General features: G+C 70.5%; 107 protein-coding genes and 5 tRNA genes (2 of these 112 cut by a window edge). 72 read left to right on the top strand and 40 right to left on the bottom strand.

From position 1 onward, the window contains the following. The 4 genes from cobG to OG488_RS19640 all read left to right on the top strand — a co-directional run. Positions 1-44, top strand: the end of a protein-coding gene (gene cobG, locus OG488_RS19655) for a precorrin-3B synthase (protein ID WP_329230981.1). 1,324 nt of this gene lie to the left of the window's left edge; the window shows 44 of its 1,368 coding nt (coding positions 1,325-1,368); its start codon lies off the left edge, out of view; it ends in the stop codon at positions 42-44. Between the two features lie 52 nt (positions 45-96). Next, positions 97-723, top strand: a complete 627-nt coding sequence (locus OG488_RS19650) for a precorrin-8X methylmutase (protein ID WP_329230979.1) — start codon at positions 97-99, stop codon at positions 721-723. Positions 724-725: 2 nt separating this feature from the next. Further along, positions 726-2,252: a precorrin-2 C(20)-methyltransferase gene (locus OG488_RS19645; protein WP_329230977.1), complete on the top strand. Its 1,527-nt coding sequence runs from the start codon at positions 726-728 to the stop codon at positions 2,250-2,252. Positions 2,253-2,358: 106 nt separating this feature from the next. Continuing rightward, positions 2,359-3,141 carry a class I SAM-dependent methyltransferase gene (locus OG488_RS19640; RefSeq protein WP_329230975.1) on the top strand — a complete coding sequence of 261 codons (783 nt, stop codon included), beginning with the start codon at positions 2,359-2,361 and terminating at the stop codon, positions 3,139-3,141. A gap of 46 nt (positions 3,142-3,187) precedes the next feature. Here the strand turns inward: OG488_RS19640 and OG488_RS19635 are convergent, their stop codons facing one another. Continuing rightward, positions 3,188-3,937 (bottom strand): cobalt-precorrin-6A reductase, encoded by a 750-nt coding sequence (locus OG488_RS19635; protein WP_443074229.1) that lies wholly within the window; start codon positions 3,935-3,937, stop codon positions 3,188-3,190. Between the two features lie 15 nt (positions 3,938-3,952). On the opposite strand from OG488_RS19635, the gene OG488_RS19630 reads away from it, so the two are divergent. Further along, entirely contained in the window at positions 3,953-5,071 is a 1,119-nt protein-coding gene (locus tag OG488_RS19630; protein ID WP_329230973.1) for a cobalt-precorrin-5B (C(1))-methyltransferase, read from the top strand. A 38-nt stretch (positions 5,072-5,109) separates the two neighbouring features. Here OG488_RS19630 and cobM read toward each other — a convergent pair whose 3' ends face one another. Both cobM and cbiE read right to left on the bottom strand, forming a co-directional pair. Continuing rightward, entirely contained in the window at positions 5,110-5,859 is a 750-nt protein-coding gene (gene cobM / locus OG488_RS19625) for a precorrin-4 C(11)-methyltransferase (RefSeq protein WP_329230971.1), read from the bottom strand. Then, positions 5,856-7,160 (bottom strand): precorrin-6y C5,15-methyltransferase (decarboxylating) subunit CbiE, encoded by a 1,305-nt coding sequence (gene cbiE / locus OG488_RS19620; protein WP_329230969.1) that lies wholly within the window; start codon positions 7,158-7,160, stop codon positions 5,856-5,858. Before cbiE ends, cobM begins: the two co-directional genes overlap by 4 nt. 183 nt (positions 7,161-7,343) lie before the next feature. Between cbiE and OG488_RS19615 the strand changes: the two genes are divergently transcribed. The 6 genes from OG488_RS19615 to OG488_RS19590 all read left to right on the top strand — a co-directional run bounded on the left by OG488_RS19615 (position 7,344) and on the right by OG488_RS19590 (position 12,731). Beyond that, entirely contained in the window at positions 7,344-7,754 is a 411-nt protein-coding gene (locus OG488_RS19615; protein ID WP_329230967.1) for a YciI family protein, read from the top strand. Between the two features lie 22 nt (positions 7,755-7,776). Further along, on the top strand, positions 7,777-9,033 hold the full coding sequence (locus OG488_RS19610; RefSeq protein WP_329230966.1) for an RNA polymerase sigma factor: 1,257 nt from the start codon (positions 7,777-7,779) through the stop codon (positions 9,031-9,033). A gap of 63 nt (positions 9,034-9,096) precedes the next feature. Further along, entirely contained in the window at positions 9,097-9,708 is a 612-nt protein-coding gene (locus OG488_RS19605; protein ID WP_329238822.1) for an HhH-GPD-type base excision DNA repair protein, read from the top strand. Between the two features lie 227 nt (positions 9,709-9,935). Then, complete coding sequence (locus OG488_RS19600; RefSeq protein WP_329230965.1) at positions 9,936-11,459, top strand: M28 family metallopeptidase; 1,524 nt, start codon at positions 9,936-9,938, stop codon at positions 11,457-11,459. 237 nt (positions 11,460-11,696) lie between these two features. Then, positions 11,697-11,993, top strand: coding sequence for a type II toxin-antitoxin system VapB family antitoxin (locus OG488_RS19595; protein WP_014155093.1), 297 nt, complete (start codon positions 11,697-11,699; stop codon positions 11,991-11,993). 141 nt (positions 11,994-12,134) lie between these two features. Next, positions 12,135-12,731: a LytR C-terminal domain-containing protein gene (locus OG488_RS19590; RefSeq protein WP_329238820.1), complete on the top strand. Its 597-nt coding sequence runs from the start codon at positions 12,135-12,137 to the stop codon at positions 12,729-12,731. 57 nt (positions 12,732-12,788) lie between these two features. Here the strand turns inward: OG488_RS19590 and upp are convergent, their stop codons facing one another. Then, positions 12,789-13,424: a uracil phosphoribosyltransferase gene (upp, locus tag OG488_RS19585; protein WP_073750868.1), complete on the bottom strand. Its 636-nt coding sequence runs from the start codon at positions 13,422-13,424 to the stop codon at positions 12,789-12,791. A gap of 115 nt (positions 13,425-13,539) precedes the next feature. Between upp and OG488_RS19580 the strand changes: the two genes are divergently transcribed. The 10 genes from OG488_RS19580 (at position 13,540) to OG488_RS19535 (ending at position 20,830) form a co-directional block, all read left to right on the top strand. Further along, positions 13,540-13,776: a hypothetical protein gene (locus OG488_RS19580; RefSeq protein WP_329230963.1), complete on the top strand. Its 237-nt coding sequence runs from the start codon at positions 13,540-13,542 to the stop codon at positions 13,774-13,776. 217 nt (positions 13,777-13,993) lie between these two features. Then, complete coding sequence (locus tag OG488_RS19575) at positions 13,994-14,569, top strand: tRNA adenosine deaminase-associated protein (RefSeq protein ID WP_329238818.1); 576 nt, start codon at positions 13,994-13,996, stop codon at positions 14,567-14,569. An 81-nt stretch (positions 14,570-14,650) separates the two neighbouring features. Then, the gene (gene tadA / locus OG488_RS19570; protein ID WP_329238815.1) at positions 14,651-15,079 is read left to right on the top strand and encodes a tRNA adenosine(34) deaminase TadA; all 429 of its coding nucleotides are present in this window, start codon (positions 14,651-14,653) and stop codon (positions 15,077-15,079) included. Between the two features lie 78 nt (positions 15,080-15,157). Next, positions 15,158-15,245, top strand: a tRNA-Ser gene (locus OG488_RS19565). A gap of 219 nt (positions 15,246-15,464) precedes the next feature. Further along, entirely contained in the window at positions 15,465-16,112 is a 648-nt protein-coding gene (locus OG488_RS19560; RefSeq protein WP_329230962.1) for a TetR family transcriptional regulator, read from the top strand. A 113-nt stretch (positions 16,113-16,225) separates the two neighbouring features. Then, the gene (locus OG488_RS19555; protein ID WP_329238812.1) at positions 16,226-17,833 is read left to right on the top strand and encodes an MDR family MFS transporter; all 1,608 of its coding nucleotides are present in this window, start codon (positions 16,226-16,228) and stop codon (positions 17,831-17,833) included. 355 nt (positions 17,834-18,188) lie between these two features. Continuing rightward, positions 18,189-18,383, top strand: coding sequence for a hypothetical protein (locus tag OG488_RS19550; RefSeq protein WP_329239330.1), 195 nt, complete (start codon positions 18,189-18,191; stop codon positions 18,381-18,383). A gap of 8 nt (positions 18,384-18,391) precedes the next feature. After that, positions 18,392-18,685: a Dabb family protein gene (locus tag OG488_RS19545; protein ID WP_329230960.1), complete on the top strand. Its 294-nt coding sequence runs from the start codon at positions 18,392-18,394 to the stop codon at positions 18,683-18,685. Between the two features lie 186 nt (positions 18,686-18,871). Beyond that, positions 18,872-19,729 carry an RNA polymerase sigma factor SigF gene (locus OG488_RS19540; protein ID WP_329230959.1) on the top strand — a complete coding sequence of 286 codons (858 nt, stop codon included), beginning with the start codon at positions 18,872-18,874 and terminating at the stop codon, positions 19,727-19,729. Between the two features lie 234 nt (positions 19,730-19,963). After that, positions 19,964-20,830: an RNA polymerase sigma factor SigF gene (locus OG488_RS19535; protein WP_329230957.1), complete on the top strand. Its 867-nt coding sequence runs from the start codon at positions 19,964-19,966 to the stop codon at positions 20,828-20,830. Between the two features lie 299 nt (positions 20,831-21,129). Here OG488_RS19535 and OG488_RS19530 read toward each other — a convergent pair whose 3' ends face one another. Continuing rightward, complete coding sequence (locus tag OG488_RS19530) at positions 21,130-21,345, bottom strand: hypothetical protein (RefSeq protein WP_329230956.1); 216 nt, start codon at positions 21,343-21,345, stop codon at positions 21,130-21,132. Positions 21,346-21,671: 326 nt separating this feature from the next. Here OG488_RS19530 and OG488_RS19525 point away from each other — a divergent pair, with 326 nt between their 5' ends. The 5 genes from OG488_RS19525 (at position 21,672) to OG488_RS19505 (ending at position 27,237) form a co-directional block, all read left to right on the top strand. Beyond that, on the top strand, positions 21,672-22,184 hold the full coding sequence (locus OG488_RS19525; protein WP_329230954.1) for a MarR family winged helix-turn-helix transcriptional regulator: 513 nt from the start codon (positions 21,672-21,674) through the stop codon (positions 22,182-22,184). Positions 22,185-22,207: 23 nt separating this feature from the next. Next, positions 22,208-24,691 (top strand): MFS transporter, encoded by a 2,484-nt coding sequence (locus OG488_RS19520; RefSeq protein WP_329230952.1) that lies wholly within the window; start codon positions 22,208-22,210, stop codon positions 24,689-24,691. A 183-nt stretch (positions 24,692-24,874) separates the two neighbouring features. Next, the gene (locus OG488_RS19515; RefSeq protein ID WP_329230951.1) at positions 24,875-25,693 is read left to right on the top strand and encodes a YceI family protein; all 819 of its coding nucleotides are present in this window, start codon (positions 24,875-24,877) and stop codon (positions 25,691-25,693) included. 117 nt (positions 25,694-25,810) lie between these two features. Beyond that, complete coding sequence (locus OG488_RS19510) at positions 25,811-26,281, top strand: PPOX class F420-dependent oxidoreductase (protein ID WP_329230950.1); 471 nt, start codon at positions 25,811-25,813, stop codon at positions 26,279-26,281. An 8-nt stretch (positions 26,282-26,289) separates the two neighbouring features. Beyond that, a complete protein-coding gene (locus OG488_RS19505; RefSeq protein ID WP_329230948.1) occupies positions 26,290-27,237 on the top strand; it encodes an NAD(P)-dependent oxidoreductase in 948 nt (315 codons plus the stop codon). Between the two features lie 56 nt (positions 27,238-27,293). On the opposite strand, the gene OG488_RS19500 is transcribed toward OG488_RS19505, so the two are convergent. The 8 genes from OG488_RS19500 to OG488_RS19465 all read right to left on the bottom strand — a co-directional run bounded on the left by OG488_RS19500 (position 27,294) and on the right by OG488_RS19465 (position 37,864). Further along, a complete protein-coding gene (locus tag OG488_RS19500) occupies positions 27,294-28,067 on the bottom strand; it encodes a TetR/AcrR family transcriptional regulator (protein ID WP_329230947.1) in 774 nt (257 codons plus the stop codon). Between the two features lie 80 nt (positions 28,068-28,147). Beyond that, positions 28,148-29,647 (bottom strand): MFS transporter, encoded by a 1,500-nt coding sequence (locus tag OG488_RS19495; protein WP_329230945.1) that lies wholly within the window; start codon positions 29,645-29,647, stop codon positions 28,148-28,150. 251 nt (positions 29,648-29,898) lie between these two features. Further along, complete coding sequence (locus OG488_RS19490; protein ID WP_443074228.1) at positions 29,899-32,091, bottom strand: ArnT family glycosyltransferase; 2,193 nt, start codon at positions 32,089-32,091, stop codon at positions 29,899-29,901. Next, positions 32,088-33,398, bottom strand: a complete 1,311-nt coding sequence (locus tag OG488_RS19485) for a bifunctional glycosyltransferase family 2/GtrA family protein (RefSeq protein ID WP_329230943.1) — start codon at positions 33,396-33,398, stop codon at positions 32,088-32,090. Before OG488_RS19485 ends, OG488_RS19490 begins: the two co-directional genes overlap by 4 nt. Positions 33,399-33,424: 26 nt before the next feature. Next, entirely contained in the window at positions 33,425-35,155 is a 1,731-nt protein-coding gene (locus tag OG488_RS19480; protein ID WP_329230942.1) for a HAMP domain-containing sensor histidine kinase, read from the bottom strand. A 4-nt stretch (positions 35,156-35,159) separates the two neighbouring features. Continuing rightward, positions 35,160-35,897, bottom strand: a complete 738-nt coding sequence (locus OG488_RS19475) for a response regulator transcription factor (protein WP_329230940.1) — start codon at positions 35,895-35,897, stop codon at positions 35,160-35,162. Positions 35,898-35,980: 83 nt separating this feature from the next. Beyond that, on the bottom strand, positions 35,981-36,862 hold the full coding sequence (locus OG488_RS19470; RefSeq protein WP_329230939.1) for an amidohydrolase family protein: 882 nt from the start codon (positions 36,860-36,862) through the stop codon (positions 35,981-35,983). Between the two features lie 111 nt (positions 36,863-36,973). Beyond that, positions 36,974-37,864, bottom strand: a complete 891-nt coding sequence (locus OG488_RS19465; protein ID WP_329230937.1) for a DUF2797 domain-containing protein — start codon at positions 37,862-37,864, stop codon at positions 36,974-36,976. A 409-nt stretch (positions 37,865-38,273) separates the two neighbouring features. Here OG488_RS19465 and OG488_RS19460 point away from each other — a divergent pair, with 409 nt between their 5' ends. From OG488_RS19460 to OG488_RS19445, 4 genes are all read left to right on the top strand, one after another. Continuing rightward, positions 38,274-38,888, top strand: a complete 615-nt coding sequence (locus OG488_RS19460) for an LppU/SCO3897 family protein (protein WP_329230936.1) — start codon at positions 38,274-38,276, stop codon at positions 38,886-38,888. A 123-nt stretch (positions 38,889-39,011) separates the two neighbouring features. Next, on the top strand, positions 39,012-39,431 hold the full coding sequence (locus OG488_RS19455) for a hypothetical protein (RefSeq protein WP_329230934.1): 420 nt from the start codon (positions 39,012-39,014) through the stop codon (positions 39,429-39,431). Positions 39,432-39,512: 81 nt separating this feature from the next. Then, the gene (sigJ, locus tag OG488_RS19450) at positions 39,513-40,457 is read left to right on the top strand and encodes an RNA polymerase sigma factor SigJ (RefSeq protein WP_329230933.1); all 945 of its coding nucleotides are present in this window, start codon (positions 39,513-39,515) and stop codon (positions 40,455-40,457) included. A gap of 94 nt (positions 40,458-40,551) precedes the next feature. Continuing rightward, positions 40,552-41,748 (top strand): NAD(P)/FAD-dependent oxidoreductase, encoded by a 1,197-nt coding sequence (locus OG488_RS19445; RefSeq protein WP_329230932.1) that lies wholly within the window; start codon positions 40,552-40,554, stop codon positions 41,746-41,748. Between the two features lie 1,363 nt (positions 41,749-43,111). Here the strand turns inward: OG488_RS19445 and OG488_RS19440 are convergent. From OG488_RS19440 to OG488_RS19430, 3 genes are all read right to left on the bottom strand, one after another. Further along, positions 43,112-44,419, bottom strand: coding sequence for a DUF6414 family protein (locus tag OG488_RS19440; RefSeq protein ID WP_329230931.1), 1,308 nt, complete (start codon positions 44,417-44,419; stop codon positions 43,112-43,114). Between the two features lie 65 nt (positions 44,420-44,484). Beyond that, positions 44,485-45,651 (bottom strand): ATP-binding protein, encoded by a 1,167-nt coding sequence (locus OG488_RS19435; protein ID WP_329230930.1) that lies wholly within the window; start codon positions 45,649-45,651, stop codon positions 44,485-44,487. 307 nt (positions 45,652-45,958) lie between these two features. After that, positions 45,959-46,543 (bottom strand): hypothetical protein, encoded by a 585-nt coding sequence (locus OG488_RS19430; RefSeq protein WP_329230928.1) that lies wholly within the window; start codon positions 46,541-46,543, stop codon positions 45,959-45,961. 392 nt (positions 46,544-46,935) lie between these two features. On the opposite strand from OG488_RS19430, the gene OG488_RS19425 reads away from it, so the two are divergent. Beyond that, positions 46,936-47,025, top strand: a tRNA-Ser gene (locus OG488_RS19425). A 151-nt stretch (positions 47,026-47,176) separates the two neighbouring features. On the opposite strand, the gene OG488_RS19420 is transcribed toward OG488_RS19425, so the two are convergent. Then, a complete protein-coding gene (locus OG488_RS19420; RefSeq protein WP_018513679.1) occupies positions 47,177-47,932 on the bottom strand; it encodes a GntR family transcriptional regulator in 756 nt (251 codons plus the stop codon). A 78-nt stretch (positions 47,933-48,010) separates the two neighbouring features. Here OG488_RS19420 and OG488_RS19415 point away from each other — a divergent pair, with 78 nt between their 5' ends. The 5 genes from OG488_RS19415 to OG488_RS19395 all read left to right on the top strand — a co-directional run bounded on the left by OG488_RS19415 (position 48,011) and on the right by OG488_RS19395 (position 50,082). Next, entirely contained in the window at positions 48,011-48,289 is a 279-nt protein-coding gene (locus tag OG488_RS19415; protein WP_322986811.1) for a hypothetical protein, read from the top strand. Positions 48,290-48,612: 323 nt separating this feature from the next. Continuing rightward, on the top strand, positions 48,613-48,816 hold the full coding sequence (locus OG488_RS19410; RefSeq protein WP_329230926.1) for a hypothetical protein: 204 nt from the start codon (positions 48,613-48,615) through the stop codon (positions 48,814-48,816). Next, positions 48,813-49,037 (top strand): hypothetical protein, encoded by a 225-nt coding sequence (locus tag OG488_RS19405; protein WP_329230925.1) that lies wholly within the window; start codon positions 48,813-48,815, stop codon positions 49,035-49,037. Before OG488_RS19410 ends, OG488_RS19405 begins: the two co-directional genes overlap by 4 nt. Then, positions 49,034-49,777: a GntR family transcriptional regulator gene (locus OG488_RS19400; RefSeq protein WP_329230924.1), complete on the top strand. Its 744-nt coding sequence runs from the start codon at positions 49,034-49,036 to the stop codon at positions 49,775-49,777. The genes OG488_RS19405 and OG488_RS19400 overlap by 4 nt, the downstream gene beginning before the upstream one ends. Beyond that, entirely contained in the window at positions 49,774-50,082 is a 309-nt protein-coding gene (locus tag OG488_RS19395) for a hypothetical protein (RefSeq protein WP_329230922.1), read from the top strand. The genes OG488_RS19400 and OG488_RS19395 overlap by 4 nt, the downstream gene beginning before the upstream one ends. Before the next feature lie 408 nt (positions 50,083-50,490). On the opposite strand, the gene OG488_RS19390 is transcribed toward OG488_RS19395, so the two are convergent. Together OG488_RS19390 and OG488_RS19385 are read right to left on the bottom strand one after the other, a co-directional pair. Beyond that, positions 50,491-50,970: a hypothetical protein gene (locus OG488_RS19390; protein WP_329230920.1), complete on the bottom strand. Its 480-nt coding sequence runs from the start codon at positions 50,968-50,970 to the stop codon at positions 50,491-50,493. Between the two features lie 332 nt (positions 50,971-51,302). Then, positions 51,303-51,605: a hypothetical protein gene (locus tag OG488_RS19385; RefSeq protein WP_329230918.1), complete on the bottom strand. Its 303-nt coding sequence runs from the start codon at positions 51,603-51,605 to the stop codon at positions 51,303-51,305. A 462-nt stretch (positions 51,606-52,067) separates the two neighbouring features. Between OG488_RS19385 and OG488_RS19380 the strand changes: the two genes are divergently transcribed. Next, positions 52,068-52,439, top strand: coding sequence for a hypothetical protein (locus OG488_RS19380; protein WP_329230916.1), 372 nt, complete (start codon positions 52,068-52,070; stop codon positions 52,437-52,439). A 580-nt stretch (positions 52,440-53,019) separates the two neighbouring features. Here the strand turns inward: OG488_RS19380 and OG488_RS19375 are convergent. Beyond that, positions 53,020-53,484: an NUDIX hydrolase gene (locus OG488_RS19375; protein ID WP_329230915.1), complete on the bottom strand. Its 465-nt coding sequence runs from the start codon at positions 53,482-53,484 to the stop codon at positions 53,020-53,022. Positions 53,485-53,502: 18 nt separating this feature from the next. Between OG488_RS19375 and OG488_RS19370 the strand changes: the two genes are divergently transcribed. The 12 genes from OG488_RS19370 (at position 53,503) to OG488_RS19315 (ending at position 60,901) form a co-directional block, all read left to right on the top strand. Then, positions 53,503-54,282 (top strand): GntR family transcriptional regulator, encoded by a 780-nt coding sequence (locus OG488_RS19370; protein WP_124264243.1) that lies wholly within the window; start codon positions 53,503-53,505, stop codon positions 54,280-54,282. Positions 54,283-54,421: 139 nt separating this feature from the next. Then, on the top strand, positions 54,422-54,781 hold the full coding sequence (locus tag OG488_RS19365; RefSeq protein ID WP_010060547.1) for an SCO3933 family regulatory protein: 360 nt from the start codon (positions 54,422-54,424) through the stop codon (positions 54,779-54,781). Between the two features lie 2 nt (positions 54,782-54,783). Continuing rightward, entirely contained in the window at positions 54,784-56,136 is a 1,353-nt protein-coding gene (locus OG488_RS19360) for an FtsK/SpoIIIE domain-containing protein (protein WP_329230909.1), read from the top strand. Positions 56,137-56,216: 80 nt separating this feature from the next. Then, positions 56,217-56,399, top strand: coding sequence for a hypothetical protein (locus OG488_RS19355; RefSeq protein ID WP_093686344.1), 183 nt, complete (start codon positions 56,217-56,219; stop codon positions 56,397-56,399). Further along, positions 56,399-57,064 carry a DUF2637 domain-containing protein gene (locus OG488_RS19350; protein WP_329230905.1) on the top strand — a complete coding sequence of 222 codons (666 nt, stop codon included), beginning with the start codon at positions 56,399-56,401 and terminating at the stop codon, positions 57,062-57,064. The genes OG488_RS19355 and OG488_RS19350 overlap by 1 nt, the downstream gene beginning before the upstream one ends. Positions 57,065-57,082: 18 nt before the next feature. Continuing rightward, positions 57,083-57,268: a hypothetical protein gene (locus OG488_RS19345; RefSeq protein ID WP_215039852.1), complete on the top strand. Its 186-nt coding sequence runs from the start codon at positions 57,083-57,085 to the stop codon at positions 57,266-57,268. A 5-nt stretch (positions 57,269-57,273) separates the two neighbouring features. Next, complete coding sequence (locus OG488_RS19340) at positions 57,274-57,465, top strand: mobile element transfer protein (protein WP_107412428.1); 192 nt, start codon at positions 57,274-57,276, stop codon at positions 57,463-57,465. Between the two features lie 12 nt (positions 57,466-57,477). Then, on the top strand, positions 57,478-57,633 hold the full coding sequence (locus OG488_RS19335; protein WP_098894951.1) for a hypothetical protein: 156 nt from the start codon (positions 57,478-57,480) through the stop codon (positions 57,631-57,633). A gap of 27 nt (positions 57,634-57,660) precedes the next feature. Continuing rightward, positions 57,661-57,972: a SpdD-like protein gene (locus tag OG488_RS19330; RefSeq protein ID WP_329230899.1), complete on the top strand. Its 312-nt coding sequence runs from the start codon at positions 57,661-57,663 to the stop codon at positions 57,970-57,972. A 90-nt stretch (positions 57,973-58,062) separates the two neighbouring features. Then, the gene (repSA, locus tag OG488_RS19325) at positions 58,063-59,475 is read left to right on the top strand and encodes a replication initiator protein RepSA (RefSeq protein ID WP_329230897.1); all 1,413 of its coding nucleotides are present in this window, start codon (positions 58,063-58,065) and stop codon (positions 59,473-59,475) included. Beyond that, on the top strand, positions 59,472-59,678 hold the full coding sequence (locus tag OG488_RS19320) for an excisionase family DNA-binding protein (RefSeq protein ID WP_018513692.1): 207 nt from the start codon (positions 59,472-59,474) through the stop codon (positions 59,676-59,678). The genes repSA and OG488_RS19320 overlap by 4 nt, the downstream gene beginning before the upstream one ends. Next, positions 59,666-60,901: a site-specific integrase gene (locus OG488_RS19315; protein WP_329230893.1), complete on the top strand. Its 1,236-nt coding sequence runs from the start codon at positions 59,666-59,668 to the stop codon at positions 60,899-60,901. Before OG488_RS19320 ends, OG488_RS19315 begins: the two co-directional genes overlap by 13 nt. A 78-nt stretch (positions 60,902-60,979) precedes the next feature. Here OG488_RS19315 and OG488_RS19310 read toward each other — a convergent pair. Together OG488_RS19310 and OG488_RS19305 are read right to left on the bottom strand one after the other, a co-directional pair. Then, positions 60,980-61,052, bottom strand: a tRNA-Arg gene (locus OG488_RS19310). Between the two features lie 207 nt (positions 61,053-61,259). Further along, a tRNA-Ser gene (locus tag OG488_RS19305) sits at positions 61,260-61,350 on the bottom strand. A gap of 347 nt (positions 61,351-61,697) precedes the next feature. On the opposite strand from OG488_RS19305, the gene OG488_RS19300 reads away from it, so the two are divergent. Continuing rightward, positions 61,698-62,168 (top strand): SSI family serine proteinase inhibitor, encoded by a 471-nt coding sequence (locus OG488_RS19300; protein WP_329230892.1) that lies wholly within the window; start codon positions 61,698-61,700, stop codon positions 62,166-62,168. A 344-nt stretch (positions 62,169-62,512) separates the two neighbouring features. Then, positions 62,513-66,616, top strand: a complete 4,104-nt coding sequence (locus OG488_RS19295; RefSeq protein WP_329230890.1) for a PAS domain-containing protein — start codon at positions 62,513-62,515, stop codon at positions 66,614-66,616. 99 nt (positions 66,617-66,715) lie between these two features. Here the strand turns inward: OG488_RS19295 and OG488_RS19290 are convergent, their stop codons facing one another. The 3 genes from OG488_RS19290 to OG488_RS19280 form a co-directional block, all read right to left on the bottom strand. Next, a complete protein-coding gene (locus OG488_RS19290; protein ID WP_329238806.1) occupies positions 66,716-68,362 on the bottom strand; it encodes a long-chain fatty acid--CoA ligase in 1,647 nt (548 codons plus the stop codon). 142 nt (positions 68,363-68,504) lie between these two features. After that, on the bottom strand, positions 68,505-69,059 hold the full coding sequence (locus tag OG488_RS19285) for a SigE family RNA polymerase sigma factor (protein WP_329230888.1): 555 nt from the start codon (positions 69,057-69,059) through the stop codon (positions 68,505-68,507). Positions 69,060-69,273: 214 nt separating this feature from the next. Then, positions 69,274-69,597: a hypothetical protein gene (locus OG488_RS19280; protein ID WP_329230886.1), complete on the bottom strand. Its 324-nt coding sequence runs from the start codon at positions 69,595-69,597 to the stop codon at positions 69,274-69,276. Positions 69,598-69,848: 251 nt separating this feature from the next. Between OG488_RS19280 and OG488_RS19275 the strand changes: the two genes are divergently transcribed. After that, positions 69,849-70,730 (top strand): bifunctional DNA primase/polymerase, encoded by an 882-nt coding sequence (locus OG488_RS19275; protein WP_329230885.1) that lies wholly within the window; start codon positions 69,849-69,851, stop codon positions 70,728-70,730. 17 nt (positions 70,731-70,747) lie between these two features. On the opposite strand, the gene OG488_RS19270 is transcribed toward OG488_RS19275, so the two are convergent. The 3 genes from OG488_RS19270 to OG488_RS19260 all read right to left on the bottom strand — a co-directional run bounded on the left by OG488_RS19270 (position 70,748) and on the right by OG488_RS19260 (position 73,524). After that, positions 70,748-71,212: a GNAT family N-acetyltransferase gene (locus OG488_RS19270; protein ID WP_329230883.1), complete on the bottom strand. Its 465-nt coding sequence runs from the start codon at positions 71,210-71,212 to the stop codon at positions 70,748-70,750. Between the two features lie 686 nt (positions 71,213-71,898). Next, positions 71,899-71,983 (bottom strand) — tRNA-Ser (locus OG488_RS19265). A 59-nt stretch (positions 71,984-72,042) separates the two neighbouring features. Next, positions 72,043-73,524, bottom strand: coding sequence for a S1C family serine protease (locus OG488_RS19260; protein ID WP_329230881.1), 1,482 nt, complete (start codon positions 73,522-73,524; stop codon positions 72,043-72,045). Positions 73,525-73,721: 197 nt separating this feature from the next. On the opposite strand from OG488_RS19260, the gene OG488_RS19255 reads away from it, so the two are divergent. The 3 genes from OG488_RS19255 to OG488_RS19245 all read left to right on the top strand — a co-directional run bounded on the left by OG488_RS19255 (position 73,722) and on the right by OG488_RS19245 (position 76,385). Next, positions 73,722-74,558 carry a glycerophosphodiester phosphodiesterase gene (locus tag OG488_RS19255; protein ID WP_329230879.1) on the top strand — a complete coding sequence of 279 codons (837 nt, stop codon included), beginning with the start codon at positions 73,722-73,724 and terminating at the stop codon, positions 74,556-74,558. 140 nt (positions 74,559-74,698) lie between these two features. Continuing rightward, positions 74,699-75,304 carry an ATP-binding protein gene (locus OG488_RS19250; RefSeq protein WP_329230877.1) on the top strand — a complete coding sequence of 202 codons (606 nt, stop codon included), beginning with the start codon at positions 74,699-74,701 and terminating at the stop codon, positions 75,302-75,304. A gap of 115 nt (positions 75,305-75,419) precedes the next feature. Then, complete coding sequence (locus OG488_RS19245; RefSeq protein ID WP_329230876.1) at positions 75,420-76,385, top strand: DUF5926 family protein; 966 nt, start codon at positions 75,420-75,422, stop codon at positions 76,383-76,385. A gap of 641 nt (positions 76,386-77,026) precedes the next feature. Here OG488_RS19245 and OG488_RS19240 read toward each other — a convergent pair. Continuing rightward, positions 77,027-77,710, bottom strand: coding sequence for a bifunctional DNA primase/polymerase (locus tag OG488_RS19240; RefSeq protein ID WP_329230874.1), 684 nt, complete (start codon positions 77,708-77,710; stop codon positions 77,027-77,029). 600 nt (positions 77,711-78,310) lie between these two features. Between OG488_RS19240 and OG488_RS19235 the strand changes: the two genes are divergently transcribed. Together OG488_RS19235 and OG488_RS19230 are read left to right on the top strand one after the other, a co-directional pair. After that, positions 78,311-79,735 (top strand): PP2C family protein-serine/threonine phosphatase, encoded by a 1,425-nt coding sequence (locus OG488_RS19235; RefSeq protein ID WP_329230872.1) that lies wholly within the window; start codon positions 78,311-78,313, stop codon positions 79,733-79,735. Between the two features lie 142 nt (positions 79,736-79,877). Further along, a complete protein-coding gene (locus OG488_RS19230) occupies positions 79,878-81,341 on the top strand; it encodes an aminopeptidase P family protein (protein ID WP_329230871.1) in 1,464 nt (487 codons plus the stop codon). Positions 81,342-81,389: 48 nt separating this feature from the next. On the opposite strand, the gene OG488_RS19225 is transcribed toward OG488_RS19230, so the two are convergent. Then, positions 81,390-81,977, bottom strand: coding sequence for an ATP-binding protein (locus OG488_RS19225; RefSeq protein ID WP_329230869.1), 588 nt, complete (start codon positions 81,975-81,977; stop codon positions 81,390-81,392). Positions 81,978-82,237: 260 nt separating this feature from the next. Here OG488_RS19225 and OG488_RS19220 point away from each other — a divergent pair, with 260 nt between their 5' ends. From OG488_RS19220 to OG488_RS19180, 9 genes are all read left to right on the top strand, one after another. Further along, on the top strand, positions 82,238-83,050 hold the full coding sequence (locus tag OG488_RS19220; RefSeq protein ID WP_329230868.1) for a hypothetical protein: 813 nt from the start codon (positions 82,238-82,240) through the stop codon (positions 83,048-83,050). Positions 83,051-83,155: 105 nt separating this feature from the next. Continuing rightward, on the top strand, positions 83,156-83,887 hold the full coding sequence (locus tag OG488_RS19215) for a YcnI family copper-binding membrane protein (RefSeq protein ID WP_329230866.1): 732 nt from the start codon (positions 83,156-83,158) through the stop codon (positions 83,885-83,887). Positions 83,888-83,935: 48 nt separating this feature from the next. Further along, on the top strand, positions 83,936-84,592 hold the full coding sequence (locus OG488_RS19210) for an SCO family protein (RefSeq protein ID WP_329230864.1): 657 nt from the start codon (positions 83,936-83,938) through the stop codon (positions 84,590-84,592). Continuing rightward, entirely contained in the window at positions 84,589-85,035 is a 447-nt protein-coding gene (locus OG488_RS19205; protein ID WP_329230862.1) for a copper chaperone PCu(A)C, read from the top strand. Before OG488_RS19210 ends, OG488_RS19205 begins: the two co-directional genes overlap by 4 nt. Before the next feature lie 14 nt (positions 85,036-85,049). After that, on the top strand, positions 85,050-87,005 hold the full coding sequence (locus OG488_RS19200) for a copper resistance CopC/CopD family protein (RefSeq protein ID WP_329230861.1): 1,956 nt from the start codon (positions 85,050-85,052) through the stop codon (positions 87,003-87,005). A gap of 5 nt (positions 87,006-87,010) precedes the next feature. Further along, positions 87,011-88,327, top strand: coding sequence for an iron uptake transporter deferrochelatase/peroxidase subunit (gene efeB, locus OG488_RS19195; protein ID WP_329230860.1), 1,317 nt, complete (start codon positions 87,011-87,013; stop codon positions 88,325-88,327). A 39-nt stretch (positions 88,328-88,366) separates the two neighbouring features. After that, complete coding sequence (pheA, locus tag OG488_RS19190) at positions 88,367-89,302, top strand: prephenate dehydratase (protein ID WP_329230858.1); 936 nt, start codon at positions 88,367-88,369, stop codon at positions 89,300-89,302. Between the two features lie 660 nt (positions 89,303-89,962). Continuing rightward, on the top strand, positions 89,963-91,240 hold the full coding sequence (serS, locus tag OG488_RS19185; RefSeq protein WP_329230856.1) for a serine--tRNA ligase: 1,278 nt from the start codon (positions 89,963-89,965) through the stop codon (positions 91,238-91,240). After that, positions 91,237-92,052, top strand: coding sequence for an HAD family hydrolase (locus tag OG488_RS19180; RefSeq protein ID WP_329230854.1), 816 nt, complete (start codon positions 91,237-91,239; stop codon positions 92,050-92,052). The genes serS and OG488_RS19180 overlap by 4 nt, the downstream gene beginning before the upstream one ends. A gap of 72 nt (positions 92,053-92,124) precedes the next feature. Here OG488_RS19180 and OG488_RS19175 read toward each other — a convergent pair whose 3' ends face one another. From OG488_RS19175 to OG488_RS19155, 5 genes are all read right to left on the bottom strand, one after another. After that, positions 92,125-92,817, bottom strand: a complete 693-nt coding sequence (locus OG488_RS19175; RefSeq protein ID WP_329230851.1) for a hypothetical protein — start codon at positions 92,815-92,817, stop codon at positions 92,125-92,127. A 279-nt stretch (positions 92,818-93,096) separates the two neighbouring features. Continuing rightward, positions 93,097-93,816, bottom strand: coding sequence for an ABC transporter permease (locus OG488_RS19170; protein ID WP_329230849.1), 720 nt, complete (start codon positions 93,814-93,816; stop codon positions 93,097-93,099). Between the two features lie 30 nt (positions 93,817-93,846). After that, positions 93,847-94,758 (bottom strand): ABC transporter ATP-binding protein, encoded by a 912-nt coding sequence (locus tag OG488_RS19165; RefSeq protein ID WP_329230847.1) that lies wholly within the window; start codon positions 94,756-94,758, stop codon positions 93,847-93,849. Next, positions 94,755-95,663: an ABC transporter permease gene (locus OG488_RS19160; RefSeq protein ID WP_329230845.1), complete on the bottom strand. Its 909-nt coding sequence runs from the start codon at positions 95,661-95,663 to the stop codon at positions 94,755-94,757. Before OG488_RS19160 ends, OG488_RS19165 begins: the two co-directional genes overlap by 4 nt. After that, positions 95,653-96,666 (bottom strand): ABC transporter ATP-binding protein, encoded by a 1,014-nt coding sequence (locus OG488_RS19155; protein WP_329238804.1) that lies wholly within the window; start codon positions 96,664-96,666, stop codon positions 95,653-95,655. Before OG488_RS19155 ends, OG488_RS19160 begins: the two co-directional genes overlap by 11 nt. Positions 96,667-97,094: 428 nt before the next feature. Here OG488_RS19155 and OG488_RS19150 point away from each other — a divergent pair, with 428 nt between their 5' ends. The 4 genes from OG488_RS19150 to OG488_RS19135 all read left to right on the top strand — a co-directional run bounded on the left by OG488_RS19150 (position 97,095) and on the right by OG488_RS19135 (position 101,840). Next, a complete protein-coding gene (locus OG488_RS19150; protein ID WP_329230843.1) occupies positions 97,095-98,876 on the top strand; it encodes an SDR family oxidoreductase in 1,782 nt (593 codons plus the stop codon). Positions 98,877-99,227: 351 nt separating this feature from the next. Then, the gene (locus OG488_RS19145) at positions 99,228-99,770 is read left to right on the top strand and encodes an RNA 2'-phosphotransferase (RefSeq protein ID WP_329230842.1); all 543 of its coding nucleotides are present in this window, start codon (positions 99,228-99,230) and stop codon (positions 99,768-99,770) included. 134 nt (positions 99,771-99,904) lie between these two features. Beyond that, positions 99,905-100,816, top strand: coding sequence for an LLM class flavin-dependent oxidoreductase (locus OG488_RS19140; RefSeq protein WP_329230840.1), 912 nt, complete (start codon positions 99,905-99,907; stop codon positions 100,814-100,816). A gap of 181 nt (positions 100,817-100,997) precedes the next feature. Further along, positions 100,998-101,840 carry a Cof-type HAD-IIB family hydrolase gene (locus OG488_RS19135; protein WP_329230838.1) on the top strand — a complete coding sequence of 281 codons (843 nt, stop codon included), beginning with the start codon at positions 100,998-101,000 and terminating at the stop codon, positions 101,838-101,840. Between the two features lie 157 nt (positions 101,841-101,997). Here the strand turns inward: OG488_RS19135 and OG488_RS19130 are convergent, their stop codons facing one another. The 5 genes from OG488_RS19130 to hisC form a co-directional block, all read right to left on the bottom strand. Continuing rightward, entirely contained in the window at positions 101,998-103,704 is a 1,707-nt protein-coding gene (locus OG488_RS19130) for a sensor histidine kinase (protein WP_329230836.1), read from the bottom strand. Between the two features lie 60 nt (positions 103,705-103,764). Continuing rightward, positions 103,765-107,343 carry a thiol reductant ABC exporter subunit CydD gene (gene cydD / locus OG488_RS19125; protein ID WP_329230835.1) on the bottom strand — a complete coding sequence of 1,193 codons (3,579 nt, stop codon included), beginning with the start codon at positions 107,341-107,343 and terminating at the stop codon, positions 103,765-103,767. Between the two features lie 116 nt (positions 107,344-107,459). Next, positions 107,460-108,461, bottom strand: a complete 1,002-nt coding sequence (cydB, locus tag OG488_RS19120) for a cytochrome d ubiquinol oxidase subunit II (protein ID WP_329230833.1) — start codon at positions 108,459-108,461, stop codon at positions 107,460-107,462. A 19-nt stretch (positions 108,462-108,480) separates the two neighbouring features. Continuing rightward, positions 108,481-109,989: a cytochrome ubiquinol oxidase subunit I gene (locus tag OG488_RS19115; RefSeq protein WP_329230831.1), complete on the bottom strand. Its 1,509-nt coding sequence runs from the start codon at positions 109,987-109,989 to the stop codon at positions 108,481-108,483. Positions 109,990-110,295: 306 nt separating this feature from the next. Continuing rightward, positions 110,296-111,375, bottom strand: a complete 1,080-nt coding sequence (gene hisC / locus OG488_RS19110) for a histidinol-phosphate transaminase (RefSeq protein ID WP_329230829.1) — start codon at positions 111,373-111,375, stop codon at positions 110,296-110,298. Between the two features lie 404 nt (positions 111,376-111,779). On the opposite strand from hisC, the gene OG488_RS19105 reads away from it, so the two are divergent. Together OG488_RS19105 and OG488_RS19100 are read left to right on the top strand one after the other, a co-directional pair. Further along, on the top strand, positions 111,780-112,892 hold the full coding sequence (locus OG488_RS19105; RefSeq protein ID WP_329230827.1) for a LacI family DNA-binding transcriptional regulator: 1,113 nt from the start codon (positions 111,780-111,782) through the stop codon (positions 112,890-112,892). Positions 112,893-113,051: 159 nt separating this feature from the next. Further along, on the top strand, positions 113,052-113,070 hold the 5' end (the start) of the coding sequence (locus tag OG488_RS19100; RefSeq protein ID WP_405693376.1) for a metallophosphoesterase. 1,055 nt of this gene lie beyond the right edge of the window; 19 of the gene's 1,074 nt are visible here — the first part of the coding sequence; its start codon is at positions 113,052-113,054; its stop codon lies beyond the right edge, outside the window.

Below are 113,070 nucleotides of genomic sequence, written 5' to 3'. Positions count from 1 at the left end.
CCCGGGGCGCACGCACCTCGGAACCCCGGGGCGCACGCTCCTGACCACCCCTCATCACCCCCTTTCGGCCTGTTCGATGAAGAAAGCGACAGCACTGTGCACCAGTACGAGAAGGACGGACCGGCGATCTACCGCCAGTCCTTCGCCACCATCCGCGCGGAGGCGGATCTGGCAGGGCTGCCCGCCGACGTGAGCCAGGTCGCCGTCCGCATGATCCACGCCTGCGGCATGGTCGATCTCGTACGCGATCTCGCCTTCTCACCGAACGTGGTCGCCGACGCCCGCGCGGCCCTGCGCTCCGGCGCGCCGATCCTGTGCGACGTGGCCATGGTCGCCAGCGGGGTCACCCGCAAGCGGCTTCCCGCGGACAACGACGTGATCTGCACCCTGTCCGACCCCGGGGTTCCCGAGCTGGCCGCGAAGCTGGGCACCACCCGCAGCGCCGCCGCCCTGGAGATGTGGCGGGACCGGATGGAGGGCGCGGTCGTCGCCGTGGGCAACGCGCCCACCGCGCTCTTCCGGCTGCTGGAGATGATCGAGGACGGAGCCCCGCGCCCGGCCGCCGTCATCGGCGTGCCCGTCGGCTTCATCGGCGCCGCCGAGTCCAAGGAGGCCCTGGCCGCGCACCCGTCGGGGCTGGAGCACCTCGTCGTGCGGGGCAGGCGCGGTGGCAGCGCCATCGCCGCCGCCGCCCTCAACGCGATCGCCAGCGAGGAGGAGTGAGCATGCCCGAGCAGCAGCGGACCGACGGCACCACGGGCACCGGGCGGCTGTACGGGGTCGGTCTCGGCCCGGGCGACCCCGCCCTGATGACCGTGCGGGCCGTGCAGGTCATCGGTGAGGCCGACGTCGTCGCGTACCACTCCGCCCGGCACGGCCGCTCCATCGCCCGCTCGATCGCCGCGCAGTACATCCGCGCCGACCACATCGAGGAGGCGCTGGTCTACCCCGTCACGACGGAGACGACGGACCACCCCGGCGGCTACCGGGGCGCGCTGGACGAGTTCTACGCCGAGGCCGCCGCCCGTCTCGCGGTGCACCTCGACGCGGGTCGCACCGTCGCGGTGCTCGCCGAGGGGGACCCGCTCTTCTACGGCTCCTACCAGCACATGCACAAGCGCCTCGCGAACCGCTACGCCACCGAGGTCATCCCCGGTGTCACGTCGGTCAGCGCCGCCGCGGCCCGTCTCGGCACCCCGCTGGTGGAGGCCGAGGAGGTGCTGACGATCCTTCCCGGCACCCTGCCGGAGGAGGAGCTGACGGCACGTCTGGCAGCCACGGACTCCGCCGTGGTGATGAAGCTGGGGCGGACGTTCCCTGCCGTACGCCGGGCCTTCGAGGCATCCGGCCGGCTGTCCGAGGCCCGCTACGTCGAGCGCGCCACCATGGCCGGGGAGCGGACCGGAGCCCTGGCGGACACCGACGCGGACTCCGTGCCGTACTTCGCCGTCGCCGTGCTGCCAAGCCGGATCGACGCGCCCCGTCCCGAGCGGAGCCCCGGCACCGGCGAGGTCGTCGTGGTGGGAACCGGCCCCGCCGGACCGCTGTGGCTGACGCCGGAGACGCGCGGGGCGCTGGCCGCCGCCGACGACGTGGTCGGCTACACGACGTATCTGGACCGGGTGCCCGTACGCCCCGGCCAGCTGCGCCACGGATCCGACAACAAGGTGGAGTCCGAACGCGCGGAGTTCGCCCTCGACCTGGCACGCCGCGGACGCCGCGTCGCCGTGGTGTCCGGGGGCGACCCCGGGGTCTTCGCGATGGCCACGGCAGTGCTGGAGGTGGCCACCCAGGACGCGTACGCGGACATCGCCGTGCGGGTGCTGCCCGGGGTGACCGCGGCCAACGCCGCCGCCGCCAGGGCCGGCGCACCTCTGGGCCACGACTACGCCACCCTGTCGCTCTCGGACCGGCTCAAGCCGTGGGAGGTCATCGCGGAGCGGCTGCGCGCGGCGGCCGCGGCCGACCTGGTGATGGCGCTGTACAACCCCGGTTCCCGCAGCCGGACATGGCAGGTCGGCAAGGCCCGCGACCTGCTGCTGGAGCATCGCTCACCGGACACCCCCGTGGTGCTCGGCCGTGACGTCGGGGGCCCGACGGAGAGCGTGCGGACGGTGCGGCTGGCCGATCTGGACCCGCTGGAGGTGGACATGCGGACGATCCTCATCGTCGGCTCCTCGCAGACCCGGTGGGTGGACCGCGGCGACGGCCGGCAGATCGTCTGGACCCCGCGCCGCTACCCGGAGGCCTGACATGGCGGGCGGTGGCGCACCCACGGTGCGTCACCGCCGCTCCCCTTCTCCGGAAAGCGGACCGGGGCCGCGGGCCGGAGCAGCGAATCATGCCAGGATGTCCGCCATGTCTGATCGCGCACTGAGCTTCGGACCGATCGCGGAGTCGTACGAACGCTTCCGCCCGGGGTACTCCGTGGAACTCGTCGACAGGGTGCTGGAGTACGCGGACCGGCCGGTCCGGACCGCCCTCGAGATCGGCGCCGGAACGGGCAAGGCGACCCGTCTGTTCGCCGGGCGGGGCATCGAGGTCACCGCGACCGAGCCCGACGGCGCCATGCTCGCCGAGCTGCGCGGACACGTCCCCGCGGAGGTCACGACGGTGCGGTCCGCCTTCGAGGACCTGCCGACGGGGACGCGGTACGGGCTGGTCTTCGCGGCGGCCGCGCTGCACTGGACCGCCCCCGAGGACCGGTGGCCGCGCATGGCCGGGCTGCTGGAGCCGGGCGGCGTGTTCGCCTCGTTCGGCGGGCCGGTCCAGCTGTCCGACGCGGCGGTGCGGGAAGCCGTCCGCGCGGCCCGGGCCCCCTTCATGGAGAGCGACGAGGTGCCCTCCCCGGACGGGACGCCTCCGGAGGACGCCATGCAGTGGCCGGGCACGGAGCTCCGACGGTCCCGGTGGTTCACGGATGTCCAGCAGTCCGTGCTCGCACACCGCCTGACCATGGGGGCCCGTGACTACGTGGGTCTGCTCTCGACGGTCTCGGCCTACCTGGTCCTGCCCGCCGCCCGGCGGGAGCAGGTGCTCGGACGGATCATGCGGGTCCTGCCCGGGACGGTGGAGGTCACGGCCGACGTGACCGTGCACCTCGCCCGGCGCGTCCGGGAGCCGGAGTCTCCCTCCCGGTGAGAACGGTGCGGGCGCGGCCTCCCGGCCGTTCGACCGACCGCGGCGGTCACCGCCCCGCGAGGGCCCCCAGCAGGGCGAGTGCCTCCTCCGGCGACCCGGCCACCGGCACCCCCGGAGGGACGGGCGGCCTGGAGACCACGACCACGGGGATCCCGGCCTCGCGAGCGGCGGTGAGCTTGGGCGCGGTCGCGTCGCCGCCGCTGTCCTTGGTGACCAGGACGTCGACACGGTGGCGCCGGATCAGCTCCCGCTCACCCTCCAGGGAGAACGGGCCCCGGTCGAGCAGGACCTCCATCCGCGCGGGATGCGGGGCGTCGGGGGCATCCACCGAGCGCATCAGGAACCACAGCGCGTCCAGGGCGGCGAACGCGGCCAGACCCATGCGTCCGGTGGTGAGGAAGACACGCGATCCCAGCCCGGGCAGCAGCTCCGCCGCGCCCGTGAGGGAATCGGTGAGGTGCCACCGGTCGCCCTCCACGGGCACCCAGCCGGGCCGCCGGAGGGCCAGCAGGGGAACATGGACCGTGGTGGCGGCCGAGGCCGCGTGGAAACTGATCGTTCCGGCGAAGGGATGAGTGGCATCGATGACCGCATCGACGTGGTGTGCGCGGAGCCACTCGGCCATGCCCTCGGCTCCACCGAAGCCGCCGACGCGCACCTCGCCGGGCGGCAGCTTCGGCCGGGCGACGCGGCCGGCGAGTGAGCTGGTCACCCGGAACCCGTCCGCGGTCACCAGGCACTCCGCCAGCCGGCGTGCCTCCGTCGTGCCGCCGAGGACGAGTACGTGCAAGGGCATCCGATCGGTCCATCCATGAGCAGTGAGGCGCAGGGCGGGCGCACCGCCCAACTCAAGCACACCGGTCTGCGGCCCGGATGGACGACCGGGGCCTGTGCGACGGCGGCGACCACAGCCGCGTACACCGCCCTGCTGACCGGCGAGTTCCCCGATCCGGTGACCATCACCCTGCCCAAGGGCCAGGAGCCCGCCTTCGCCCTGGCGGTGGAGGAGCTCGGCGACGGGCGGGCCACGGCCGGTGTGGTCAAGGACGCGGGCGACGATCCGGACGTCACCCACGGTGCCCTGGTGCGGTCCACCGTGCGGCTGCTGCCCGCCGGGTCCGGCGTGGTGTTCCGGGCGGGGCCCGGCGTGGGGACGGTGACGCTCCCCGGGCTGCCGCTCGACGTCGGGGAGCCCGCGATCAACCCCGTCCCCCGCCAGATGATGCGGGACCACATCGCGCGGGTGGCGGCGGAACACGGCTCCACCGGCGACGTCGAGATCACGGTCTCGGTGGACGACGGCGAGGAGATCGCACGTTTCACGTGGAACATTCGCCTGGGCATCCTGGGCGGGATCTCGATCCTGGGCACGACGGGCATCGTGGTGCCGTACTCCTGCTCCGCCTGGATCGACTCGATCCGCCGCGGGGTGGACGTGGCGCGCGCGGCCGGACACCGTCATGTCGCGGGGTGCACGGGCTCGACCTCGGAGAAGACGGTGGTGGCCGAGTACGGGCTGCCGGAGATCGCCCTGCTGGACATGGGGGACTTCGCGGGCGCCGTGCTGAAGTACGTACGCCGGCACCCGGTGGAGCGGCTGACCATCTGCGGCGGGTTCGCCAAGCTGTCCAAGCTGGCCGCCGGACATCTGGACCTGCACTCGGGCCGTTCCCAGGTCGACAAGCCGTTCCTGGCGCGGCTGGCCCGCCAGGGCGGCGCGAGCGAGGCGCTGGCGGGCGAGATCGAGGTCGCCAACACCGGCCTCGCGGCACTGCAGTTGTGCATGGCGGCAGGCGTCCCGCTCGGGGACCTGGTCGCGGTGGCGGCCCGTGACCAGGCACTGTCGGTCCTACGGGGAGCCCCGGTCGCGGTGGACATCATCTGCATCGACCGGGCGGGAGCCGTGGTCGGGCGCAGCGAGATGCGCTGAGCGAGGGTGGGGCGGCGTCCGCCCCACCTTCCCGCCCGTCAGCAGCTGTGGCGGTCCCGCGCCGGGGAGTACAGGTGGCTGTCGCGGAACTGCTCCGCGCCCAGCGTCCGGCCGACCATGATCACCGCGGTACGGATGACCCCCGCCTCCTTCACCTGGCCGGCGATGGAGTCCAGCGTTCCGCGCAGGATGATCTCGTCCGGGCGCGAGGCCATGGCGACCACGGCGGCGGGGCAGTCCGCCCCGTAGTGCGGCAGCAGCTCGTCGACCACGCGGTCCACGTACCGCGCGGCGAGGTGCAGCACGATCAGCGCGCCGCTGCGGCCCAGCGTGGCCAGGGCCTCGCCCTCCGGCATGGCCGTGGCCCGCTGGGCGATCCGGGTGAGGATCACGGTCTGGCCGACCGTGGGCACCGTCAGCTCCCGCTTGAGCGCCGCCGCGGCCGCGGCGAAGGCGGGCACCCCGGGCACCACCTCGTACGGCACCCCGGCCTCGTCGAGCCGGTGCATCTGCTCGTTCACGGCGCTGAAGACCGACGGGTCGCCGGAGTGCAGCCGGGCCACGTCGTGGCCCTCCCCGTGAGCCCGCACCAGCTCGGCGGTGATCTGGTCGATGTCCAGCAGGGCCGTGTCCACGAGCCGCGCGTCGGGCGGGCACGAGGCGAGCAGCTCGCGGGGGACCAGGCTGCCCGCGTACAGGCAGACCGGGCTGGCGGCGAGGACGCGGGCGCCGCGCACCGTGATCAGGTCGGCGGCGCCGGGTCCCGCACCGATGAAGTACACGGTCATTGGTCGTCTCCTGGGGCGTGCGAGGGTTCTGGGGCGTGCGGGGGCGGGGCGTGCGGGGGCTTCTGTACGGACCACTGGGTGACGGGCATGGCCTGACGCCAGCCGGTGAATCCTCCGACGGGCACGGCGTGGGCCACCGCGAGGCGGACCAGGTCGCCGCCGAGCCGCCGGTACCACTCCGCGAGGAGCGCCTCCGACTCCAGCGTCACCGTGTTGGCGACCAGCCGGCCGCCCGGGGGCAGCGCCTCCCAGCAGGCGTCGAGCAGCCCGGGTGCGGTCAGCCCGCCGCCGATGAACACCGCGTCGGGCACCGGCAGTCCGGCCAGGGCGTCCGGTGCGCGCCCGGTGACCACGCGCAGCCCGGGGACGCCGAGCCGGTCCGCGTTGCGAGCGATGCGCGCCGCCCGTGCCGGATCGCGTTCCACGGTCACGGCGCGGCAGGACGGATGGGTCCGCATCCACTCGGCGGCGATCGACCCGGAGCCTCCGCCGACGTCCCACAACAGTTCCCCGGGGGCGGGCGCGAGCACGCCGAGCGTGGCCGCCCGCACATGGCGCTTGGTGAGCTGCCCGTCGTGCTCGTACGCCTCGTCGGGAAGCCCGGGTACGGCTCCGAGGCGCAGGGTCCCCGGGGCGCTCCGGCACTCCACCGCGACGACGTTGAGCGGGTCGCCCGGCGGGTGCTCCCAGCTGTCGGCGACGCCCTCCACGCAGTCCTCGGCCGTGGAGCCGAGCTGTTCCAGCACCCGCATCCGGCTGGGCCCGAAGCCCCGCTCACGCAGGAGCGCGGCCACGGCGGCGGGCGTGGCCGCGTCCGCGGAGAGCACCAGCAGCCGGCGCCCGTCGTGCAGCGCGGCGGCCAGCCGGGCCGTGGGCCGCCCGACGAGGGTGACGGTCTCGGTGTCCTCCACCGGCCAGCCGAGCCGGGCGCAGGCGTACGACACCGAGGAGGGGTGCGGCAGGACGTGCAGCGCGCCGGCGCCCAGCTCCTCGGTGAGGGCCCGGCCGATGCCGTAGAACATGGGGTCGCCGCTGGCCAGCACGGCGGTCCCGCTCCCCGCGTGGGCGGCGAGCAGACCCCGCACGGCCGGCCGCAGCGGCGAGGGCCAGGGCACGCGCAGGCCCTCGCACTCCGGCGGGAGCAGGCCGAGCTGGCGCTCACCACCGATCAGGACGTCGGCGTCCAGGAGCACCGCGCGGGCGGAGTCCGGCAGTCCGGCCCAGCCGTCGGCACCGATGCCCACGACACTCACGGCGGACAGGGCCGCCGGGACGGCGGACAGGGGTGATGCGGGGGCCACGGCCGGTACCTCGGAGTTGGTGGGACGACGCAGCCGAACTCTACGGGGAGCGTTTCCGGGCCCGCGCGGCGGAGTGATCCCGGAAAACCTCCCGCGTGGTGTCGAGAACCGGTCGCGGGCTCCGACGTCCCCTGTGAGAGTTGCCCACAAGGGGCGGCTACCGAGAAGCCGAGGAGCGACACCATGAAGTACCTCGTGATGGTTCAGGGCTCGCAGGCCGACTACGAGGCCATGAGCGGCAGGGGTTCGGCTCAGAGCCCCGCGTGGAGTGAGAAGGACGTCCAGGCGATGTTCGCCTTCATGGAAGGGATCAACAACGACCTGGCCGAGTCCGGCGAGATGGTCGAGGGCCAGGGCCTGACCGAACCCGCCAGGACCCGCTCGGTGCTGCCGGGCGCGGACGGCCGGCCGGTGATCACGGACGGCCCCTACGGGGAGACCAAGGAGCAGCTCGCCGGGTACTGGGTGCTCGACTGCGCGAGCCTCGACAGGGTCACCGAGATCGCCGCGCGCATCCAGGCGTGTCCGCAGCCGGAGGGCGCGCCCGTCTACCCGGTACTGATCCGTCCGATCGACGACGGCGCCCCCGCGTAGGACGCCCACCGGGAGGAACCGTGTGAACGACACGCCGGCCGGCATCGAGGACCTGCTGCGCCACCACGCGCCGCAGGTCCTCGGCGCGCTCGTACGCCGCTACGGCCACTTCGACACGGCGGAGGACTCCGTGCAGGAGGCGCTGCTCGCCGCGTCCCAGCAGTGGCCGGCCGAAGGGCTGCCGGACAATCCGCGCGGCTGGCTCATCCGGACCGCGTCCAGGCGGCTGACGGACCAGCTCCGCGGGGACAGCGCACGGCAGCGGCGCGAGGCGAGGGCCGCCGCGCTCACCCCGCGCGACGCCTTCACCGCCCCGCCGCCCGGCGAGAGCCGCGCACCGTCCGCCGACGACACGCTCACCCTGCTCTTCCTCTGCTGCCACCCCGTGCTCTCCCCCGCCGCCCAGGTCGCACTGACGCTGCGCGCCGTCGGCGGCCTGACGACGGCCGAGATCGCCCGCGCCCATCTGGTGCCCGAGGCGACGATGGCGCAGAGGATCAGCCGGGCCAAGCAGAAGGTGCGGGGTGTGCCGTTCCGGCAGCCCGGCCCCGCCGACCGCGACCAGCGTCTCGGCGCGGTGCTCCAGGTGCTCTACCTGATCTTCAACGAGGGGTACACCGCGACGTCGGGCAGCGCTCTGCACCGCGCCGACCTGGCCCGGGAGGCGGTCCGGCTGACCCGTGCCGTCCGCGGCCTGCTGCCCCGGGACGGGCGGGTGACCGGCCTGCTGGCCCTGATGGTGCTCACCGAGGCCCGTAGCGGGGCACGCACCGGACCGCACGGCGAGCTGATCCCGCTCGACGAGCAGGACCGCACCCGCTGGGACCGGGCGGCCGTCGACGAGGGCACGGCCCTGGTGGAGGAGGCCCTCTCCCAGGGGCCGGCGGGGGCGTACCAGCTGCAGGCGGCGATCGCCGCGCTGCACGACGAGGCGGCCCGTGCCGAGGACACCGACTGGCCCCAGATCCTGGCCCTGTACGACCTCCTCGTGCACCGGACCCCGGAGCCGATGGCGGAGCTGGGCAGGGCGGTGGCCCTCGCCATGGTGCAGGGCCCCCGGGCCGGGCTGTCCGCGGTCGCGGCCCTGGAGGACGGGCTGGCGGGACACCACCGGCTGGACGCCGTGCGGGCCCATCTGCTGGAGAGGGCGGGGGACCACGAGGCGGCACGCGCCGCCTATCAGCGGGCGGCGGGCCGCACGCTCAGCGCACCCGAGGCCCGTTACCTGCGGATGCGGGCATCCCGGCTGCTGCCGCCGGCCGGTGGGAGCCCCGGGTAGGAGGCCACCGCCGCGGTGGTGACCGAGTCGCCGATCCCGGTCACCCTCGCGATCATCGAATACATGACCACGAGCGACAGCGGCAAGGCCCGCACCGTACGGATCGCCCAGGAACCCGACGCGGACGCGCTGCTGGGCCGCAGTCCGCTGGCCGCCCTCGTCGGCATGCTGCTGGACCAGCAGGTGCCGATGGAGTGGGCGTTCACCGGGCCGCTCACGCTGGCGCGGCGCATGGGCGAGGACGATCTCGACGCCCGGGAGATCGCCGCGTACGACCCCGAGGCCTTCACGGAGCTGTTCACCGCGAAACCCGCCCTTCACCGGTACCCGGGCTCCATGGCCAAGCGGGTGCAGCAGCTCTGCCAGTTCCTGGTGGCGGAGTACGACGGGCGGGCGGAAGGGGTCTGGGCGGACGCCGCCACGGGGGCCGAGCTGCTGGAACGGCTCAACGCCCTGCCCGGTTTCGGGACCCAGAAGGCCCAGATCTTCCTCGCTCTGCTGGGCAAGCAGTTCGGCGTACGTCCGACGGGCTGGCGGGAGGCCGCCGGGGCCTACGGCGAGGACGGCTCGCACCGGTCGGTGGCGGACATCACCGGTCCCGACTCGCTCGCCGAGGTGCGGGCCTTCAAGCAGCAGGCGAAGGCGGCGGCCAAGGCGGCGGGCCGCTCCACGTGACCGCGAGCGGCAGGGCGCCCGGGCGCGGAGCAGTCCGTCAGGCCGGCCCGGGACGGCGTCCGGTCCGCGCGCCCGCCCCCGTACCCGTACCCGTACCTGTACGGAACCAGCCACACGCCGGGTCAGGAACGGCCGCACCTGTTCACAGACACCGGCCGGATCGCTAGCTTCCCCCCACATCCGTTCACACCGGAAGGACTCCTGTGCACGCACACCGTCGCAGAGCCATGGCAGCCGTGGCCGCCACCGCCTTGGCCGCACCGCTTCTCCTCGCCGCGTCCCCGGACCACGGACACGCGTCGCAGGACCCGGCCAGGGACGCCGCCAAGCTCTCCCGGCAGCTGGTCAAGAACTCCTCCGCCAAGGGTGCCTACCGGCATCTGGAGCGGTTCCAGGCCATAGCCGACGCGGCGGACGGACACCGCGCGGCCGGATCGCCCGGCCATGACGCCTCCGCCGCCTACGTCCACCGCCTCCTCCGGAAGGCCGGATACCGGGTCGGCTACCAGGCGTTCGACTTCCTCTACACCGAGACCCTCGCCGAGAAGCTCGCCGTGGTCTCCCCCACCCCCCGGGACATCTCGATCCGGGCGATGACGTACACCGCCTCCACCGCCGAGGGCGGCATCACGGCGGCTCTCGTCGCCGTCCCCGTCGACGACACCACCGGCTGCGAGGCGGCCGACTACGCCTCGGCCGCGTACACCGGCAGGATCGCCCTCATCAAGCGGGGCGGCTGCTCCTTCGCGGAGAAGCAGGCGGCGGCCGCGGTGGCGGGCGCCACCGGGGCGGTGATCTACAACAACACCGACGGGGCCCTCTCCGGAACCCTCGGAGATGCCGCCGCGGGAAAGATCCCCACCGGCGGACTCACCCGGGACGAGGGCGAGAAGCTGGTCGCGGACCTGGCGAAAGGGGAGGTGAAGGTCTCCTTCGAGATCCGCGAGTTCCAGGAGGAGCGCACCACCCACAACGTCGTGGCCGAGACGCCCGGCGGCAACGCGGCGAAGACGGTCATGCTCGGCGCGCACCTCGACTCGGTCACCGACGGCCCCGGCATCAACGACAACGCGTCCGGCTCGGCCGGACTCCTCGAAGTCGCCCTGGAACTGGCCGAGTCCCACCGGACGCCCGCCAACAAGGTGCGATTCGCCTGGTGGTCGGCGGAGGAGAACGGGCTGCTGGGCTCGGAGGCATACGTCGCGAAGCTCTCCGAGGCACAGCGCGCGAAGATCGCGCTCTACCTCAACTTCGACATGATCGCCTCCCCGAACGGCGCGCAGTTCGTCTTCGACGGCGACGACTCCGACGGCACCGGAGCGGGCCCCGGCCCCGAGGGCTCCGCCCAGCTGGAGCATGACATCAACGCGTTCCTGGACAGCGAGGACAAGCCGCACACCGGCACGGACTTCACCGGACGCTCCGACTACGGCCCGTTCATCGAGGTCGGCATCCCGTCCGGCGGCACCGACACCGGCGCCGAGGGCATCAAGACGGCCGAGCAGGCCGAGACGTACGGCGGCAAGGCCGGCCTCGCGTACGACCCCTGCTACCACGCGGCCTGCGACGACCTCGACAACGTCGACCTGAAGCACTTCGACACCAACATCGACGTGATCGCCCACGCCGTGGGCACCTACGCGCACGACCTGAGCTCCCTGAGCCGCCCGGTACCGGCCACCTCGGCCTCCGGCGCGGCCAGGGACAGCGGCGGGTTGCGCGAGGGCCACGCGCACGGCGTCACCCGCTGACACACGTCCGCACTCCGCGGGCGGGGACCACGCCCCGTCCGCGGGGAGCGACGCACCCGGGCTTCACCGAGCCGTCACCGCGCGGCCACTCGTGCGTCCACCGGGGCAGCGACACAAACATGCACCACAAACAAGACAGACCGAGCGGCGTTTCATCCCGTTGTGCGGTCTTTTGAACGGTTTCCCGGTCGTGTTCCGTGGCTGCGCCCGGAGGCCCTTGCCCGGTAGGCTTTCCGTGTGATCTTCAAGCGCATCGGAAATGGGCGGCCATACCCCGACCACGGCCGGGAAAGCACCCGACAGTGGGCGGATGTCGCGCCGCGTCCGGTCCGCCTCGACCAGCTCGTGACCACCAAGGGCCAGCTGGACCTGGAGACCCTGCTCGCCGAGGACTCCACGTTCTACGGCGACCTCTTCGCCCACGTCGTGAAGTGGCAGGGCGACCTCTACCTCGAGGACGGGCTCCACCGCGCCGTGCGCGCCGCCCTGCAGCAGCGCCAGGTGCTGCACGCGCGCGTGCTCGAGATGGGCTGAACGCGCCACACCCACCCGTGGAGCATTTCGGGCCTTTCGAGTGCTTTTATGCACGTTCGGGTGCCATAGGTTGATCGTTTAGTAGGCATCATCACCAGGTCGCACTACGCTGCGCCCATGAGCATGCTCACCCCTCCCGGCATGGGCGGAAAGTACCGCATCACGGGTAACACCTACCCCCGCATGCGCCGCCCCCGCAATCGCCGCAAGCTGGTGCTCTCGGCGGCCGCCGCCGTGGTGGCCCTCGGCCTGGCCGGTTGGGGCACGCTCCAGCTCATCGACGTCTTCACCGGCGGCGACAAGCAGGCCAACGCCGCGGACCGCCCGAAGGCCTGCCCCTCCCCGAGCGCCTCGGCGCCCGCGAAGGCGCTCCCGAAGCCGGCCACCATCAAGGTCAACATCTACAACGCGACGCCCCGCAGCGGGCTCGCCAAGGCCGCGGCCGACGAGCTCAAGAAGCGCGGCTTCGCGATCGGCAAGGTGGACAACGCCCCGGCCGCCTACGACAAGAAGGTGCCCGGCACCGGGATGCTGCTCGGCGGCCCGACCGCCATGAACGGTTCGTTCCCCGTGCTCGCCACGCAGCTGCCGGGGGCGGCGCAGAAGACCGACACCCGCAGGACCGCGGACGTCGATCTGATCATCGGCACGAAGTTCAAGGCGTTCAGCACCCCCGCGGCCGCCGCGTCGGCGCTCACGGCGCTGACGAAGCCGGCCCCGGCACCGTCCTCCTGCTGAGGCGGCCGGGGCACTCGTACTACGGCAGGTCCCGGCCGGGAGGCCGGGGCGGCCAGGTCAGTCGACGGTGCCGTACATCCGGTCACCGGCGTCGCCGAGCCCCGGCACGATGTAGCCGTTCTCGTTGAGCCGCTCGTCGACCGAGGCCGTGACGACCGTGACCGGCGTCCCCGCCAGTTCGCGCTCCATCACCTCGACGCCCTCGGGCGCCGCCAGCAGCACGACCGCGGTGACATCGTCCGCACCGCGCTTGATCAGCTCCCGGATGGCCGCGACGAGCGTGCCGCCGGTGGCCAGCATCGGGTCCAGGACATAGACCTGACGGCCGGAGAGGTCCTCGGGCATCCGCGTCGCGTACGTCTCCGCCTGGAGCGTCTCCTCGTTGCGGATCATGCCCAGGAAGCCGACCTCGGCGGTCGGGAGCAGCCGCACCATGCCGTCCAGCATGCCGAGGCCGGCGCGCAGGATCGGGACGACCAGGGGACGCGGATGCGACAGCTTCACCCCGGTCGTGGGCGTCACCGGGGTCTCGATGTCGACCTGCTCGGTCCGCACATCCCTGGTGGCCTCGTACGCGAGGAGGGTGACCAGCTCGTCGGCGAGCCGCCGGAAGGTCGGGGAGTCGGTGCGCTTGTCGCGCAGCGTGGTGAGTTTGTGCGCCACCAGCGGGTGGTCGACGACGTGGATCCGCATGCCGTCAACAGTAACCGGGCCCCGGACCGGGTTCCCGCCGGTCCGCACTGGCATCAAGCACCTGTTCGGGGGGAAGGTGGGGGCATACGGACCCGGGCTTGGGGTGGTGTGTCGATTGCGCGACGGGGAGCAGCGGGATCAACGGCGGGCAGGACGCGACGCGCGCGACCTGCCCGAGGCTCAGGAGAACGTGCCGGACGCGCAGGAGAGTGACGCGGCACGCCGGAGGCGCAGGGCGCAGTTCCTCCGTGAGCTCCACGAGGCGAAGCAGTTGCGCGACCGGGTCCAGCCGCGCCGGGCCCGCGCGGCCCGTATGCGCCAACAGATGCGGATGCGTACGTTCCGCTGGTGAGGCCGTCAGCCGGAGGCCGCTCGGCGGCCCCGTGGGGCGCGGGTGAACACCGTCAGCCGGCACCCGCTCCAGGAACTGATGGCCGACGCAACGGTCGAAGAGGTCTCGCATCGCGCTCGTTTCTGCCACGATGCCGATTGGGCGGGACCCAGAGCAGCCGGATGACCGTCTGCCCTCCCGTCGGACCGATTCACCTATGACCAGTGGGAGAGTCACGGTGTACTTCGCCGCACTGCTCGCTCGCACCGAAGACGGGTGGGAAGCGAGCGATACAGAGCTCGACGATGTGGAAACCCTGTCCGACCTGACGGATCTGGCCCGTGAGGCCTCGGTGGACGAGGACACGGTCCTCGTCTACATCGAGCAGGAGGACGCCTGGTTCGGCGTCGTCCGGGTGGACGGTGAGGAGGACCCCCGTATCTACGTCTCGGACGCGTCCGCCGCCGCCCGCTCCTCGTACGGGGAGATCCTGCTCACCGATGAACTGCTCGGCCGCGAACCGGGGGCCGAGGACGAGATCGCCGCACTCGAGGAGCTCGTCGACCTCGACGGTACGGAGGACGGCGAGCCGGACGAAGCCCAGGACAGCGGCGACGGCCGGGCCGGCCCCGCTGTCACCGAACCCGACCTGGAGGACGACCCCGACGCCGTACCGGCGGGGCCGCTGGGCGATCTCGGGGTCCTCGCCGACCTCGGGCTGTCCGAGAAGGACCTGCTGACCCTGCGCACCGACGCACTGGCGGAGATCGCGGACGCGCTGGGAGCGGCCGAGGTCCTGGAGGCCGTCCGTTAGGGTCCGCGGGTGAACGCACCACCACCCACTCCCCCCTCACCGCCTCCCCCCGATCCCGTACGGGACCCGTGGCAGGCATCCATGCGCCGCGCCCTGGACGAGGCGGCGCAGGCGGCGTCGGCCGGCGATGTGCCGGTCGGCGCCGTCGTCCTCGGCCCGGACGGCGCCCTGCTGGCCACGGGCCACAACGAGCGCGAGGCGACCGCCGACCCGACGGCGCACGCCGAGGTGCTGGCCCTGCGCCGGGCCGCCGAGGCCCTCGGCTCCTGGCGGCTGACCGGCTGCACGCTCGTGGTCACCCTGGAACCCTGCACGATGTGCGCGGGCGCGCTCGTCCAGTCCCGGATCGGCCGGGTGGTCTACGGGGCCCGGGACGAGAAGGCCGGCGCGGCCGGCTCGCTCTGGGACGTCGTGCGCGACCGCAGGCTCAACCACCGCCCCGAGGTGATCCACGGCGTCCTGGAGGACGCCTGCGCGGAGCTGCTGACCGCGTTCTTCCGCGGGCGCTGACCCGTCCCGTCGGACGCACCGGCAGGGCGCGGGGAATCGGATTTCGAACCAGGCCCGGCATGGTCTAAGCTCTCTCTCGGTAGCGTGTCCGAGCGGCCGAAGGAGCTCGCCTCGAAAGCGAGTGTGGCGTAACCCGTCACCGTGGGTTCAAATCCCACCGCTACCGCTGTGAATGAAGGGACCGACCCCGTTGCGGGTCGGTCCCTTCACTGCGTTCCGTCCCGGTCGGTCGTCCCGGGGTCGTCTCAGCCGGTCGTCCCGGCCCGGTCCGAGCGTCCTGGCACCGCTGGGCTCGCACGCGTGGACGCCCCGGCTGATGCGCAGGCCGCCGACGGCTCCGCTCCACCGGGTAAATAATTTTGCAGGATGTGCATCTTTGCCTACTATGCACGTTGTGCCGAAGACGACGACCTCCGCGCCCGGGCTGCGGGAGCGCAAGAAGCGGGCCACGCGCAGGGCCATCGCCGAGGCCGCCGTACGGCTGGCCGCCGAGCACGGCGTCGAGCACGTCACCGTCGAGGCCATCAGCGAGGCCGCCGGTGTCTCACCCAGGACGTTCTTCAACTACTTCCCCAGCCACGACGACGCGTTCGTCCTGGTCGACGACGAGGTGGGCGAACGGATCAGGGAGTCCGTGCGCAGCGCCCCCGCCGACCTGCCGCCGCTCGACGTCGTACGCGACGCCCTCGTCACCGAGCTCGACGGGTTCGAGAGCCGTCAGGAGCTGTGGGCCCTCCAGTCCAAGGTGCTCCAGCGCTCGCCACACCTCATCCACCGCGGCCTCCAGGCGCACATGGCGGACGAACGGGCGCTCGCCGTCGCCCTCACCGACCGGCTCCACGGCCCGGGGCCGGACACGGAAGAGGCCCCCGGCACCGCCCTCTTCGCGCGGCTCCTCGCCGCCGTCACCCTGACCGCCCTGCGGGTCGCCCTCGAGCACTGGTGCGACCACCCCGGCGAGACCGCGCTCGCGGACGCCTTCCACGAGGTCTTCACCCAGCTGGCCCAGGGCCTCCCGCGCCCCACCGAGTAGCGGGCCCGGCCCGCACCGGCCGCCGCTCCGCACACCACCGACCCCGTTCTGCTCCCGTACCGAAGAAGGACACCGTGACCGCTACCGAGGCGCCCGGGCAGGCGCCCTCCTCCATGTCCAACCGCCAGATACTCCAGGCGATGTCCGGCCTGATGGCGGGCATGTTCGTCGCCATCCTCGCGGGCACGGTCGTCGCCAACGCCCTGCCGCGGATCATCGCCGACCTCGGCGCGAGCCAGTCCTCGTACACCTGGGTCGTGACCTCCGAGCTGCTCGCCATGACGGCCACCGTGCCGCTGTGGGGCAAGCTCGCCGACCTCTTCAACCAGAAGCTGCTGCTCCAGCTGTCGCTCGGCCTGTTCGTCGTCGGCTCCCTGGTGGCCGGCTTCTCCCAGGACGTCGTCACCCTGATCATCAGCCGGGTCATCCAGGGCGTCGGCGCCGGTGGCCTCACCGCGCTGGCCCAGATCGTGATGGCCGCGATCATCCCGCCGCGCCGGCTCGGCAAGTACGCGGGCATCTTCGGCGCGGTCTTCGCCGTGGGCACGGTCGCGGGTCCGCTGATCGGCGGTGTCCTCGTGGACACCTCGTGGCTCGGCTGGCGCTGGTGCTTCTTCATCGGTGTGCCGTTCGCGCTGGCCGGGATCGTGCTGCTCCAGCGCACCCTGAAGCTCCCGACGGTCCGCCGCCAGGTCAGGATCGACTGGCTGGGCGCCTTCCTGATCGTGGCGGGCGTCTGCGCGCTGCTGATCTGGACGTCGCTCGCGGGCAACAGCTTCGACTGGGCCTCCTGGCAGACGGCCGCCCTGGTGACCGGCGGCGTGGTGCTGCTGGCCGCGGCCGTCCTCGTCGAGTCCAGGGCCGCCGAGCCGATCATCCCGCTGGGCATCTTCCGTAACCGCACGGTGTCGCTCACGACCCTGGCGAGCTTCTTCGTCGGTATCGCGATGTTCGCCGGGACCGTGTTCCTTTCCCAGTACTTCCAGATCTCGCTGGGCAAGTCCCCGACCGTCGCAGGGCTCATGAGCCTCCCGCTGATCGGCGGCCTGCTGGTCTCCTCGACCATCGCCGGGCAGATCATCTCCGCGACCGGCAAGTGGAAGATCTACCTCGTCTCGGGCGCCGTCGTCATGACCGCGGGCCTCGGTCTGCTCTCGACCATCGACGCCGACACCCACTTCGGTCTGCTCAGCGTGTACATGGCCTTCATGGGGATCGGCGTCGGCATGCTGATGCAGAACCTCGTGCTCGCCGCGCAGAACGACGTGCCCGCTCACGAGCTGGGCGCCGCGACCTCCGTGCTCTCCTTCTTCCGCAGCCTCGGCGGCACCGTCGGCACCAGCGTGCTCGGCGCGATCCTCGCCAACCGGGTGGCCGACGAGATGGCCAAGGGCCTCGCGGAGAACGGCATCCCGGTGGCGGGCGGCGGCCACGGCAGCGCCGTGCCCGACATGACCACGCTGCCCGAGCCGATGAAGAACATCGTCGAGCACGCCTACGGCGTCGCGACCGGCGACCTCTTCCTCATCGCCACCCCGTTCGCCTTCCTCGGTCTGCTCGCGGTGCTCTTCATCAAGGAGAAGCCCCTCAAGACGACGAGCGGCATGGAGCGCCTGGCCGCGGAGGACGCGGCGGCCGTCACCGTGCCGGCGCCCCGGGACGGCTCGGCCCCGGGCGCCCAGGACGCCGCCCCCGGCGCGGTCGGCCTCCGGAAGGACTGACCCGCGGGAGGACGCACGAAGGGCCCGGCGCGATGCGCCGGGCCCTTCGGACGTCAGGTCGGGGGAAGCGGCATCGGGGGGACAAGCCGCTTCCCCCGGTGAGAACGGGGACCGTAGGTCCTCGCCGCGGTCGGGGGGAGTCACGCGGTGGGGACCTCGTGCAGGTCCCGTTCCTCGGCCCGCGCATTCCTGAGGGTGCGGCGGGCTCACCCCCCATCCTCCTCCTCGACGTAAGCCGCAGCCGCCGACAAAGGGCCCGAATCGACGGGTCCTTCGGCCCTAAAAGCCGCCCGAGTGATCGGAAACGGCCAGCGGATACGGCCATACGTGCGGCTAGAATCACCCGACTGCACAGGTGATCGAAGGGGAGAGGCGGGGGCTGGCCGTGGTGCAAGCGAGGAAGATCGCGCTCTACATGATTGTGGTCTTCGTGCTGTACACGATCATCACCTCGCCCGAGCGGGCAGCCGATCTCGTCCAAGTAGGGTTCGAAGGTATTTCGAGCGCCGCGCAGGGCGTCGGAGACTTCATGTCCGAGCTCGTGAAGTAGGAGAACCCATGATCCGCCACCTGGTCCTGTTCAAGCTGAACGACGGCGTCGAGCGGGACGATCCGCGGGTCGTCGCCGGTGCGGAGGCCTTCCGGGAGCTCGGCGGGAAGATCCCCGAGCTGGAGTTCTGGGAGTGCGCCTGGAACATCACCGACCGGCCGATCGCCTACGACTTCGCCATCAACTCGGCGGTCGCCGACGAGGACGCGCTCAAGCGGTACGTCGAGCACCCCGAGCACCAGGCCGCGGCCGGGCAGTGGCGTGAGTTCGCCACTTGGGTGATCGCCGACTACCCCTTCTGATCCTTTCGGCCCCCTGGTCCCACCGGCCCCTCCCCTACAGGAGAGGGGCTTTTCGGCATGTTTAAACCAAAACGCCCTCAACACGACTCCATGCGGTGCTTGCACACAGTGGACATGTCTTGTGATGCTATGACCGCTTTTGACGGATGAGTTGACCGTAGTTGACCGCAAAGGGGTGGCGACACCGTGCCGGCCAGTACAGCGCCTCAAGTCCCGCCCCAGAACGTCCAGACGGACGACATCCAGACCGAGACCCCCGATCCGAGCACGCCCGCCAGGACCCGGGGCGCGGACACCAGGGCACTGACCCAGGTGCTGTTCGGACGGCTCAAGGACCTCGAACCGGGCACCTCCGAGCACCACGCGGTGCGTACCGCGCTGATCGAGGCGAACCTGCCGCTCGTGCGCTATGCGGCGGCCAGGTTCCGCAGCCGCAACGAGCCGATGGAGGACGTCGTCCAGGTCGGCACCATCGGCCTGATCAACGCCATCGACCGCTTCGACCCGGAACGCGGCGTCCAGTTCCCCACGTTCGCCATGCCCACCGTGGTCGGCGAGATCAAGCGCTACTTCCGGGACAACGTCCGGACCGTGCACGTACCGCGGCGGCTGCACGAGCTCTGGGTCCAGGTCACCGGCGCCACCGAGGACCTGACGACCGCTCACGGCCGCTCACCGACCACCGCCGAGATCGCCGAGCGCCTGAAGATCTCCGAGGACGAGGTCCTCGCCTGCATCGAGGCGGGCCGCTCGTACCACGCGACCTCGCTGGAGGCGGCGCAGGAGGGCGACGGCCTGCCCGGGCTCCTGGACCGGCTCGGCTACGAGGACCCGGCCCTGGCCGGCGTCGAACACCGGGACCTCGTCCGGCACCTGCTCGTGCAGCTCCCCGAGCGCGAGCAGCGGATCCTCCTGCTGCGCTACTACAACAACCTGACGCAGTCGCAGATCAGCGCGGAACTGGGTGTCTCCCAGATGCACGTGTCAAGGCTTCTGGCCAGAAGTTTCGCCCGACTGAGGTCCGCAAACAGGATCGAGGCGTAACCAGAACGGGTAGACCCCGGGAGGACGGAATCCGGGGGCGCAAAAGCCCCACACCCCCAGTTTCCTGCGCAGTTTCCACGCTTACTTGTCGACATGTCACTACAGCGTGTTGCCGACATGTGACATTCTGCTGGAACCGCGTTTGCCGCAGCCCTACCTCCGGTATTCAGGTGGAGGCTGCGTTCCTCCGATGGTCGTGGCCACCGCGACCGTCCGCGACCTCAAGGGGGTGGCATGTCCACAGAACAGGGCAGCTCGAAGGTGCTCACGCTCACGAAGAGCGTGCCGGCACCTGCCGTGCTCACCAGCTCGCCGGAAGCCATCGACACCCGCACGCTGTCCCGCTCCCTGTTCCTGCGGCTCGCCGCGCTGGGCCCCGCATCGGGCCCCGACGGAACGGACAGCCCGGAGCGGGCCTATGTGCGGGACACACTCATCGAGCTCAACCTCCCGCTCGTGCGGTACGCGGCGGCGCGGTTCCGGAGCCGTAACGAACCCATGGAGGACATCGTCCAGGTCGGGACGATCGGCCTGATCAAGGCGATCGACCGCTTCGACTGCGAACGGGGCGTGGAATTCCCCACGTTCGCGATGCCGACCGTCGTGGGGGAGATCAAGCGCTTCTTCCGCGACACCTCGTGGTCGGTCCGGGTGCCGCGCCGCCTCCAGGAGCTGCGGCTCGCCCTCACGAAGACCAGCGACGAGCTCGCCCAGAAGCTCGACCGCTCGCCGACGGTGCCGGAGCTGGCCAAGGCGCTCGGGGTCTCCGAGGAGGACGTGGTCGACGGCCTCGCCGTGGGCAACGCCTACACGGCCTCCTCGCTGGACTCGCCCTCCCCCGAGGACGACGGCGGCGAGGGCTCGCTGGCGGACCGTCTGGGGTACGAGGACACGGCACTGGAAGGCGTCGAGTACCGCGAGTCCCTGAAGCCGCTGCTGGCCAAGCTCGCCCCGCGCGAGCGGCAGATCATCATGCTGCGCTTCTTCGCCAACATGACCCAGTCGCAGATCGGCGAGGAGGTCGGCATCTCGCAGATGCACGTCTCGCGCCTGCTGACCCGGACGCTCACCCAGCTCAGGGAGGGGCTCATCGCCGACTGACCCCCTGCGGGTCCGTCCGGAACGGCTCCCGAAGCCGCCGGGGCACGATCACCGCCCCGGCGGCTTCGCCGTGCCCGGGCCTCCCCGCCCGGCCGGCGCGGCGATCCTGGAACGCATCCCCGTGCAGCAGGAGGGGTGGTCGTGGAACGCGGCGGGAGAACGCAGACGCTCCCGCGCCGACGGGCGGAGCGGGAGCGGTACGGAAAGAGGCGGCGCGCACGCTCACGTGGGCGCCTCGCGGGCCCTGAGCCCCCCGGAGAGGGGCGGCGGGCCTGCGGTGAAGGGGACGGGGGGTCCGGTCAGCCGAGCGCGAGCCAGGCGACCGCGCCGAGGACGACGATGACCGCGACGACGGCCACGATCACTCCGGTCCTCGGGCCGGACGAGGTCGCTGCGGGCTGCGGCCTGCGCTGCGGCTCGCCCTCGTCGACAAACGCGCGGAACATCTGCGTGCTGCCCGCCGGGTCGTGAGTGCCCTCGGGGCCCGGCTGCGGGGCGTGGGGGTTGTGTGCCATGGCCCAGGACCCTAGCGAACGCAGGCCTTCCGCCCAACCCCCGGGGCCCCGGGGGCCGATGCCCGTTCCCGGTGCGCACGGCCTCTTCACCCGCCCGCCCGGGCGCCGCGCACCGCCTCCACGGCCCCCACCAGGGGACTCCGTGTGTGGCGAGGGACACATCCGGCGCGGCCCGCCCCCTGTGCGCTGCACGCTTGACCCGGCCCCTACGCAGGCTTTTGCGTTCCTTTACTTCTGCAAGCCCGCTTTCGTTTGCCTGTGGCAACCAACTGCTTCTATCGTTGCCCTAAGCAACAAGATGACCTCGCGAGACGTCTGGAGGGTCGGTGGCAGCACGGAGCCAGTACGAAGAACTGGCCCGGCAGCTCAGCGCCGTCGGAGCCGTCAAGCGGGGCCTCGCCCGCATCCTGCCCGCCGAGTGTCCCGGTGGCTCGGCCACCGTGCTGACGCTGCTGGCCAAGTACGGGGAGATGCGGATCTCCCGACTCGCCGAGCTCCTGGCCGTGAACATGTCGGTGACCAGCAGACATGTGACCCACGCGGTGGAGAACGGCTGGATCGAACGGTCCTCGGACCCGACGGACAAGCGGTCCCGCATCCTGCGGCTGACCCCCGCCGGCGCCGACATGATCGACGAACTGGGCCGACGGACGACGGAAATGTTCGCCGACCACCTCGACGACTGGTCCGACGAAGAAGTCGGGCAGCTCAACTCGTTGTTGTCCCGGCTGCGCGACAGCTTCTCCTGCCGCGGCCCCGGAGGATGCGCCCCCGGACGGCACAGCGGCGACTGCCGCACCGGGCACCCCGACGATGTGCACACCCGTACACCCGTGTAACAGAAGCAAAGAGAAGGAATTCAATGGCTACGACCACACCACCCGGTGTGCGGGGCGGCCACGCCAAGCACGGGGCTGCAGAAGCCCCCGCCGGCACGCCGATGACACACCGGCAGATCATGGAAGCGCTGACCGGGCTGCTGCTCGGCATGTTCGTCGCGATTCTGTCGTCGACGGTCGTCTCCAACGCCCTGCCCGAGATCATCTCCGACCTCGGTGGCGGCCAGAGCGCCTACACCTGGGTCGTGACGGCCTCACTGCTGGCCATGACCGCCACCACCCCGCTGTGGGGCAAGCTCGCCGACCTGTTCAGCAAGAAGCTGCTGGTCCAGATCGCGCTGGTCATCTACGTGGGCGGCTCCATAGTCGCCGGCCTGTCGACCAGCAGCGGCATGCTCATCGCCTGCCGTGTGGTGCAGGGCATCGGCGTCGGCGGCCTCTCGGCCCTCGCCCAGATCGTGATGGCCGCGATGATCGCCCCGCGCGAGCGCGGGCGCTACAGCGGCTACCTCGGCGCGGTCTTCGCCGTCGCCACCGTCGGCGGCCCGCTCCTCGGCGGAGTCATCACCGACACCAGCTGGATGGGCTGGCGCTGGTGCTTCTACGTGGGTGTGCCGTTCGCGATCATCGCCCTGATCGTGCTGCAGAAGACCCTGAAGCTCCCCGTGGTCAAGCGCGAGGGCGTCAAGGTCGACTGGTCCGGCGCGTTCCTCATCAGCGCCGCGGTCTCGCTGCTGCTGCTCTGGGTCACCTTCGCAGGTGACAAGTACGACTGGATCTCCTGGCAGACCTGGACGATGCTCGGCGGAACCGTCGTCCTGGCCGCGCTGTTCCTGTTCGTCGAGACGAAGGCCCGCGAGCCGATCATCCCGCTGCGCCTCTTCCGTAACCGCACCATCACGCTGGCCTCCGCGGCCTCGCTGTTCGTCGGTATCGGCATGTTCGCGGGCACCGTCTTCTTCAGCCAGTACTTCCAGCTGGCGCGGGACAAGTCGCCGACCATGTCCGGCGTCATGACCATCCCGATGATCGCCGGTCTCTTCCTGTCCTCGACCGTGTCGGGCCAGATCATCACCAAGACGGGCCGCTGGAAGGCCTGGCTCGTCACCGGTGGCTTCCTGCTCACCGCGGGCCTCGGCCTGCTGGGCACCATCCGGTACGACACCGAGTACTGGCACATCGCGATCTTCATGTTCGTCATGGGCCTCGGCATCGGCATGATGATGCAGAACCTGGTGCTCGCCACGCAGAACCAGGTGGCTCCCGCCGACCTCGGCGCGGCCAGCTCCGTCGTCACCTTCTTCCGTTCCCTCGGTGGTGCCATCGGCGTCTCGGCGCTCGGTGCCGTCCTGGGCAACCGCGTCACCCACTACGTCAAGGACGGCCTCGCCGACCTCGGCCCCCAGGGTGCGGCGTTCGGCCACGGCGGAACCGGTGGCGGGGGCATCCCCGACCTGGACGCGCTCCCCGCGCCGCTCCGTACGGTCATGGAGGTCGCCTACGGCCACGGTGTCGGCGACGTCTTCCTCTACGCCGCGCCCGCCGCGCTGGTCGCGTTCCTCCTGACGATCTTCATCAAGGAGGTCGCCCTGAAGACCAGGTCGGGCAACGACACCTCCTCCCCGGAGGCGGCCCCCACGACGGAGTCCGTCGAGGCCACCACCGGTGCCGCGCCGGTCGCCGAGGCCACCTCGGTCGACACCCTGGAGCAGACGGCTGCCACGAAGGAGCTGACCATGCAGGGAACGCCCGTACGCGGTGTGGTGCGGGGCGCCGAGGGCGCACCCGTCGCCCGCGCCGCCGTCACGCTGATCTCGCTGGGCGGCCGGCAGCTGGGGCGCTCCGTCGCCCAGGCCGACGGCGGCTACGTCCTGGACGCGCCGGGCTCCGGCAGCTACGTCCTGATCGCGTCCGCCGACGGCTTCCAGCCGCAGGCGTCCACCGTGGTCGTCGGCGACGAGCCGCTGGCCTACGACATCCTGCTCGCCGGTACGAGCGGTCTCTCCGGGACCGTGCGGACCTCCGAGGGCGGCACCCCCGTCCAGGGCGCCATGGTCGTCGTGACCGATGTGCGCGGCGACGTACTGGCCACGGGCGTGTCGAGCGACGCGGGCGAGTTCACCTTCGGTGAGCTCATCCCCGGCTCGGTGACCGTCGCCGTCACGGCTGCGGGCTTCCGTCCGCTTGCGCTGCCGGTGGAGGTCGGCGGCCAGGGTGTCACCCGGGTCGACGTCGCCCTGCGCTCCGGCGCGCTGGTGCGGGGTGTCGTCAGGGCCGGCTCCGGCCGGGCCCCGCTGAACGACGCCCGCGTCACGCTGATCGACGCGGCCGGCAACGTGGTCGCCACGTCGACCACCGGCGACGACGGTGTGTACGCCTTCACCGACCTGGACGCCGGTGACTACTCCGTGATCGCGACCGGCTACCCGCCGGTGGCCGGTTCGCTGACCGTGAGCGGCGGCGGAGTCGACGGTCACGACATCGAGCTCGCCCACCCGGGCGAGTAGACACACCGGAAGATCCACAAAGACCCCTGGCGGAACAGCACTTCGAGCGGAGAGGCTGTGGCGCCGGCGGAAATGGGCCCCGTGGCGGGAACGGCAGGCAGGGGACGGCCTGCCGATCCCGCCCGGGGCCCGACTCATTGAGTCGCTGCTTCACGAGTGATTTGAGCAAGGAGAGAACACGGGATGGGACTTCGCGCACAGGTACGCACGCGGGACGGCTGGGCGGTCCAGCACGCGGTCGTCACGGTGACCGACATGACGGGCACCCAGGTGCTCCGCGCCGCCGCCGACGAGAACGGGGCCGTCCGCACCGACGATCTCCTGCAGGCCGGCGCGTACACGGTGATCGTCACGGCGGTGGGTTACGCCCCCGCCGCCTCCACCGCGCTCGTCACGGCCAGCGGCCGGGTCGAGGCCGGGACCGTGGTGCTGGCCCGCCAGGGAGGCGTGGAACTGCCACCCCCGGGCACCTGGTCGCTGGACCCGGTGCACTCCTCCGTGGCCGCGGTCGCCCAGCACCTGGGGATCTCCAGCGTGCACGGCCGGTTCACCGAGTTCGGCGGCCGCATCGAGATCGCCGAGAACGTACAGCACTCCCGGGTGGAGGCCTACATCTCCTCCGGCAGCATCGACACGGGCAACTCCATGCGCGACAAGCACCTGCGCTCGGCGGACTTCCTGGACGTGGAGACGTACCCGGAGCTCACCTACCGGTCCCGCGCGCTGACCCCGGCCGGACCCGACCGCTGGACGGTGCACGGCGTGCTCACGATGCACGGCATCGCGCGCGACGTCGATCTGGACCTCAGCTACCTGGGCACCGGACCGGACCCGTGGGGCGGGGTGCGGGCGGCCTTCAACGCCACCGCCGAGCTGCGCCGCGACGACTTCGCCATGAACTACAACCAGGTGCTGCAGGCGGGCATCTCCGCGATCGGCACGACCCTGCGCGTGGAGCTCGACATCCAGGCGGTCCAGGGCGACTCCCTCCCGACGGGCTAGCACCGGCCCGGGCCCTGTCCGCGATGTCCGGCCCGGCACACGGTGCCGGCACGCGGCGCCCCGCACATGCCGCGGGCGTACGGCGGAACGTCGCGGACACGGCCTAGGGTTGGCCGTATGGCACCCAACATCGCGACCAACACCGCCGTGGACCTCGGGGAACTGCTCGACTTCGTACGGCCGAGGCACCGGGCGATCCTGCTGACCACCCGGTCCGACGGCCGCCCGCAGGGCTCCCCGCTCACCTGCGGTGTCGACGACGCGGGGCGGATCGTCGTCTCGACCTACCCCGAACGCGCGAAGACCCGTAACGCCAAGCGGGACGAGCGGGTGAGCGTGATCGTCCTGTCGGACGACTGGAACGGCCCGTGGGTCCAGGTCGACGGGTCGGCCGAGGTGATCGACTCCCCGGATTCGGTCGAGCCCCTCGTCGAGTACTTCCGCACCATCTCCGGGGAGCACCCGGACTGGGACGAGTACCGGGAGGCGATGACCAGGCAGGGGAAGTCCATCATCCGGATCACCCCGGAGCGCTGGAGCCCGGTCGCGACCGGGGGCTTCCCCGCCCACCTGGCCGGGGGCAGCTGAGCGTACCGATGACACCGCCCCGCCAGGACCCGCTCGCGCGGGCCCGACTGCTGACCTCCCCCTCCATGAGCCCCGCCGTGGTGCGTGAGCTGGAACGGATCGCCGGACGACCGGCCGGACCCGTGTACGCCACCGCGCCCGACGGTCCCTTCGTGTACGTGGGGGACGTGCTTCCCGAAGGGCTGCGGAGCCCGCGGCTGCTGTGGTTCCACAGCGTCAACGCCGGGACGGACGCGCTGCTCGCCGCCGGGCCCTGGCCCGAGGGGGCCCTGCTGACGCGGACCGTGGGGCGGATGGGCGAGCGCATCGCCCAGTACACGCTGGCCTGGGTGCTCGCCGAGTGCCAGTCCGTCCCGGAGCACTCCGCCCAGCACGCCAGGGCGGAGTGGCGGCGGCTCCCGTCCGAGCTCGTCGCCGGGCGTACCGCCGTCGTCCACGGCACCGGGCGCATCGGCTCCGCCGTCGCCGGTCTGCTGCGCGCCTGTTCCGTGCGCACGGTGGGCGTGGGCCGCACGCCCCGCGAGGTGCCCGAGGGCTTCGACCGGGTGGTCGTCTCCGGCTCCGAGGACGAGGCGGCCGCGCTGGCGGACGCCCGCTGGGTGGTCTCCGCCCTGCCGCTCACCGGTGCCACGGAGCGCTTCTTCGACGCCTCCCGGTTCACCGCGATGCGGGGCGCCACCTTCATCAACGTGGGCCGCGGCGCGACGGTGGACCTGCCGGCCCTGGAGGCGGCGCTGCGCGGCGGGACCGTGCGCCGGGCCGTCCTCGACGTCCTTCCCGACGAGCCCGCCGGGCCCGACGCCCCCGCCTGGCGGCTGCCGCGCACGGTGATCACCTCGCACTCGGCCGGGATCACGGCCGACGAGGACGTCGTCGCCGACTTCGAGGCCTGCTGGGAGGCGGTCACCGAGGGACGTACGCCCGCGCTGGCCGTGGACACCCGGCGCGGATACTGAGGGCGGGCGGGCCGTCCTACTGAGGGCTGGCCGACCCGCAGGGGTGGCGGGCCGTTCTACGGGTGGCGCGCCGCCCGTTCGCACGTCGCCTCGATGCCCGCGATCAGGAGGTCCAGCGCGAACGTGAAGTCCCGCTCGCGCATCTCCTCCACCGTCGCCCCGCCGCGCGCTTCCATGAGGCTCTCCGAGGGCCGCATGGCCTCGTGGATCTCCGGGTCCGCGCGGATCGTTCCCATCGCCCGCTCGAAGTACTCGTCCTGGGTGAGCCCGGCCTCCACCGTGCGCTGCACGAAGTGCCCCTCGGTGGTGCCGAATCCGTAGACGAACTGGAAGACCGCCGCCATCGCGCCCGTCTGCCGCTCCAGGGGCAGACCGGTGGCCCGGACGACGTCCTGGACGGCGTACGAGAACAGCATCGAGTGCGGGCCGATGTTCAGGAAGCTGCCGACGAGGGCCGACACCCAGGGGTGCCGGACGAACATCTTCCGGTAACTGGTGGCCAGTTCACGCAGGCGGTCGCGCCAGTCGAGGTCCTCCGCCGTCGCCGGGATCTCGCCGAAGACGGTGTCCAGGGCGAGCTCCAGCAGGTCGTCCTTGGTGTCGACGTACCAGTAGAGGGACATCGCCGTGACGTCGAGCTCGGCGGCGAGGCGGCGCATGGAGAACTTCGCGAGGCCGTCGGCGTCCAGCAGCCGGACGCTCGCCGCCGTGATCCTGTCCCGGTCGAGGCCGGTCGGCTGCTCCGCCTTGCGGGTGCGTGAGGGTGTCCGCCGGTCCAGCCAGACGCTGACCCGCGAAGGGCTGTTCCCACGGTCTGCCGCGGATCCCATGGCGCACGCTCCTTGTCTCGCGGTGGCACTCCTGCGTACCGGCACCCCTGCCACGATGCTATGCCCGTCGTCCGGGGAGCTCAGTCCGCTTCCGCGCGCTCCGCCCTCCGCAGCAGGCCCGCGGCCAGCAGCCCGCCCGCCAGGACCGCCGCGGCCCCCACGAGTTGGCTGGTCTCCAGACCGGAGGCGAAGGCGTCCGTGATGCGCTCCCGCTCCGCCGGGCCGTCCGCCGAGGCGAGCACGACGGGGAGCGAGGCCGCGCCGACCGCTCCCGGCACGAGTGCGGCGAACCGCGAGTTGAGCACGGCGCCGAGCACGGCGACCCCGAGCCCGTTGCCGAACTCGGCGAGCGTGCCGTTCACTCCGGCGCCCACCCCCGCCTTCTCGCGCGGGATGGAGCTCATGATCGCGTTGGCCATGGCGGGCATGGCGAGCGCGACGCCCGCCCCCATGACGACCAGGCCGAGCAGCATGCCGCCGTAGTCCCGCCCGCCCAGCAGCGCGATCGCAGCGAGCCCGGCGGCCAGCAGGGACATCCCGGCGCCGATGACGGCGGGCGTCCCCAGCTTCCCGACGAGCCGGGCGCCGAGCCCGGTGAGGTTCAGGGCGACGACGGTGAGGGCGAGCGGGGCGGTGCGCAGCCCGGCCACCAGCGGCTCGTAGCCCAGCACGAACTGCAGGTGCTGGGTGAGCAGGAAGAGGGAGCCCGTCATCCCGAAGGCGACGAGGATCGCGCCGGCCACCGCGCCGGTGAACCGCTGGTTGCGGAAGAAGTGCATGTCCAGCATCGGGTACGGGACATGGAGCTCCCACAGGACGAATCCGGCGAGGACGGCGATCCCCGCGAAGGCGGCCAGCAGGACCGGGCCGGAGCCCCAGCCGTGTTCGGGCCCGGAGATGATCGCGTACACGACGCCCGCCATACCCAGGGTCGAGAGCAGCGCCCCGACCAGGTCGGGGCGGTCACCGCTCGGGTTCCTGGACTCCGGTACGAGCCGGACGACCGCGATCAGGCCGAGGACCGCCACGGGGATGTTGATCAGGAAGATCGCGCCCCACCAGAAGTGGTCGAGCATGGCCCCGCCGAGCAGCGGACCCGCCGCGAAGCCCAGGGAATTGACGGTCGACCAGATCCCGATGGCCTTGACGCGTTCGGTGTCGTCGAAGATCTGGACGACGACGGAGAGGGTGGTCGTGATCAGCAGCGCGCCGCCGACGCCCATCCCCGCACGGGCGGCGATCAGCTGCCCGGAGGACTGCGCGAGTCCGGCCGCCAGCGAACCGACACCGAACACGAGAAGGCCCGCGACCAGCATCTTCTTGCGGCCGTAGCGGTCGGAGGCGCTTCCGGCGGTGAGCAGGAGACCGGACTGGACGAGCGAGTAGGCGTTGATCATCCACTGCACATCGGCCGTGGAGGCGTTCAGCTCGGTGGTGAGGGAGGGGATCGCGACGTTCAGGACGGTGTTGTCGAGCAGCACCGTGAGCTGGGCGAGACAGATGACTCCGAGGATCAGCCAGCGCCGCGCATGGCCGTCCCGGGGGGTGAGGTCGTTCTGTTCGGCGGCGGTCGCCGTCATGCGGACTCCTGGTTCCGGTGCAGCTGTACGGTGTATGGCCAGTGCTTCGCCATACACCGTAAGGCACTTCCTGTACGCCGTACAACTGGCTTACCGAAGATGCCGGAATCTCACCGGCTGACGCGGGAGGGCGGTGAACCCGGAGCCTCTGCCCGGGGCCACCGCCCTGTTGCGGCCGTCCTGTTGGGGACGCCGTGCCGTGGCCGTCCTGTCGTCGGTCGTGCGACCGTGGCCGTCAGCTCGTCGGCTCGTCAGCTCGCCGACTGGGTGAGGTCGTAGAAGGTCGCGCTTCCCGCCGTGACCTCCTTGAAGGTGTCCTCCACCCACGCCGAGATCTGGGACGAGGCACCGTCGCCGCCCGCACCGCCGCCCATGCCGCCGCCCGAGATGAAGTAGTGGATCTTTCCGTCCGCCACGTACTTCTTGAACTGGGCGAGCGTCGGGGACGGGTCGCTGCCGTTGAATCCGCCGATCGCCATCACCGGGTCACCGGTGGCGAGCTGGTAACTCGCGGCGTTCTGCGAACCGATGGCCGCGGCGGTCCAGGTGTAGGCGTCCGCGTTCTGCTTCAGGAGCGTCCTGGCCTCGGAGTCGACGGAGGCGCCGTTGAGCAGGCCTCCCATACCGCCGCCACCGCCGCCCATGCCGCCTTCGCCCGTGCCGCCTCCAGGCATGCCGCCCTGCATGCCGCCCGGAGCCCGGCCCTGCTGACTGCCGGGAGCCTGGCCCTGGCCCGGGGTGCCGCCGCCAGGGAAGCCGCCGCCCTGCGCGTTGGTGCCCGGGGCCTGGCCCCCGCCCTGCTGGGTGCCCTGCTGCTGCGTGCCCTGGCCGGGAGGCTGCATACCGCCGCCGGGGCCCTCACCGCCACCGGGGCCACCGCCCCGGCCGCCACCGGGACCGCCCATGCTCGCGCCGGACGGACCGGCGGTGACGATCGAACCCTGGTGCCCGGTGTCCAGCGTGCTGATCGTGTACGCCGTCGGCCCGGCCAGCGACGCCGCGAGGCCCAGCCCCACCACACCCAGCGCGAGCGGCCGGCCCAGCCGTGCGGCGAGCAGCAGCCCCACCGCGGCCGCCAGACCGCCGATCAGGACGGCCCAGCGCAGCCAGGGGACGTAGTCCGGGGTGCGCCCCAGCAGGACGTACGACCAGACGGCCGTCACCGCGACGGTCGCGCCGAGCACGGTGCCCGCCCACCAGGTGGCCCGTTCCTCCCAGAGGGTCGTGGCGCCCATGCCCACCAGCGCCGCGATGGAGGGGGCCAGGGCGACCGTGTAGTACTGGTGGAAGATGCCGGCCATGAAGCTGAAGACGAAAGCCGTCATCAGCAGCGAGCCGCCCCAGGCGAGGAACGCCGCGCGGGCCGTGTCCGTCCGCTTCGCCCGCCAGGTCATCCAGACACCCGCGGCCAGCAGGATCAGCGCCGCGGGCAGCAGCCACGCGATCTGGCTGCCGATCTCCGAGTTGAACATCCGGCCGATGCCGGTCTCACCCCAGCCGCCGCCCTGGCCTCCACCTCCACCGCCACCGCCGACACTGCCGGTCTCCTCGCCGTTGATCCGGCCGAGTCCGTTGTAGCCGAAGGTCAGCTCCAGGAAGGAGTTGTTCTGCGAGCCCCCGATGTACGGGCGCGAGGAGGCGGGCCACAGCTCGACGATCGCCACCCACCAGCCGCCGGAGACGACCATCGCGACCGCGGCCAGCCCCAGTTGACCGAACCGCTTCCGCACCGGGACCGGTGCGAACACCGCGTACAGCACGGCCAGCGGCGGCAGGATCAGGAACGCCTGAAGGGTCTTCGAGAGGAACGCGAGGCCCACCGCGACGCCCGCCCAGACCAGCCACTTCGTACGGCCGCCCTCCAGGGCGCGCAGCACGCAGTAGACGGTGACGGTCATCAGGAGCGCGAGCAGCGCGTCCGGGTTGTTGAAGCGGAACATCAGCGCGGCCACCGGCGTCAGCGCGAAGACCGCCATCGTGATCAGCCCGGCGGCGGCGCTGAAGCGGCGGCGCACGGCCGCGTACAGGACGCCCGCCGTGGCAACGCCCATCAGCACCTGCGGTGCGAGGATCGCCCAGGAGCTCAGGCCGAAGATCCGGACCGACAAGGCCATCGGCCAGAGTGTCGCCGGGGGCTTGTCGACGGTGATCGCGTTCGCGGAGTCCAGCGAGCCGAAGAAGAAGGCCTTCCAGCTCTGGCTGCCGGCCTGCACGGCGGCGGAGTAGAAGGAGTTGGCGTAGCCGGAAGCGCTGAGGTTCCACAGGTACGCGAGCGCGATGACCAGCAGCATCCCGAAGAAGGCGGGCCTCGCCCACCGCGGGTCCCCGGGCCGGCCCCGGCGGATGCGCCGCGACAGCGGTTCGCGCCTGTCCATGGCGTGCGCGGGCGCCGCTGGGGTGCCGGGCGGGGCCGGGAAGTGGTCGGAGTGCGTGGCCGCGGTCATCGGACGTCCCTCAGTTCGTGTGCGGCACCCTTGCGGGCGTCCTGGTGGTCGGTGCGCCGGTCGGGGAAGACCCAGGCGCGGAAGAGCAGGAACCGCAGCACCGTTGCCGCGAGGTTGGCCGCGATCAGCACGGCGAGTTCCGTGCCGTGCGACGCGGATCCGGACGCCGTGCCCAGCGCGGCGAGCGAACCGCTGGTCAGGGCGAGCCCGATCGCGAAGACGACGAGGCCCTGCGCCTGGTGGCGCACGGCGCCTCCCCGGCCACGTACGCCGAAGGTGAGTCGACGGTTGGCCGCCGTGTTGGCGACGGCGGAGACCAGCAGGGCCGCCGCGTTGGAGAACTGTGGGCCGACGCCGAGCCTGAAGAGGGAGTACAGGGCGAGGTAGAGGAGGGTCGAGAGCGCCCCCACGACGCAGAAGCCGGCCAGCTGCCGGGCGAGTCCGCGCGGCACCCCGGGCACGGCCCGGTCGCGCGGGTCGTCCCCGAAGGGCCGCGCCAGCCGGTCCAGCGGCAGCGCTCCGGTGGCCAGGGCCCGGCCCACCCGCCAGACCCCCTTGAGGTCGTCGGTCGCCGTTCTCACGATGTGCACCGTGGAGTCGGGGTCGTCGACCCAGTCGACCGGCACCTCGTGGATGCGCAGCCCGGCCCGCTCGGCGAGCACCAGCATCTCCGTGTCGAAGAACCAGCCGGTGTCCTCGACCATCGGCAGCAGCCGCTGCGCGACCTCGCGCCGTATGGCCTTGAAGCCGCACTGGGCGTCGCTGAACCCGGCGGCCAGTGAGGAGCGCAGGATCAGGTTGTAGGCCCGCGAGATGAACTCCCGCTTCGAGCCCCGCACCACCCGCGAACTACGGGCCAGGCGGGAGCCGATGGCCAGGTCGGAGTGCCCGGAGATCAGCGGGGCCACCAGGGGGAGCAGTGCGTTCAGGTCCGTCGAGAGGTCGACGTCCATGTAGGCGAGGACCGGGGCGTCCGAGTGGGACCAGACGGTCCGCAGCGCCCGGCCCCGGCCCTTCTCCTCCAGCCGGTACGACCGCACCTCGGGGATCAGGGCCGCGAGCCGCGCCGCCACCTGGGGCGTCCGGTCGGTGCTGGCGTTGTCCGCCACGGTGATCCGGAAGCCGTAGGGGAACGTCCGCGCCAGGTGGTCGTGCAGGCGCAGCACACACGTTTCGAGGTCCTTCTCCTCGTTGTACACGGGGATCACCACGTCGAGTACGGGTACGGGAGCGCCGGCAGCGCCGACCGCTGCGGCCAGGAGGTGTTCCCGGGCCGGCAGGGTGCTCCAAGGAGTGTCGGTTCGCATGACACAGACACTCGCCAACCGCGCTGTCACATCCGTGTGCTGAGCCTGTGGTCCGCCTGTGAGTGCGCCAGAGGCGCGTACGGGACGTGGCCCTGACCCGCCACGGGCGCGTACGGGACGTGGCCCTGACCCGCCACGGGCGCGTACGGGGAGCCGCCCGGATCCGCCAGGGGAGGGTTCCCGGGGTGCGCCGGGCCGGCCGGGGGCTCGTCCGTGGAGCCGTTCGGCCCGTACCCCCCGTACACCGAATCCGCCGGCAGATGGACGGCGAACACCGTGTTCCCGGGCACGGAACGCACCTCCGCCACCCCTCCGTGGGCGGCGACGACGGCCTGCACGATGGCGAGGCCGAGCCCCGTCGATCCGGCATGGCGGGAGCGCGAGGCGTCGCCGCGCGCGAACCGTTCGAAGACGCGTGGCTGCAGTTCGGCGGGGATGCCGGGCCCGTCGTCCTGGACCTCGAGGGTCACCCAGGGAACATCCCCGCGCGCCTCACGCACGCGGACGGTCACAGTGGTCCCCGGCGGTGTGTGCGTACGGGCGTTCGCGAGCAGGTTGACCAGCACCTGCTGGATCCTGGTCGGATCGGCGAGCACGGTCGCGGGCACCTCCGGCAGCTCCAGGCGCCAGTGGTGACCGGCTCCGGCGGCACCGCCCGAGGCGCGGTCCGTGACCCTGGCATCGCTCACCGCGTCGATGACGAGCGGGGAGAGATCGGTGCTCTCGTAGGAGAGCGGGCGTCCCGCGTCGAGGCGCGCCAGGAGCAGCAGGTCCTCGACCATGCCCGTCATCCGCTCCGCCTCGGACTCGATCCGGCCCAGCGCGTGCCGGGTGTCGGGGCCGGCGTTCTCCCGCCCGCGCCGGGTCAGTTCGGCGTACCCGCGGATCGAGGCGAGCGGGGTCCGCAGCTCATGGCTGGCGTCCGCGACGAACTGCCGGACCCGTGTCTCGCTCTTCTGCCGGGCGTCCAGGGCCGAACCGACGTGGCCCAGCATCCTGTTGAGGGCCGCTCCGACCTGCCCGACCTCGGTGCGCGGATCGGCCTCCGCCTCCGGGACCCGTTCGAGGAGGGCGACCTCACCGCTGTGCAGCGGGAGTTCGGAGACACGGGTCGCGGTGGCCGCCACCCTGCGCAGCGGGCGCAGGGCGACACCGACCATGGCGGCACCCGCGATCCCGGCGGCGATGAGCCCGGCCCCGGTGACACAGACCTCGACGAGGATCAGAGTGTTGACGGCCTTGTCCACCTCGGCCGTGGGGATGCCGACCAGGACGGACGCACCGGCGCCCGACGGGACGACCTGCACGCGGTAGCCGCCCAGGCCGGGGAGCTCGACGTCGTGGGCTGCGCCGTCCGGGGCCACGTCGGCGGCCTCGAGGGCGTCCTCCTGCGCGCCGGTCAGCTCCTGGGCGCTCTCTCGGGCGTCCGGCCCCTTGATCACCTTCGACGCGGTGACGGAACCGTCGGAGACCACGGCGCCGAACGTGTCGGGGGTGCCCCTGCCGATGAAGGCCAGCGGTTCCTCGCTGTCGCCCTCCGGGCCCCCTCGAAGGCCCTTGCCGCTGCCCGGCGGGGGTGCCTTGGCCACCATGGCCATGTCGTGCAGCTGGCCGTCCAGCTTTCCGTACATGTACTCGTGGAAGGCGATGGCGGTGACCGAGCCGATCACCGCCGCGACGACCGCGATGAGCGTCACCGCGTACACGACGAGCCGGGTCCTCAGCGTCCAGGGGCGGCCCGTGTCCTTCCTGCTCACAGGGCTACTCACCCGGCTTGATGAGGTATCCCGCCCCACGCCGGGTGTGGATCATCGGGGTGCGCCCCGCGTCGATCTTCTTGCGCAGGTAGGAGATGTACAGCTCGACGACGTTCGCCTGGCCGCCGAAGTCGTAGTTCCAGACCCGGTCCAGGATCTGCGCCTTGCTCAGCACCCGGCGCGGATTGCGCATCAGGAAGCGGAGCAGCTCGAACTCGGTCGCCGTGAGATGGATCGAGTCGTCGCCCCGGCTCACCTCGTGGCTGTCCTCGTCCAGCACCAGGTCGCCGACGGCGAGCGTCGACTCGCTGCGCACGGAGGCGGTGCCGGACCGGCGGATCAGCCCGCGCAGCCGTGCCACGACCTCCTCCAGGCTGAACGGCTTGGTCACGTAGTCGTCACCGCCCGCCGTGAGCCCGGCGATCCGGTCCTCCACCGCGTCCCGTGCGGTCAGGAACAGCACGGGCACGTCGGAGAGCTCGCGCCGCAGCCGGCCGAGCACGGCGAGTCCGTCCATGTCGGGCAGCATCACATCGAGGATCACCGCGTCCGGACGGAAGTCGCGCGCCGTGCGGAGCGCGTTCGCGCCGTCCCCGGCGCTGCGCACCTCCCACCCCTCGTAGCGCAGGGCCATGGAGAGCAGCTCGGCGAGCGGGGCCTCGTCGTCCACGACCAGCACCCGGACGGGGCTGCGGTCGGGCCTGAGCAGTTCTGTACGCCCCTGGGGCGAGGTCGTCGTCATGGCTCAAGCCTGTGAGACGGCCGTGAGAGCGAGCTTTCGCCCACCTGTGAATTCGCTGAGAAACGCCGCCCGGGCGGCTCTCCTCACCGGAACAGCGCGGTCGCGTTCCCGTGGCAGACCGCCCGCAGCCAGGCGTCGCCCAGCCCCAGCCGCTCCAGGGCGTACAGCTGGTGCACGTACGGGTACGGGATGTTCGGGAAGTCCGTGCCCAGCAGGATCCGGTCCCCCAGATCCGCCAGACGGCCGTGCTCGGCGGCCGGGAACGGCATGAAGTCCTCGGTGAAGTCGGTGAACGCCATGGTCGTGTCGAGTCGGACCCCCGGGTACGCCGCTGCCAGCTCCAGGAACTCCGGGTACTCCGGCATCCCCATGTGCGCCACCACCAGCTTCAGCCGGGGGTGGCGGGAGAGCAGCCGGCCGATCGGCCCCGGGCCGGTGAAGGCGCCGGGTGCCGGCCCGGAACCGCAGTGCGTCACCACCGGGATCCCGGCCTCCGCCAGCAGCCCCCACACCGGCTCCAGGAGCGGATCGTTCGGGTCGTAGGCCCCCACCTGGAGATGTGACTTGAAGACGCGCGCGCCCGCCTCGACCGCCTCGCGCACATAGGTCTCCACACCCTCCTCGGGGAAGAAGGTCGCGGTGTGCAGACAGTCCGGCACGCGTGCCGCGAACCCGGCCGCCCAGCCGTTCAGCCAGGCAGCCATGCCGGCCTTGTGGGGGTAGAGCATCGAGGTGAACCGGAGCACACCGAACGACCGCAGCAGCGCGAGGCGTTCGTCCTCCGCCCGCCGGTAGGTGATGGGCCACTCCAGCCCGGTCAGCGGGCCCGCCGCGTCGAAGTACGCCCACACCTTGCTGAGCACCCGCTCCGGCATGAAGTGCGTGTGGACGTCGATGATCCCGGGCAGCCCGAGCCGCTTCCAGAACCGCACCACGTCCTCACGGTCACCGTCCTCGCCACCCATCCGACCCACCCAACTCGCATGTCTCGTACGTCTCGCATGTCTCGTACGTCTCGTACGTCTCGTACGTCTCGCACGTCTCGTACGGCTCCAGGAACGATCCCGGCGACGATCTCAGAACAGCCCGTCCTGCACACCACCGCCCCCCACGGCCACGGTCGGCACGCTCGTCCCCGCCCGCGCGTCGGCTCCCACCAGGTCCCAGCCGGTGACGAGCCGTGTGTCCAGGACGACGATCCCGTCGGCCGCGGTCTCCAGGTGGAGATCGGGTCCGGCCGCCGCGACCAGTCGCCCGGCCACCACCCCGCCGTCCGCGAGCCCTGTCACCACGCGCGCGGCCGGCCCCGCGCCGGCCAGCTCGAACACCCCGGCGTGATCGACCGCCTCGAACGGCAGCCGTTCCAGCGCCTCCGGCCATCCGGCACCCTCCAGCGCGGCGGCCCGCCGGTAGAGGCCTTCGATCTCGGCGGCCCGCTCCGCCACCCCGGGCAGCTCGCCGCGGACCGCCCGCTTGCGTGCGTACGGGATCCGGTCGGGCACCCCGAGCGCCGTGCGCAACAGCTCCTCCGTGCGCCGCGCGGCCATCAGTGGCCCGCGCCCCAGCCAGCTGAACACCACCGCTCCCTGCTCCCGCAGCCGCGCGGCCTCCCGCGCCTCCCCGGTGATCCCCACCTTGACCATGCCCGGCCCGAACCAGGCCAGGTAGACGCGGTACGGGCGCGGGTCGTCGGCGATCGTGTCGGCGGCCACGGAGTGGGCCCGGTCCAGGCGCGCGCACTCCTCGCACCGCGCCCCCGTGCTCCGCGCGGGCACCACGGCCCCGACCGGACACGGGTTGTCCCGCGCCCCCACGCAGTGCCGCTCCCCGACGGCCCGGAACCCGAGCTCCTTGCCGTACGCCAGGACGCTCACCCGCCCCTGCCCGGACCGGTCGCTCCGCGCCCATCCGAGCTCGGGCCCGCCGTGGTGGGGCCAGCGCAGCCCGGTACACCTCCAGCCGCTCATGCCCGGCCCGCACGGAGGGTGTGGAGGTGTGGGCGCATGTCGGTCTCCTCGGGGGCGGTCGGCCCAGGACGGTCCGGCAAGGGGCGGTACCCCGCGGCCGCGAGCCGGAGAAACCTTAACGAAGCGGCGGCCTCGGCCGATGCCCCGTCGGGGTGGGGGAACATGGGGGACCGCGTCTCGACGGCGTGCGTATTTCTAGAGTGGTTTTCTAGAAAGTTCCTCCAGTCGAGTGACGGTCCGTCCACACTGACCCTCGTGTCCTCACCGGAGATCCCGCTCTCGCTCTCGCCTCCGGCAGGCCGCCGAAGGCGCGGTCGTCACCGTCCCCCTGCCGACCGGGGCCACCCGCATCCGCATCCCGCCCGCCGACGACGGCGACCTCGTCCGGGCCCAGGTGAACGGCCGGGAGGTGCTCCTGCGTATCCGGGTCACCCGGGGCGCCCTGTCGAGCGGCCCCGCACGGCTGGGGCTGCTCGGGATCGCCGCCGTCGTCGCGTCGGCGGTGTTCCTGGCCACCGGACTCGACGACGACGGCACGTCCACCGGCCCCTCGTCCGGCTCCTCCGCGTACGCCTCCTCCACGTCCGACCCGTACGCGGAGGCAACGGAAGCCGAGGAGACCGGGGACCCGTACAGCGAGGAGCCCACACCCGAGGAGACCGCAGAACCCGCAGCCGAGGAGACGGAGGACGCGGGGGACACCTACACGGAGGACCCGTTCGAAGACCCGTACGACACGGGTGCTGAAGAGCCCGACCCGTACGAATCCGGGACCTGCCTCAACGGGACCCTGCCGGACTCCACCACGGCTCAGGAGGTCAGCGGTGTCGACGAGGTCTCCTGCTCGGCCCCCGACGCCCACTACCAGGTGATCCGGACGATCCCCGCCACGTCGGACATGAGCCGGTGCGACGCCGAGGCACGCACGCAGTACGCGTTCTCGTACCGCTACACCCTCAACGGAGCGACCCTCAACGCATCATACGTGTACTGCCTGATCGGCCTCGGCTCGTACGCCCGCTGACCCCGGCCACCGCCCACGGGCCGGGTCATGGACCAGGGTTCATGGGTTCATGGCTGAAGTACTCAGGCGTGAACGAGTACCTGCGCTCCGGCACACCGCGCCGCGAGCCGGGAAGCTCGACCCATGCGAACACCTCTTCGGAACGCCTCCCACCAGCTGTGGACGGCCCTGCTGCCCTTCCTCGCCACACTCGCGCTGTGGGCCGCCTGGCTCGGCTGGGACCAGCACCGCGACGTCCACCCCGACGGATCGGTCTCCGGACCCTACGAGGCGTGGCAGGTGATCGGGCTGGTGCTGACCCTGCTGGCACCCCTGTACTGGGCGGCGTCCCGGCAGAACATCGCGGGCGCGGTGCTCGGCATCACGGGCGGCCTGGGAGTCGCCTCCTTCTACGACTGGTCGGACGACTCCAGCGGCCTCTTCGTCGTCGGCGTGGGCATGATCGTGGCGGGAAGCCTCGTCACGACGGCCGGCCTCGCCCTCGGCATCGCCGCCCTGAGACGGAACGGCGGAGGACACGGCGCGGGCCGAGGAACCGGCTGACGCGCCCGCCCCCTGTCTGCCCCGCGCCCGGCGGTCGCGGGGGACCGGCCCCTACGCGGGGTGAGGGCTAGGATCCGGGCCATGGCTCTGACCATGAACGACACGGACCGGTTCGAGGCCGCCATGCCCCGCCTGGAGGCCATCGCCTACCGCCTCCTCGGCTCCGCGAGCGATGCCGAGGACGCCGTGCAGGACACGTTCCTGCGCTGGCAGGCCGCCGACACCGGACGTATCGAGGTCCCCGAGGCCTGGCTGACGAAGGTCCTCACCAACCTCTGCCTCAACCAGCTCACCTCGGCCCGCGCCCGGCGCGAGACCTATGTGGGCCAGTGGCTGCCCGAGCCGCTGCTCGCCGGGGACCCGATGCTCGGCCCTGCCGAAACCGCCGAGCAGCGCGAATCCGTCTCGTACGCCGTCCTCGCCCTCATGGAGCGCCTCTCCCCCAACGAGCGGGCGGTGTACGTGCTGCGGGAGGCCTTCGACTACCCGCACCGCCAGATCGCCGAGATCCTCGACCTCACCGAGGCCGCCAGCCAGCAGATCCTCCACCGCGCGAAGAAGCACGTCGCGGACGGGAAGGCCCGCACCGAGATCGACGAGGCCGCCGCCCGGCGGATCGTCGAGGAGTTCCTCGCCGCGGCCACCAGCGGCCGGACCGAGCCGCTCGTCCGGCTGCTCACCGGCGACGCCATCGCGATCGGCGACGGCGGAGGAAAGGTCCCGGCCCGCGCCAGGGCGGTCGAGGGTGCCCTCGCGGTCGCGAAGTTCATGCGCGGTCTGTTCAGGCCGAGCCCGGCCAAACGCGCCTACGTCGGCGACTCCCCCGAGGTCCACGCCACGACCGCCAACGGCGCCCCCGCCCTGGTGGCCGTCTCCGACAGCCGGGTCGTCGGCATCATCTGCCTGGAGATCACCGCGGACGGCATCGTCGCGTTCCGCAGCCAGGTCAACCCCGACAAGCTCGAGCGCGCGACCAGGCAGTGGGCGGCCTCGGACCATGGAGAGCCCCTGCTCACCATCTTCTGACCATGGTGTGAGCTGCTTCACATCGCTCTCCTGTCAGGAATCGGCGGGCTGCCCGGTTCAAGGGGCAGAAACCGCGCGAGACAGGAGCAGGGAAATGACGCACCGCATCATCGTCCTCGGAGCCGGATACACCGGAGCCATCGCTGCCGGGCGCCTCGCCAGGCGCCTGCACCGGGACGACGTCTCCATCACCCTCGTCAACGCCGAACCCGACTTCGTCGAGCGGGTCCGGATGCACCAGCTGGCGGTCGGCCAGGACCTCCGGCCCCGGCCCTTCATCGAGATGTTCGCGGGCACCGGCGTCGAACTCCGGCTCGCGGAGGTCACCGGTGTCGACGCCGACCGCAGGACGGTCGCCGTCAGCGGCACGGAGGGGACCGAGGAACTGGCGTACGACAGCCTCGTCTACGCCCTCGGCAGCGGCTGGAACACCCAGGACGTACCCGGCATCACCGAACACGCCCACGACGTCTCCGGCCGCCCCGGCGCACTCCGGCTGCGCGAGCGCCTGGCAGCCCTGGACGCCGGACAGCCCGTGCTCGTCGTCGGCGGCGGTCTCACCGGACTGGAGACCGCGACCGAGCTCGCCGAGGCCCGCCCGGACCTCGACGTCGCCCTCGCCGCCCGCGGCGAACTCGGCGACTGGCTCTCGCCCAAGGGCCGCGCGCACGTGCGGAAGGTCTGCGACAAGCTCGGCATCACCGTCCACGAACACACCGCCGTCACCGGCGTGGAGGCCGACCGCGTCACCACGGCCGACGGCACGGCGGTCCCGTCCGCGGTCACCGTCTGGACCACCGGCTTCGCCGTCCACCCGGTCGCGAAGGCCACCACCCTGGAGAGCACCGCCACGGGCCGGATCGTGGTCGACCGGACCATGCGCTCGGTCTCGCACCCCGACGTGTACGCCATCGGCGACGCGGCCATGGCCATGGGCCCCGCCGACAAGCCGCTGCGGATGTCGTGCGCCTCGGGCACCCCCACCGCATGGCAGGCAGCCGACGCACTCGCCGCACGCCTGACGGGCGGGAAGATCCCGACCACGCCGCTCCGCTACTTCAACCAGTGCATCTCACTGGGCCGCAAGGAAGGCCTGATCCAGTACGTCACCGCCGACGACCGAGCCGTCCGGGCGGCCCTGACCGGCCGGATGGCCGCCGTCTACAAGGAACTGGTCTGCAAGGGCGCGGCCTGGGCCGTCGCCAACCCGACGCTCGGAACACCGGCCCGGCACCGCCGCGTCGTACAGGAGCCGGCCCCCGAGGGCTCGGCCGCCGAGGCGACGGCCTGAGCGCCCCGGGACACCGACGCACGCTCCGGCACCCGGCCTCGGCCTACCGGCCTCGCGCGAAGAACCGCCTGGCGGCGACCACGACGACGCCCCCGACGACAGCGACCGTGACCAGCGCTCCGATCACACCACCCAGATCCATCGTCCCGATCATGTCCGTCTCCTCAGCAGCCAGTTGGCATCGGCCCACGCGGCACACGATCAAGTGCCGCGTGGACGAACATGGCATCCCGGCCGTGCGCGTGGAGCCCGGAGGGCCGAAACCTGAGGATCATCTGAGCTCGGCCTCCCGACACGGGCCGCACGTCCATCGACCCGGGGAGAACGGGCCGACGCCTCTCGGCCCCGCAGGGCCGCTCCCGGCCGGGACGGTTACCGGGGTTGCGGTACGGAGCCGCCGCACCCCTAAGGCGACTCGATGGTCCTGCCGCTCCGGCGATGCATCCCTCGGCAGATCACCCAGAGGCTGACCAGGACGAGCACCCCTCCGCCGATCGGCCACCCCATGGAGGCTCCATCGCGGTAGTCCCTGATGCCGGTCGCAAGAAGCAGAACAGACAGGGGCAGCCCTGCCCAGTCGAGAGCCCTGTTCACTTTCGCGGGCGTCGAAGGCTCGTTCACAGGGTGATCCTGGCATGCCCCTGTGTCTGCTCACCAGATGCGCGTGCACGTCGAGCGCAGGACTCGACCTGTGGCCTCACCCGTGTCAGGTCGTGGACGGACACCCGGCACGACGGAATACCCCGTACCGCGCCGCGCCGGCCGACTGCGTACGGCGGGATTCACCAAGGACGGGCCGTGTCGGTGCCAGCCGCTGATGCGTCACGCGAGGGCGGTCGTGACGGACCGGCCGCAGCAGCGAGCTCCGTGCACACCTCGCCGCCGTACGGACAACGCGAGAGGCCCCCAGGATCTCTCCTGGGGGCCTCTGGCCTGCTGTGCACTCGGCAGGATTCGAACCTGCAACCTTCTGATCCGTAGCTCTAGCCGGATCGGTCAGTGACGGCCATACCGGCCGTTACGAGGGTCGGGAGAGACGGTGGCGGTCGGGGCCGGTTGCTGTGGTTGCGGTACTCCGCTGCTGTACAGCAGCCCCAGCTACAGGTCGCCCATGCGCATGCACATCACCCTGGGTATCGCTCGATCGTGGCCAGCGGATCAGACGGCGCAAGAATTTCCCACCACGTCAAGGCCCGCGCACCGAGCGGGCACGCGCCGCCCCAGCGGCGCGGCCTGCCTCCTGTCTCCGCCCCGGCTGGCCGCGCCCGGCGGCGGCAGGCACGAAAGGGGGAGGCACTCTCTGTGGCTGGGGTGGTCGGCTGGTGGCTGAGCCCCATGAAGTAGCCGACCTTCAGGAGCCGTATCACCAGTAGATCGCCACGATCTCAGCATCAATGCATTTTCCATCAACAGTGTCATCAAGGTGACCACTTGAGTTTCCAGGACGGACTGAGAGGCTGCCGTCCACCATGAGTCCATGCTGCGTCAGCGCTTCGCCACGCATCCGAGCTTCGTCGTCGGAGGTGAACTGACATGAAAGCTCATCAGATACGCACTCTGCAACTGCGCGGAAAACAGCACGGTTGGCAACGACTGACCCCATTTCCGAAGACCTACTGGACACAACTTGTGCGATTCTTGCCCGCAGCTCTTCCGACATAGTTGCGCCCTGCGACTCGACAAGAAGATCACCGTAACGAGCCAACGCAGATTCACGTAGCTGCGTCACGTCGCCACTGTCATCCACGCCTCCCGTCATCGCCCTAAGGGCAGAGGGGCCAAATTCATCCATTGCGCTTTCCATGTCTGGGACTACTTCTTTGAGCACATCGACCAACTTAACCGGACTCCAGGAGTCTTGCACTTGATCGCGCCCCACCCGGCAAAGCACCTTTACCGACGATCCCGAAAAGAGAACGCGCCTAATATCTTTCCAGAAAAGCGCTTCCTCAACAACACCGACCAGGTACAGAGGCCTCCGGTTCAGCCGATAGGCCTCAGGGAGTTCAGGGAAGATGTCGCCAGCGATGAGGAAGTCGCGTCCCTCAACGGTGGAAACTTCATAGTTAATCGCTCGACATTTAATCGGAATTAGGCCAGCCATCAATTCTTGAATGAAACCGTTCACCTCAATCGCTGTTCGCATCTCTTGCGTTTCGACTTCGGCAGCAAGCGCGGGCGACTGGCCGATGATATTGGTCATGCTCGTGATGATGGTGCTCGTCCGGAAGATTGCATCGGCACGGAGTTCCACTTCAAGCTCAATAAGACGACCCCGCTTTAGGCTCGCACCGTCAACGATCCATGGCGAAAATTCCGAATGCATGGATGAGGCGTAGCGAACCTTTCGCATAGCGGCCGGTTTTAGCTCCGGGAAGGGACCGGAACGCAGCACTAGAGATGACTCAACAGTTGCGTACAAATCCTTGAATGTAGCTTGGATAGATGCCTTTCGTAGCACTTGATAATCGCTGGCGCGGGTGACCTCACGCTTCATCGCGGCATTCGCCTTACCCGCCCCTGCCTTAAACTCTCCCCCACCGCCAAGCTCTGTTCGTGTGGAGTTGGTGAGTTTCTCCGTGATCTCGCTGGGAATAGCTCCCAGAATCGACGCCAGCAGGCTGGTAACGCTCACCTCATCGAGATAGATGAACTCGCGAACACGCTTCATCTCGCGAACTCCACGGCGGAGAATTTTGACTCTAATCCACATTTTCAGTCTCTGAATCACCTTAATTATCCTCTCGGCCCCATGCGCTGCTTGGCGACTCGCTCATACCCACCGATGTAGTCCTCAGGTAGAAGCGCCCTACGTCGGTCCGCGACTGCAAGCAGCGCGGCTTCAGTCCAGATTGCTGCAAGTTCAGCCGGCGTCCATGATTCTGTCCGCTCGGCCACCCAGAGATGTGGCATGTCTTCTTTGAGTCGCAGTTTCCTGCTTGAAGTTGTGAGGATTTCTTCCCTGTCCCTTTCGGTCGGAATTGGGAAATCTACGTGCCAGTCGAAACGCCCAGGTCTACGAAGCGCAGAATCGACATCCTGCGGCCGGTTGGTGGTGCCTAGGACCATCACATTAGTGTCAGGCGAAAAGCCATCCATAAGCGCCAGAAGTTGCCCTACTACTCGCCGGGACGCCTCATGCGACTCATCGCTACGCTGGGATGCCAAGCTGTCAATCTCATCGAAGAAAATAATAGCGCGTTCACGCTTCTTGGCGTCCTCGAAAATTCGCCGAATGATCTCTTCGCTTTGGCCATACCACTTGCTGAGAACTTCCGGGCCGTTGATGGCATAGAAAACTGCGTCGGCATGGTTAGCGATGATTCGGGCGAGCAGTGTCTTACCCGTTCCCGACGGGCCAGAAAAAAGAACTCCCTTGATCGGCCTGGCGCCGATTTCATTCAAGGCGTCATGGTATTTCAACGGTAGTTCAATTAGTTCACGCGCTCTTGTGACGATATCAGAGTAACCGCCAAAATCCTTGAAGGAGAGATTCTCGTTCGGTGGCACGATGAATCGCTCTGGAAGGGCATCCTCTGTCGAGTCGTCCAGGAATTTAATCGCTTTTTCGGAGAGAATTCCTAGGATTCCGTTTGAATCCGTACCCTCCACGGTTAGGCCTGCGCGCAAAGGTTCAGCAAACGTATTGGAGAATAGGCGTAGCCGACCTCCGATTTCGACTACAACTCGATCGCCAACTACAAGTTTCGTTACGCCGACCCAGACATCTTCCCTCCATAGGTCATGGGGAGCTAGCTCAACCGATCCATCGTCCGGATCCATGAAAATGATGTCCCCAACCTCGGCGAACGGCTCCATATGATCTGCCGTAGCGGTTCGCCCATCCCGGAGTTCCAGGAACGTCGTTTGTCTGTCCTCGCTGATGTGGCTGACACGGGCCACTGTTCGAGGCTTGCTTACACTTACAGCTTCTTGGCGCAAGATCTTCCTCCGCTGCTCCCGAAGTGGCACCGCTCCTGATGGTCTGAATGACCTCAAGGTGGGGGGAGAGAGTACAGCACACGCAAACTGACGAGATGGCACACTCCAGATACTCAGATCAGCGACCCGATACAACGTCCGGCGTGCCACGGGAAGGGCGCACGTACGTAGCGATGGTCACGACGCCTGTGCCCTGGCCGTCCTTGGGCAGTGCGAAGGCGCTCGAGGACGGCCGTCACCGACAGGTGTGGCAGCCGACACCCGCAGGTCAGTCTGAGATGGGTAGCGGCTCGTGACGGTGCCAGATCAGATACCTGTCCTCGCGGCGCAGCTCCGCAGAGCCCCACTCGATGCGCATGACGCCCCTCTCCATGGAGCAGGCGTAGGCGACGAGGACGAGTTGCACGTCTTCGGGAAGCAGCTCCATGTCTGGATGCACCTCAGAGTCTTCAAGTTCCCCAAAGTCCAAGTCGAAGGCTTGCTGCATGGGCTGTGGGCCGTGGCGTCGGATCAGGTCTGCTCGGAAGCCTGTGGCTCGACGGAGACGTGCAGCCGTGACAGGCAGATCCCTCTTCGCATAGCGGAGGGGGTAGATCAGTTGCCCGCGGACGAGCATCATCATGCGTCCTTGCAGGCGTACTGGTTCTCCGAGTCCGGAGATGCCGGCGGCCAGTTCCTCGTATTGCACCGCGTAGAGGCCATGTCCGTAGGCTTCGAGCGTCTGGGTATGGACGCCCTCCTGCCCTGTGCGTGCTCGCTCATGAGCCCGGACGAGGCAGGCCGGGATGATGTCGGACAGTTCGCTGGCTGTGTCTCCGAAGGTCTCACGTGCCCACCGACTGGCTGAACCCACGACGTACCGTCCTTCCTTGGTGGTCTTGCAGGCACCGAGCAGCGTTCAACTGAAACCGTGCTGCGGCCAGGCGAGTCATACAAGGTCGCAACCAGCGCGCAGGGGAGCGCACGACGCCCGAACAGGCCTCACAGCACGTACCGCCCACGCGCTGACCAGAGTGAAGACGTCGGCCGGGCTCGATCGCTCGTCGTGACGGCAACAAGGGCGGACAGCAACAACTTCCAGCAGTCCGGCACGCTGCTGACACAGGCCGACCGGGATGACCTACAAAGGCTTGCCCGCATCTTCTAGGCGTTTGGCTCGTCGGCCACGTGCGTGTCAGAACCGTGCCAGTTCCGACAGTAAGCCGCGGTCAGCATCGGCCCCTGGGCGTGCCAGTCTTAAGTGCAGGTCAGCGAAGCTTGGATTGCTTCCGCTGCACGGTCTTGAGAACCGTCGTGGCAGCGATGTCACCGTGGGTTCAAATCCCACACCCACCGCAGGCGAGAGGCCCCTGACCAGTTCGTATGGTCGAGGGCCTCTGCCCTGCCCGCTCCCTGCCGGGCACCGCTGTTCCCCCTGGTTTCCCGCTCTGTCGGGCACGGAAGGGGCACGGCTGGGCCACGACTTTGGGGGTGCCGGGGCTGCTCGTCAGCGGTTGATCGGGATCTCGTAGACGATCTCGCAGTGCGCTGCGGGCACCACGATGTCCGCTGTCTCCACGGGCCGGCCGTCGTCGCTGTAGTACGTCCGCCGGATGTGCGTCACGAGTGCGGCTTTCTGGATGCCGAGTAGCGATGCTTCCTCGGCGGTCGCGTGCCGGGGTTCGGGCTGCTCCACCGCGAGGCTGATGGTCACTCCGATCGCGGCCATGCGGTTCACGACCCCGGCCCCCGCGTGTGGCCCTCCCTCGGGGAGAACGACGAGGGTTCCGCCAGTGACGGCGTACGGCTCCCAACTCGTCGACAGCTGAACCGGTTTCCCGTCCGCAAGGAACTCGTACGTCGTCCGCACGCACAGCTCCCCCTCAGCGATCCCGAGCCGCGACGCGATCTCCGCCGGGGCCGGCACCTTCGCGTCGGTCCGGCTCTCCCAGTCGCTCTGTCGGCGAAGGGCCTTCATGTCCTGGCGGAACGGGGACCCACTGGGCTGCTCACGTGCCGACGACCGGACGACTCTCACGCGCTCCCGGGGCTCGGCGACGTACGTCCCCGATCCGGCCCGGCCTTCCAGCACTCCTTGGGAGATCAGCAACTCCTGTGCCCTGCGCACCACGTTCTCTCCCACGCCGCACTCCTGGCCGATCTGGGCGCGGGATGGGAGACGGTCGCCCGGTTCCCAGACGTGCTCCGCGATGCGCTGCCGGAGTTCGTCGGCGATGCGGAGGTACGGCGGTTGCTCAGACATATGGAAAATCTAGTCCACTAGCTCTAATCTAGTTAACTAGCTTCACTGAAAGTGATCGCTAGCAACGGAGGGTGCGCTGTGTCCGCTTCGGAAGTGACCGCGGCGGCTATCGCCGCCCGCTTGTCCGCCGCTGGCCTCCGCCCGCGCGTGGAGGAGGACACCCGGTTCACGACGGTCGAGGCAGAAGTACCGGACACGCTCTCCGCCGACTCATGGCGGGAGGTCCTGGACGCGGTGGCCGATGCCGATCGATTCGGGCTCGTGGCCACCAGCTTGAACGGCCGCACCTTATGGGCGGTCGTACGTAAGACGGTCCCCACGACACGCGACGTCGGGGGACCGGGCTATCAGCGATAGGAGCTGAACAGCATGCTCAACCGTATCCGCCAAGCCATCGCGTGCACCAGAGCGCGGTGCTTCCCCAACGGTCGGCATCGCCGTCCCTTAACGCCCGCCTGGCCGCTGGCCTCTCCCACCTGCCCCGCGCCCGCTGACGCTTCGACCGTCACCCTGAGGCGAGCTCCGGTCGGCACGGTCCACCGTTACCCGCTGAGGGGAGAAGACGTCGCGCTCGTCCGTCCGTACCTGCTGGCGTGGGAAGAGCGTGCACGGACGCGCACGGTGCTCGTCGCCCCGCACCTGCCGACCGATGCCTGGTCGGCACTCGCGGGGGCCCACTGATGCCTCCTCGCCGAGAACTGCACCCGGCGGGCAGGACTTCCGCCCCCTACCGCTCGATCGCCTGCTGGATCGGGACGCACCACTCCTGCACCGAGCCGTCCCCGCCTGCGGCGACGGAGGACGTACCGGTGACCTACGAGGAGTGCATCTGCCCGTGCCACTCGACCCCCGACCCGTCCGTGCCCATGAAGGTGACGGCATGAGGGCCCCAGCCCCCGGCGGCGCGCTGGTTTCCACCGTCGAGGTCACTGCGGCCACGGTGCAGCGAGGCGACATCATCCAACTCGGCGGTCAGGCCTGCCGAGTGAGCGACCTCTTCCAGCTCCCCCAGGGGGCCAAGCAACTGGTCTTCGAGTCGGGCGAACTGCTGGCCATACACGCCCGTACCCGGCTCACCGCCCTGCGACTGCTGAGAAGGCGGTGACCCGCTCCGTGCCCCGACGCCATCACGACATCGCAGACGACCTACGCCACCAGATCACAACGGGCAGCATCAAGCCTGGCGAACGCCTCCCGTCGGAAACTGGCCTGGCCGCCCGGTACAGGGTCAGCACGGTGACCCTGCGACGCGCTCTCGCCGTGCTCCAGGGCGAAGGACTCGTCGAGAAGATCCACGGCAAGGGCAACTACGTCCGTCGCCCCCGCCGCAAGATCATGTACGTCAGCGGCTGGGGCACGCTGGACCCCTGGACCGCCGCTGAGCCAACGTTGCGCATCACAGTTCGCAGCGCCACGGTTCCGGCCTCCGTGCAGCTGACGACGTTGCTGAAGGTGCCAACGGGCAGCCCTCTCGCGGAGTACACCTGCCTCAGCCTCGAACAGGGGTCGCCTCACGGCCTGGCCCGCATCTACATCCCGCGCGACCTGGCCCCGGCCGGAATCCTCGACAACGACTCCGTGTGCCGGGAGGCAGCCACGAGATTCGCCGTCCTCGGCCCGTCGCCGGCCACCATCCGAGAGACGGTCTGCGCCCGATCTCCCACCCCAGACGAAGCGTCGGCCCTCCGCATCGGCAACAACATGGCCGTTCTCTCGATCACGCGCATCGCCACCGACGCCACCGGTCGCGTCGTTGAAGCCGCGCTCCTGGCCTTCCCAGGAGACCGAGTCGACGCCGTCTTCACCGCCCACCACGTGCTCAACGAGAGGCCAACCCAAGGATGACAACACCGAACGAACTTCGGCTCCTCCCGTGGTCGGGCCCCGGGGACAAGCCCTGCTACCTGAGCACTGACGACCCGGACGGCTACATGTCCCGGCTCGCAGACGACATCGAAGCGGCCCAACTCGGCACGGCCCGCGAACTGTTGGACGAGGCCTCAGAAGCTCTCGACAACGAGGACACGTCCCATGACGAGATGCGGTGCCTGGTCAGAGAGCTGACCGGGGCTCTGCGGGACATCTTCCGCGTCGCAACGAGCCGCGGTCGCCGCCAGCCAACAAGCGATCCGCGTGAGTCCGCCTATTGATCTACGGCCCGCCGACCAGCACAGCAAGAGAGGCCCATGGCATCTGACCAGATCAGATGCCATGGGCCTCTGGCCCTATTCGGCGACTTCCGTCGACCTTGGACGTCTGAGGACCGCTTCGTCCCGAAGCAACTTGGGTGGGGGTGGTGCCTTGGGATGGGGTGCCTCTTACCTGCGCTGATAGTCGGTAGACGTTCAAGCTTGTTCGCCGTTGTTCGTGGGCGTTGTCACGCAGTTAGACACTCGCCCCGTTGCTGCCGCCAGAGATCTGGCGCCAGCTCCTCAACAACCCGGGGCACGACACAAGGCAGTTGTCATTGACCGCGGTTCGCTGTACCAACTGGTGCGCATCTGGCGCCAGCCTTCCGCGGCTACGGGCTACGGGCTACCGCCCCGCCGGGCTGCGGGTCATCGTTCCGTGATCGACTTGGCAGCCCCAAGATCAAGGCGCATGAGGGTGCGGAGCGCGGCTACGGCGGCATCGAACCTCTCCTCCAAATCCGCATATGCCGCGTCGTCGACCGAGGCACCTGCCGCGAGCAGGTCTCGGGTATCCCTCAGGACCACGAAGGCTGATCGTGCGGCGTCCACGATCTCCGGTGGTGCGACGATGGCCAACTGATGACGGATCTCGTACGCGCCAGGCGTCAGGAACACTTCACGGACTTTTCGCGTTCGCTCGGCGGTTGGGATGTCCTCCTGGGCGCACTCATTGAGCGCTGTGCGGATCCGTGAGAGCGCAGCGGTGTAGTCGGCATACAACTGCCTTCGCACATCGAGGTCCTGGCCGGCACGATCCCTGCGCCACCTGGCCCGATCGGCCAACAAGGTGGAGCCAACCCCGATTGCCGCACCAAGTGCCGTACTGACCAGCGGTATCCACTCCATGACAGGAGAGGCTAGAACCTTCGCCCGTCGGCCGCCCGGCAGTTATGACTCACGGCTGTAGCCCGCGTTGTTACGGAGCTTGGGAATCATGGGTGATCGAGGCTCGAACGGGCCTCTGGTCTGCGCGAGCAGAGGGTGGCACGCCTGGGCAGTCCGCTGTCAGCCTCTGTCGTCGACCGCTGTTTACCGACCCTTGTGGCACGGTTCTGGCACGGACGGCTGTCTTCTGATTCTCAGCTCTAACCACACGCCACGACTGATGAGCGTTCTTTCGGCCGGAGATGTAGATAGGCCCGGGCGCCATGTGGTCACCCGGGCCCGCCTGTCTGCGGTCACACGATGTGAACGCGTTCCAAGTTGCCCTGCTCGTCTCGTAGGAGCACTTCCTTGCCATCCTCCATCTGTTCGGCAAGGAAGCCATACACCTGCACCGAGCGGTTGATGGCGTCCGTCTTGGACAGGCCGGTAGTCCTCATCAACGTGGCGACCGCTTGAACAGCTGCTGCGATGAGGGTCACGGTAAAGCGCTCGCTCTCGCGCACGGCTTGCAGGCCGCTTGAACGAGTCACGTGCACCATCCTCTCTGTAAGGTCCCCCGGCTGCTCTTTTTCGTCCCATTTGACCTCAGAGATCACATCCCTGGCCTTCTGTCTGCCCCCCGGGTGACCTCCATCATCGCATGCGCCAATCAATCACGCACCAGATTGGTGCGTTAAACGCACCAAAACTTTGGGTTACGGGTGCAGTGCGGGTCGCGACGGGAGTATGCTCGCCGCAAGCAGAGCTCGGATCCACCGGGCTCGCTGGCAGCTCGTCGTTGGCAGCTCGGATACGCCGAGCTCGCTGAGGCGCTGTCGACGGAGCTCGGATCCACCGAGCTCATTCGCTACTGGGGGTAGCAAATGTTGGTTACATCGCCTGCACTCACCGTCGATCTCCAGGGGGGTTCGCCCTAGACGGGCAACCCTCCTCGATCACGTGGTGAGTCCCGCGGCGATCGTGGCTGATCTAGTGGGCCATGCCCTCTGATCCGCTGCGTCCACCGAGCGCGAACCTGATGCTCGGTTTGCCCTAAGGGACGAAAGGATCCACCACCCGTGTCGGATGGCGTCATCCCGGCAGAGTTGCCGGAAGACGAGGAACAGCCCTCGGAACGATCCGAGGTTCGCATCAGGACTAGCCAGGAGGAGGAGCTGGAGGCGCCCACGATGGGCGCATCGGTGACTTTCAAGATCGAGAGGCTAGGCGCGGAGGCTGGGATCGAAGTCCCTCCCGAGAACGCCGATCAGTTGATCGCCATCTCCCCCATATTGTTGGGAATGGTGAGCTCCACCGCTGGACCGATCATCCTGCTTCAGGCCATTGCGAACCTGGAGATGCACTGGAGCGCGAAGTTTGCTCTGGCGCTGATCCTGGCGGTCATCCCGATCGTCTACGTGTTCCTGGGCAACCGACGCAACGAGGCCTGACCTCGGAGCGCAACCCCCAGCCCCTTCTCAGGTACGTGTGCCATCAATGCTGGGCCCTGCAAATGTAGGGCCCAGCATTCTCTGCTCGGGAACGGTTCTTCGAGGGCCGCGATGAGCTTCCGGGCAACTGCCCTGGATCTGTTGACCAACACCCGTAGCTCCCATCCCGTCCGCCTTCGACCCACACACCGTGGAGCGGTCGTGGTTCAGGGCGTCAAGGTGGAGCGCGCCACTGTACGAACGACCTTGACGCCCTGGGCCGCGACTGCTCGGCTCTGCCTGGGTCGAAGGTGGTCGGGATGGGAGCTTCACGACGCTCGCCCCGCTCCGGCCGGCACTCGCGAACGGCGCCCCGTCCATCCCGGAGTCTGAGCGCCCCCGCCGGAGGCATCATTGTGACGCAGTGGAGCCGACTGCCCCAGCCAGAGTGGGCTTCTTCCCCACCATGGTGCTCGCTCCAGCCGCGCGACCGGCGTAGCCGGGGCCAGAGCGGGCCGAAGGCAGGAGCGTCAGGCCCCGGCGGTGAGCCGGGGAGCGCGCGGCGAGCGGAGCGAGCCGCCTTGATGAAGTAGAGAAAGTCTTATCCCGCTGAGGTGAGCTGCTTGCCGTCGTGGCTCCGCACGTGAGGGCCGTTGCCGTCCAGGGCGTCCAGCAGACGGACCGCGTAGACCTCTGCCATGCGCTCGCTGACCTGGTCGGGTGTGAGCCAGGAGACGGCGGTCGACTCGCTTGAGGTGCGCTCGGTGCCGCCGGAGGGCTTGCAGCGGAAGACTAGAGCGACGATGCCTCGGGTCGTGTTCTTGTAGACGCCGGTGAGCTGGTCCACTTCGACGTGGATGCCTGTCTCTTCCCAGACCTCGCGGGCAACGCCGGCCTCGGGTGTCTCGTTGAGTTCGAGGATGCCGCCAGGAAGCTCCCAGGTGCCGTTGTCGGCTCGGCGGATCGCCAGGAGGCGGCCGTCCTCGCGCACCACTACTCCGGCGACGGACACGGAGTGCAGGGGAGTGGGTGTCGCTTCCTGTGATTGACTCATGTAGAGGAGCATAGGAGGCAGGGAAGGACTATGGGAACTGCGGCGGGAGGGGCCGGTTCCGGTCCTCGGTATGTGCAGATCGCTGATGACCTCGTGCAGCAGATCCGGGCAGGGGTCCTCAAGGCCGGCGACATGGTGCCGAGCGAATCCGAGCTGGTGGACCGCTACGGCGTCTCCGGCGGGACGATCCGTAAGGCCATGGTCGAGGTACGGGCGAGTGGGCTCGTCGAGACCAGGCATGGCAAGGGCTCGATTGTGAAGGACCGGCCCCCCGTACGGCACCGCTCCTCCGATCGGTTCCGGCGCTCGCTCCGGCAAGGTGGCCAGGCCGCCTACCTCGCGGAGTCCGCACAGTCCGGCGCCACCGCGAAAGTCAGCGTCCTCTACATCGGTCCCATGGACGCGCCCGAGGACGCCGCCGAGCGGCTGGGTGTCCCCGCCGGTACGCAGGTGTTGGCCCGCCGGCGCCTCTACTTCCGCAACGGCACCCCGGTGGAAACCGCCTCGTCGTACCTGCCCTGGGACGTGGTGAAGGAGATTCCCGAGCTGTTCGCCGAGAACCCCGGTGGCGGTGGCATCTACGCCCGACTCGAAGACCACGGGCATGAGTTCGCGGAGTTCGTCGAGACGCTGCAAGCGCGCCCGGCCTCGAAGTCGGAGGCGTCGGAACTGGCGCTCAGCCCTGGCGCGCCCGTGGTTCACCTGATCCGGGAGGCCCGTACGACCGCGGGTCGGGTGGTCGAGGTGTGCGACACGCTCATGGCCGCTGACCAGTTCGTTTTCGAGTATCGGATTCCTGCCGACGACTGACGTCCGCTCAACTTCCCGCAACCCGTCGTGAGTTCTTCTTCGCGGCGGGTTGACTCATGTACAGGAGTCAGGCACTCTTCTTCATGTCACTCATATACATGAGTGATGGAGTTCAGCATCTATAGAGGAGTGATCTGCTGTGCGTCAGATTCCCGTCGACACCTCCAGCGCTGTCGTGATGGTCGCCAAGATTCCGCAGGTCAAGGTCCGTGACCGCCGCACCGGTGAGATCGCCACCGACATGGAGACCGGTGCTCAGCTCATGACCGTGGACGTGATGTTCGCGGCGAACGAGGAGGTGGAGATCCTGTCCGTCACCGTTCCGGAGCCCGGGATCACCGGTGAGCTGGCCATGGGTACGCCGGTCGCGCTCACCGGCCTGGTCGCCCGTCCGTGGGAGAACGACTTCAACGGCCAGCGGCGGCACGGCATCGCGTTCCGCGCGGTCGCGGTCACCTCGCTCGCCGACGTCGCCACCACAGGGTCGAAGGCGGCCTGATCATGACCGCCTTCACGGTCGCTCTGGTGCTGGTCGTCGCCGCTGCGGGTCTCCTGCGGTGGCGGCGGCCCGCCTGGTACTGGCTGGGCTTCGGGGTCACTCTGGCCGCGCTGCGGGTCTTGGTCCGGTACCGCTCGGTCATGGACGCGTGCGGGTTGACCGTTCCGCCGGCGCGTTGGCGGTTATCTCTGGCTCGGGCCACCAACCAGCCGATACCTGAACCCCGCCCACCGCGTATCCGACGACTGTGGCCGACTCGCACCGGCCTGGTCCTCCGACTCAAGCTCCGTCCCGGGCAGGACGTCTTCGACATCGCTGCGGCCTCGGACCGGCTTCGGCACTCGTTCTCGATGTTCGGCGTGACCTCGCGTGAGGTGCGGTCCGGTGTCGTCGAGGTGCGGATGACCGGATACGACGTGCTCAAGCGGGTGCAGATGCCTGCTGAGACGGAGACCCGGCCGATGCGGGTACCGGTCGCCCTTCGGGAGGACGGGTCGGTGCACTACCGCGACTACCGCGCGAACCCTCACGCCCTCACCCTCGGTGCCACGGAGTCCGGCAAGTCGGTCTACCAACGCAACCTGGTCGCCGGCCTTGCTCCTCTGGACGTTGCCCTCGTCGGCATCGACTGCAAACAAGGGGTCGAACTCTTCCCGCTGGCAAGCAGGTTCTCAGCGCTGGCCGACAGCCCGGACACCGCTGCCGAACTCCTCGATGCACTCGTGGCGCGGATGGCGGACGTCTACCGCCTCATCCGTACCCAGCAGCGCATCACCGTCGATGTGCCGGACGCGGAGATCGCCGCCGACATCTGGGACCTGCCTGAGGAGCTCCGCCCGACCCCGGTCGTCGTCCTGGTCGACGAGGTGGCCGAACTCGCCCTGTACGCAACGAAGGAGGAGGAGAGGCGGCGAGACCGCATCATCACCGCCCTGGTCCGTCTCGCACAGCTCGGCCGCGCCGCCGGTATCTACCTCGAAATCTGCGGACAGCGCTTCGGCTCCGAACTCGGCAAGGGCATCACCATGCTCCGCGCCCAACTCACCGGCCGCACCGCCCACCGTCTCAACGACGAGACCTCCGCCAACATGGCCTTCGGCGACATCGCCCCGGACGCGGTCCTCGCCGCCATCCAGATTCCCGCCGAACTGCGAGGCCTTGCTATCGCGGGAGACTCGTCCGGCGGCTGGCACCGCATCCGCGCTCCGCACACCTCGCTCCGCCAGGCCGTGAACCTCTGCAACCGGTACGCCGACAGGACCCCGGACCTGCCCGAGCTGGCCCCTTTCCGGCCCACCACCGGCACCGCCACCGAGCTTGTGCCATCGGCGAAGGCTTCTCCGGCCACCGCCTGATCTCTCCCCCCACTCGGTAGGCGTGACCGTCTTCGCGCCGAGTCCCTACCACTGCCATGCCCAGAGAAGGGAGAACCGCCATGTGCCCCGACTGCGAGGACTTCGCCCGGACCGTGCTTCTGCTCGGCCAACTCGCCCTGTACGCCGACATGGCCGGCGCCGACCTCGACTTCGTGGACGTCGTCAGCCCGTCCCTCGCCGTGTCGCTGCCGGAGCCGCCGGGCACGTTCCCGGACGACTCCGACCCCGCTGAGGACTCCTGATGGGCGCCCGGCACGGTCTCCGGATCGACGCGGTGTTGATCCAGGCGGTCATCGCCGGAGCTCTGTCCTTCGCCCACCTGCACGACCTCGCCGCCGCGGCCGGACAGGACGGCTGGAAGGCATGGGCCTACCCGGTCAGCGTCGACCTGCTCCTTGTCGCCGCCTGGCGTCGGCTGCGCAGTGAGGGCCCGTCCCGGTTGGCCTGGTGCTGGTTCCTGATCGCCCTGTTCGCCTCGCTCGGCGCCAACGTCGCCACCGCCGGGTTCCTCGACCTGGCCGATCCGCCGGCCCCGCTCCGGCTCGGCATCGCCGGATGGCCCGCACTCGCCTTCCTCGGCGGCACTCTCCTCGCCCACTCGTCGCGGAAGCCGGAGCCAGCTCCGCCAGCCGCCGTCACGGAGACAAAGGACGTCGGGCCGACGCGTGTGCCTGACGCGGCCCCGATCCCATCCCAAGCCGATGAGCCCCCAGCGACAACGGCCCTGTCCTCGCCACCGGCCCCCTCCCCGGATACGCCCGTTCCCGCCGTGCTGATCGACCACGCCCGCAAGGTCGCCGACGAGTACCGCACCCGCACCGGATCACCGATCGACACCGACACCCTCCGCTCCCGCCTCGGCGTTCCGCCCCACCTCGCCGACGCCATCGCCGCCCGCCTCAGCTGACCGCAAAGGAGAACTGAGATGACCCACGATCCCGCCGACCTGACCGTGGCCGACTACCTCGACGGAGCGCGTGAGATGGCCGCAGCCGGACGCCCCTTCCTGGCCCACCTGCTCGCCGAGGAAGCCGCACGACGCGTCGACGACCCGGCCACCGCCCGAAGCCTCCGCGCCCAGTACACCGACCCGACGACCGACAGGGGCTGACCGGCATGCCCGCCCGCGACAGCTTCCACTCCGTGATGCGTATCGGCCCCGTACAGATCGGCACCCACCGCGACCGCACCGGCCGCACCGTCCACGCCGCCGTCTGCACTGCCGACCGCTGCGGCTGGTCCGCCGACTACTCCAGCCGGACCGCCGCCCAACTCGCCGCCCGTACCCACCGCTGCACCGTCCGTTAGGAGACAGCGTCCATGGACGTCCCCCTTTGGATCGCCCTGCTGGTCGTCGGCTACCTCGGCATCAAGCTCTTCCGCCCGCCGGCGTGGCTGATCTGCGTGCTCCTCCTCGGCGGCTACCTCCTCGCCGACAGCCTCTTCGCCTCGGTCATCGACACCGCCGTCAAGTAGCCCGCGCCCGGGAGAGGAGAACCACCCATGTTCCAGCCCAAGATCCCGACCATGCCGCAGCCCTCGGGCCTGGTCACCCCACCCGCCGTCATCCAGCCGACCACCATCACGCCGGGCACGCCTGCCCCGGCACCCGCCGCCCCTCCGCCGACCCGTCCGGTCGTACAACTCACCCCCGGCACCGCGGTCGCGCTCGTCGGTGCCGGCACTGCCGTCGTCCTGGTCGTCGGCACCGTCCTGGTCTCGCTGCTCCTGGCGGTCGCCGTCACCAGCGCATCGGTCGCCGTCTGCGCGGTCGTCCTGCGCTCCCTGATCGCGTCCGACGCCAAACGCCGCTGACCGGCCCCGGGCGGCCTCGATACCGCCAAGCATCCGCCGCCCGGGAGCCGTGCCCACCGATCGATCTCGCAACCGGAAGGAACCCCCAGCATGGCCCACCGGCCCTCACCCTCGAAACAGAAGCGGTCCACGCCCGCCCCACAGCTCGACCCGACCGTCCTCGGGGACGTCCTCCGGGTGGCCTCGGCCTCCGACTACACCCGCTGGGAGGACCAGATCCGCCGCACCGGCGGCTGTGCCGACCCCGTCCACCTGAGCGGCTGGGTAACCCACAAGGACAAGACCACCGGCGAGACCCTGCACCGCTACTCGACCGCGTACGAGCCGGGCGGGCGTCTCCGCATCGCCTGCGGCAACCGCCGCGCCTCCCGCTGCCCCTCCTGCGCCTGGACCTACGCGGGCGACACCTACCACCTGATCCGCGCCGGCCTCGCCGGAGACGACCGCCGCGACATCACCGCCGCCGTCCGCGACCACCCGCGCGTATTCGCCACCCTCACCGCACCCTCGTTCGGCCCTGTCCACAACCGCCCCGACCGGGGCACCTGCCGGTGCGGCACGGCACACGCCTCGGACTCCGCGGACCTGGGCTCCGCCCTTGACCCGGAGACCTACGACTACGCGGGCGCCGTGCTCTTCAACAACCACGCCGGGGAGCTCTGGCAGCGCTTCACCACCCGACTCCGCCGCGAACTCGCCATCCACGCGGGCATCCCACGCCGTGAGCTGGGTGACCATCTCCGCGTCTCCTTCGGCAAGGTCGCCGAATTCCAGAAGCGCGGAGCCCTCCACTTCCACGCCGTCGTACGTCTCGACGGCCCGGAGGGACCTTGCACTCCGCCGCCCTCTTGGGCCACGGTCGATCTCCTCACCGACGCGATACGAGCCGCAGCCGCGCACTCGTACACGTCGGTCTCCGTCCCGGCTGCCGGTGAACAGTCGGCCCGGACCTTCCAATGGGGACGACAGCTCGACGTCCGCCCGGTCAAGGCCTTCGGCGACGGTTCAGATGTCACCGAACAGGCCGTCGCCTCGTACGTGGCCAAGTACGCCACCAAAGCCGCCGAGAACACCGGCACCCTGGACCGCCGTATCGGTGAGCTCGCCGAACTCGACCGCCACCGCGTTCCCGATCACACCCGTCGGCTCATCACCGCATGCCGTGAGCTCGACAGCCTCTATCCGGACCGACGTCTCTGGGCCTGGGCCCACATGCTCGGCTTCCGCGGCCACTTCTCGTCCAAGTCCCGCACCTACTCCACCACCCTCGGCGCCCTCCGTCAGGAACGCGCCGACTACCGCGCCGCCCAGGAAGCGCCTGCTCTCGGCCTCGCCGACCGCGAACCGGACACCGTCCTCGTCCTGACCGACTGGCAGTACGTAGGCCACGGGCACACCCCCGGCGAAGGAGCTCTCGCCGCCACCATCGCCCGTGATCTCCAAACCAACCGCGAGACCGCCCGCGAAGCCCGGTATGACGCTCTGGAAGGGACAGCTGCATGACCACCACCGTGATCGAGCGCAAGTGGCACTCCACCACCGAGGTCGCCGAGATGCTCGGCTTCGGGCTCTCCAAGACGAAAATGCTCGTGCTCACCGGGGAGATCCGTTCCGTGAAAGTCGGTCGCAACCGCCGCATCCTCCCGGCCTGGGTGGACGAGTACATCCAGCGCGTCTCCGCCGACGCCGAAGGGTGGGCAGCATGACCGGCAAGCGCGGCAACGGAGAGGGCTCCATCTACCCGTACAAGAACGGCTTCGCGGCCTACGTCTGGGTGACCAAGCCGGACGGGAAGCGCGCAAGGAAGTACGCGTACGGCAAGACCCGCGAAGAGGTCCACGACAAGTGGCTGGCCCTCCACGCGGAAGCGAAGAAGGGGCCAGTGGCCACCCGGCACCGCACCCTCGACGCCTTCCTGGCGTACTGGCTCGACTCGATCGTGAAGCCCAACCTCGCCCCGCTGTCCTACGTCTCGTACGAGGGGTACGTCAGGCTCTACATCACCCCTCACCTCGGCTCCAAGCGGCTCGACAAGCTCACCGTCCGGGATGTGCGCGAGTGGCTGACCAAGCTGGGCACCGTCTGTCAGTGCTGCGCCCAGGGGAAGGACGAGAAGAGGGCGGCTGCTCGACGGAAGTGCTGCGCGGTCGGAGACTGCTGCGAGTCGTACCCGTCCCGCCGGGTGATCCAGGCATCCCGCGACGCTCTGCGGGCTGCCCTGACGCATGCGGTCACAGAGGAGGAGATCGGTAAGAACGTCGCCTCGCTCGTGAAGGTGCCGAAGCCTCGTCGACGCCGGATCAAGCCGTGGTCTGTTGCTGAGGCCGGCCAGTTCCTCGCGGACGCTGCCGCTCGCGATGACCACCTCTTCGCAGCCTGGGTTCTTGTGCTGACGCTCGGCCTGAGACGCGGGGAGGTTCTGGGGCTTACGTGGAAGTCCATCGACTTCGAGGCCGGCGAACTGTACGTGGACCACCAGATCCAGCGGGCTGGCAGGCAGATCCTCCACCGCGAGACCAAGACCGAAGACTCTGACGACTTCCTGCCCCTGCCGTCCCTCTGCCTGAAAGCCCTACGGATGCACCGGGCTCAGCAGGTCGGCGACCGGACGGCCGCGGGCGAACTCTGGCAGGACGCGCACGGCCTGGTGTTCACCACCAAGTACGGCACTCCGATCGAGCCGGGGAACCTCACCCGGATGTTCGCACTTCGGGCCCGCCGCGCCGGCCTCCGGGTCATCCCGCTGCGGAACACGCGGCACACATGCAGTTCGCTCCTGGTCGCGCTCAAAGTGCACCCGAAGATCGCTCAGCGAATCCTTCGGCACTCACAGATCGCCATGACGATGGAGGTCTACGCCGAGGCCAGCGAGGAAGAGGTACGCGCCGCGATCGGCAAGCTGTCCGACGCGATGGGCGGTACCGGCTGACACGGTTGCTGTACTTCGCTGCTGTACGGGCAACGCGAGAGGCCCCCAGGATTTCTCCTGGGGGCCTCTGGCCTGCTGTGCACTCGGCAGGATTCGAACCTGCAACCTTCTGATCCGTAGTCAGATGCTCTATCCGTTAAGCTACGAGTGCGTGTCCTCGGCCGGGGCCTCGGTCCCGCCCCCCCGGGGTTTTTCTCCCCGGTCGGCGTTGCGAGAACAACATTACATGACCTGCGCCGTGACGCGAAATCCATTAGCCGCACCCCGCCTGACCTGGCAAAACACCGTTCAGGCGGGGGTTTCCCGAGCCGGGTACGCCCGAAGCCCCGTGCCTGGGGCACGGGGCTTCGGGTTCCTGCGGAGGCGGAGGGATTTGAACCCTCGATGGGTTTTAAAACCCAAACCGCATTAGCAGTGCGGCGCCATAGACCGGACTAGGCGACGCCTCCAGCACACCCCGCGCGAACGCGAGTGGTGCGTGCAGATGATGACACATTCGAGCGCGCTGTCACCAATCGCCGCCCACGGTACTAGGCAGGTGGGCGGCGAGGCAAAGCACTTAGGGAGGTGTCGGGGCCGGCCGGTCGAGGACGTGGGGCCAGGGGGCCGTCCGGACGGTTGTTCCGGTCGGCCCCCCATGAGTTGCGCAACGTGCGGGCGTAAGGAGCGTTAGAGAGGACGAGGGCTCCGCCCTCCGTCCGTCACCCCCGTGTGTGCCCGTGCGCGCCCCCACCCGGCGGCGCGTGCGCGGCAGACCGGCGCGCTCCTGGGCGCGCCAGAACATCAGGAGCCCCGCATGCTGCGCCGTCTCACTCTCGCCGCTGTCGCGTCCCTCGCCGCGCTGTCCGCCGCGGCGCCCGCCGCCACCGCCGTGTCCCCTCTTGTACCGCTGCCCCCGCTCCCCGTGCTCCAGGGGGACTGGCCGCTGGAGCAGGACACGCGGACCCGCCTCACCGTGACGGTCTCGGAGTCCGGCAATCCGTCGGCCGACGGGGTCTTCGAGCTGGAGTGCGGTCCGGCGGGCGGCAGCCACCCCGCCGCCCAGCGGGCCTGCGATCTGCTGGACGAGGCCGCGGGGTCGGGGGACAACCCCTTCGTGGCGACCGACCGCAACGCCATGTGCACCCAGCAGGCCGGCGGCCCGGCCGCCGCGCGGGTCCAGGGCACCTGGCAGGGGGAGAACGTCGACGCGCGGTTCAGCCGGGCCAACGGCTGCGAGATCTCGCGCTGGAACAACCTCGTGCCGGTTCTCCCGTCCGCCAGGTAGCCGGTTCGGCGGGGCGTGCGCCGGGAGACTCCGGCCGGCGGGAGGGCGTGCACCGGGGCGCACAGCAGCCGCCCGAAAGGCTTCCAGGCCGTTTTCCAGGGGCACTTCGGGTCGGCTGCCGGCGCACACCGCAATCCGTCGACGCACGTCAGAGGGGGCGCTCGCGGTGACGTCATAGGCCACCGGCGTACACCGTGTGCACAGAACCTTGGTGAGAGCTCCCCCTCATCCGCCGCCCGCCATGCGCTCCCTGCCTTTAGACTCCTCCAGTGACAGCCTGAGGCCCGAGGGGCAGGATGGGGCCCGCTGTCGGCAAGGTGCGGTATTCAGGGAGGAAGCGTCTCGTGAGCAGCAGGCCATCCCGAGGCGCTGCTCGCCTCGCAGCCATACTCGACGCCCTCCCGGACGGGCTCCTGCTCGTCAACTGCAACGGCACGGTCGTCAACGCCAACACCATCGCCCTCGAGATGTTCGAGACCCCGGGCACGGCGCTCGTCGGCCGCGGGCTGCTCGATCTGCTTCCGGAGTTCGACTCCAGGCTGATCCCGGGGTCGATGCGCAGGCCGGAATCTGCGGACGAGCAGGGCAGGACCAAGCCGACGCGGATGATCGCGCGCCGGACCGACGGCACCGACTACCCCGTCGAGGTCACCAGTGCCTCGCTGGACAGCGGCCAGGCCGGGTACAACGACATCCACTCCAGCTACACCGGCGACGAGCTGCTCATGCTCGTCGTGCGGGACCTCTCGGGCACCGTCGACACCGAGGCCGAGCTGGCCCGTTCGCAGCGCCAGACGGAGATGATCCTGCGCGCCGCCTCCGAGGGGGTCGTCGGCACCGACACGGACGGCCGCGTCGTCCTGGTCAATCCCGCGGCCGCCCAGATCCTCGGCTTCCGCGCCAGCGACCTCGGCGGCCAGGAGCTCCACCCGCTGATCCTGCACTCGCGGGCGGAGGGCGGGGACTTCCCGTACGAGGAGTCGCCGCTCGCCGACACCCTGAGGTCCGGGCGCAAGCACCGGGTGCGCGGGCAGGTCCTCTGGTCCAAGAGCGGTGCGCAGGTGCCGGTCGATCTGACCACCGCGCCGGTGCGGGACGGCGACCAGCTGGTCGGCGCCGTCATGACCTTCACCGACCGCAGGCCCCACGAGGAGCTGACGCAGCAGCACGCCGAGGAGATCTCCGGGCTGACCGAACGGCACGCGGCAGAGATCGCCGAGCTCACCGAGAGCCACCGTGCCGAGGTCGCGGCGCTCGCCGAGAGCCGTGAGGCCGAAGTCGCCGCGCTCACCGAACAGCACGCGGCCGAGTCGGCGGACCGGACCGAGCGGTACGCCTCCGAGCTGGAGGAGCAGGCGGAGCGCCTCGCGGGTCTCGACGCCCGGCACACCCAGCTGACCGCCGTACTGGGCGAGTCCCTGCGCGGGCCGCTGGAGGAGCTGCGGGGCGAGCTCTCGGCCCTCGCCGCCGACCCGGCCGGCCAGCTCTGGCCCGAGGCCAACCAGATCCTGCACCACCTCGCCGCTGGCTACGCGCGCATGACGACCCTCGTCGACAACGTACTGAGCTACCAGCGCCTGGACACCGGCGCCGAGGATCTCGTCAAGCAACCGGTGCTGCTCGACGCGGTCGTGACCGCGGGCATCGACGGAGCGGTCGAGCTGATCGGTCCGGGGCGGGCGCAGTTCGCGGTCCACGCACCACCGATCGAGGCCGAGGTCGACGCGGGCCGGCTGATCACGGCGCTCGCCCATCTCGTCGCGGACGTGGCCGGTGTCGACTCGACCGGCAAGACGCGCCCGGTGCCGGGCGGCGGCTACGTGGACTCCACGGTCGTCGTGGCCGCGGCGCAGCGCGGCGACGTCGTACGGATCGAGGTGCGCGGCCCGTTCGCCGGTGGCGACCCGGTGCACGTGCCGATCGTGCGCGGGATCGTGCGGGCCCACGGCGGCGTGCTCCAGACGCACGAGATGCCGGGGATGAGCGGCAGCGCGTACGTCCTGGAGGTGCCACTCGGAACGGGCTCCGGGGCCGTCGCGCCCGAGCCGCTCCCCGTGCCCGAGGAAGCCGCCGTACCGGAGTCCGCGCCCCAGCCCGCCCAGGGCGGCCGTCGCCGGGCGCGCAGGGGGTCGACGGACGCCTTCCTGGACGGTCCCGTCGACGGCGGGGCGGCCGGTCCGGAGACCGGTGACACCGCGGCCGCGGAGCCGACGGGGCGGCGCAGGGCACGCCGTGAGTCCACGGACCCGCAGGAGCAGCAGCAGGTACAGGAGATGACCCCGCCTCAGCGGAGCGAGGGTTCGGGCCGCAGGCGCGGCCGGCCCAGCCCCGCGGAGACGGGCGCGGAGGCCGCGGCGGACCAGCCCCGACAGGCTCTGGCGCTCCCCGCGGCAGCCCCGGCACCCTCGGAGGGCGCCGTCGTGACGGCGGCGGAGGGCGCGCAGGGAGGTGGCGGCCGCCCGCAGCGCGGCCAGACGGTGCCGCCCCAGGGGGTGCCGCAGAACGCTTCCGGGCGCCAGGGCCAGGGCAGCGGTGGCCGTCCCGCCCTGCCCGCCCTCGCATCGGCCGAGGCCCCCGCGCAGCAGGTTCCTCCGCACCAGGCGTCCTCGCAGCAGGAGCAGGCACAGCAGCCCGGAGGACGCCGGGCGCGGCGGGCTCTCGCCGCAGCGCAGGAACGCGCCGCAGCGGCCGAGCCCTCGGGCCCCCGGACCGCCTTCGCGCTGCCCCCGGCCGCGGCGGACCGGATCCCGCCGATCGCTCCGGGCTCACCCGTCATGGCACCGCCGTCCCTCGTCGCACCGGCCTCCCCCGCCCCGCAGCAGGCCCCGGCGGCACCCAGGTCGGCACCGCCCGGCGCGCGGCCGGTCCCGGCCGCGGACGGCCCGCTGCCCGAGCGCCACGACGCCGTACGCACCGCGCCGGAGGCGGACCACACCCCGCCGCAGCCTCATCCCGTGCCGTCCGGGCGCCGCAGGGCACGGCCGGCGGAGGCCCCGCAGGAGCCGCAGGCCCGGCCCGGCCATCCGGTTCCCGGACAGCCGCTGCCCGCCGTTCCGCCGCAGCCCGACTGGGCACGGAGCGGCGACACGGGGCAGGTTCCCACCGCTCCGGCGCCCGAGGGCGACATGCCCTCGGCCGGCGACGGGTCCTGGACGGGCCCCGGCACCACCGCCCACACCACGGGCGACGCCACCCCGGCCGGTCCCGCACCCGCGCCGGAGCCCGCGCCCGTGCCCGCCCCGGAACAGCATCCTGCCGACGACGACGCTCCGGCCCCCGTCCCGGACGCGCGGCGCCGGCCGCTGCCCGCGGAGGCGCCGATGCCGGAGTCGTCGGACTCGACCCAGGGCCGTGCCTTCAGCGTGCGGACCCTGGGGCAGGGCGTGCCGTTCGCACAGCACCTCGCGCACCAGCAGAACCAGACGCTCGGCGGTGCCGGACGGCGCCGCAAACTCGCCGCCCCTCCTGAGGCCGAGCGCCCGGCCGCGCCCGCCACGGCGCCCGTGCCGCCGCAGCCCGCCCCGGCCCCTGTTCCGCCGCAGCCCGGCGGCACCGTGCAGGGCTCCGGATCGGGCCGGCTGATGTCCTCGCCCGCTTCCGAGGGGCGCGCGTACGCGATAGGGGCCCCCGACGAGGGCGCCGAGGGCCCGGAGCCGCTGGACGGCCCCGGTGGCGCCGTCGAGGTGGCCAACCGCCCGCAGCCGCGGCCCGTCGACGACGAACTGCCCCCGGAGCCGCTGGACAACCCGCGCCGGCTGCTGGTCTGGCCCGCCCCGGACGTCTCCACGCAGCAGGCTCTCAGCGACCGCGGCTACCGGCCGGTGATCGTGCACTCCCGCGAGGAGGTCGACGCCCAGATCGCGGCGTTCCCCGCCGCGCTGTTCGTGGATCCGCTGACCGGGCCGATCACCCGTACGGCGCTGCAGTCGCTCCGTCAGGCGGCCGTGGCGGCGGAGGTCCCGGTGCTGGTGACGGCCGGTCTGGGACAGGCGACCAGGGAAGCGGCGTACGGCGCCGACCCGGCCGTGCTCCTCAAGGCGCTCGCCCCGCGCGACAGCGACCAGCATCCGCCGAGGGTCCTGGTGATCGAGGAGCACGAGGAGATCGCGCTGGCGCTGACGGAGACGCTGGAACGGCGCGGCATGCAGGTCGCGCGCGCGTCCGGCGACAGCGAGGCCGTCGACCTCGCGACCCGGATGCGGCCGAACCTGGTGGTGATGGACCTGATGCAGGTACGCCGCCGGCGCGCCGGGATCATCGACTGGCTCCGCGCGAACGGCTCGCTCAACCACACACCGCTGGTCGTCTACACCTCGGCCGGCATGGAGGAGTCGGATCTGCCCAGGCTCGCCGCCGGTGAGACGGTGCTCTTCCTCGCCGAGCGCTCGACGAGCGACGAGGTGCAGTCCCGGATCGTGGATCTGCTGGCGAAGATAGGGACGAACTGACGGCCGGAGGCCGGTGGACGCGTACGACGAGGGCGGTACGGGAAACCCGTACCGCCCTCGTCGTGTGCCATGACCCCACAGGGGCGGGGGCTTCCCGGCTCAGAGCTGCGTGATGTCCAGCTCCCCGTCGGCGTACTGCCTGCGGATCACCTTCTTGTCGAACTTGCCCACGCTCGTCTTCGGTACCGCCGGGACGATCGTCCACCTCTCGGGCAGCTGCCACTTGGCGACGGACTGGGCGAGGAAGGTCCTGAGCGCCGCGTAGTCCGCGGTCGCGCCCTCCTTGAGGACGACGGTCGCCAGGGGGCGCTCGCCCCACTTCTCGTCGGGGACGGCGACGACCGCGGCCTCGGCCACGTCCGGGTGCGCCATGATCGCGTTCTCCAGGTCCACGCTGGAGATCCACTCGCCGCCGGACTTGATGACGTCCTTGGCCCGGTCGGTCAGCGTGAGGTAGCCCTCGTCGCTGATCACGCCGACGTCTCCGGTCTTCAGCCAGCCGTCCTCGCTGAACTTGTCGTCGGGGCGCAGGCCCTCGCCGTCCGCACCGCCGTAGTACGCACCCGCGATCCAGGGGCCCCGGACCTCCAGCTCACCTGCGGACTCCCCGTCCCACGGCAGGTGTTCGCCTCCGGGTCCGGTCAGACGCGCCTCGACACCGGCCGGGAACCGGCCCTGGGTGATGCGGTACGGCCACTCCTGCTCGTCGGTGAGTCCGGCGGGCGGATTGGACATGGTGCCGAGCGGCGACGTCTCCGTCATGCCCCAGGCGTGACAGAGACGGACACCGAGCTTGTCGTACGCCTCCATCAGGGAGGGCGGACAGGCGGCGCCGCCGATGGTGACGCTCGCCATGGAGGAGAGGTCGCGCGGCTTGGCGGTGACCTCGGCCAGCAGTCCCTGCCAGATGGTGGGGACGGCCGCCGCGTGGGAGGGCCGCTCCCGCTCGATCATCTCGGCGAGCGGGGCGGGCTGCAGGAAGCGGTCGGGCATGAGCATGTTGACGCCGGTCATGAACGTCGCGTGCGGCAGCCCCCAGGCGTTCACATGGAACTGGGGGACCACGACGAGGGTCGTGTCCTTGTCGGTCAGCCCCATCGACTCGGCCATGTTGACCTGCATGGAGTGCAGGTAGATGGAGCGGTGGGAGTAGACGACGCCCTTGGGGTCGCCCGTGGTCCCGGAGGTGTAGCACATGGCGGCGGCCTGGCGCTCGTCCAGCTCGGGCCAGTCGTAGGAGGTGGGGCGGCCGGCGATCAGCTCCTCGTACTCGTGCACCCGGGGCGCGACACCGTCGAGCGCCGCACGGTCCCCGGGCCCGGACACCACCACGTGCTCGACGGAGGGCAGGTGGGGGAGCAGCGGTACGAGCAGCGGCAGCAGCGAACCGTTGACGAGGACGACCTTGTCGTCGGCGTGGTTGACGATCCAGACCAGCTGCTCGGCGGGGAGCCGCAGGTTGAGCGTGTGCAGTACGGCGCCCATCGAGGGGATCGCCAGATACGCCTCGACGTGCTCGGCGTTGTTCCACATGAGGGTCGCGACGCGCTGGTCGCCGTCGATGCCCAGTTCGTCGCGCAGGGCGTGCGCCAGTTGTGAGGCGCGCCTGCCGATCTCGGCGAAGCTGCGCCGGTGCGGCTCCGGCTCGCCGGTCCAGGTCGTCACCTGCGACTTCCCGTGGATGGTCATCCCATGGGTCAGGATGCGGGTCACAGTCAGCGGTACGTCCTGCATGGTGCTCAGCACGGCGTCCTCCCGGTGGGCGCTACGCGGCAGTAAGGGTGCGCTGATTCTGCTCACATACCAAGCGGTATGTCACTACTTCCGGGAGTACGAATCGGTGTCGGCAGGAAGAACCGTTCTGCGGCGGGGGCGCACGGGGACCGCGTCAGCGGACCGGGCCGAGCTCCGGATCCTCTCGGAGCTTGCCCAGGGCCCGGGACACGGCGCTCTTGACCGTACCGACGGAGACCCCCATCACCTCGGCCGTCTGGGTCTCACTGAGGTCCTCGTAGTACCTCAGGACGACCATGGCCCGCTGACGGTCCGGGAGCTTGAGCACGGCACGCCACATCGCGTCGTGCAGCGACTGCCGCTCGGCCGGGTCCGGCGCGGGCGCGGACTCCCTCTCGGGGAGCTCCTCGCAGGCGAACTCGTCGACCTTGCGCTTGCGCCACTGCGAGGTGCGGGTGTTCACGAGGGCGCGGCGGACATACCCGTCGAGTGCCCGGTGGTCCTCGATCCGCTCCCAGGCGACGTAGGTCTTGGTGAGGGCGGTCTGCAGCAGGTCCTCGGCATCGCTCGGGTTCGCGGTGAGGGAACGCGCGGTGCGCAGCAGCACGGGGCCCCGGGCCCGCACGTACGACGAGAACGACGGATAGCGGCGGTGTCCGGCGGAGGCAGCGGCCGCCCTGGAGGCTCCGGTGCAGACTGGCGTGGTCATCACTCCACGCTAGGAGCGGGCGCCCACAAGGGGATCGGCCCCAGGTCCCGAAGCCACGTCCGCCTCAGGTTGTAGGGGCCGGGCACGCTCCACCTCCTGAAGGTGGAGGGAGCGGCCCCCGCCCTCAGGGTCCTCACCCCCGGGACGGGAGCCCGGTCCCCCACGGCGCGGGCGGCCCGCGCGGCGGCGGCGACACCGCACGGGCCGCCGGTGCTCAGTTCACCCAGAGCGGCGGGAAGATCACATAGAAGTTGTACGTGTTCGTGGACTGGTCGATGTACGTGAAGGGCGATCCACTCACCTGGACGATGTTGCTGTGGTTGGAGGCGCCGGCGCCCACGGCCTGCTGCTGCGAGGTGGACGAGTTGCCGGAGTTGTCGCCACCGACACCGCCCGACCCGATGGTCGCCACCCCTGCGTTCGATCCGTCGCTCGCGAACGCACCGTTGTCGGCCGCCGCGACCCCTCCGAACAGGGCGACGGCCAGAGGCACGGCGGCGACGGCGGCGAGGGCGCGAGCAGTGCGGATACGTGCCATGTCAATTTCCTCCAGGAACCGAAAACAAGGCTGTTCCGAAGCGGCCGGCCGACCACTCCGATGCTGTTCACGACGTCGCGGAGCAGAACTGCCCACCGCGTCCCCGGCGAACCGCCCCTGGTCCGCGATTCCCCCGCACGTATGAGGAACGCCCGCTAAACCTCCCGCACCGGAGCGAGCGTTCTGCCCGGAGCTGCCCCGAGCGCACCACCCCTCTTCCCTTCTTCGAACGCATGTACGAAAATGGCTCCATGGCCACCACCGATCGGCAGACCGCCACCCTGGCCCTGGCCCACGCGCTCTCCGCCGCCGAGCGCGGGCTCCCCGTCTTCCCGCTGTCCGCCACCAAGCTCCCGGCCCTGCGCTCACCCCACCGCGACGAGGACCCGCCCGTGCACTGCCGGGGTGCCTGCGGGCTGCCCGGCCACGGGGTCCACGACGCCACGACCGACCCGATCGCCGTCCGCGCGCTCTTCGCCGCAGCGCCCAGGGCCACCGGCTACGGCATCGCCTGCGGGCGGCCGCCGCACCGCCTGATCGGCATCGACCTCGACATCGACACCACCCACGGCAACGACTCCGTCGCCGCCCTCCAGCAGCTGGCCCTCCAGCACCTGTTCACCATCCCGCCCACCGTCACGGTGCTCACGCCCAGCGGCGGACGCCACCTCTGGCTGACGGGCCCGTCCGGCGTCTCCGTGCCCAACTCGGCCGGCCGCCTCGCACCCGGAATCGACGTACGCGGCGCGGGCGGATACCTGGTCGGCCCCGGCTCGGTCACCGTCCACGGCCGGTACAGGCTCGCCCCCGGCACCGCCCGTCTCGCACCGGCCCCCTGCCCCCGAGCCCTCCTGCGCCTGCTCACGCCCCCGCCGCGCCCCCACCACCCCACCGGCCGGGTCTCTCCCGCCCGGCAGGGACAGGGACTGGTGCAGTTCGTCCGCGCGGCACACGAGGGCCAGCGCAACACCCGTCTGTTCTGGGCTGCCTGCCGCGCCTACGAGCACGGATTCGGCGACGACCTCGCGGACGCCCTCACCGACGCGGCGATCTCCACGGGCCTCACCGAACAGGAGGCCCGCGCCGCGATCGCCTCGGCCGCCCGCCTGACCACCCCGCGCCGCAGCCCCTGACCCTGCGACCGGTGGGTTCAGGCGGGGTTGTCGTCGAGCACCAGCATGATGTGCTCGTGCTCGCCGTACCGGACCGTCTCGGTACGCCGGAAGCCGTGCTTCTCCAGCAGCCGCACCGAGCCGGTGTTCCCGACGAAGGGATCGGCGTGCAGGGGACGGGCCTCTTCCCGCTCCAGGAACAGCGCCAGCGCCCGCGTGCCGATCCCCCGGCCCCAGTACCGCCTGCCGAGCCAGTACCCGATGAAGCGCCGCCCCTCGTCCCACCACGCCACCACGTTGCCCGCCAGCTCCCCGTCGACGGTGATGGCCTGCACGAAGTTGGCGGGATCCCCAAGAACCCTTGTCGTCCAGTGAGTCATGAAGGCTTCCCGTTCCCGGGGCGGGAACTTCGACCGTCGCACGGCCTCAGGATCGTGCTCCTGCGCGAAGAACTCCTCCAGATCGACCGGTTCGACGTCTCTCAAGCGCACCTGATCACTCATGCCGACGGAGTCTGCCAGCCACCACTGACACTCCCGGGGCCGCTGGTTGCCGACTTCCCCGCACTCAGCCGCACACGTGCCCGATGGAGCGGGGACCACCGGGAAACGACGGTGACCCGAGGACGGTGCGCAGCACCACGGCCCCTGACCGACGTTCTGGTCAGGGGCCGTTCACCTGCGGTGGGTGTGGGATGTGAACCCACGGTGACTCGCGCCACGACGGTGTCATCCGCTACGTGCCTCACGGGCGGGACGGGAGCCGGCTGGCATGCTCTGCGCTTACTCCGCCGGTCAGTGCACTACCTGATCGCTCAGGAGAACAAGGAGCCCACCAGTATCGCGCCGTAGTGCACGCATTGGTGCCACCGCTTGCAGTAGCGCTTCGCCCGCCACAGCGAACGCCGCGTGAATTGCTTCTCGCACCAAACGCACTTGCGAGTCTCCCCATCCCCCATGGCCACGACCCTATCGACCCATGCCAATGCCCCGAACAGGAGGCAGCCGACCGTGCGGCACGGCCCACCGGTGCAACCTTTCGGTCATCAGCGGGCCGCCAAGACTCCCGCACATCAGACGGGTGCCCGTGCCCGACAGAGCGGGAAACCAGGGGGAACAGCGGTGCCCGGCGGGGAGCGGGCATGGCAGAGGCCCCCGACCATACGTACTGGTCGGGGGCCTCTCGCCTGCGGTGGGTGTGGGATTTGAACCCACGGTGACTCGCGCCACGACGGTTTTCAAGACCGTTCCCTTAGGCCGCTCGGGCAACCCACCCCGCGTCGTCGCCGGGCCCGGTGGCCGGGCCGGCGCGATGCGTGGAACAGCCTAGCCGGTCAGCTGTCGCCCTTGCGCTCGCCCAGGGTGAGTTCGGCCGTCGCCGTCCTGCCGTCGCGCTTGTAGGTGAGCGTCACCTTGTCGCCCGGCTTGTGGGTCCAGATCTCGCCGATCAGCGTCGGTCCGCTCTCGACCGTCGTGTCGTTGAACTTGGTGATCACGTCACCGGCCTTCAGGCCGGCCTCGGCCGCTGGGCCGTTCGGTGTGACGGCGGGGGTGCCGCCCGCGCCCTCGTCCGAGATGACGGCGCCGCCGGTCTTCTCCTCCATCGTCACCGTCGCGCCGATCACCGGGTAGACGGGCTGTCCCGTCTTGATCAGCTGCTCGGCGACGTTCTTCGCCTGGTTGACGGGGATGGCGAATCCGAGGCCGATCGAGCCTGCCTGGGACTGGCCTACGCCGCCACCGCTGGTGGACTGGATGGCGGAGTTGATGCCGATGACCGCGCCGCCCGCGTCCAGGAGCGGGCCGCCCGAGTTGCCCGGGTTGATCGAGGCGTCGGTCTGCAGGGCGCTCATGTACGAGTTCTTGTTGCTGGACCCGTCGCCGGAGGCGACCGGCCGGTCCTTCGCGCTGATGATGCCCGTGGTGACCGTGTTGGAGAGACCGAAGGGCGCACCGATCGCGATGGTCGAATCGCCCACCGCGACCTTGTCCGAGTCGCCCAGGGCCAGCGGGGTCAGTCCGTCCGGGGCGTTCTTCAGCTTCAGCACGGCCACGTCGTAGCCCTGCGCCCGGCCGACCACCTCGGCGTCGTACTTCTTGCCGTTGGAGAACGTCGCGGTCAGCTGGCCGCTGTCCGCGGCGGAGGCCACCACGTGGTTGTTCGTGAGGATGTGGCCCTCCTTGTCGTACACGAAGCCGGTGCCCGTGCCGCCCTCGCCGTCGCCGGACTTCGCGTCGATCGTGACGACGCTGGGCAGCGCGCTCGCCGCGACGCCCGCGACCGTGCCCGCCTCGCGCTTGAAGTCCTTGGGGCTGTTGGAGGCGGCGACGGTGGTCGACCCGGAGGAGCTGGAGGCGTTGCTGTCCGCGGCCCAGTAGCCGAGGGCTCCGCCGACGCCGCCGGCGACCAGGGCGGCCACCGCCACGGCGGCGACCAGTCCGCTCGCGCGCCGCTTGCGCGGCTGCTCGGGCCCGGAGGGCGCCGGGGCACCCCAGGCCGGGGGGCCGCCGCCGTCGGCGTACGAGGGGACGGCGGGCGGGGGCGGCGGCCAGGCGGCCGAGTCGGCCGGGGGCTGCTGCGGAGACGGCGGCGCGTACGGGTACTGCTCGTGCCTGGCGGCGGACGGCTCGGCGCCCTCCTGGTACGTCGCGGCAGGAACCTGGGCCGTCGGCGCGTCCGCGGGTACGGCGGGCGGGGCCTCCGGCGCGGGCGGGCCCCCCTGCGGGGTGCCCTCAGGAGCGGCAGCCGGCACAGGAGGTACGGACGGTACGGACGGAACCGCGGTGCCCTCGTTGCCCTCGTTCTCGGTGCTCACAGCTCTTTACTCCTCGGTTCCACTCGGCATTCGGCAAGAGATCCGCTGTGCACGTGTCTGCAGTCAGCTTTTCCCACAGCACGTCAGGCCACTGTAAGCAGGACCTGTGCATCCGCACACCAATCTTTACATCAGGCAAAAAGGTCCTACACGACAAGATGTCAGCACCCGACGCGTCTCGGTGACACGATGTCGCGGTGACCCACGCACGCCTACCCTCCGGACAGCCTCCCATCCAGGTCATCGCCCACCGCGGGGCCTCGGACGACGCCCCCGAGCACACCCTGGCCGCGTACCGGAAGGCCATCGAGGACGGGGCCGACGCCCTGGAGTGCGATGTTCGCCTCACCGCGGACGGGCAGCTCGTCTGTGTGCACGACCGCAGGGTGAACCGGACGTCGAACGGCAGAGGTGCCGTCTCCGCCCTGGAACTCGCCGACCTGGCCGCCCTCGACTTCGGGTCCTGGAAGGACCACAAGGACCACGAGGAGTCCCCCGACTGGGACCCGGTGCCGGGCGAGCTCACCTCCGTACTCACCCTGGAGCGCCTCCTCGAGCTCGCCCACGACGTACGGGCGGGCGGCAGGCCGCTCCAGCTGGCCATCGAGACCAAGCACCCCACACGCTGGGCCGGACAGGTCGAGGAGCGGCTGCTCCATCTGCTCAAGCGGTTCGGCCTGGACGCCCCGCCCGCGGACGGGCCGTCGCCGGTACGCGTCATGAGCTTCTCCGCGCGCTCCCTCTACCGCGTCCGGGCCGCCGCGCCCACCCTGCCCACCGTCTTCCTGATGCAGTTCGTCTCACCGCGGCTGCGCGACGGGCGGCTCCCCGCCGGAGCCCGCATCGCGGGTCCGGGGATGCGGATCGTACGCAATCACCCCGGGTACATCGAGCGGCTGCACCGGGCGGGCCACCGGGTGCACGTGTGGACCGTGAACGAGCCGGAGGACGTCGAGCTCTGCGTGCGCCTCGGAGTGGAAGCAATCATCACGAACCGGCCGAAACAGGTTCTTTCACAACTTGGCCGTTCTTAACATCAGTTACAAGGGGTGCACCGGCGCATTCACTCCGCAATCGATCGTTACGAGTGCATCACTGACAGGGCTTTGGCCGGTTTCCGGCGCAGTCCAGGAGGGCATCCAATCCGTGGCGTGGGGCAAAGGAGGTCTCGGGGGTGGCGTTTGTGGTGGCACAAGAAGTGCCGACGTCGTCGAGCATGGCTGTACCCCATGGCCCTGCGGGCGTGGGGCAGGCGAGGCACCGTATGCGCGAGCAACTGCGCAGCAACGGGGTCTCGGACACCGTGGTCGACGACGCAGTTCTGATCCTTTCCGAACTTCTCAGTAACGCCTGCCGGCACGGCAGGCCGCTGGGGCAGCAGGCAGAGGTGGGTGACGGCGACATCCGCGCCGCGTGGCGCGTGGACAGGGAAGGCGATCTGACCGTCGAGGTCACGGACGGCGGCGGGCCGACCAGGCCGGTCCCGGCCACACCGTCGGTCACCGCGCGCGGCGGGCGCGGACTCAACATCATCAGCGCCCTCGCCCGGAAATGGGGCGTACGGGACGACACGGCCGGTGAGGTCACCGTCTGGGCCCTGGTCTCCACGGACCAGAGGCACAGCGGATTCGCGACGGCGTCCCCGGGCCGGGGGATTCCCGCACCCCGCGAACGGTCCAAACTGAGCGGACTGGACGGGCTGGGCGGACTGAGCGGTTTCGGCTCCCTCGACGGACTGGAGCTCGCCGCCGCGCTCGACGCCTTCGACGACGCGGGCTGAGAGCGGTACGACGGAGCGGGCCGCGGGAGGTGCGCGGCAGGTGTGCCCCGGCGATGACAGGGACGGCTAGGCTCGCGCCCGAGACCGCACTGTCGCAATCGGGAGAACGCCCACCATGGCCAAGAAGCGCCCTCAGTCCAAGGCCGGGAAGCCGCAGCTCAAGGACGGTGAAATCCCGGTCGTAGGGGCCCGCGAGCCCTGCCCGTGCGGTTCGGGCCGCCGTTACAAGGCCTGTCACGGACGCGCCGCCGCTCACGCGGTGACCGAGCTGGTCCAGCGCCCCTTCGAGGGAATCCCGGGCGAGTGCGACTGGATCGCCCTGCGCGAGCTGGTCCCCGCCGCCACCGTCGAGCTGACCCTGAGGGACGGGCTCCCCGAGGGCGTGCCCTCCGTGTCGCTCGCGACCGTGCTGCCGATGGCGTGGCCGGCGCTGCGCCGTGACGACGGTTCGGTCCTGCTCGCCCTCCAGAACGACACCTCGTCCGGCGACCTCAGCCGTGACCTCGCGGACACCCTGCAGCGTGCGCTGGAGGCGGAGCCCGGCTCGCCGGTGACCGCCCGCCGGGTGCCCGCCGACGGCCCGCGCCTGCAGGACCTCCTCGACCCCGCCGCCGCGTTCGAGCCGGTCGTGCACTCCGGCTTCGAATTCTGGGTCCCGGACGCGGAGAACGCCACGGCGGAGGTGTCCGCCTCCCTGGAGCGCGCCAACGCGGCCGCCATCCCCACCACCCGGCTCTCCGGCGTGGACGCCGCCTACTGGTGCGAGACGCCGGAGAAGAACCACCTGCGCTGGGTCATGCCGCAACCCGAGGAGCAGCTCCTCGACGCCCTCGCCCGGCTGCACGCGGCGGGCGCCTCCTCGCTCGGCGAGGGGACCCGCCTGGTGGGCTCGTTCCGTGCCCACGGGCTGATGGTCCCGGTCTGGGACCTGCCGAGCGCGATGGGGGCCGAGGAGTGCGAGAAGCCCGCGGCGCAGTTCGCGGAGCGGCTCGCCGAAGCCCTCGCCTCCGACGCTCCGCTCACGGCCGAGGAGCGCCGGGCGCGCGGAGGGCTCACCAACCGCCAGGTGACGCTCAGCTGACAGTGACGAGAGCCGGGGCGCCGCAGTGACACCCGTCACAACTCCCCGTACTCGTCGGTAAATAGCTGTCCGAATAGACGAGATCGAATTTGCTCACGGCAGATCTCTTGTTACGGTTCTGGAAGTCCGGTCGCTGGTGCATCCCCCGTCGCCAGCGGCCGGACGTCCTCGTTTCCGGGGCCGGAAGGCCCGGGCGCACGCCGGAGCGCAGAGCTCCTCGGCCACCTGCGGCGACCGTGAGGCCACCGTCCCGCCTTCAGCTGTCCTGCGCCCGCCCCGCCACGGGCCCCGCTCCGGCAGCTCCTGCACACGACTCCGGCGCCCGATGCGCGCCGGAGCGGCGCGCGCCCCGGCCGCCGGGCCTGTCGGGCGTTCGCTTTCGGACAGAAAATCCACGATGTCTGCCGGTCACCTGGAATGCCGCACGGCACCTGGGAACATTTACACGGACGGCACCGCGTGCTCCGCTCCAGCAATCCGTGGGAAGGGCCGTCAGAAAGCCTGCGCCCACCGGCCTTTACCGGCGGGAATTGCGCCTGTCCGGGCACGCCGCCCGCCCGATCACGCGGAAACCGGGCGGCCCCACCCCCTGAACGAGTGAGCCGCCCGCCGTTCCCGCGTCACCACACCGCCGTACCCGCTCAGTAGGCGAGCCGGCTGCCGCCGTCCGGAGCCCCGTTGCTCGCCTCGACGAGTGCGTCCAGGACCGATTCGACGTCCGGGAGCCACGGCACGGCGTTCCCGGCCTCCGGTGCGCGCTCCCAGCGCACCTGTCCCGTACCCACCTCGGAGGGAGGCAGGACGAGGTAGCCGCCCTCCCCGTGGAAGCGCAGGGAGCTCGGCACCCAGTCCTTGGCGTGCAGCAGTTCGCCGAGCCGCTCCAGGGTGTACGGGGCGACCAGCAGCGACCACCTGGTGGGGGTCGCCACCACGGGACCGAGCCGCAGCCCCATGACGTCGAGCGCGGTCAGCGCCCGGGCTCCCGCCACGGCCGGCAGGCTCAGCGCGCAGGGCGCCGGGCCGCCCGTGGCGAGGAGGACGGGCGCGGTGGGCCGGTTGGTCCACCACCAGCGCACCATGCGTGCGTCGGTGGTCGCCGCGAGGAGACCGGGATCGAAGGGATGTGCGCCGGGTACGGCGCACTCGGGGTCGGGACAGGCGCAGCCGCGGCCGCGTTCGCCGCGTACGGCTCCCGTCGCCAGCCCTGCTCCGGGGAGCACGGGCCACTTCCAGGCTGTGGCACAGGTCAGCACCGCGTCGAGCTGGGCGGAACTTCCCTTGCGCCGGGGCCGGTGCCTGCGTCGCCTTCCGAGGATCTCGCGCATGAGCGCTCGTTCCTTTCCGTTGAACGCCGAGGTCCACATCACACCACGTGTTCGTTACACCACGTGTGCGTCTCTTCGCTGTGCGTGCTCGCTCATCGGGTCTGCGGTACGGACGAGTAGTCGGTGCCGAGCGTGAGCCGAGCCGAGCAGAGTGGAACCGAACAGAATGGAGCTGAGCCGAGTCGAACCGGGTGGAGCCGAGCCGAGTCCAGTCAATACATCGCGCGGTCGGCGTACGCACCGCACGTGCCGCCCCTGGTGCAACCCCGCCACTCGGGCGGTGGGCGGGCGGCCGTCACCAGTGAGGACGCCCGGGCTCGCTGTCGGGTTCCGGGGCGGTCGCAACTGCCCCTGGCCATCCACGATTACGTACCCAGCATGCCCGGAATGACGCTCCCTCCGGCATTTCACCCCGAGGGCGCCCCCTGTCGAGCGCACCCAGTCGACCTCAAAATGCCGCCCGGGGGTGCATTTTCCGGCCAAGTTAACCATCTCACGGCGCCATAAATACCGTAAGGACAATGCTGGACATCAGCTTACTTCTGCGTGTACATGTGGGTGCGTGTACATGTGGCTGAGCCGATAGCGACGCAGCACGACATGGGGGTTTGCGATGCTGTTCGACACAACGCACTGGTCGGAAAGCTGCCTGCCATGAGCGCACCCCACCTTCCGAAAGTGGCTGGAATCGATCCCATGGTTCCCGTTTCAACGCACACTGTCGCGCCCACGGAAGGTGCTCTGTCCGCACCGGGAGCCTTCCTCCAGGACCGGCTGGCCGGCTGGGTCTCCGACCTCACCACCCTGCACGAACTGACCGAACGGCTGACCGGCACCAGCACCCTGGACAGCGCCCTCCATGAAGTCCTGAGCGCCGGAGCCGCCCTCGTGGGCGCCGGCCGGGGGCTCCTCGTCCTCGCGCCCGCCGACGGCGGTGGGCCCTCCCGCACGATCGGGCTCGGACTCGCCCACGCCGAACTGGGACACATCGAGACGGTGCCACGCAGCGCGACCGCCCACGGTCGCTTCCTCGACGGCCTGCCGGACACCGACACCCCCCTGGCCGGCCCCGACATCCTCGGCGACGCCGGCCTCGACCCCCGCTGCCGCGAGGTCGCCGCACAGCTCGGGTACGCCGCCAGTTACACACAGCCCCTCTCGACCGGGACCGCCGGCCGGCTCGGCGCGGCCGTCTGGCTGTACGACGAACCGGCCGAGCCGCTGGAACGCCAGTGCCATCTCGTCGGGGTGTACGCCCGCTACGCCGGCGAACATCTGGGCCGGCTGCTCGAGCTGGAACGCGCCAGGGCCGACGCCGCCGTCATCGCCGAGGAGCTCCTCCCCAGCAGGCTGCCCCGGATCCCCGGCGTACGTCTGGCCGCGCGCCACCGGGCCGCGCCCGAGGGCGGAGGCGACTGGTACGACGCGCTGCCCCTCCCGGACGACGCGCTCGGCCTGTCGGTCGGATCGGTCGGAGGCTCCGGGCCGACCGCCCTGGCCGCCATGGGCCGGCTCCGCGCCGGCCTGCGCGCGTACGCCGTGATGGAGGGCGAGGACCCCGTCGCCGTGCTCTCCGACCTCGAACTGCTGCTGCGCCTGACCGAACCGGCCCGTGTGGCGACCGCCCTCTACGCCTACTGCGAACCCGACCGGCGCACGATCGTGCTGGCGGGCGCCGGGCACACGCCTCCCCTGGTGACCGGCGACCGGCGCACCGAATTCGTGGAGACGACCCTTTCCGCGCCCCTGGGCATGCTCTCCTGCTGGGAGGCGCCGAGCGTGGAGTTCACGCCCCGCCCCGGCGAGACGGTGCTCTTCTACACCGACGCGCTGCTCCGCAGCACCGGCGACACCATGGACCGCGCGTTCGCACGGCTGCACGCGGCGGCGGCCGGTGTACCGAAGGTCCTGCGCCAGGACCCCGGGGCGGTCGCGGACCACATCCTGCGTTGCCTCCTGCCCGACGGCCCGGACGGAAGCAGCTCCACCGAGGACGTCGTCCTGCTGGCCGCGCGCTTCGACTGAGGCGACCGAGGCGACCGGGGCGGCTGGGGCGACCGAGGCGGCTGAGGATCGCCGTGACGGACCGGAGGCCTTCCGGCACTGGGGCCCCCTTCCGCACGCCCGTACGATGGAGCGGCCCAGTGTCGTACAAGGAGGACATAACGTGTCTGAGGAGCTCGCCCCGGAGACCCCGGAAACAGCGGAGACAGAGCCGATCAAGCAGCGGAAGAACGGCCTGTACCCGGGCATTTCCGATGAGCTCGCCGAGAACATGAAGTCCGGCTGGGCCGACACCGAGCTGCACGGCCTGGAGCCGATCGCCCAGGCCTCGTACACCGCCGCCCGTCGCGCCGCGCTGTCCGCGCGCTTCCCCGGCGAGCGGCTCGTCGTTCCCGCGGGCAACCTGAAGACCCGCTCCAACGACACCGAGTACGCCTTCCGCGCCTCCACCGAGTACGCCTACCTCACCGGCGACCTGACCCAGGACAGCGTCCTGGTGCTGGAGCCGGTGGACGGCGGACACGAGGCGACGGTCTACCTAGTGCCCCGCTCCGACCGCGAGAACGGCGAGTTCTGGCTCGACGGCCAGGGCGAGCTCTGGGTCGGCCGCCGCAACTCCCTGACCGAGGCCGAGCAGCTGCTCGGTATCCCGGCGAAGGACGTCCGCGAGCTCCCGGCGGCGCTGGCCGAGGCCACCGGCCCGGTGCGCACGGTCCGCGGGCACGACGCGGGCATCGAGACCGCCCTCACCGACAAGGTCACCGCCGAGCGCGACGAGGAGCTGCGCGTCTTCCTCTCCGAGGCCCGGCTGGTCAAGGACGCCTTCGAGGTCGCCGAACTGCAGAGGGCCTGCGACGCCACGGCACGCGGCTTCGAGGACGTCGTGAAGGTCCTCGACAGGGCCGAGGCCACCAGCGAGCGCTACATCGAGGGCACGTTCTTCCTGCGGGCCCGCGTCGACGGCAACGACATCGGCTACGGCTCGATCTGCGCGGCCGGCCCGCACGCCACCACGCTGCACTGGGTCCGCAACGACGGCGCGGTCCGCTCCGGCGAGCTCCTGCTGCTCGACGCGGGGGTGGAGACCACCGAGCTCTACACCGCCGACGTGACGCGGACGCTGCCCATCAACGGCACGTTCTCGCCGCTGCAGCGCAAGATCTACGACGCCGTCTACGAGGCCCAGGAGGCCGGCATCGCGGCCGTGAAGCCCGGCGCCGCCTTCCGGGACTTCCACGACGCCGCGCAGCGGGTCCTCGCCGAGAAGCTGGTCGAGTGGGGCCTGCTGGGCGACCTGTCCGTGGAGAAGGTTCTGGAGCTGGGCCTCCAGCGCCGCTGGACGCTGCACGGCACCGGGCACATGCTCGGTATGGACGTCCACGACTGCGCCGCCGCGCGCACCGAGTCGTACGTGAACGGCACCCTGGAGCCCGGGGTCTGCCTCACCGTCGAGCCCGGACTGTACTTCCAGGCCGACGACCTGACCGTGCCCGAGGAGTACCGGGGCATCGGCGTGCGGATCGAGGACGACATCCTCGTGACCGAGGACGGCAACCGGAACCTGTCGGCCGCGCTGCCGCGCCGGGCCGACGAGGTCGAGGCGTGGATGGCCGGGCTCAAGGGCTGACACGGCCGGCGCGGAGGACCGCGCCCCGAGCGCCGGAGGGCGCGCTGCTCAGGACACCATGAGCAGCGCGCCCTCCCGCCATTTCAGGATCTTGTCGAAGCTGACCACCGCGCCGCTCCCCGGCCGGTTGCCGAAGTGGACATGATCGGCGAGCTCCTCGATCAGGCAGAGTCCGCGGCCGCTCTCCGACGTGGCCGGAGGGTGCGTCGCGGTGCGCGCGTGCGAAGGGTCGCCCGCCGGCTGACCGGTGGGCGCCTGCGGATCCGGCGGGCACCCGGCGGATGACGGTGCGACGGTGCGAAGCGTGCGCCGGGTGGGGAAACCCGGCCCGGAGTCGGCTACTTCGATACGGCATTTCTCACCGTCCAGATAAGCGGTGACCCGGTACTGCCCGCAGGCGTGCCCGAGCCGCTCATCACCTGCGGGGAGAGGTCCCGCGCCTGGGGACCCACCGGCGTCACGTCGTTCACCGCCGTGTTCGACGGCGTTCGCACAGGCTTCGCTGAGTGCGACGGAGAGGTCGTAGGAGATGTCCGGATCCACCCCCGCGGTCTCCATGGTGCCCAGCAGAAAACGACGGGCGAGCGGAACGCTCGCAGCTTCGCGCCGCAAATGGAGTGACCACCACATGCTCATGCTCCAGCCTCCTGGCTGCGGCTCGACATACCGTTACGTATTGCCGCGATAAGCGCCTCGTAAGCACGGAAACGCTGTGACAGCGCTCATTCGGCGGATCCCGACACTCCGTTCGCCGGTGTATGTCCGGCCGGGACGAGGGCTCCCCAGCACCCATGAACAGGTGCAACACGCCCTGATCACTCCCCGATGGGGACGGATGCCGACCTTCCGGACCTGGCGTACGGAGACCGGGGGGCCAGTGGGATGATGACCCCGCCATGTCTATGCCTGTCGCACGCGCCGGAGCCGGTATGCGGCTTTTGAGGACCGCGGTGTTCACCGCGGTCTGTGTCGTGCTCGCAGCCGCCGGGCATGGCCTCGCCTCAGGCATGGGTGTGTCCGGGTGGACCCTGCCGGTGGGTTTCGCGGGGGTCTTCGTCATCACCGCGGCGCTCGCCGGACGGGAGAGGACCCTTCTCTCCATCACCGCCGCCCTCACCGCAGGCCAGCTCGCCCTGCACGTCCTCTTCGGCTTCGGCCGGCACACGGCGGCCGCCGCGACCGGGTCCGGGGACGACTCCCTGATCCGTTTCGCCGCCGGTCTGGTGTGCGGCGAAGGACCGGCGGGGCTGACCGCGGGTGAGGCCCATCGCATCGTCACCACCGCGGGCCTGGACCCGGCGACCGTGGCCCAGGGGCACACGCACCTGGCACCCGGAGCGGACGCCGCCGACCCGTCGGTCCTCGCCACGGTCCTCGCCGGCCTGCCCAGCCTGCCCATGTTCCTTGGGCACCTGCTCGCCGCGCTGGCCACCGGCTGGCTGCTGCGCCGCGGGGAGATCGCCCTCTTCCGGCTCGCCCGGCTGTCGGCGCAGGGCGGCCGGCAGCTCGCGGCCGGGGCCAGGCTGCGCGCGCTGCGGGCGGCCATGGCCCTCGTACGCGCCCTGCGTACGGGCCTGCCGGGGCAGCCCACGACCGGGCCGCGCATCCTCCCCGGCGCCGGCGACTCCGTCGCGCCCGCCACCGGGGACCCTCTGCAGCACATGGTGATCAGGCGCGGGCCTCCGCCCGTATACGTACGCGCAGCCTGACGCGACCCCCTCCGCCCGGTCTCCGGTGACGAGGTGGTCGTGATGCCGTCGCGCCCGCGCGCGCCGGACCACCTTTCCCTCGTGACCTGTGGAGTGATCCCTGCCATGAACGTTTCCCGTATCGCCCTCGTCGGCGGCGTCGCCGCGTCCACCGTCCTGCTGCTCGCCGGTACGGCCTCCGCGCACGTCAGCGTGCAGCCGCAGGGCGAGGCCGCCAAGGGCGGGTACGCCACCGTCAACTTCAAGGTCCCCAACGAGCGCGACGACGCCTCCACCGTGAAGCTCGAGGTGAACTTCCCGACCGACCACCCGCTGGCGTCCGTCAGCCCGCAGCCGGTGGCCGGCTGGAAGATCGAGGTCACCAAGAGCAAGCTGGCCGAACCGCTCGACGTGCACGGGAAGAAGATCAACGAGGCCGTCTCCAAGGTCACCTGGACCGCGGACGGCAAGGGGATCGAGCCCGGCTTCTTCCAGCAGTTCCCGCTCTCGGTCGGGCAGCTTCCCGAGGACGCCGACCAGCTGGTCTTCAAGGCGCTCCAGACGTACAGCAACAAGGAGGTCGTCCGCTGGATCGAGGAGCCCACCGAGGGCGGCGAAGAGCCCGAGAGCCCGGCTCCCGTCCTCGCCCTGACGGCCCCGGCCGCGGACACCCACGGCGCGGCCGCGGACGACAAGAGCGGCGACACGGAGAAGGCGAAGGAGACGACGGCGTCCTCGGACGACGCGTCCTCGTCGAACAGTGACGGCACCGCCCGCGTCCTGGGCATCGTCGGCATCGTCGTCGGCATCGCGGGAGTCGGGTTCGGCGTGCTCGCCGGCCGGCGCCGCAGCGCCTGATCCCACCGGCTCCACCACCCGTATTCACAGATCAGGAATCAGCTCTCCATGCACAGCAAGAAGACGGTGCTGGCCGCGGCGTTCGCCGCCGTGGCCGCACTGACCCTGTCGGCATGCGGCAGCGGAGGGGACCCGGCGGACGATTCCGTCGCCGAGGTCTCCTCCGGGACCGAGTCCAAGCCCGCCACCGTGCTCGACCAGCCCTTCACCAAACCGGACCTCGTTCTCACCGACACGCACGGCAAGACGTACGACCTGCGCGAGAAGACCAAGGGCAAGCCGACGCTCATCTACTTCGGCTACACCAACTGCCCCGACGTGTGCCCGCTCACCATGAGCAACATCGCCGTGGCCAAGCGGGCCCTGCCCAAGGCCGACCAGGAGAAGCTCCAGGTCGTCTTCGTCACGACGGACCCCGAGCGGGACACCCCGGCGTCCCTGGGCAGCTGGCTCGGCGCCCAGGATCCCGACTTCACCGGCCTGACCGGCGACTTCCCGACCATCCAGGCGGGAGCACGGCAGATCGGCATCGGCATCGACCCTCCGAAGAAGGAGAAGGACGGCACGGTCGTCTCGATGCACGGCGCCCAGGTCATCGCGTTCTCCCCGAAAACCGACAAGGGGTACGTGCTCTACAGCGAGGACACCACGGCCGAGGACTACACCGAGGACCTCCCCGAACTCGTCAAGGGGGAGACCCCGTGAACCGCCGCACGGTCGTCGGCGGCGCCCTGGCCCTCACCACCGGGCTGGCGCTGTCGGCGTGTTCCTCGGACAGCGTGCCGCGGCTGGAGGTGACGGGGGCGTTCATGCCGCAGCCCGTCAGCGACATGGCGGCCGGTTTCCTCCTCGTGAAGAACAGCGGCGACGCCACCGACCGGCTCACCTCGGTGACCAGCGCTCTCTCCGACCACGTCTCCATCCACGAGACGAAGGACCGGACCATGCGCATGGTCACGTCGTTCGAGGTGCCCGCCGGTGGCGAGCTCGACCTCGAACGCGGCGGCAACCACATCATGTTCACGGGTCTCAAGCAGCAGCCCAAGCGGGGGGAGACGGTCTCCGTGGAACTGCACTTCGAGAAGGCCGACCCCATCACGGTCGACATCCCCGTGAAGGAGACCACCTACAACCCGAAGAAGCAGTGAGGTACTGACACCCCATGACAGCCACCGCCCCGCCCTCCGGGCCCTCCCTGATACGACGGCCGCACGCCGCGGTCGCGCACCTCGCCGCGCTGATCAGCCTGCTGTTCGGCCTGGTGCTGGCCTGCGCGAGCCCCGCGTCCGCGCACGCCGCCCTCACCGGGAGCGACCCGCAGGACGGGGCGGTGGTCGCCACGGCGCCCGGAGAGGTCACGCTCACCTTCTCCGAGCAGATCGCCATGAGCGACGACTCGATCCGGGTCCTGGACCCGAGCGGGAAGCGCGCCGACGACGGCGCTCCCCGTGACCTGACGGCCGGTGGCGCCGTGCGGTACGGCGTCCAGCTCCACAGCGGTCTCCCCGACGGCACCTACACCGTGGCCTGGCAGGCGGTCTCCGCGGACAGCCACCCGGTCTCGGGAGCCTTCACCTTCTCCGTCGGCGCCCCCTCGGAGACCACCGTCGCACTGCCCTCGGACAGCGCGGGCGGCGGCCTCGTGGGCGCGCTCTACGGCATCGCACGCTACGCCGCCTACGCCGGATTCATCCTGCTCGCGGGCGGGTCGGCCTTCGTGCTCGCCTGCTGGCAGCGCGGTGCCGGTGCCCGGCCGCTGCAGCGCCTCGTCGTACGCGGCTGGGTCACGCTGACCGCGGCCACGCTCGCCATGCTGCTCCTGCGCAGCCCGTACACCGGCTCCGGAAAGCTCGCGGACGCCTTCGACCTCGACGGTCTGCAGGCCGTCCTCGACACCAAGCCGGGGGCCGCGCTGGTCTCCCGGCTCCTGCTCCTGGGCGCCTCCGCCCTCTTCATCGCCGTCCTCTTCGGGGCGTACGCCAAGCGCGAGGACGAGAAGGAGAAGAAGGACCTCACCTTCGGGCTCGCGACGGGCGGGGCGGTCATCGCCGCGGGGATCGCCGGCACCTGGGCCCTGGCCGAGCACGCCTCGACGGGTATCCAGCCGGGTATCGCCATGCCCGTCGACGTGCTCCATCTGCTCGCCGTCGCCGGCTGGCTGGGCGGGCTCGCCGCGCTGCTGGTCGCCCTGTACCGGACGCCGGACATCACGAGCGCCGCGGTACGGCGGTTCTCCCGGATGGCGTTCGGCAGTGTGCTCGTCCTCGCCTCCACCGGGCTCTACGCGTCCTGGCGTCAGGTGGGTTCGTGGTCCGCGCTGACCGGCACCCGGTACGGCCAGCTGCTGCTCCTCAAGGTGGGGCTCGTCGCCGTACTCGTCGGGGTCGCGTGGACATCACGGCGGTGGACGGCGCGGCTGGCCTGCGCCACCGCTGCTCCGATGGCGTCCTCGGGAACAGGGGAGACGGCCGGAGCGACGGAGACGACCGACCCGGTCGAACCGGGTGCGTCGGCCGACGCACCCGAGGAGGCGGTGGACCCGGAACGCGCCGCCCAGCTCTCCCGGCAGCGCGCCGCTCTGACGGCGACGAAGGAGAAGCGCGCCCGCGACGCCGATCCGGACCGCTCCGGACTGCGCCGCTCCGTGCTGGTGGAGGCGGGCATCGCCGCGGTGCTGCTCGTCGTGACGACGATCCTGACATCCACCGAACCCGGCCGCACCGAGGAGGAGGCCGCCCGCGGCAGCACCACCTCGGCTCCCGCGCCGGTGACCGGCGGGCAGCTGAATCTGACCCTGCCCTTCGACACCGGCGGCCGGAACGGGAAGGGGACGGTGCGCCTGGACATCTCGCCCGGCGGAACCGGCGCCAACAGCGTGCACCTCTGGGTCGACGGGCCCGACGAACGCCCCCTGGACGTACCCGAGGTGAAGCTCGCCTTCACCCTGGAGTCCAAGGACATCGGACCGCTTCCGGTCGTCCCGGACCACCTCACCGAGGGGCACTGGACGGCGAGTGGCGTGCAGATCCCGATGGCCGGCGACTGGACGGTCGCCGTGACCGTGCGGACGTCGGACATCGACCAGACGACCATCGACAAGAACGTGAAGATCGGCTGAGCAGGGTGAGCAAGAAGAAGGACTCCCCCCAGGGGAACGGCACCACTCCCGCCGGCCGCGACGGATCAGGGGCCGGCGGCGCGGGCTTCGTCTCCCGGCGGCGGCTGATCGGCGGCGCGGGAGCAGCGGGTGCGGCAGGACTCGTCCTGGGCGCGGCAGGCGGGGCCGGCGGATACGCCGCGAGCCGCGGTGAAACACCGTCCGCGCTGACCACGGTCGGCTCGACCGAGGCGATGTTTCACGGGAAACATCAAGCGGGGATCACCACTCCGCTTCAAGCCCGGGGGCACCTGGTCGCCTTCGACCTGACGCCCGGGTCGGGGCGCACCGAAGCCGCCGCCCTGATGCGCCGCTGGTCGGCCGTCGCTGCCCGGCTGATGGCCGGTGAGCCGGCGGAGAACGGCCAGGGGCACGACACCGGGATCGCCCTGGACGCCGGGCCGTCCTCCCTGACCGTCACCTTCGGATTCGGGCGGACCTTCTTCGCACGCACCGGTCTGACCGGCCACCGGCCACCCGCCCTGGACCCGTTGCCGAGGTTCTCGTCCGACCACCTCGATGCCGCACGGTCCGACGGGGATCTCTGGGTTCAGATCGGTGCCGACGACGCGCTCGTCGCCTTCCACGCGTTGCGCACCCTCCAGAAGGAGGCCGGTTCGGCGGCCCGGGTCCGGTGGCAGATGAACGGCTTCAACCGGACCCCGGGCGCCACGCACCGGCCGATGACCGCGCGCAACCTGATGGGCCAGGTCGACGGCACCAACAACCCGAAACCGGGCGAGAGCGACTTCCAGGAACGGATCTTCGTCCCGCCGGGGGACTCGGCGGCGTACGCGTGGATGGAGGGCGGCTCCTACGCGGTCGTCCGGCGGATCAGGATGCTCCTGGACGACTGGGAAGAACTCACGGTCGAGCGCCAGGAGCAGGTCATCGGCCGGCGCAAGGCGGACGGCGCCCCGCTCAGCGGTGGCTCGGAGGACACCGCGATGGACCTGGACGAGGCGGGGCCGGACGGCAAGCCGCTGATCCCCGCCAACGCACACGCCCGGATCTCCTCCCCCGAGAAGAACGGAGGCGCCGCGATGCTGCGCCGCCCGTTCTCGTACCACGACGGCATCGCCGACGACGGCACCCCGGACGCGGGGCTGCTCTTCGTCTGCTGGCAGGCCGATCCCTTCAGGGGCTTCATCCCGGTCCAGCGCAAGCTCGACCGCGGGGACGCGCTCTCGCCGTTCATCCGCCACGAGGCGAGCGGCCTCTTCGCCGTCCCCGGAGGCGCCGCGTCAGGGGAGTACGTGGGACAGCGGCTGCTGGAGGCGTGAGGCGCACGGCTCCCTCCGGCAGCCCATTAGGGTGACCGTATGTCAGCCACGCGCTACGCCTATCTCGGTCCCGAAGGCACCTTCACCGAGGTGGCCCTCCGTACCCTCCCCGAAGCCGCCACCCGTGAACTCGTCCCGATGGTCTCGGTGCCGGCCGCTCTGGACGCGGTGCGCAAGGGAGAGGCCGCAGCGGCGCTCGTCCCCATCGAGAACTCCGTGGAGGGCGGGATCACCGCGACCCTCGACGAGCTGACCACGGGCGCTCCGCTGATGATCTACCGCGAGGTGCTGCTCTCCATCACGTTCGCGCTGCTGGTGCGCCCCGGGACGAAGCTGTCGGACGTCAAGACCGTCACCGCCCACCCCGCCGCGCAGCCCCAGGTCCGCAACTGGATGGCGGAGCACCTGCCCAGCGCGGTGTGGGAGTCGGCCGCCTCGAACGCGGACGGTGCCCGGCTGGTCCAGGAAGGGCGCTACGACGCGGCCTTCGCCGGCGAGTTCGCCGCGGCGACCTACGGCCTCGAGCCGCTGGTGACGGAGATCCACGACGCGGAGAACGCCCAGACGCGCTTCGTGCTGGTGGGGCGCCCCGCCAGGCCGTCGGCCCCCACGGGAGCCGACAAGACCTCCGTGGTCATCTGGCTCGGCGACGACCGCCCCGGCGCACTCCTCGAGCTGCTCCAGGAGTTCGCCGTGCGCGGGGTCAACCTGATGCTGATCCAGTCCCGGCCGACCGGGGAGGGCATCGGGAACTACTGCTTCGCCGTCGACGCGGAGGGTCACATCGCGGACCGCCGGGTCGGCGAGGCGCTGATGGGGCTCAAGCGGATCTGCCCCAACGTGCGGTTCCTCGGCTCGTACCCGCGGGCAGGGGTGACGCCCGAGGAGACGAGCCCCCTGCGGATCGGGACGTCGGACACGGACTTCACCGAGGCGTCCGACTGGCTGGCCCGCAGCCAGGACGGCCGGGTCTGACGTCAGCGGCAGGGACCGGCCTTCGAGTCCTTCGATTCCGGGCCGGTCCTGACTGTCGGCCCCTTGTCCGGTCCTACTGTCGGATTTAAGGCCCCCGGGAATGGTCCGGTTCTCGGGCGACGAGGCGTGACCAGAGTTATCCACAGGGCGCACTCTCCGCCTGGGGACAAGTCGACACCACGCACCGACATGGTCGACAAATCGCCCCAGGAGCCCTGGATCCCCCACAGGGTCACAGCTCCCCTCGTGTCCCTCAATTCCGTTGATCAACTCATTGAGGCAGGGAATACCCACCCGAATGAGTGCACGGATGAGGTTTGAGTGGCGAATCCATGCCCTGAGATGCCGCTTTCGGAACGATCTCTTCCGACATCCACAGACCTTCTTCACAGCCTGTGGATAACTAATTGGATCAACGACCACCTGTGGACAACATGCGCATCGAGTGGCCGCCAACTCCGCGCGCATACACCGGTGATGCGTCGGGCGGCAGGAGCGCTTACCCCCCCTTTCGGGGTGATGGGACCCGTTTATCGACGATCCCCCCCTCCGCTCCACCCGCGATTCCATCAGGATTATCGATTCCGGCAATTCGGGCAAAGCGCCACGCTCGCCGATATCGGTTCGAGCGGTGGATCCCCGCACCGGTAGCCTTGAGGGGTGATTGACCTTCGCCTGCTCCGTGAGGACCCCGACCGTGTTCGCGCCTCCCAGCGCGCCCGTGGAGAGGACGTCGCGCTCGTCGACGCCCTTCTCTCCGCCGACGAGCTGCGCAGGTCGTCCGGCGTCCGCTTCGACGAACTCCGCTCCGAGCAGAAGTCGCTCGGGAAGCTGATCCCCAAGGCCACCCCGGAGGAGCGCGCCGAGCTCCTCAAGAAGGCGGACCAGCTGAAGGCCGAGGTCAAGGCGGCCGACGTCGCGCAGGACGAGGCCGACGCCGAGGCCAAGCGCCTGCTGCTGCTGCTCGGCAACATCGTCCACGAGGACGTGCCGGTCGGCGGCGAGGAGGACTTCGTCGTCCTGGAGACGCACGGCACGATCCGTGACTTCGGCGCGGAGGGGTTCGAGCCGAAGGACCACCTGGAGCTCGGCGAGTCGCTGGGTGCCATCGACATGGAGCGCGGCGCCAAGGTGTCCGGATCGCGCTTCTACTACCTGACCGGCGTCGGCGCGCTGCTCGAGCTGGCCCTGGTCAACGCGGCGATCGCGCAGGCCACCGAGGCCGGTTTCGTCCCCATGCTGACCCCCGCGCTGGTCCGTCCGCGCGCCATGGAGGGCACGGGATTCCTCGGCCAGGCCGCGGAGAACGTGTACCACCTGGAGAAGGACGACTACTACCTCGTCGGCACGTCCGAGGTGCCCCTCGCGGCGTACCACATGGACGAGATCATCGAGGCCGACAAGCTGCCGCTGCGGTACGCCGGGTTCTCCCCCTGCTTCCGCCGCGAGGCGGGCACGTACGGCAAGGACACCCGGGGCATCTTCCGTGTCCACCAGTTCGACAAGGTCGAGATGTTCTCGTACGTCGACCCGGCGGACGCCGAGGCCGAGCACCGCAGGCTCCTGGCCTGGGAGAAGCAGTGGCTCACGGGCCTGGAGCTGCCGTTCCAGGTGATCGACGTCGCCACCGGGGACCTGGGCTCCTCGGCCTCGCGGAAGTTCGACTGCGAGGCGTGGATCCCGACCCAGGGCAAGTACCGCGAGCTGACCTCCGCGTCCAACTGTGACGGGTTCCAGGCGCGCCGGCTCTCGGTCCGGATGCGCGACGGGAAGAAGGTCCAGCCGCTGTCCACGCTGAACGGCACGCTCTGCGCCGTACCGCGCACGATCGTGGCGATCCTGGAGAACCACCAGCTGCCCGACGGCTCGGTGCGGGTGCCGGAGGTCCTCCGTCCGTACCTGGGCGGACGCGAGCTTCTGGAGCCGGTCTCCAAGTGACGTTCCCCTACAAGCTCGTCGCGACCGATCTCGACGGCACCCTGCTGCGCGACGACCACACCGTCTCCGGTCCCACCCGGGAGGCGCTGGCCGCGGTCACCGCGGCCGGCGCGGCGCACATCGTCGTCACGGGGCGGGCGGTCCCGTGGACCCGGCACATCCTGGACGACCTGGGCTACCAGGGCCTCGCGGTCTGCGGCCAGGGTGCGCAGGTCTACCACGCGGGCGAGCACAAGCTGCTGACCTCCCTCACCCTGGACCGGCAGCTCGCGGGACTGGCCCTGTCCAAGATCGAGGCGGAGGTCGGCCCGCTCGCCCTGGCGGCGAGCCGTGACGGGCTCGAGGGCGAGGTGCTGGTCGGGCCGGGATACCAGGTGCAGGAAGGTCCTCTGCCGGCCGTCTTCATGAACGACCCGGCCGAGATGTGGACCGCTCCGCTGAACAAGGTCTACATCCAGCATCCGGAGCTCGACGACGACGCCCTGGCCGAGGCCGCGCGGCAGGCCGTCGGCAGTCTGGTGAACGTCGTCATGGCGGGCCCGGGTGTCGTGGAGATCCTGCCCCTGGGGCTGAGCAAGGCGACCGGCCTCTCCCTGGCGGCCCGCCGCCTGGGGCTCAAGGCGGCGGACACGCTGGCCTTTGGTGACATGCCGAACGACATCCCCATGTTCGGCTGGGCGCAGCACGGTGTCGCCATGGCCAACGCGCACGACGACCTGAAGGCCGTGGCCCACGAGATCACCGCGTCGAACGAGCACGACGGCATCGCGATCGTGCTGGAGGAACTGCTCCGGACGGCCACGCGCGCGTAGGGCGGGCCCGGTGAGCCGGAAGGCGCCGCCCCGGGACCACGGTTCGTGGCCCCGGGGCGGCGCCTTGTGACGTCAGCCTCCCTCGCGGCGGCCCAGCTCCCTCAGCCGGTGGCCGAGTTCGTCCATGCGGGCGTCGAGCCGGATGACGTCCTGCGAGACATCGGTGAGCCGCAGGCTGATGGCGCCGACGACCTGGTGGGTGACATCGAGCTTCCGGTCGAGGGAGCCGAGCCGCTCCGACATCCGGCCGAGCACCGGGCCGAGCTCCTGCAGCGCGCTCCCCACTCCGGCGAGGCAGCCCTCGATGCGGGTGACCCGCCGGTCGAGCGAGACGTAGGAGGCCCTGAGGTCCTCCTCGGCGTCGAGCAGATGGGTCCGGACACTGCGCGCGATGTCGCTGTCGCGAAGAAGCATCGCGATGTTGAGCACGGTCCTCCGGGTGTGGAGGCGCAGCTGCGTGGCAGCCTGTGGATAACTTCCAGGCGCCTCCCCCTTCCATAGCGACACCATGTCGCTATGGAAGGAGCGCAGCTCAGCGCCGCGCAGCACCTTCATCCCGTTACTGAACAGCTCCTGCTGATGGCGGTCGGTCAGTCTCCTGACCGAGGCTGTGGATACTTCGAAATAGCGGGCCACCTCCTCTGTGCGAAGGTGAATCCCGTCGGGGAGCATGACAAGGCTCTTGACCTTGTCGAGGGCTTCGACGCGGTCCATCTGCTCGACGCGCAGGGCAGGGGATTCGAGCAGGGCGACTTCCGTGGGCATGGGAATGCCTTTCGTGCGCGGGTACGGCGAGGAACGCCCTGTCCCCGGGCTGCGAGGGCGGAGGACGCTCACGGTTGCCACTCACTCGATGACCGGCCGGTGGGCACTCGCCCCGCCTCGGCCGGCACTCCCCGTATTCACGAAAGCTCGACGCCACGGATTCCTGTTGCCTCCACGCACCCCGTCCAACGAGCCGATAAGCACACGGTCACGCTGTTTGTCGTACGGGCATGGAACAACCCCCGCCCATCGGACGGGGGTTGCACCGGGGCGGGGTCGTCACTCCTCGCCGGCGAGCTTCAGCGCCCGCAGCTTCTGACCCGCGTACCAGGTGGCCACGGCGGTGACACCGACCAGCAGGACCGTCGCGAGCGGCAGGCCGACGTCCGAGGTCACCAGGCCGTCCCCGGCCACCTTCTCGGCGACCGAGAGGGACCACTGCTGCACGCTGAGCGTCCTGGCCCCGGGGACGAGGCTGCCGAACAGCGCCTCCCACACGAGCGCGTACACCAGGCCGAAGACCACGGCGTGCCGGCTGACCGTGCCGAGCAGCAGGAACAGCGCGCTGTACGCGATCGAGGCGACCAGCGCCGCGATCGTGTAGGCCACGGCGATCTGTCCGCCGTTGCCGTTGAGGATCAGCCCCGCGACGAACGTCGGCAGCGCCGAGAAGAGCATCGTCACGGCGACGGCCACGATCAGTTTGGTGAAGATGATCGTGGGCCGCTTCACCGGCTTGGCCAGCAGGTAGACGATCGATCCGTCGTCGATCTCCGGTCCGATGGCACCTGTTCCGGCGATCACGCCGATCAGCGGGACCATCGTGGCGATGGCGAATCCGCCCAGCACTCCGGAGGCGACGCCGTCATCGGCCCCGGCGAACGCCCGCACCGCCACGGAGATGGCCACCAGCAGCACCGGCAGGACGAACAGGATGGCGGCCCGGCGCCGGCCGAGCAGGGCCCGGTAGGTGAGCCGGGCGACTGTGGGGTCGTACATGACGCTTCACAGCTCCTTTCAGGCCACTACTCAGGCCGCTACGAGATAGGAAAAGACCGATTCGAGGGACTCGTCGGACGGGGAGACGGTGAGCAGCCGGATGCCGTGTTCGCGTGCGACCTTCGGCAGCAGGGCCGTGAACCGCCCGAAGTCGACCGCCTGGATCCGCAGGGCCCTCTCCGTCACGTCGACCTCGATCCCCGCTGTCGAGGGGTCCGCGATGAGTGCGGCGGCGAGCGCCCGGTCGTCGCTGGACCGTACGAGATAGCGGTGCGGACGGTCCGTCATCAGCCGGCGGATCTTCCGGAAGTCACCGGACGCGGCGTGGCGGCCCGCCACGATCACCTCGATGTGCGAGGCGAGCTGCTCGACCTCCTCGAGGATGTGGGAGGAGAAGAGCACCGTGCGGCCCTCCGCGCCCATCCGGCGCAGGAGCTCCATCAGCTGCATCCGCTGACGCGGGTCCATGCCGTTGAACGGCTCGTCGAGGAGCAGCACCGACGGGTCGTGGACCAGGGCGGACGCCATCTTCACGCGCTGGCGCATGCCCTTGCTGTACGTCGAGATCTTGCGGTCCTGGGCGTACTCCATCTCGACCGTGGCCAGCGCCTCGGCCGCGGCGGCGTCCCCGAGTCCGTGGAGCTCGGCGTTGGCCACGACGAACTCGCGGCCGGTGAGGAAGTCGTACATCCCCTCCCGCTCCGGCACGATCCCGATCGCCTTGTAGACCGACTCGTTGCGCCAGATCTGTGTGCCGTCGAGCGTCACCTTGCCGGTCGACGGCGCGAGGAAGCCGGCCATCATGTTGATCAGCGTGGACTTTCCGGCTCCGTTGGGGCCGAGCAGCCCGGTGACCCCGGGGCCCACGGTCATGCTGACGTCGTTGACGGCGACCACGTTGCCGAACCAGCGGGAGGTGTGGTCGATCTCGATGGTGGTCACAGCCCGACCCTCCGGTAGCGGCGCATCAGTACGGCGTACGAGCCGGCGACGAGCGCGAGGACAACGATCAGATAGACCACGCCGGCGGCGGCACCCGGTCCTTCACCTCCGGGGAAGGCGGAGGCGGCGCCGAGGAACGCGGTCTGCACCCCGTCGATCAGGGTGATGGGCGAGAACAGCCCCAGCCAGGTGATGGCACCGGTCGATCCGGTCTCCCAGGCGATCGCCTGGACCGTGGAGACCGCCCCGTAGGTGATGGTCAGCACGGCGATCACCGCGGCGACTCCGAAGCCACGCCGCGGTGTCAGCGCGGCGACCACGAGCCCGAGCCCGGCGAACAGCACGGAGAGCAGCGCCACCGAGACCATCCCCTGTCCGAAGCCCTTGCTCTGATCGGCGAGGTCGAACTTGGCCAGCAGTGCGCCCACGTACAGGATGACGAGCGGCAGCCCGGTGAGGATGAGCAGGGCCGAGGCCATGGCGGCGAACTTCGCGAGGACGTAGTCGACGCGCTCGATCGGCCGCGAGAAGTACAGCGGCACGCTCTTGAAGCGCAGGTCCCTGGACACGGACTGCGGCGCCTGGGAGGCGATGAACAGTCCGATCACGGCCTGGAGGTAGATCGCGAAGTCCGTGTACTTGATGGGCAGTTTCGTCATGTTGGGCGTGGCGATGGCGACCGCGACCAGGATGAGCGCAACCAGGCACATCACCCCGCACAGCAGCATCGGCAGCACCTTGGACTTCGCGGACCTGCCCAGTCCGAACGAGCCGCGCAGCGACTGCGAGTACAGCGACCGGCGTGCGTACGCCCGTCCCAGGCGGACGCCGTCGTAGGAGCGGTATCCGATGTTGTGGATCCGGGAGGTCTCGCTCCCGGTCACGGTTCCGGTCTCAGTGCTCATCGCGACCGCTCCCCTTCTGCTGTCCGACACCCGTCGTCACGGCCTGGGCCGCCGGGGGCGCCGCTTCGGTGCGGAAGACCTCGGCGATGTGGTGGCGCCGCTGTTCCATGCGGATGAGTCCCAGACCGAGCTCGGCCACCCTGTCGCGGACCACGTCGTACGTCTCCTCGCCCGTCGCCTCCACCAGGAGGATGTGGCCGGCTCCCGGCAGTCCTTCGGCGTCGAGTCCGTCGGCTCCGACGAGCGTGATCCCGGCCGCGGTGAGGGACCGGCGCAGGGCGTCCGTGCCGTCGGGGTGGGTGTCGCTGTCGGTGACCTCGACGGCCAGTGTCGTCGTCGTCCGGGTGAAGTCGCTGGTGGAGCTGGAGCGGAGCAGCGCGCCGCCGTCGATGACGACGACGTGGTCACAGGTCCGTTCGAGCTCTCCGAGGAGGTGCGAGGTGACCAGCACCGAGATGCCGAAGTCGGTGTGAACGCGGCGGATCAGGCCGAGCATCTCGTCGCGGCCGACCGGGTCCAGGCCGTTGGTCGGCTCGTCGAGGAGGACCAGCTTCGGGTCGTGGACCAGGGCCTGGGCCAGCTTCACCCGCTGCTTCATACCGGTCGAGTAGCCGCCGATGGGGCGGTAGCGCTCCTCGTACAGCCCCACGTGGCGCAGGGTGTCCGCGGTACGCTCGCGCGCCGCCGTGGGCGGCAGACCGGACATCCTCGCCATGTGGACGACGAACTCGGTCGCCGAGACGTCAGGGGGCAGGCAGTCGTGTTCGGGCATGTACCCGACCTGCTCCCGGATGGCGGCTCCCTCGGTGGCGACGTCGAGCCCGAGCACCGCGGCCCGGCCTTCGGTGGCGGGGGACAGACCCAGAAGGATCTTGATCAGTGTGGACTTGCCGGCCCCGTTGGAACCCACCAGGCCGGTGACGCCCGGTCCGATGTCCAAGGAGAGCCGGTCAAGCGCGGTCACCCTCGGGAACCGCTTGCTCAGGCTTTCGGTTGCGATCACAGTCACGTGTTCGAAGGTAGTGGCGCGCGCCCCGGGAGTCGTCAGCCCAGGCGGTTGTATCCGCGTCAGACTCCAGGCGTACGGACCCGTAGGGGGACCCCACGCGGGAGGACGACCGACCGGAGGCGGCCCCGGGGCCCGGACGGTGCTTGGAGGGTTCCCCGACGGTGCTTGGAGAGTTCCCGGACGGTGCTTGGAGAGTTCCCCGACGGTGCCGGGCGGACCTGCGACCCGCCTGTCCACGAAGCATGGTGCGGCCTGCCCACCGAACGCGGTGCGGTCTGTCCACCGAATACGGTGCGGCCTGTCCACAGGGCGTTGTCCACAGGTTCGGGGCATCCCTTGACGCGACGGGCGGTCGGTTGCCACATTTCAGCGGTCACGTTACGGACGCGTACCGCAACGCCGGCACCGGACAAGGAGGCTGCGTGAATCTGCGAGGCGCGCGCGAGCGCTGGGTGCGTACGGGAGGGGTCGAGCTGTGTGTCGCCGAGGCCGGCGATCCGTCACAGCCGACGATCGTGCTGGTGCACGGCTATCCGGACAGCAAGGAGGTCTGGTCCGAGGTCGCCGCACGGCTGGCCGAGCAGTGGCACGTGGTGCTGTACGACGTGCGCGGCCATGGCAGGTCGACGGCGCCGAGGCCGCTGCGTGGCGGCTTCACGCTGGAGAAGCTGACCGACGACTTCCTCGCTGTCGTGGACGCCGTGAGCCCGGACCGACCGGTCCATGTGGTCGGCCACGACTGGGGTTCGGTCCAGGCGTGGGAATTCGCGACCGTGGAGCGCACGAAGGGCCGCATCGCCTCGTTCACCTCGATGTCCGGTCCGTCCCTGGACCACTTCGGACACTGGATCAAGCGACGGATGGCGCACCCGGACGCGCGCGGCCTGGGCCAGTTGCTCGGCCAGGGCGCGAAGTCCTGGTACGTGTACGCGCTGCACACACCGGTTCTGCCCGAGATGGCCTGGCGCGGGGCGCTCGGCAGGCAGTGGCCACGGATCCTGCGGCGGATGGAGAAGGTCCCCGCGGACGGGTATCCGACGTCTTCGCTTCCTCAGGACGCGGCGCACGGGGCATGGCTCTACCGTGACAACATCCGTTCCCGCCTGCGCCGTCCGCGCCAGGACGCCTACGCACACGTCCCGGTCCAGTTGGTGACACCGACCGGAGACGCCTTCCTCTCGCCGTCGCTCTACGACGAACTCGACTCTTGGGTACCCCGGTTGACCCGGCGCACCCTCCCGGCGAAGCACTGGGTCCCGCGCACCCGCCCGGATCAGCTGGCCGTCTGGATCAGCGAGTTCGCTCGCGGCGTGGACAGTGGCAGCCTGGGTGAGTCCGCAGGCCTCGCAGCACCGGCCACGGCGGCTGCCGGATCCCATGCCGCGCGTTTCAGCGGGCAGTTGGTATTGGTCACAGGCGCTGCTTCGGGAATCGGGCGGGCGACGGCGCTGTTGTTCGCCGAGGCCGGAGCGCGGGTGGTGGCCGTGGACCGCGACGCGGACGGTGTGGCACGGACGGTGGAGACGGCGCGTCTGACCGGTGCCGCCTCGGCGTCGGCCGAAGTGGTGGATGTCGGGGACGAGCATGCGATGGAGCAGCTCGCGGAGAAGATCGCCTCCGAACACGGCGTCGTGGACGTCCTGGTGAACAACGCGGGCATCGGCCTGTCGGGCTCCTTCCTCGAGACCACCAGCGAGGAATGGCGCAAGGTCCTCGACGTCAATCTGTGGGGTGTCATCCACGGCTGCCGGGTCTTCGGCAAGCAGATGGCCGACCGGGGGCAGGGGGGCCACATCGTCAACGTCGCCTCGGCGGCGGCCTATCAGCCCTCCCGCGTGCTCCCCGCCTACAGCACGTCCAAGGCGGCGGTGCTGATGCTCAGCGAATGCCTGCGCGCGGAACTGGCCGACCGCTCGATCGGCGTCAGCGCGATCTGCCCAGGGTTCGTCAGCACCGGCATCACCGGCACCGCGCACTTCGCAGGAGTCGACGAGGCCGAGGAGGAGCGCCTCCGCGAGCGCACGACCCAGTTGTACACGCGTCGCAACTACCCGCCCGAAAAGGTGGCTCACGCCATCCTCGAGGCGGTGGTACACAACCGCGCCGTGGTGCCGGTGACACCCGAGGCCCGTGGCGCACGGCTGCTCCACCGGATCAGCCCCCGGCTGCTGCGCGGCGTCGCACGGCTGAAGCCGCCCCTCTAGGTATACGGCGAGTTGGACGGACCCTTCCCCTAACGACGCTGCGGAGAAGTGCGGTTGTCAGCGGGCAAGTCCGGAGGCCGTAACTCCCGTGCGGCCGAGTCCATTTCGCGACATCGCTTCCAGCACAGGGCACTTCGAGACCACAGCGAGCCGGGAGTGCGACATCTACACTGAAAATTAACCAAGTTACCCAAATAGGGCGAAGAGGACGACAGTTGTCCACAGGAGTGTCAAAATACCTGTGGATAAACCGAGTTGGCTGTGGATCAAACCTGATGGCGGCACCTTTCGTCACGAACCTCGGGTGAAATCGAGGTGCGCCCCGTGACGCACCGAGGGCACTCTGGCGGGATGGACGAACGACGCACCGTCAAGGTGTCCAAGTACCTGTCGAAGCATCTGCGGCATGAGCCCGGCCGGATCGGTCTCGTTCTCGACCCTCACGGCTGGGTGCCCGTCGACGCGTTGCTGGAGGCCTGCGCGCGGCACGGCTTCACCCTCACCCGGGACGAGCTCGAGCACGTCGTCGCGGTCAACGACAAGCGGCGCTTCACCGTGGACGGCGACCGTATCCGCGCGAACCAGGGCCACTCCGTCACGGTCGATCTCGACCTGCCCCCGGCCGAGCCGCCCGCGTACCTCTACCACGGCACCGTGGCACGCGCCCTCGACGCCATCCGGGCCGAAGGGCTCCGGCCCATGGGCCGCCACCATGTCCACCTCTCGCCCGACCGCGGGACGGCGGTCCGTGTGGGCGCCCGGCGGGGCGCGCCGGTGGTCCTCGCCGTGGACGCGGGCGCCATGCACAGGGCGGGGCATCTCTTCCACGTCAGCGCCAACGGCGTGTGGCTCACCGACGCCGTGCCTCCGGCCTTCCTGCGTCTGCGCGACTGATCGGCCGCAGCTCAGCGCCGCATGCCGCCCAGGCCCGCGCGGAGGTCGTCGAGACACGGCGGTGATCCTCCTGCGGGCCCGATGTCCCGCAGCGGCCTGCGGGGCCCTGGAGACATCGCCGTAGAGTCGTCGTCATGACCTCCTCCCGCCGACTGAGCACCGTGATCCTGCCCATCCGCCGCTGGCACGACGGCGGCCGGCCCCTCTGGGTACGCGCCGAGGAGCTGGGGTTCCACGCCGCGTACACCTACGACCATCTGGCCTGGCGGACCTTCCGTGACGGCCCGTGGTTCGGTGCGATCCCCACGCTGACCGCCGCCGCGGCGGCCACCGAGCGTCTGCGCCTGGGCACACTCGTCACCTCGCCCAACTTCCGGCATCCGGTGACGCTGGCCAAGGACCTCATCACCCTGGACGACGTCTCCGGCGGGCGGATCACCCTCGGTATCGGCGCCGGCGGCAACGGATTCGACGCGACCACGCTGCGCAGGAGTGACGAGGACGCGTGGACGCCGCGCGAACGTGCCGACCACTTCGCCGAGTTCGTCCCGTTGCTCGACCAGCTTCTCCGGGAGCCCTCCGTGACGAGCGAGGGCCGGTTCTACTCCGCGAACGAGGCCCGGAACATCCCCGGCTGCGTACAGCGTCCCCGGCTGCCCTTCGCGATCGCCGCCACCGGACCGCGCGGACTGAGGCTCGCGGCACGGCACGGCCAGGCCTGGGTGACCACCGGTGACCCGAAGCTGTACGAGGCCGGCACCCCCGAGCAGTCCGTCACGGCCCTGCACGGCCAGATCACCCGGCTCGGCGCCGCCTGCGAGGAAGCCGGCCGCGACGTGGGCGAGCTGGACAAGATCCTGCTCACCGGCTTCACCCCGGGCCGTCCGCTGCAGTCCGTCGACGCGTTCGTGGACTTCGCGGGAACACACTTCGACCTCGGATTCACCGAGATCGTCGTCCACTGGCCGGAGCCGGAGTCCCTCTTCGCCCTGGAAACAGAGGTGTTCGAGCAGATCGCCACGGAGGCCCTGGCCCAGCTCGGCTGACCGTCCTCCGCTCCGGACGGGACGGCGAACGGGGTCGGTCCCGGACGCCGTCTCCGGCCGGACACAGGGCCGGTAACGCCTTCGACATATGCCTCTGTCAGATCCGGCAGCTCACAGGCTCACCCTCTCAGATGTGCGCCCCTCCGCACGCCCGTGCAACCCCGTACGAGAGAATGCCGGGGTGACCTCAGCTACCGACTCGCCTCTTCCTGCCGTGACCCGGCTGATCGCCACCGATCTGGACGGCACCCTCCTACGTGACGACAAGACCTTGTCGGACCGCACGACGGCAGCCCTGGCAGCCGCCGAGGAGGCGGGGATCGAGGTCTTCTTCGTCACCGGACGGCCCGCCCGCTGGATGGACGTCGTCAGCCCCTACGTCCAGGGCCACTCCATGGCGATCTGCGGGAACGGAGCAGCGGTCGCGGATCTCCGCAGCGGCCGCCTCCTCAAGGTCCATCCGCTGGACCGTGGGATCGCCCTGGACGTGGTCGGCCTCCTGCGCGAGGCCGCGCCGGGCGTTTCGTTCGCCGTCGAACTGACCACCGGCATCCACTACGAACCCGCCTACCCTCCTTTCCACATGGACCCGGGTGCCACGGTCGCCGTCGCGGAGAAGCTGCTCCACGAGGAGGCCCCGGGCAGCGGCACGCCGGTCCTCAAGGTCCTCGCCCACCACCTCGAGCTGGCCCCGGACGCCTTCCTCGCGCTGGCACGCGACGTCGCGGGGGATCGGGCGTCCTTCACCCGGTCCAGCCCCACGGCGCTCCTGGAGATCAGCGGCCTCGGCGTCTCCAAGGCCGCCACGCTCGCGGCCTGCTGCGCGGAGCGCGGAATCCCGGCGGCCGAGGTCGTCGCGTTCGGGGACATGCCCAACGACGTGGAGATGCTGAGCTGGGCCGGAGCCTCGTTCGCCATGGGCAACGCCCATCCGGACGCGGTGGCCGCCGCATCGGGTGTGACGCTCACCAACGACGAGGACGGCGTCGCGGTCGTCATCGAGCGGATCCTCGCCGCACGCTGAGCGCGCACGCCGAACCCGGGCGCTGAAACCCGTGTCCCGAACCCGTGGGCCGAACCTGAGGACCGAACCTGACGGCCGAACCCGAGGGCCGAACCTGTGGGCCGACAGTCCGCCGAACCGTGCGCTGAACCAGCTCGTCGGGCTCACACGCCGGACATCACAACGGGACCTGCCAGATCACTGTCGTGCCCCCGCCCGCCTCCCCGACCCCCGGCCCGAACCAGCTGGCGCCGCCCAGCGACTCCGCCCGCCTGGCGAGATTGCGCAGACCGCTGCGCCGTCCGCCCTCCGGAATGCCCACTCCGTCATCCGTGACCGTCAGCCGCACCGCGTCCCTCCCGTCGGGCAACGCGGCGGTCGCGTCCACCGTCACCTCGACACGCGAGGCCCTCGCGTGACGGAAGGTGTTGGAGAGCGTCTCTCGCAGAGCGGCGATGAGGTTCTTGCCGGCCAGCTCCCCCACCGACGAGTCGACGGGGCCCAGGAATCGGTGCGAGGGCGCGAAGCCCAAGGGCACCGCCGCCATGTTGATCTCCCGCAGGACCCTGGTCCGCAGCCCCGACGGCGCCTCCGCGGGCTCCTGCTGCAGGGCGAAGATGGCGGTACGGATCTCCTGGATGGTCACGTCCAGCTCGTCGACGGCCCGCCCGATGCCGGCCTGCACCGCGGGCACGGGTGAGCGTCGCTGCGCGCCCTCCAGCATGATCCCGGTGGCGAACAGGCGCTGGATCACGAGGTCGTGGAGATCTCGGGCGATGCGGTCCCGGTCCTCGTAGACGACGAGCCTCTCCCGGTCCCGCTGTGCCTCGGCCAGCTTCAGGGCCAGGGCGGCCTGCGCGGCGAAGTGGGTGGCGAGCGTCCGCTCCGCCTCGGTGAACGGCCTTCCTCCCCGCACCCGGGGGATGGCAAGCGCCCCGAGCACGCGTCCGCCGCTGCGCAGGGGGAGCAGCATGTGCGGACCGAACTGGTCCGCAAGCCTGGTGACCATGCGGGGATCGGTCGCGGGGTCGTCGAGGAACACCTCCTCGCCCCTCAGGAGAGCCGCCACCACAGGGCTCTGCGGCGGAATGATCACCCCGAGGGACGCGGACGGCCGGTCCCCGGCTACGGCGACGATCTCGAGGCCTCCCGAATCGGCGGGGAGCAGCACGATTCCGGCCGCGGCGTCGGCAAGACGGCGGGCCTGTTCGGCGACGACTGTGAGCGCCTCGTCCGCGTCCCCGCCGGAGAGCAGGGCGGTGGTGACGGCCACCGAGCCGTCGATCCACCGGCCGCGCTGCCTGGCGGACTCGTACGTCCGGGCATGGCCGATGGCGATCCCGGCCTCCGTGGCCAGCACACGCAGCATGTGGAGCTCGTCGTCCCCGAAGGTCTCGCCGGCACGCTTCTCCATCACGTAGAGGTTGCCGAAGATCCTGCCCTGGACCCGGATGGGAACTCCGAGGAAGGAGCGCATCGCCGGGTGGGCGGCGGGGAATCCGGCGAAGCGCGGATCGGCCTCCAGATCCTCCAGCCGGATGGGCACGCCCTCCTGGATCAGGGCGCCGAGGAGACCGGTGTGGCCGTCGGGCGGCCGGCCGATCGCCCTGCAGACCTCCTCGGGCACCCCGTGGGTGATGAAGTCGCAGAGGCTCTCACCAGGCTCTTCGACGACGCCGATGGCCGCGTAGCGGGCGTGGGCCAGCTCGGCCGCGGTCTCACAGATGCGTTCGAGAGTGGAGTGGAGCTCCAGGCCCGTGCCGACGGACCTCGTCGCTTCCAGCAGCTGCGGAACGCGCGCGGTCAGCTCGGCGGAGAGCCCTCGCAGGCTCCCGGCGGCCGGCCGCGTGGCTCCGGACACGTCCTTCGGATCCGGCTCGGGCATGACCTGAGCCTAATAAGTACCGAATGGTCAGGAAAGTCGGACAGCGTCGGGCCGCTGCTCTCAGGTGCGCACCGGCACCGCTCCCACCGGCCGCATCCGCTCCACACCCGTACGCACCGGCTCCTGTTCGCGTGCGAGCATGCGGTGCAGCGGACCGTCCTGCGCCGCCAGCTCGGCGTACGGGCCCTGCTGCACCACGTGGCCACCGTCCAGCACCAGCACCTCGTCCACCGCTTCGAGCCCGGCCAGCCGGTGGGTGATCAGCACGGTCGTACGTCCTTCGGTGGCGGCCAGCAGGTCAGCGGTCAGGGCGTCCGCCGTCGCCAGGTCGAGGTGCTCCGCGGGCTCGTCGAGCACGAGCACGGGGAAGTCGGCGAGGATCGCGCGGGCCAGCGCCAGCCGCTGCCGCTGACCGCCCGAGAGCCGGGCACCGTGTTCCCCGACCATCGTGTCGAGGCCGTCGGGCAGGGACTCGGCCCAGTCCAGCAGCCGCGCCGCGGCGAGGGCGTCACGCAGTTCGCCGTCCGTCGCGCCGGTGCGCGCGAGCCGCAGATTCTCGCGGACGGAGCTGTCGAAGACGTGGGCGTCCTGGGCACACAGCCCGACGAAGGTCCGGACCGTGTCCGCGTCCAGCGCGGAGGCGTCGACACCGCCGAGACGGTACGTCCCCTCCCGGGCGTCCAGGAAGCGGAGCAGGATCTGGGCGAGCGTGGTCTTTCCGGATCCGGACGTGCCGACGACCGCGATCCGCCGACCGGCGTGCAGCGTGAGGTCGACGGAGTGCAGCGCGTCGCGCTCCGCGCCTCCGTACCTGGCCGACAGCCCTCGTACGTCGAGCGGGAAGGGTGAAGCGGGTGCCTGTGCCGGCTCGACCGGTTCGGCGACCGGCACAGGAGCGTCCAGCACCTCGAAGACCCGCTCCGCACTGCTCCTGACCCGTCGGCGGTACTGGACCGCGAGCGGCAGTCCCGTCACGGCCTCGAAAGCCGCCATCGGTGTGAGGACGACGACGGCGAGCTCCACCCCCTCCAGGCGTCCGGTGAACACCGCGGGCAGCGCGACGACCGCCGCGCCCACGACCGTGAGCCCGCAGATCAGGGCGGAGAGTCCGCCACCCAGCGCCGTGGCGGCCGCCGCGCGCGCGGCGATCCTCGTGAGGACCGTGTCCGCCGCGCGCACCTGCTCCCTCCGGGCGGGCAGCGCACCCGCGACGGTCAGCTCGGCCGTTCCGCCGAGGAGATCGGCGACCCGCACCGCCAGAGCGGCCCGGGCGGGCGCCAGTCGACGCTCGGCACGCCGGGCACAGGCGCCGCTCAGCCACGGCACGCCCACACCGGCGAGCAGCAGACCGGCCGCCAGCACGGCGCCCGCCTCCGGCAGCATCCATGTGGTGAAGGCGACGGCTCCCGCCCCGACCCCGAGCGCGGTTCCCACGGGCAGCAGCCAGCGCAGCCAGTAGTCCTGCAGCGTGTCCACGTCGGAGACCAGCCGGGACAGCAGATCGCCCCGGCGCGTCGTGCGGAGGCCGGCGGGCGCGATGCGCTCCAGGCCCCGGTACACCGACACCCTGAGCTTGGCGAGCATCCTGAGCACCGCATCGTGGGACACCAGCCGCTCGGCGTAGCGGAAGACCGCCCGGCCCATGCCGAAGGCCCGGGTCGCGGTGACGGCGACCATCAGGTACAGCACCGGAGGCTGCTCGGAGGCGCGGGAGATCAGCCACCCGGAGACCGCCATGAGCCCGACGGACGAGCCCACGGCGAGGCTGCCCAGCATCAGGGCCAGGCCCAGTTTCCGGTGCTGGGAGCCCGCGGCCTCCCGGACCCGGGCCAGTACGCGGCCGCCGGCCCCGGGGGTGGTGTCCCGGAGGACGGGCTCCATCGCGCCCGCGTTTCCGGTCCCGTCCGCACTCCCCCGAACGGTGGGAACATCCTGGGCCGCCGCGTGCTCCGCACCCGGGGCCGTCCCGCGCTCCGGGCCCAGCCGTCCGGGCAGGGCACCTGACGCCACCGGTTCCAGCGCCACCACGCGGTCCGCGACCGAGAGCAGCGCCGGCCGGTGCACGACCAGCAGCACGGTGCGCCCGACGGCCAGCCTCCGTACCGCGTCGACGATGCCCGCCTCCGTCTCCCCGTCGAGGCTCGCCGTCGGTTCGTCAAGCAGCAGCAGAGGCCGGTCGGCCAGGAACGCCCGCGCCAGCGCGAGCCGCTGGCGCTGCCCCGCGGAGAGACCGGCGCCGTCCTCGCCCAGCAGCGTCCCGGTGCCCTCCGGGAGCGCCTCCACGAAGTCGTACGCTCCTGCCTCCCGCAGCGCGGTCACGACCGCCTCGTCCTCCGCGTCCGGACGGGCCAGCCGTACGTTCTCCGCGATCGTCCCGGCGAAGAGGTGGGGGCGCTGGGGCACCCAGGCGATCTGCTCGCGCCAGCGCTCGGGAGAGACGGCGGACAGCGCGGTCCCGCCGACCCGGACCCGCCCTTCGTCGGGCGTGGTGAATCCGAGCACCACGTCGAGGAGGGTGGACTTGCCTATCCCGCTGGGACCGACCAGGGCGACGGTCTCCCCCTGCTCGACCACGAGCGATGCCCTGTCCAGCGAGGGCTCCGCCCGGCCCTCGTGCCGGACCGTCACCCCTTCCAGTTCCAGCCTCAGGGTCTGGGGCACGTCCTGGGATCCCTTGGCCGCGGGCTCGGTCTCCAGCACAGCGAAGATCTCCTCCGCGGCCGAGAGGCCCTCCGCGGCCGCGTGGTACTGGGCACCGACCTGGCGGATCGGCAGATAGGCCTCGGGCGCCAGGATGAGGATCACCAGCCCCGTATAGAGGTCGAGCTCTCCGTGGACGAGCCGCATCCCGATCGTCACCGCGACCAGGGCCACGGACAGGGTCGCCAGCAGTTCCAGCGCGAAGGACGACAGGAAGGCGATCCGGAGCGTCTTCAGCGTGGCCCTGCGGTACTGCGAGGTGATGGTGCGGATCGACTCGGCCTGCGCCTTGGCACGTCCGAAGACCTTCAGCGTCGGCAGTCCGGCGACCACGTCGAGGAAATGTCCGGAGAGCCGTGACAGCAGCCTCCACTGATGGTCCATCCGGGACTGGGTGGCCCAGCCGATCAGGATCATGAAGAGCGGGATCAGCGGCAGCGTCACCATGATGATCGCCGCGGAGACCCAGTCCTCGGTGACGATCCGGGCCAGCACCGCCACGGGCACGACGACCGCGAGACCGAGCTGGGGGAGGTAGCGCGAGAAGTAGTCGTCGAGGGCGTCGACGCCCCGGGTGGCCAGAGCGATCAGCGACCCGGTGCGCTGCCCGCTCAGCCACTCCGGGCCCAGCCCGGAGGCCCGCTCCATGAGCCGGCCGCGCAGTTCGGACTTGACCGCGGAACTCGCCCGGTGTGCGGCGAGTTCGGTCAGCCAGGCCACCAACGCCCTGCCCAGCGCGACGGCGGCCAGCAGAAGGAGGGGTGTGCGGAGTCCGGCAGCCGTCAGGCCGTCCTGGAACCCGCCCACCACCACCTCGGCGACGAGCATGGCCTGAGCGATGACCAGGGCCGCTCCGACCAGGCCCAGCGCCACGACGGCCGCAAGGAAGAACCGTGTGGCCCGGGCGTACCGGAGAAGACGCGGGTCGATCGGTTTCACGTGAAACAGCTCCCCAGTGAGCTCATGTCGCTCGCTCAGCCAGTTCGGCGCTCGGGACAGGTTCGGTACGGCGCATCGGTGAGTCGCCGCGCGTCGGCACGGTCACTCCGGTGTGCTCAGTGGGCATCGGCGATGTGGTGCGTGCCGATGCGCTTGCGGAACACCCAGTACGTCCAGCCCTGGTAGAGCAGCACCACCGGAGTCGCGATGCCGGCGCACCAGGTCATGATCTTGAGGGTGTACGGGCTGGACGAGGCATTGGAGACCGTCAGGTTCCAGGCGTCGTTCAGCGAGGACGGCATGACGTTCGGGAAGAGCGTCAGGAAGAGCATCGCGACCGCCGCCGCGATGGTCACACCGGAGAACGCGAAGGACCAGCCCTCGCGCCCCGCCGCGATGGCCCCGATGGCCACGGCCAGCGACACCACGGCGACGATCATGGCCACCATGCTCCGTCCGTTGCCGTTGTCCGCCTGGGTCCAGACGAGGAAACCCAGAGCGAGAGCCGCGGTGGCCAGGCCCAGCTTGAGAGCCAGCCCACGCGCCCGCTCCCTGATGTCCCCGACCGTCTTGAGCGCGGCGAACACCGAACCGTGGAAGGTGAAGAGGAACAGCGTGACCAGCCCGCCCAGGATGGCGTAGGGGTTGAGCAGGTCCCAGAGGTTGCCGACGTACTCCATGTCGGCGTCGATCTTCACACCGCGGACGATGTTCCCGAAGGCCACGCCCCAGAGGACGGCGGGAATCAGCGAGGTCCAGAAGATCGCGTGCTCCCAGTTGGTCTGCCAGCGCTCCTCGGGCCTCTTCGCCCGGTACTCGAAGGCCACCCCCCGCACGATCAGGCAGAGCAGGATGACCAACAGGGGAAGGTAGAAGCCTGAGAACAACGTGGCGTACCACTCCGGGAAGGCCGCGAAGGTCGCGCCGCCCGCGCTGAGCAGCCACACCTCGTTCCCGTCCCAGACCGGCCCGATCGTGTTGATCAGGACCCGGCGCTCCTTGCGGTCCCGGGCCAGCAGCTTGGTGAGGACCCCGATTCCGAAGTCGAATCCCTCCAGGAAGAAGTAGCCGGTCCACAGGACGGCGATGAGCACGAACCAGACGTCGTGGAGTTCCATCTCTCAGCTCCGCTTGATCTCAGTAGGAGAAGGCCATCGGCCGGTCGGCGTCCTGGTCGTGGCCGCCGATCCGGGTGGGCGGGTTGAGGTCGGCCTCGGTGAGCTCGGGCGGTCCGGCCTTGACGTACTTCAGGAGGAGCTTGACCTCGACGACGGCGAGCACCGCGTAGAGCGCCGTGAAGCCGATCATGGACGTGAGGATCTCTCCCTGCGACACCCCCGGCGAGACCGCGTCACGGGTCTGGAACACGCCGTAGACCACCCAGGGCTGGCGTCCCATCTCGGTGAAGATCCAGCCCCAGGAATTGGCGATCAGCGGGAAGAGCATGGTCCACAGCGCGGTGATCCAGTAGAGCCTGGCGAGCTTCGGGCTCAGCACCTTGTTCTTGAAGAGGACCAGATTCGGCACCTCGTCCTCGCCGGTGCGCAACGCCTCCGGCAACAGGAACTTCCTTCGTGTGAGCCACAGCCCGAGCAGACCGAGCCCGAACGACGCCATGCCGAAGCCGATCATCCAGCGGAAGCTCCAGAACGCCACCGGGATGTTGGGCCGGTAGTCGCCGGGACCGTACTTCTCCTGTTCCGCCTTGTTGATGTCGTTGATGCCGGGGACGTAGGAGGTGAAGCTGTCGTCCGCGAGGAAGGAGAGTATGCCCGGGATCGAGATCTCGACGGTGTTGTGCCCCTCGGCGACGTCGCCGACCGCGAAGACCGAGAAGGGCGCCCCGTCCTCGCCCTCCCACAGGGCCTCGGCCGCGGCCATCTTCATGGGCTGCTGCTTGAACATCACCTTGCCGAGCACGTCTCCGCTGACGGCGGTGAGCAGTCCGGCGATCACCACCGTGACCAGCCCTACCCTCAGCGAGGTCCTCATGACGGGGATGTGCCTCTTGCGCGCCAGGTGGAAGGCGGCGATGCCCACCATGAAGGCGCCGCCCACCAGGAAGGCCGCCGTGATCGTGTGGAAGAACTGGGCGAGCGCGGTGTTCTGCGTGAGCACGTGCCAGAAGTCCGTGAGCTCCGCGCGCCCGCGCTCCTTGTTGATGCGGTAGCCGACCGGGTGCTGCATCCAGGAGTTGGCGGCCAGGATGAAGAAGGTGGAGAGGACGGTGCCTATGGACACCATCCAGATGCAGGCGAGGTGGATCTTCTTCGGCAGCTTGTCCCAGCCGAAGATCCACAGTCCGATGAAGGTGGACTCGAAGAAGAACGCGATCAACGCCTCGAAGGCGAGCGGGGCGCCGAAGACGTCACCGACGAACCGCGAGTAGTCGGACCAGTTCATGCCGAACTGGAACTCCTGCACGATGCCGGTGACCACACCCATCGCGATGTTGATCAGGAAGAGCTTGCCCCAGAACTTCGTCGCTCTGAGGTACTTCTCGTTCTCCGTGCGCACCCAGGCGGTCTGCAGGCCGGCGGTCAGCGCGGCGAGGGAGATCGTCAGCGGGACGAACAGGAAGTGGTAGACGGTGGTGATGCCGAACTGCCATCGCGCCAGGGTCTCCGGTGCCAGAGCAAGATCCACGACATTCTCCTTACTTCGCCGTGATCACAGCCGCCGCCTGCCCCTTCAATCCACCCGATCACGGGAGGAACAGGGCAACGCTTGTGAACGCGTTCACATTCACAAGCATTATTGCGCACACATCTTCGAGTGCGTCGCGTGGGGGGCCCTTTCCGGCCGCACCGGCCGGGTCACCCCAAACCGGACAGATCCACGGAGCGAGCCCGAGCCCGGAGGGACGGCCGCCGGAGCACGGAACGACGGTGGCCCCGGACCCCGTCGTGGGGTCCGGGGCCACCGGAGGTCCGTCGGGCGGCGTACGCGCCGCTACCGCTCCTGCCGGAACGATTCGGTCACCTTCAGGAACACGTCATTGGCCTCGGCCTCCCCGATCGTGACCCGCACGCCCTCCCCGGCGAACGGCCGTACGACCACACCGGCGCGCTCGCAGGCACCGGCGAAGTCGAGCGTGCGGTCCCCGAGGCGCAGCCAGACGAAGTTCGCCTGCGACTCGGGGACGGTCCAGCCCTGCCGCACCAGCCCCTCGTACACGCGGGCGCGCTCGCCCACCAGCGACCCGACCCGCCCCAGCAGCTCGTCCTCGGCGCGCAGCGAGGAGACCGCGGCGTCCTGGGCGACCTGACTGACGCCGAACGGGACGGCGGTCTTGCGCAGCGCCGCCGCCACCGGCTCGTGCGCCACCGCGAAGCCGACCCGCAGACCCGCCAGGCCGTACGCCTTGGAGAAGGTACGGAGCACCGCGACGTTGGGCCGGTCACGGTAGATCTCGATGCCGTCCGGCACGTCGGCGTCGCGGATGAACTCCTTGTACGCCTCGTCGAGCACCACCAGGACGTCGTCCGGCACACGGTCCAGGAACCGCTCCAGCTCCGCCCGGCGCACCACGGTCCCGGTCGGGTTGTTCGGGTTGCAGACGAAGATCATCCGGGTCCGGTCGGTGATCGCGCCGGCCATGGCGTCGAGATCGTGCACCTCACCGGCGGTCAGCGGCACCTTGACCGACGTGGCGCCGCTGATCTGCGTGATGATCGGGTACGCCTCGAACGACCGCCAGGCGTAGATCACCTCGTCGCCGGGTCCCGAGGTGGCCTGAAGCAGCTGCTGGGCGACGCCGACCGAACCCGTGCCGGTGGCGAGATGGGAGACCGGCACACCGAAACGGTCGGCGAGCTCGTTCATCAGGCCGGTGCAGGCCATGTCCGGGTACCTGTTGAAGCCGGCGGCCGCGGCGAGCACCGACTCCATGACGCCCGGCAACGGCGGGTACGGGTTCTCGTTCGAGGAAAGCTTGAAGGCAACCGGTCCTCCCGCCGCGGCCGGCTTGCCCGGCACATACGCAGGGACGCCGTCCAGCTCGGCGCGCAGCTTGGGGCTCGTCTCGCTCACCGCAGGTCCTCCTCGACCATCCGTACACATCAATACTGCTCACCTTATGAGGATTGGGCATCCGTGCGAATGGCCAGGATCCGAAATCGCCCTCTCCGGCGGGAAACGCCGGTCGCGCGCACCTCCGGGAGGGCTCGGGAGGGGGGGAGCGCCGCACATCCCGCCGCGCGCCGGTCGCTCACTCCGTGGCGCGCATCCCTCGAACAGGTGAGTTGAGACCTCTTCGAGACATGGACCATTCAGCAGGTTCACGCGCGTCGATGCATGACACATTGACCTTTGGTCCACCAACACCCTTGATTACCAAGGCATTTAAGCCCTTCTGATCATGCAGAAACGTGCCTGTCAACGGGCGCATATGCGACCGGCCCAACCCGGCACCGGAGCCCTAATATCGGCTCGCCATGACAGCAGCAGGGAAGCACCAGGTGAGCCGGACAGAGACGCCCCGGCGCAGCGGCCGACAGGGACGGGCGGGGATCCGGGATGTAGCCGCGGCGGCCGGGGTCTCCATCACGACCGTGTCCGACGCGCTCAACGGCAAGGGCAGGCTCCCGGACGCCACCCGCCGCCATGTCCGCGAGGTCGCCGAACGGCTGGGCTACCGCCCGTCCGCGGCGGCCCGTACCCTCCGCACCGGCAAGTCGGGGCTCATCGGCCTGACCGTGACCACGTACGGGGATGAACCTTTCACCTTCACCGAGTTCGCGTACTTCGCGGAGATGGCGAGAGCCGCCACATCGGCGGCTCTCGCCCGCGGCTACGCCCTCGTGATCCTTCCGGCCACCTCGCGCCACGACGTCTGGTCGAACGTCGCACTCGACGGAACGGTCGTCATCGACCCCTCCGACCAGGACCCGGTGGTCACCGAACTCGTGCGCCAGGGCCTGCCCGTCGTCTCCGACGGACGCCCGGCCGGCACGCTGCCGGTCACCGCCTGGGTCGACAACGACCACCGGGCCGCCGTCCTGGACCTCCTGGACCATCTCGCGGCCGCCGGGGCCCGCCGTATCGGGCTGCTGACCGGCACCACCACCGACACGTACACCCGGCTCTCCACCACCGCCTACCTCCACTGGTGCGAGCGGGTCGGCCAGGATCCGGTCTACGAGTCCTATCCGGCCCACGACCCCTGCGCGGGTGCCGTCGCCGCGGACCGCCTCCTCGCCCGCCCCGACCGTCCGGACGCCGTCTACGGGCTCTTCGACCCCAACGGCACCGATCTGCTCGCCGCCGCGCGCCGCTACGGTCTGCGGGTCCCCGAGGACCTCCTGCTGGTCTGCTGCAGCGAGTCCACGGTGTACGCGTCGACCGAACCCCCCATCACGACACTCTCGCTGAAGCCCCGCAGGATCGGCACGGCGGTCGTCCAGCTCCTCATCGATGCCATCGAAGGAGTCGAACACGACGGGCCGGTGGAGCAGGTGATACCGACGGAGCTCATCGTCCGGACGTCCTCGCAGCGGCGTCCTCCGCGCACCACCGTCAGCCCGCCTCGATCGCCCGCCGGGGATTGATCGGATTAATCCGGACCAAACGGCCGATGAACCAGGTGTGCGCACGGATTCACCACCCCTGGTGCGTCACACAGCACGATCCGCATTCCTATGATGGGCGCACGACACCGCGGACCACCTCTACCAGGCAGGGCCCGTCAGGTGTACGGAGGCGCGACGGTGGTGGAGGGGTCGATGA

This window comes from Streptomyces sp. NBC_01460 (genome assembly GCF_036227405.1).
GTDB lineage: Bacteria > Actinomycetota > Actinomycetes > Streptomycetales > Streptomycetaceae > Streptomyces.
This window is presented reverse-complemented; position numbering and strand designations above follow the sequence as displayed.

What these genes read in the sequence shown, in the direction of transcription:
- OG488_RS19645 (WP_329230977.1), top strand. Translation starts at nt 726, where the DNA reads ATGCCCGAGCAGCAGCGGACCGACGGCACCACGGGCACCGGGCGGCTG.
- OG488_RS19640 (WP_329230975.1), top strand. Translation starts at nt 2,359, where the DNA reads ATGTCTGATCGCGCACTGAGCTTCGGACCGATCGCGGAGTCGTACGAA.
- OG488_RS19635 (WP_443074229.1), bottom strand. Translation starts at nt 3,937, where the DNA reads ATGCCCTTGCACGTACTCGTCCTCGGCGGCACGACGGAGGCACGCCGG.
- OG488_RS19630 (WP_329230973.1), top strand. Translation starts at nt 3,953, where the DNA reads ATGAGCAGTGAGGCGCAGGGCGGGCGCACCGCCCAACTCAAGCACACC.
- cobM (WP_329230971.1), bottom strand. Translation starts at nt 5,859, where the DNA reads ATGACCGTGTACTTCATCGGTGCGGGACCCGGCGCCGCCGACCTGATC.
- OG488_RS19615 (WP_329230967.1), top strand. Translation starts at nt 7,344, where the DNA reads ATGAAGTACCTCGTGATGGTTCAGGGCTCGCAGGCCGACTACGAGGCC.
- OG488_RS19605 (WP_329238822.1), top strand. Translation starts at nt 9,097, where the DNA reads ATGACCACGAGCGACAGCGGCAAGGCCCGCACCGTACGGATCGCCCAG.
- OG488_RS19600 (WP_329230965.1), top strand. Translation starts at nt 9,936, where the DNA reads ATGGCAGCCGTGGCCGCCACCGCCTTGGCCGCACCGCTTCTCCTCGCC.
- OG488_RS19590 (WP_329238820.1), top strand. Translation starts at nt 12,135, where the DNA reads ATGGGCGGAAAGTACCGCATCACGGGTAACACCTACCCCCGCATGCGC.
- upp (WP_073750868.1), bottom strand. Translation starts at nt 13,424, where the DNA reads ATGCGGATCCACGTCGTCGACCACCCGCTGGTGGCGCACAAACTCACC.
- tadA (WP_329238815.1), top strand. Translation starts at nt 14,651, where the DNA reads ATGCGCCGCGCCCTGGACGAGGCGGCGCAGGCGGCGTCGGCCGGCGAT.
- OG488_RS19560 (WP_329230962.1), top strand. Translation starts at nt 15,465, where the DNA reads ATGCACGTTGTGCCGAAGACGACGACCTCCGCGCCCGGGCTGCGGGAG.
- OG488_RS19555 (WP_329238812.1), top strand. Translation starts at nt 16,226, where the DNA reads ATGTCCAACCGCCAGATACTCCAGGCGATGTCCGGCCTGATGGCGGGC.
- OG488_RS19545 (WP_329230960.1), top strand. Translation starts at nt 18,392, where the DNA reads ATGATCCGCCACCTGGTCCTGTTCAAGCTGAACGACGGCGTCGAGCGG.
- OG488_RS19535 (WP_329230957.1), top strand. Translation starts at nt 19,964, where the DNA reads ATGTCCACAGAACAGGGCAGCTCGAAGGTGCTCACGCTCACGAAGAGC.
- OG488_RS19530 (WP_329230956.1), bottom strand. Translation starts at nt 21,345, where the DNA reads ATGGCACACAACCCCCACGCCCCGCAGCCGGGCCCCGAGGGCACTCAC.
- OG488_RS19520 (WP_329230952.1), top strand. Translation starts at nt 22,208, where the DNA reads ATGGCTACGACCACACCACCCGGTGTGCGGGGCGGCCACGCCAAGCAC.
- OG488_RS19515 (WP_329230951.1), top strand. Translation starts at nt 24,875, where the DNA reads ATGGGACTTCGCGCACAGGTACGCACGCGGGACGGCTGGGCGGTCCAG.
- OG488_RS19510 (WP_329230950.1), top strand. Translation starts at nt 25,811, where the DNA reads ATGGCACCCAACATCGCGACCAACACCGCCGTGGACCTCGGGGAACTG.
- OG488_RS19505 (WP_329230948.1), top strand. Translation starts at nt 26,290, where the DNA reads ATGACACCGCCCCGCCAGGACCCGCTCGCGCGGGCCCGACTGCTGACC.
- OG488_RS19500 (WP_329230947.1), bottom strand. Translation starts at nt 28,067, where the DNA reads ATGGGATCCGCGGCAGACCGTGGGAACAGCCCTTCGCGGGTCAGCGTC.
- OG488_RS19495 (WP_329230945.1), bottom strand. Translation starts at nt 29,647, where the DNA reads ATGACGGCGACCGCCGCCGAACAGAACGACCTCACCCCCCGGGACGGC.
- OG488_RS19490 (WP_443074228.1), bottom strand. Translation starts at nt 32,091, where the DNA reads ATGACCGCGGCCACGCACTCCGACCACTTCCCGGCCCCGCCCGGCACC.
- OG488_RS19485 (WP_329230943.1), bottom strand. Translation starts at nt 33,398, where the DNA reads ATGCGAACCGACACTCCTTGGAGCACCCTGCCGGCCCGGGAACACCTC.
- OG488_RS19475 (WP_329230940.1), bottom strand. Translation starts at nt 35,897, where the DNA reads ATGACGACGACCTCGCCCCAGGGGCGTACAGAACTGCTCAGGCCCGAC.
- OG488_RS19470 (WP_329230939.1), bottom strand. Translation starts at nt 36,862, where the DNA reads ATGGGTGGCGAGGACGGTGACCGTGAGGACGTGGTGCGGTTCTGGAAG.
- OG488_RS19465 (WP_329230937.1), bottom strand. Translation starts at nt 37,864, where the DNA reads ATGAGCGGCTGGAGGTGTACCGGGCTGCGCTGGCCCCACCACGGCGGG.
- OG488_RS19455 (WP_329230934.1), top strand. Translation starts at nt 39,012, where the DNA reads ATGCGAACACCTCTTCGGAACGCCTCCCACCAGCTGTGGACGGCCCTG.
- sigJ (WP_329230933.1), top strand. Translation starts at nt 39,513, where the DNA reads ATGGCTCTGACCATGAACGACACGGACCGGTTCGAGGCCGCCATGCCC.
- OG488_RS19445 (WP_329230932.1), top strand. Translation starts at nt 40,552, where the DNA reads ATGACGCACCGCATCATCGTCCTCGGAGCCGGATACACCGGAGCCATC.
- OG488_RS19440 (WP_329230931.1), bottom strand. Translation starts at nt 44,419, where the DNA reads ATGAAGCGTGTTCGCGAGTTCATCTATCTCGATGAGGTGAGCGTTACC.
- OG488_RS19420 (WP_018513679.1), bottom strand. Translation starts at nt 47,932, where the DNA reads ATGTCTGAGCAACCGCCGTACCTCCGCATCGCCGACGAACTCCGGCAG.
- OG488_RS19410 (WP_329230926.1), top strand. Translation starts at nt 48,613, where the DNA reads ATGCCTCCTCGCCGAGAACTGCACCCGGCGGGCAGGACTTCCGCCCCC.
- OG488_RS19405 (WP_329230925.1), top strand. Translation starts at nt 48,813, where the DNA reads ATGAGGGCCCCAGCCCCCGGCGGCGCGCTGGTTTCCACCGTCGAGGTC.
- OG488_RS19395 (WP_329230922.1), top strand. Translation starts at nt 49,774, where the DNA reads ATGACAACACCGAACGAACTTCGGCTCCTCCCGTGGTCGGGCCCCGGG.
- OG488_RS19390 (WP_329230920.1), bottom strand. Translation starts at nt 50,970, where the DNA reads ATGGAGTGGATACCGCTGGTCAGTACGGCACTTGGTGCGGCAATCGGG.
- OG488_RS19375 (WP_329230915.1), bottom strand. Translation starts at nt 53,484, where the DNA reads ATGCTCCTCTACATGAGTCAATCACAGGAAGCGACACCCACTCCCCTG.
- OG488_RS19370 (WP_124264243.1), top strand. Translation starts at nt 53,503, where the DNA reads ATGGGAACTGCGGCGGGAGGGGCCGGTTCCGGTCCTCGGTATGTGCAG.
- OG488_RS19360 (WP_329230909.1), top strand. Translation starts at nt 54,784, where the DNA reads ATGACCGCCTTCACGGTCGCTCTGGTGCTGGTCGTCGCCGCTGCGGGT.
- OG488_RS19355 (WP_093686344.1), top strand. Translation starts at nt 56,217, where the DNA reads ATGTGCCCCGACTGCGAGGACTTCGCCCGGACCGTGCTTCTGCTCGGC.
- OG488_RS19350 (WP_329230905.1), top strand. Translation starts at nt 56,399, where the DNA reads ATGGGCGCCCGGCACGGTCTCCGGATCGACGCGGTGTTGATCCAGGCG.
- OG488_RS19345 (WP_215039852.1), top strand. Translation starts at nt 57,083, where the DNA reads ATGACCCACGATCCCGCCGACCTGACCGTGGCCGACTACCTCGACGGA.
- OG488_RS19340 (WP_107412428.1), top strand. Translation starts at nt 57,274, where the DNA reads ATGCCCGCCCGCGACAGCTTCCACTCCGTGATGCGTATCGGCCCCGTA.
- OG488_RS19335 (WP_098894951.1), top strand. Translation starts at nt 57,478, where the DNA reads ATGGACGTCCCCCTTTGGATCGCCCTGCTGGTCGTCGGCTACCTCGGC.
- OG488_RS19330 (WP_329230899.1), top strand. Translation starts at nt 57,661, where the DNA reads ATGTTCCAGCCCAAGATCCCGACCATGCCGCAGCCCTCGGGCCTGGTC.
- repSA (WP_329230897.1), top strand. Translation starts at nt 58,063, where the DNA reads ATGGCCCACCGGCCCTCACCCTCGAAACAGAAGCGGTCCACGCCCGCC.
- OG488_RS19320 (WP_018513692.1), top strand. Translation starts at nt 59,472, where the DNA reads ATGACCACCACCGTGATCGAGCGCAAGTGGCACTCCACCACCGAGGTC.
- OG488_RS19300 (WP_329230892.1), top strand. Translation starts at nt 61,698, where the DNA reads ATGCTGCGCCGTCTCACTCTCGCCGCTGTCGCGTCCCTCGCCGCGCTG.
- OG488_RS19285 (WP_329230888.1), bottom strand. Translation starts at nt 69,059, where the DNA reads ATGACCACGCCAGTCTGCACCGGAGCCTCCAGGGCGGCCGCTGCCTCC.
- OG488_RS19280 (WP_329230886.1), bottom strand. Translation starts at nt 69,597, where the DNA reads ATGGCACGTATCCGCACTGCTCGCGCCCTCGCCGCCGTCGCCGCCGTG.
- OG488_RS19275 (WP_329230885.1), top strand. Translation starts at nt 69,849, where the DNA reads ATGGCCACCACCGATCGGCAGACCGCCACCCTGGCCCTGGCCCACGCG.
- OG488_RS19270 (WP_329230883.1), bottom strand. Translation starts at nt 71,212, where the DNA reads ATGAGTGATCAGGTGCGCTTGAGAGACGTCGAACCGGTCGATCTGGAG.
- OG488_RS19245 (WP_329230876.1), top strand. Translation starts at nt 75,420, where the DNA reads ATGGCCAAGAAGCGCCCTCAGTCCAAGGCCGGGAAGCCGCAGCTCAAG.
- OG488_RS19240 (WP_329230874.1), bottom strand. Translation starts at nt 77,710, where the DNA reads ATGCGCGAGATCCTCGGAAGGCGACGCAGGCACCGGCCCCGGCGCAAG.
- OG488_RS19235 (WP_329230872.1), top strand. Translation starts at nt 78,311, where the DNA reads ATGGGGGTTTGCGATGCTGTTCGACACAACGCACTGGTCGGAAAGCTG.
- OG488_RS19225 (WP_329230869.1), bottom strand. Translation starts at nt 81,977, where the DNA reads ATGAGCATGTGGTGGTCACTCCATTTGCGGCGCGAAGCTGCGAGCGTT.
- OG488_RS19220 (WP_329230868.1), top strand. Translation starts at nt 82,238, where the DNA reads ATGTCTATGCCTGTCGCACGCGCCGGAGCCGGTATGCGGCTTTTGAGG.
- OG488_RS19215 (WP_329230866.1), top strand. Translation starts at nt 83,156, where the DNA reads ATGAACGTTTCCCGTATCGCCCTCGTCGGCGGCGTCGCCGCGTCCACC.
- OG488_RS19210 (WP_329230864.1), top strand. Translation starts at nt 83,936, where the DNA reads ATGCACAGCAAGAAGACGGTGCTGGCCGCGGCGTTCGCCGCCGTGGCC.
- OG488_RS19200 (WP_329230861.1), top strand. Translation starts at nt 85,050, where the DNA reads ATGACAGCCACCGCCCCGCCCTCCGGGCCCTCCCTGATACGACGGCCG.
- pheA (WP_329230858.1), top strand. Translation starts at nt 88,367, where the DNA reads ATGTCAGCCACGCGCTACGCCTATCTCGGTCCCGAAGGCACCTTCACC.
- OG488_RS19175 (WP_329230851.1), bottom strand. Translation starts at nt 92,817, where the DNA reads ATGCCCACGGAAGTCGCCCTGCTCGAATCCCCTGCCCTGCGCGTCGAG.
- OG488_RS19170 (WP_329230849.1), bottom strand. Translation starts at nt 93,816, where the DNA reads ATGTACGACCCCACAGTCGCCCGGCTCACCTACCGGGCCCTGCTCGGC.
- OG488_RS19160 (WP_329230845.1), bottom strand. Translation starts at nt 95,663, where the DNA reads ATGAGCACTGAGACCGGAACCGTGACCGGGAGCGAGACCTCCCGGATC.
- OG488_RS19145 (WP_329230842.1), top strand. Translation starts at nt 99,228, where the DNA reads ATGGACGAACGACGCACCGTCAAGGTGTCCAAGTACCTGTCGAAGCAT.
- OG488_RS19140 (WP_329230840.1), top strand. Translation starts at nt 99,905, where the DNA reads ATGACCTCCTCCCGCCGACTGAGCACCGTGATCCTGCCCATCCGCCGC.
- OG488_RS19130 (WP_329230836.1), bottom strand. Translation starts at nt 103,704, where the DNA reads ATGCCCGAGCCGGATCCGAAGGACGTGTCCGGAGCCACGCGGCCGGCC.
- cydB (WP_329230833.1), bottom strand. Translation starts at nt 108,461, where the DNA reads ATGGAACTCCACGACGTCTGGTTCGTGCTCATCGCCGTCCTGTGGACC.
- OG488_RS19105 (WP_329230827.1), top strand. Translation starts at nt 111,780, where the DNA reads ATGACAGCAGCAGGGAAGCACCAGGTGAGCCGGACAGAGACGCCCCGG.